Annotated in this window: 121 protein-coding genes, 1 tRNA gene, 1 other RNA gene and 1 pseudogene (1 of these 124 only partly in view); 78 read left to right on the forward strand and 46 right to left on the reverse strand. The window is 67.1% G+C overall.

Annotated features, from left to right (window positions below):
• A partial coding sequence (locus OM960_RS11120; protein ID WP_264772004.1) for a pseudouridine synthase occupies positions 1-940 on the reverse strand: 940 nt, incomplete at its 3' end.
• Between the two features lie 103 nt (positions 941-1,043).
• On the opposite strand from OM960_RS11120, the gene OM960_RS11125 reads away from it, so the two are divergent.
• From OM960_RS11125 to OM960_RS11135, 3 genes are all read left to right on the forward strand, one after another.
• The gene (locus OM960_RS11125; RefSeq protein ID WP_263336565.1) at positions 1,044-1,499 is read left to right on the forward strand and encodes a nucleoside deaminase; all 456 of its coding nucleotides are present in this window, start codon (positions 1,044-1,046) and stop codon (positions 1,497-1,499) included.
• A 58-nt stretch (positions 1,500-1,557) separates the two neighbouring features.
• A complete protein-coding gene (locus tag OM960_RS11130; RefSeq protein WP_264772005.1) occupies positions 1,558-2,442 on the forward strand; it encodes a sulfotransferase domain-containing protein in 885 nt (294 codons plus the stop codon).
• 373 nt (positions 2,443-2,815) lie between these two features.
• Positions 2,816-3,043, forward strand: coding sequence for a hypothetical protein (locus tag OM960_RS11135; protein ID WP_264772006.1), 228 nt, complete (start codon positions 2,816-2,818; stop codon positions 3,041-3,043).
• 42 nt (positions 3,044-3,085) lie between these two features.
• Here the strand turns inward: OM960_RS11135 and OM960_RS11140 are convergent, their stop codons facing one another.
• Positions 3,086-3,778 carry a metal-dependent hydrolase gene (locus tag OM960_RS11140; protein WP_264772007.1) on the reverse strand — a complete coding sequence of 231 codons (693 nt, stop codon included), beginning with the start codon at positions 3,776-3,778 and terminating at the stop codon, positions 3,086-3,088.
• A 131-nt stretch (positions 3,779-3,909) separates the two neighbouring features.
• Positions 3,910-4,440 (reverse strand): prolyl-tRNA synthetase associated domain-containing protein, encoded by a 531-nt coding sequence (locus OM960_RS11145; protein ID WP_264772008.1) that lies wholly within the window; start codon positions 4,438-4,440, stop codon positions 3,910-3,912.
• A 123-nt stretch (positions 4,441-4,563) separates the two neighbouring features.
• On the opposite strand from OM960_RS11145, the gene gatC reads away from it, so the two are divergent.
• The 5 genes from gatC to rnpB all read left to right on the forward strand — a co-directional run bounded on the left by gatC (position 4,564) and on the right by rnpB (position 8,295).
• A complete protein-coding gene (gatC, locus tag OM960_RS11150; protein ID WP_263336555.1) occupies positions 4,564-4,851 on the forward strand; it encodes an Asp-tRNA(Asn)/Glu-tRNA(Gln) amidotransferase subunit GatC in 288 nt (95 codons plus the stop codon).
• Positions 4,848-6,335, forward strand: a complete 1,488-nt coding sequence (gatA, locus tag OM960_RS11155; protein ID WP_263336552.1) for an Asp-tRNA(Asn)/Glu-tRNA(Gln) amidotransferase subunit GatA — start codon at positions 4,848-4,850, stop codon at positions 6,333-6,335. The genes gatC and gatA overlap by 4 nt, the downstream gene beginning before the upstream one ends.
• Before the next feature lie 152 nt (positions 6,336-6,487).
• On the forward strand, positions 6,488-7,210 hold the full coding sequence (locus tag OM960_RS11160; RefSeq protein WP_264772009.1) for a hypothetical protein: 723 nt from the start codon (positions 6,488-6,490) through the stop codon (positions 7,208-7,210).
• A 3-nt stretch (positions 7,211-7,213) separates the two neighbouring features.
• Positions 7,214-7,885: an N-acetylmuramoyl-L-alanine amidase gene (locus OM960_RS11165; protein WP_264772010.1), complete on the forward strand. Its 672-nt coding sequence runs from the start codon at positions 7,214-7,216 to the stop codon at positions 7,883-7,885.
• An 11-nt stretch (positions 7,886-7,896) separates the two neighbouring features.
• Positions 7,897-8,295, forward strand: an RNA gene (rnpB, locus tag OM960_RS11170) — RNase P RNA component class A.
• 38 nt (positions 8,296-8,333) lie between these two features.
• Here the strand turns inward: rnpB and OM960_RS11175 are convergent.
• A complete protein-coding gene (locus OM960_RS11175; protein ID WP_263336545.1) occupies positions 8,334-8,561 on the reverse strand; it encodes a hypothetical protein in 228 nt (75 codons plus the stop codon).
• 119 nt (positions 8,562-8,680) lie between these two features.
• On the opposite strand from OM960_RS11175, the gene OM960_RS11180 reads away from it, so the two are divergent.
• The 5 genes from OM960_RS11180 to OM960_RS11200 all read left to right on the forward strand — a co-directional run bounded on the left by OM960_RS11180 (position 8,681) and on the right by OM960_RS11200 (position 11,399).
• Positions 8,681-9,616 carry a LysR family transcriptional regulator gene (locus tag OM960_RS11180; protein ID WP_263336543.1) on the forward strand — a complete coding sequence of 312 codons (936 nt, stop codon included), beginning with the start codon at positions 8,681-8,683 and terminating at the stop codon, positions 9,614-9,616.
• Between the two features lie 9 nt (positions 9,617-9,625).
• Positions 9,626-9,844 (forward strand): hypothetical protein, encoded by a 219-nt coding sequence (locus OM960_RS11185; RefSeq protein ID WP_263336541.1) that lies wholly within the window; start codon positions 9,626-9,628, stop codon positions 9,842-9,844.
• Positions 9,841-10,539 (forward strand): tellurite resistance TerB family protein, encoded by a 699-nt coding sequence (locus OM960_RS11190; RefSeq protein ID WP_263336540.1) that lies wholly within the window; start codon positions 9,841-9,843, stop codon positions 10,537-10,539. Before OM960_RS11185 ends, OM960_RS11190 begins: the two co-directional genes overlap by 4 nt.
• Positions 10,540-10,658: 119 nt before the next feature.
• Entirely contained in the window at positions 10,659-10,826 is a 168-nt protein-coding gene (gene rpmG / locus OM960_RS11195) for a 50S ribosomal protein L33 (RefSeq protein WP_017928995.1), read from the forward strand.
• A gap of 66 nt (positions 10,827-10,892) precedes the next feature.
• Positions 10,893-11,399, forward strand: a complete 507-nt coding sequence (locus tag OM960_RS11200; RefSeq protein ID WP_264772011.1) for a GNAT family N-acetyltransferase — start codon at positions 10,893-10,895, stop codon at positions 11,397-11,399.
• Positions 11,400-11,447: 48 nt separating this feature from the next.
• Here the strand turns inward: OM960_RS11200 and OM960_RS11205 are convergent, their stop codons facing one another.
• Both OM960_RS11205 and OM960_RS25545 read right to left on the reverse strand, forming a co-directional pair.
• On the reverse strand, positions 11,448-12,227 hold the full coding sequence (locus OM960_RS11205; protein WP_263336527.1) for a Bax inhibitor-1/YccA family protein: 780 nt from the start codon (positions 12,225-12,227) through the stop codon (positions 11,448-11,450).
• Between the two features lie 113 nt (positions 12,228-12,340).
• Positions 12,341-12,481 (reverse strand): DUF1127 domain-containing protein, encoded by a 141-nt coding sequence (locus tag OM960_RS25545; protein WP_354003559.1) that lies wholly within the window; start codon positions 12,479-12,481, stop codon positions 12,341-12,343.
• Between OM960_RS25545 and OM960_RS11210 the strand changes: the two genes are divergently transcribed.
• Positions 12,431-12,631, forward strand: a complete 201-nt coding sequence (locus tag OM960_RS11210; protein WP_264772012.1) for a hypothetical protein — start codon at positions 12,431-12,433, stop codon at positions 12,629-12,631. The genes OM960_RS25545 and OM960_RS11210 overlap by 51 nt on opposite strands.
• 50 nt (positions 12,632-12,681) lie before the next feature.
• Positions 12,682-13,617, forward strand: coding sequence for a LysR family transcriptional regulator (locus tag OM960_RS11215; RefSeq protein WP_290428638.1), 936 nt, complete (start codon positions 12,682-12,684; stop codon positions 13,615-13,617).
• Here OM960_RS11215 and OM960_RS11220 read toward each other — a convergent pair.
• Positions 13,518-14,489 carry an NADPH:quinone oxidoreductase family protein gene (locus tag OM960_RS11220; RefSeq protein WP_263336523.1) on the reverse strand — a complete coding sequence of 324 codons (972 nt, stop codon included), beginning with the start codon at positions 14,487-14,489 and terminating at the stop codon, positions 13,518-13,520. The genes OM960_RS11215 and OM960_RS11220 overlap by 100 nt on opposite strands.
• Positions 14,490-14,816: 327 nt before the next feature.
• On the opposite strand from OM960_RS11220, the gene OM960_RS11225 reads away from it, so the two are divergent.
• The 5 genes from OM960_RS11225 to OM960_RS11245 all read left to right on the forward strand — a co-directional run bounded on the left by OM960_RS11225 (position 14,817) and on the right by OM960_RS11245 (position 18,437).
• Positions 14,817-15,179 carry a helix-turn-helix domain-containing protein gene (locus OM960_RS11225; protein ID WP_263336521.1) on the forward strand — a complete coding sequence of 121 codons (363 nt, stop codon included), beginning with the start codon at positions 14,817-14,819 and terminating at the stop codon, positions 15,177-15,179.
• Positions 15,180-15,241: 62 nt separating this feature from the next.
• Positions 15,242-16,042, forward strand: coding sequence for a histidinol-phosphatase (gene hisN, locus OM960_RS11230; protein WP_264772013.1), 801 nt, complete (start codon positions 15,242-15,244; stop codon positions 16,040-16,042).
• A 155-nt stretch (positions 16,043-16,197) separates the two neighbouring features.
• Positions 16,198-17,535, forward strand: coding sequence for an 8-oxoguanine deaminase (locus tag OM960_RS11235; protein WP_264772014.1), 1,338 nt, complete (start codon positions 16,198-16,200; stop codon positions 17,533-17,535).
• 93 nt (positions 17,536-17,628) lie between these two features.
• Positions 17,629-17,994, forward strand: a complete 366-nt coding sequence (locus OM960_RS11240; RefSeq protein ID WP_264772015.1) for a cupin domain-containing protein — start codon at positions 17,629-17,631, stop codon at positions 17,992-17,994.
• 23 nt (positions 17,995-18,017) lie between these two features.
• The gene (locus tag OM960_RS11245; protein WP_264772016.1) at positions 18,018-18,437 is read left to right on the forward strand and encodes a hypothetical protein; all 420 of its coding nucleotides are present in this window, start codon (positions 18,018-18,020) and stop codon (positions 18,435-18,437) included.
• Between the two features lie 36 nt (positions 18,438-18,473).
• Here the strand turns inward: OM960_RS11245 and guaD are convergent, their stop codons facing one another.
• Complete coding sequence (guaD, locus tag OM960_RS11250; RefSeq protein WP_264772017.1) at positions 18,474-19,757, reverse strand: guanine deaminase; 1,284 nt, start codon at positions 19,755-19,757, stop codon at positions 18,474-18,476.
• Positions 19,758-19,887: 130 nt separating this feature from the next.
• Here guaD and mgtE point away from each other — a divergent pair, with 130 nt between their 5' ends.
• Both mgtE and OM960_RS11260 read left to right on the forward strand, forming a co-directional pair.
• Positions 19,888-21,270 carry a magnesium transporter gene (gene mgtE / locus OM960_RS11255; RefSeq protein WP_263336510.1) on the forward strand — a complete coding sequence of 461 codons (1,383 nt, stop codon included), beginning with the start codon at positions 19,888-19,890 and terminating at the stop codon, positions 21,268-21,270.
• The gene (locus OM960_RS11260; RefSeq protein WP_264772018.1) at positions 21,267-21,821 is read left to right on the forward strand and encodes a 5-formyltetrahydrofolate cyclo-ligase; all 555 of its coding nucleotides are present in this window, start codon (positions 21,267-21,269) and stop codon (positions 21,819-21,821) included. Before mgtE ends, OM960_RS11260 begins: the two co-directional genes overlap by 4 nt.
• Before the next feature lie 9 nt (positions 21,822-21,830).
• Here the strand turns inward: OM960_RS11260 and eda are convergent, their stop codons facing one another.
• Positions 21,831-22,472 (reverse strand): bifunctional 4-hydroxy-2-oxoglutarate aldolase/2-dehydro-3-deoxy-phosphogluconate aldolase, encoded by a 642-nt coding sequence (gene eda, locus OM960_RS11265; RefSeq protein WP_264772019.1) that lies wholly within the window; start codon positions 22,470-22,472, stop codon positions 21,831-21,833.
• Positions 22,473-22,554: 82 nt separating this feature from the next.
• A complete protein-coding gene (gene edd / locus OM960_RS11270) occupies positions 22,555-24,354 on the reverse strand; it encodes a phosphogluconate dehydratase (RefSeq protein WP_264772020.1) in 1,800 nt (599 codons plus the stop codon).
• Between the two features lie 201 nt (positions 24,355-24,555).
• On the opposite strand from edd, the gene OM960_RS11275 reads away from it, so the two are divergent.
• The 3 genes from OM960_RS11275 to OM960_RS11285 all read left to right on the forward strand — a co-directional run bounded on the left by OM960_RS11275 (position 24,556) and on the right by OM960_RS11285 (position 26,559).
• Positions 24,556-24,720, forward strand: a complete 165-nt coding sequence (locus OM960_RS11275) for an RSP_7527 family protein (RefSeq protein WP_263336499.1) — start codon at positions 24,556-24,558, stop codon at positions 24,718-24,720.
• Positions 24,721-24,817: 97 nt separating this feature from the next.
• Positions 24,818-26,020: an RSP_2647 family RNA methyltransferase gene (locus OM960_RS11280; RefSeq protein WP_264772021.1), complete on the forward strand. Its 1,203-nt coding sequence runs from the start codon at positions 24,818-24,820 to the stop codon at positions 26,018-26,020.
• Positions 26,017-26,559, forward strand: a complete 543-nt coding sequence (locus OM960_RS11285) for an RSP_2648 family PIN domain-containing protein (RefSeq protein ID WP_264772022.1) — start codon at positions 26,017-26,019, stop codon at positions 26,557-26,559. Before OM960_RS11280 ends, OM960_RS11285 begins: the two co-directional genes overlap by 4 nt.
• 6 nt (positions 26,560-26,565) lie before the next feature.
• Here OM960_RS11285 and serS read toward each other — a convergent pair whose 3' ends face one another.
• Entirely contained in the window at positions 26,566-27,855 is a 1,290-nt protein-coding gene (gene serS / locus OM960_RS11290) for a serine--tRNA ligase (protein WP_264772023.1), read from the reverse strand.
• 443 nt (positions 27,856-28,298) lie between these two features.
• Here serS and yajC point away from each other — a divergent pair, with 443 nt between their 5' ends.
• From yajC to OM960_RS11335, 9 genes are all read left to right on the forward strand, one after another.
• Complete coding sequence (gene yajC / locus OM960_RS11295; RefSeq protein WP_263336488.1) at positions 28,299-28,628, forward strand: preprotein translocase subunit YajC; 330 nt, start codon at positions 28,299-28,301, stop codon at positions 28,626-28,628.
• A 36-nt stretch (positions 28,629-28,664) separates the two neighbouring features.
• A complete protein-coding gene (gene secD, locus OM960_RS11300; protein ID WP_264772024.1) occupies positions 28,665-30,335 on the forward strand; it encodes a protein translocase subunit SecD in 1,671 nt (556 codons plus the stop codon).
• A gap of 11 nt (positions 30,336-30,346) precedes the next feature.
• A complete protein-coding gene (gene secF, locus OM960_RS11305) occupies positions 30,347-31,321 on the forward strand; it encodes a protein translocase subunit SecF (protein ID WP_264772025.1) in 975 nt (324 codons plus the stop codon).
• Positions 31,321-31,677 (forward strand): Mth938-like domain-containing protein, encoded by a 357-nt coding sequence (locus OM960_RS11310; protein ID WP_263336588.1) that lies wholly within the window; start codon positions 31,321-31,323, stop codon positions 31,675-31,677. Before secF ends, OM960_RS11310 begins: the two co-directional genes overlap by 1 nt.
• A 40-nt stretch (positions 31,678-31,717) precedes the next feature.
• Complete coding sequence (ccmA, locus tag OM960_RS11315) at positions 31,718-32,344, forward strand: heme ABC exporter ATP-binding protein CcmA (protein ID WP_263336586.1); 627 nt, start codon at positions 31,718-31,720, stop codon at positions 32,342-32,344.
• A gap of 79 nt (positions 32,345-32,423) precedes the next feature.
• Entirely contained in the window at positions 32,424-33,080 is a 657-nt protein-coding gene (ccmB, locus tag OM960_RS11320) for a heme exporter protein CcmB (RefSeq protein WP_263336480.1), read from the forward strand.
• Positions 33,081-33,136: 56 nt separating this feature from the next.
• On the forward strand, positions 33,137-33,865 hold the full coding sequence (locus OM960_RS11325; RefSeq protein ID WP_263336477.1) for a heme ABC transporter permease: 729 nt from the start codon (positions 33,137-33,139) through the stop codon (positions 33,863-33,865).
• On the forward strand, positions 33,865-34,020 hold the full coding sequence (gene ccmD, locus OM960_RS11330; protein ID WP_263336475.1) for a heme exporter protein CcmD: 156 nt from the start codon (positions 33,865-33,867) through the stop codon (positions 34,018-34,020). Before OM960_RS11325 ends, ccmD begins: the two co-directional genes overlap by 1 nt.
• Complete coding sequence (locus tag OM960_RS11335; protein ID WP_263336473.1) at positions 34,013-34,552, forward strand: DsbE family thiol:disulfide interchange protein; 540 nt, start codon at positions 34,013-34,015, stop codon at positions 34,550-34,552. The genes ccmD and OM960_RS11335 overlap by 8 nt, the downstream gene beginning before the upstream one ends.
• An 8-nt stretch (positions 34,553-34,560) precedes the next feature.
• Here OM960_RS11335 and OM960_RS11340 read toward each other — a convergent pair whose 3' ends face one another.
• Complete coding sequence (locus OM960_RS11340) at positions 34,561-34,866, reverse strand: antibiotic biosynthesis monooxygenase family protein (RefSeq protein WP_264772026.1); 306 nt, start codon at positions 34,864-34,866, stop codon at positions 34,561-34,563.
• A gap of 178 nt (positions 34,867-35,044) precedes the next feature.
• On the reverse strand, positions 35,045-37,735 hold the full coding sequence (acnA, locus tag OM960_RS11345) for an aconitate hydratase AcnA (RefSeq protein WP_264772027.1): 2,691 nt from the start codon (positions 37,733-37,735) through the stop codon (positions 35,045-35,047).
• 223 nt (positions 37,736-37,958) lie between these two features.
• Here acnA and OM960_RS11350 point away from each other — a divergent pair, with 223 nt between their 5' ends.
• Positions 37,959-38,666, forward strand: coding sequence for a DUF1223 domain-containing protein (locus tag OM960_RS11350; RefSeq protein ID WP_264772028.1), 708 nt, complete (start codon positions 37,959-37,961; stop codon positions 38,664-38,666).
• A 24-nt stretch (positions 38,667-38,690) separates the two neighbouring features.
• On the opposite strand, the gene OM960_RS11355 is transcribed toward OM960_RS11350, so the two are convergent.
• The 4 genes from OM960_RS11355 to purB form a co-directional block, all read right to left on the reverse strand.
• A complete protein-coding gene (locus tag OM960_RS11355) occupies positions 38,691-39,566 on the reverse strand; it encodes a lysophospholipid acyltransferase family protein (protein ID WP_263336465.1) in 876 nt (291 codons plus the stop codon).
• A gap of 239 nt (positions 39,567-39,805) precedes the next feature.
• The gene (locus OM960_RS11360; protein ID WP_264772029.1) at positions 39,806-40,885 is read right to left on the reverse strand and encodes a flagellar motor switch protein FliG; all 1,080 of its coding nucleotides are present in this window, start codon (positions 40,883-40,885) and stop codon (positions 39,806-39,808) included.
• Between the two features lie 75 nt (positions 40,886-40,960).
• On the reverse strand, positions 40,961-41,128 hold the full coding sequence (locus OM960_RS11365; RefSeq protein ID WP_263336464.1) for an adenylosuccinate lyase: 168 nt from the start codon (positions 41,126-41,128) through the stop codon (positions 40,961-40,963).
• Positions 41,129-41,230: 102 nt separating this feature from the next.
• Positions 41,231-42,535: an adenylosuccinate lyase gene (gene purB, locus OM960_RS11370; RefSeq protein WP_264772030.1), complete on the reverse strand. Its 1,305-nt coding sequence runs from the start codon at positions 42,533-42,535 to the stop codon at positions 41,231-41,233.
• Positions 42,536-42,966: 431 nt separating this feature from the next.
• Between purB and OM960_RS11375 the strand changes: the two genes are divergently transcribed.
• Positions 42,967-43,383: a DUF6314 family protein gene (locus tag OM960_RS11375; RefSeq protein ID WP_263336459.1), complete on the forward strand. Its 417-nt coding sequence runs from the start codon at positions 42,967-42,969 to the stop codon at positions 43,381-43,383.
• A 19-nt stretch (positions 43,384-43,402) separates the two neighbouring features.
• On the opposite strand, the gene OM960_RS11380 is transcribed toward OM960_RS11375, so the two are convergent.
• A complete protein-coding gene (locus OM960_RS11380) occupies positions 43,403-44,626 on the reverse strand; it encodes a bifunctional alpha/beta hydrolase/OsmC family protein (protein ID WP_264772031.1) in 1,224 nt (407 codons plus the stop codon).
• A 218-nt stretch (positions 44,627-44,844) separates the two neighbouring features.
• Between OM960_RS11380 and OM960_RS11385 the strand changes: the two genes are divergently transcribed.
• Positions 44,845-45,063: a hypothetical protein gene (locus OM960_RS11385; RefSeq protein ID WP_264772032.1), complete on the forward strand. Its 219-nt coding sequence runs from the start codon at positions 44,845-44,847 to the stop codon at positions 45,061-45,063.
• A gap of 44 nt (positions 45,064-45,107) precedes the next feature.
• Here OM960_RS11385 and dddP read toward each other — a convergent pair whose 3' ends face one another.
• Complete coding sequence (gene dddP, locus OM960_RS11390; RefSeq protein ID WP_263336452.1) at positions 45,108-46,451, reverse strand: dimethylsulfonioproprionate lyase DddP; 1,344 nt, start codon at positions 46,449-46,451, stop codon at positions 45,108-45,110.
• A 304-nt stretch (positions 46,452-46,755) separates the two neighbouring features.
• Between dddP and OM960_RS11395 the strand changes: the two genes are divergently transcribed.
• On the forward strand, positions 46,756-47,058 hold the full coding sequence (locus OM960_RS11395) for a hypothetical protein (RefSeq protein WP_264772033.1): 303 nt from the start codon (positions 46,756-46,758) through the stop codon (positions 47,056-47,058).
• Positions 47,059-47,123: 65 nt separating this feature from the next.
• Here the strand turns inward: OM960_RS11395 and glnA are convergent, their stop codons facing one another.
• A complete protein-coding gene (glnA, locus tag OM960_RS11400) occupies positions 47,124-48,530 on the reverse strand; it encodes a type I glutamate--ammonia ligase (RefSeq protein WP_263336447.1) in 1,407 nt (468 codons plus the stop codon).
• 73 nt (positions 48,531-48,603) lie between these two features.
• Entirely contained in the window at positions 48,604-48,942 is a 339-nt protein-coding gene (locus OM960_RS11405; protein ID WP_263336444.1) for a P-II family nitrogen regulator, read from the reverse strand.
• A gap of 178 nt (positions 48,943-49,120) precedes the next feature.
• Here OM960_RS11405 and OM960_RS11410 point away from each other — a divergent pair, with 178 nt between their 5' ends.
• From OM960_RS11410 to tig, 3 genes are all read left to right on the forward strand, one after another.
• Positions 49,121-50,935, forward strand: a complete 1,815-nt coding sequence (locus OM960_RS11410) for an NAD(P)H-hydrate epimerase (protein ID WP_264772034.1) — start codon at positions 49,121-49,123, stop codon at positions 50,933-50,935.
• A 158-nt stretch (positions 50,936-51,093) separates the two neighbouring features.
• Positions 51,094-51,178: transfer RNA gene (locus tag OM960_RS11415), tRNA-Leu, on the forward strand.
• Between the two features lie 19 nt (positions 51,179-51,197).
• A complete protein-coding gene (gene tig / locus OM960_RS11420; RefSeq protein ID WP_264772035.1) occupies positions 51,198-52,532 on the forward strand; it encodes a trigger factor in 1,335 nt (444 codons plus the stop codon).
• 67 nt (positions 52,533-52,599) lie between these two features.
• On the opposite strand, the gene OM960_RS11425 is transcribed toward tig, so the two are convergent.
• From OM960_RS11425 to OM960_RS11445, 5 genes are all read right to left on the reverse strand, one after another.
• Positions 52,600-53,580, reverse strand: coding sequence for a S8 family serine peptidase (locus tag OM960_RS11425; protein ID WP_264772036.1), 981 nt, complete (start codon positions 53,578-53,580; stop codon positions 52,600-52,602).
• A gap of 223 nt (positions 53,581-53,803) precedes the next feature.
• Positions 53,804-54,313, reverse strand: coding sequence for a hypothetical protein (locus OM960_RS11430; protein WP_264772037.1), 510 nt, complete (start codon positions 54,311-54,313; stop codon positions 53,804-53,806).
• A 258-nt stretch (positions 54,314-54,571) separates the two neighbouring features.
• Positions 54,572-55,207, reverse strand: a complete 636-nt coding sequence (locus OM960_RS11435) for a class I SAM-dependent methyltransferase (RefSeq protein ID WP_263336434.1) — start codon at positions 55,205-55,207, stop codon at positions 54,572-54,574.
• 34 nt (positions 55,208-55,241) lie between these two features.
• Positions 55,242-56,000 (reverse strand): CDP-diacylglycerol--serine O-phosphatidyltransferase, encoded by a 759-nt coding sequence (gene pssA, locus OM960_RS11440; RefSeq protein ID WP_263336433.1) that lies wholly within the window; start codon positions 55,998-56,000, stop codon positions 55,242-55,244.
• Between the two features lie 3 nt (positions 56,001-56,003).
• The gene (locus tag OM960_RS11445) at positions 56,004-56,696 is read right to left on the reverse strand and encodes a phosphatidylserine decarboxylase (protein WP_263336431.1); all 693 of its coding nucleotides are present in this window, start codon (positions 56,694-56,696) and stop codon (positions 56,004-56,006) included.
• 194 nt (positions 56,697-56,890) lie between these two features.
• Between OM960_RS11445 and OM960_RS11450 the strand changes: the two genes are divergently transcribed.
• Positions 56,891-58,780 carry a PhoX family protein gene (locus OM960_RS11450; RefSeq protein WP_264772038.1) on the forward strand — a complete coding sequence of 630 codons (1,890 nt, stop codon included), beginning with the start codon at positions 56,891-56,893 and terminating at the stop codon, positions 58,778-58,780.
• Between the two features lie 27 nt (positions 58,781-58,807).
• Here the strand turns inward: OM960_RS11450 and OM960_RS11455 are convergent, their stop codons facing one another.
• The gene (locus OM960_RS11455) at positions 58,808-59,992 is read right to left on the reverse strand and encodes an aminotransferase class I/II-fold pyridoxal phosphate-dependent enzyme (protein ID WP_264772039.1); all 1,185 of its coding nucleotides are present in this window, start codon (positions 59,990-59,992) and stop codon (positions 58,808-58,810) included.
• A gap of 230 nt (positions 59,993-60,222) precedes the next feature.
• Between OM960_RS11455 and OM960_RS11460 the strand changes: the two genes are divergently transcribed.
• Positions 60,223-60,705 (forward strand): GFA family protein, encoded by a 483-nt coding sequence (locus tag OM960_RS11460; RefSeq protein WP_490372113.1) that lies wholly within the window; start codon positions 60,223-60,225, stop codon positions 60,703-60,705.
• 118 nt (positions 60,706-60,823) lie between these two features.
• On the opposite strand, the gene rplI is transcribed toward OM960_RS11460, so the two are convergent.
• From rplI to OM960_RS11480, 4 genes are all read right to left on the reverse strand, one after another.
• A complete protein-coding gene (gene rplI, locus OM960_RS11465; protein WP_263336425.1) occupies positions 60,824-61,402 on the reverse strand; it encodes a 50S ribosomal protein L9 in 579 nt (192 codons plus the stop codon).
• 12 nt (positions 61,403-61,414) lie between these two features.
• Entirely contained in the window at positions 61,415-61,642 is a 228-nt protein-coding gene (gene rpsR / locus OM960_RS11470; RefSeq protein WP_105514010.1) for a 30S ribosomal protein S18, read from the reverse strand.
• 28 nt (positions 61,643-61,670) lie between these two features.
• A complete protein-coding gene (rpsF, locus tag OM960_RS11475) occupies positions 61,671-62,042 on the reverse strand; it encodes a 30S ribosomal protein S6 (RefSeq protein WP_263336421.1) in 372 nt (123 codons plus the stop codon).
• Between the two features lie 120 nt (positions 62,043-62,162).
• A complete protein-coding gene (locus tag OM960_RS11480; protein ID WP_264772040.1) occupies positions 62,163-62,930 on the reverse strand; it encodes a cytochrome b in 768 nt (255 codons plus the stop codon).
• A 127-nt stretch (positions 62,931-63,057) separates the two neighbouring features.
• On the opposite strand from OM960_RS11480, the gene fabD reads away from it, so the two are divergent.
• From fabD to cysE, 27 genes and pseudogenes are all read left to right on the forward strand, one after another.
• Positions 63,058-63,987 (forward strand): ACP S-malonyltransferase, encoded by a 930-nt coding sequence (gene fabD / locus OM960_RS11485; protein WP_263336417.1) that lies wholly within the window; start codon positions 63,058-63,060, stop codon positions 63,985-63,987.
• 74 nt (positions 63,988-64,061) lie between these two features.
• Positions 64,062-64,799, forward strand: a complete 738-nt coding sequence (fabG, locus tag OM960_RS11490) for a 3-oxoacyl-ACP reductase FabG (RefSeq protein WP_263336415.1) — start codon at positions 64,062-64,064, stop codon at positions 64,797-64,799.
• Between the two features lie 185 nt (positions 64,800-64,984).
• Complete coding sequence (locus tag OM960_RS11495; RefSeq protein ID WP_128515501.1) at positions 64,985-65,218, forward strand: acyl carrier protein; 234 nt, start codon at positions 64,985-64,987, stop codon at positions 65,216-65,218.
• Positions 65,219-65,286: 68 nt separating this feature from the next.
• Positions 65,287-65,811 carry a GNAT family N-acetyltransferase gene (locus tag OM960_RS11500; protein WP_263336412.1) on the forward strand — a complete coding sequence of 175 codons (525 nt, stop codon included), beginning with the start codon at positions 65,287-65,289 and terminating at the stop codon, positions 65,809-65,811.
• A gap of 189 nt (positions 65,812-66,000) precedes the next feature.
• Positions 66,001-66,744, forward strand: a complete 744-nt coding sequence (locus tag OM960_RS11505; protein ID WP_263336581.1) for a 1-(5-phosphoribosyl)-5-[(5-phosphoribosylamino)methylideneamino]imidazole-4-carboxamide isomerase — start codon at positions 66,001-66,003, stop codon at positions 66,742-66,744.
• A 187-nt stretch (positions 66,745-66,931) separates the two neighbouring features.
• Complete coding sequence (gene fabF / locus OM960_RS11510) at positions 66,932-68,194, forward strand: beta-ketoacyl-ACP synthase II (RefSeq protein WP_263336579.1); 1,263 nt, start codon at positions 66,932-66,934, stop codon at positions 68,192-68,194.
• On the forward strand, positions 68,194-69,351 hold the full coding sequence (mltG, locus tag OM960_RS11515; protein WP_264772041.1) for an endolytic transglycosylase MltG: 1,158 nt from the start codon (positions 68,194-68,196) through the stop codon (positions 69,349-69,351). Before fabF ends, mltG begins: the two co-directional genes overlap by 1 nt.
• A 271-nt stretch (positions 69,352-69,622) precedes the next feature.
• On the forward strand, positions 69,623-69,901 hold the full coding sequence (locus tag OM960_RS11520) for a hypothetical protein (protein WP_264772042.1): 279 nt from the start codon (positions 69,623-69,625) through the stop codon (positions 69,899-69,901).
• A complete protein-coding gene (locus OM960_RS11525; protein WP_264772043.1) occupies positions 69,849-71,192 on the forward strand; it encodes a DNA-packaging protein in 1,344 nt (447 codons plus the stop codon). Before OM960_RS11520 ends, OM960_RS11525 begins: the two co-directional genes overlap by 53 nt.
• A gap of 74 nt (positions 71,193-71,266) precedes the next feature.
• Positions 71,267-72,490, forward strand: coding sequence for a phage portal protein (locus OM960_RS11530; protein ID WP_264772044.1), 1,224 nt, complete (start codon positions 71,267-71,269; stop codon positions 72,488-72,490).
• A complete protein-coding gene (locus tag OM960_RS11535; protein ID WP_411709801.1) occupies positions 72,487-72,717 on the forward strand; it encodes a GTA head formation protein, RCAP_rcc01685 family in 231 nt (76 codons plus the stop codon). Before OM960_RS11530 ends, OM960_RS11535 begins: the two co-directional genes overlap by 4 nt.
• A gap of 10 nt (positions 72,718-72,727) precedes the next feature.
• Entirely contained in the window at positions 72,728-73,285 is a 558-nt protein-coding gene (locus OM960_RS11540) for an HK97 family phage prohead protease (RefSeq protein ID WP_264772045.1), read from the forward strand.
• Positions 73,286-73,322: 37 nt separating this feature from the next.
• On the forward strand, positions 73,323-74,519 hold the full coding sequence (locus OM960_RS11545) for a phage major capsid protein (protein WP_264772046.1): 1,197 nt from the start codon (positions 73,323-73,325) through the stop codon (positions 74,517-74,519).
• Between the two features lie 153 nt (positions 74,520-74,672).
• On the forward strand, positions 74,673-75,269 hold the full coding sequence (locus OM960_RS11550; RefSeq protein WP_264772047.1) for a head-tail connector protein: 597 nt from the start codon (positions 74,673-74,675) through the stop codon (positions 75,267-75,269).
• On the forward strand, positions 75,266-75,604 hold the full coding sequence (locus OM960_RS11555) for a head-tail adaptor protein (protein WP_264772048.1): 339 nt from the start codon (positions 75,266-75,268) through the stop codon (positions 75,602-75,604). Before OM960_RS11550 ends, OM960_RS11555 begins: the two co-directional genes overlap by 4 nt.
• Positions 75,601-76,007, forward strand: a pseudogene (locus OM960_RS11560) (DUF3168 domain-containing protein). The gene OM960_RS11555 and the pseudogene OM960_RS11560 overlap by 4 nt, the downstream one beginning before the upstream one ends.
• A gap of 116 nt (positions 76,008-76,123) precedes the next feature.
• Positions 76,124-76,537, forward strand: coding sequence for a phage major tail protein, TP901-1 family (locus OM960_RS11565; protein ID WP_263336389.1), 414 nt, complete (start codon positions 76,124-76,126; stop codon positions 76,535-76,537).
• Positions 76,537-76,857: a gene transfer agent family protein gene (locus tag OM960_RS11570; RefSeq protein WP_264772049.1), complete on the forward strand. Its 321-nt coding sequence runs from the start codon at positions 76,537-76,539 to the stop codon at positions 76,855-76,857. The genes OM960_RS11565 and OM960_RS11570 overlap by 1 nt, the downstream gene beginning before the upstream one ends.
• On the forward strand, positions 76,854-77,048 hold the full coding sequence (locus tag OM960_RS11575) for a rcc01693 family protein (protein WP_263336386.1): 195 nt from the start codon (positions 76,854-76,856) through the stop codon (positions 77,046-77,048). The genes OM960_RS11570 and OM960_RS11575 overlap by 4 nt, the downstream gene beginning before the upstream one ends.
• A 1-nt stretch (position 77,049) precedes the next feature.
• Positions 77,050-77,721, forward strand: coding sequence for a phage tail tape measure protein (locus tag OM960_RS11580; protein WP_263336384.1), 672 nt, complete (start codon positions 77,050-77,052; stop codon positions 77,719-77,721).
• A 10-nt stretch (positions 77,722-77,731) separates the two neighbouring features.
• On the forward strand, positions 77,732-78,364 hold the full coding sequence (locus OM960_RS11585; protein WP_264772050.1) for a DUF2460 domain-containing protein: 633 nt from the start codon (positions 77,732-77,734) through the stop codon (positions 78,362-78,364).
• The gene (locus OM960_RS11590) at positions 78,361-79,251 is read left to right on the forward strand and encodes a DUF2163 domain-containing protein (protein ID WP_264772051.1); all 891 of its coding nucleotides are present in this window, start codon (positions 78,361-78,363) and stop codon (positions 79,249-79,251) included. Before OM960_RS11585 ends, OM960_RS11590 begins: the two co-directional genes overlap by 4 nt.
• Complete coding sequence (locus tag OM960_RS11595) at positions 79,248-79,688, forward strand: C40 family peptidase (protein ID WP_264772052.1); 441 nt, start codon at positions 79,248-79,250, stop codon at positions 79,686-79,688. The genes OM960_RS11590 and OM960_RS11595 overlap by 4 nt, the downstream gene beginning before the upstream one ends.
• 12 nt (positions 79,689-79,700) lie before the next feature.
• Positions 79,701-83,615, forward strand: coding sequence for a baseplate multidomain protein megatron (locus OM960_RS11600; protein ID WP_264772053.1), 3,915 nt, complete (start codon positions 79,701-79,703; stop codon positions 83,613-83,615).
• Positions 83,608-84,318, forward strand: a complete 711-nt coding sequence (locus tag OM960_RS11605; RefSeq protein WP_264772054.1) for a DUF2793 domain-containing protein — start codon at positions 83,608-83,610, stop codon at positions 84,316-84,318. Before OM960_RS11600 ends, OM960_RS11605 begins: the two co-directional genes overlap by 8 nt.
• A gap of 3 nt (positions 84,319-84,321) precedes the next feature.
• Positions 84,322-84,615 (forward strand): DUF7742 family protein, encoded by a 294-nt coding sequence (locus OM960_RS11610; RefSeq protein WP_263336372.1) that lies wholly within the window; start codon positions 84,322-84,324, stop codon positions 84,613-84,615.
• An 81-nt stretch (positions 84,616-84,696) separates the two neighbouring features.
• A complete protein-coding gene (cysE, locus tag OM960_RS11615) occupies positions 84,697-85,506 on the forward strand; it encodes a serine O-acetyltransferase (RefSeq protein ID WP_264772055.1) in 810 nt (269 codons plus the stop codon).
• 50 nt (positions 85,507-85,556) lie between these two features.
• Here the strand turns inward: cysE and OM960_RS11620 are convergent, their stop codons facing one another.
• The 6 genes from OM960_RS11620 to OM960_RS11645 all read right to left on the reverse strand — a co-directional run bounded on the left by OM960_RS11620 (position 85,557) and on the right by OM960_RS11645 (position 91,811).
• Positions 85,557-86,852, reverse strand: a complete 1,296-nt coding sequence (locus OM960_RS11620; RefSeq protein WP_264772056.1) for a pyruvate dehydrogenase complex dihydrolipoamide acetyltransferase — start codon at positions 86,850-86,852, stop codon at positions 85,557-85,559.
• Positions 86,853-86,864: 12 nt separating this feature from the next.
• Positions 86,865-88,226 (reverse strand): pyruvate dehydrogenase complex E1 component subunit beta, encoded by a 1,362-nt coding sequence (locus OM960_RS11625; protein ID WP_263336366.1) that lies wholly within the window; start codon positions 88,224-88,226, stop codon positions 86,865-86,867.
• Positions 88,227-88,239: 13 nt separating this feature from the next.
• The gene (pdhA, locus tag OM960_RS11630; protein WP_263336364.1) at positions 88,240-89,229 is read right to left on the reverse strand and encodes a pyruvate dehydrogenase (acetyl-transferring) E1 component subunit alpha; all 990 of its coding nucleotides are present in this window, start codon (positions 89,227-89,229) and stop codon (positions 88,240-88,242) included.
• Between the two features lie 390 nt (positions 89,230-89,619).
• Positions 89,620-89,922 (reverse strand): FtsB family cell division protein, encoded by a 303-nt coding sequence (locus OM960_RS11635; protein WP_263336362.1) that lies wholly within the window; start codon positions 89,920-89,922, stop codon positions 89,620-89,622.
• A gap of 103 nt (positions 89,923-90,025) precedes the next feature.
• Positions 90,026-90,919: a fructose bisphosphate aldolase gene (locus tag OM960_RS11640; RefSeq protein WP_263336360.1), complete on the reverse strand. Its 894-nt coding sequence runs from the start codon at positions 90,917-90,919 to the stop codon at positions 90,026-90,028.
• A 97-nt stretch (positions 90,920-91,016) separates the two neighbouring features.
• Positions 91,017-91,811 carry an SDR family NAD(P)-dependent oxidoreductase gene (locus tag OM960_RS11645; RefSeq protein ID WP_264772057.1) on the reverse strand — a complete coding sequence of 265 codons (795 nt, stop codon included), beginning with the start codon at positions 91,809-91,811 and terminating at the stop codon, positions 91,017-91,019.
• A 166-nt stretch (positions 91,812-91,977) separates the two neighbouring features.
• Here OM960_RS11645 and OM960_RS11650 point away from each other — a divergent pair, with 166 nt between their 5' ends.
• Positions 91,978-92,820, forward strand: coding sequence for an isocitrate lyase/PEP mutase family protein (locus OM960_RS11650; protein ID WP_264772058.1), 843 nt, complete (start codon positions 91,978-91,980; stop codon positions 92,818-92,820).
• Between the two features lie 36 nt (positions 92,821-92,856).
• Here OM960_RS11650 and OM960_RS11655 read toward each other — a convergent pair whose 3' ends face one another.
• A complete protein-coding gene (locus OM960_RS11655) occupies positions 92,857-94,047 on the reverse strand; it encodes a phosphoglycerate kinase (protein WP_264772059.1) in 1,191 nt (396 codons plus the stop codon).
• A gap of 150 nt (positions 94,048-94,197) precedes the next feature.
• Between OM960_RS11655 and OM960_RS11660 the strand changes: the two genes are divergently transcribed.
• The 3 genes from OM960_RS11660 (at position 94,198) to OM960_RS11670 (ending at position 96,383) form a co-directional block, all read left to right on the forward strand.
• Positions 94,198-94,704, forward strand: a complete 507-nt coding sequence (locus tag OM960_RS11660; protein ID WP_264772060.1) for a peptidylprolyl isomerase — start codon at positions 94,198-94,200, stop codon at positions 94,702-94,704.
• Positions 94,697-95,311, forward strand: a complete 615-nt coding sequence (locus OM960_RS11665) for a peptidylprolyl isomerase (RefSeq protein WP_263336347.1) — start codon at positions 94,697-94,699, stop codon at positions 95,309-95,311. The genes OM960_RS11660 and OM960_RS11665 overlap by 8 nt, the downstream gene beginning before the upstream one ends.
• A gap of 67 nt (positions 95,312-95,378) precedes the next feature.
• A complete protein-coding gene (locus OM960_RS11670; protein WP_432759518.1) occupies positions 95,379-96,383 on the forward strand; it encodes a DUF3179 domain-containing protein in 1,005 nt (334 codons plus the stop codon).
• A gap of 204 nt (positions 96,384-96,587) precedes the next feature.
• Here the strand turns inward: OM960_RS11670 and OM960_RS11675 are convergent, their stop codons facing one another.
• Entirely contained in the window at positions 96,588-97,343 is a 756-nt protein-coding gene (locus OM960_RS11675; protein WP_264772062.1) for a heparan-alpha-glucosaminide N-acetyltransferase, read from the reverse strand.
• Between the two features lie 41 nt (positions 97,344-97,384).
• Positions 97,385-98,635 carry a tyrosine--tRNA ligase gene (gene tyrS / locus OM960_RS11680; protein WP_264772103.1) on the reverse strand — a complete coding sequence of 417 codons (1,251 nt, stop codon included), beginning with the start codon at positions 98,633-98,635 and terminating at the stop codon, positions 97,385-97,387.
• Between the two features lie 63 nt (positions 98,636-98,698).
• Here tyrS and OM960_RS11685 point away from each other — a divergent pair, with 63 nt between their 5' ends.
• Entirely contained in the window at positions 98,699-99,820 is a 1,122-nt protein-coding gene (locus OM960_RS11685; RefSeq protein WP_264772063.1) for an anhydro-N-acetylmuramic acid kinase, read from the forward strand.
• On the opposite strand, the gene rarD is transcribed toward OM960_RS11685, so the two are convergent.
• Both rarD and OM960_RS11695 read right to left on the reverse strand, forming a co-directional pair.
• Entirely contained in the window at positions 99,783-100,706 is a 924-nt protein-coding gene (gene rarD / locus OM960_RS11690; protein ID WP_264772064.1) for an EamA family transporter RarD, read from the reverse strand. The two genes, OM960_RS11685 and rarD, sit on opposite strands and share 38 nt — an antisense overlap.
• Before the next feature lie 99 nt (positions 100,707-100,805).
• Complete coding sequence (locus OM960_RS11695; protein WP_264772065.1) at positions 100,806-101,741, reverse strand: fatty acid desaturase; 936 nt, start codon at positions 101,739-101,741, stop codon at positions 100,806-100,808.
• Between the two features lie 119 nt (positions 101,742-101,860).
• On the opposite strand from OM960_RS11695, the gene OM960_RS11700 reads away from it, so the two are divergent.
• Positions 101,861-102,277 carry a globin domain-containing protein gene (locus OM960_RS11700; protein ID WP_263336327.1) on the forward strand — a complete coding sequence of 139 codons (417 nt, stop codon included), beginning with the start codon at positions 101,861-101,863 and terminating at the stop codon, positions 102,275-102,277.
• 93 nt (positions 102,278-102,370) lie between these two features.
• Here the strand turns inward: OM960_RS11700 and eno are convergent, their stop codons facing one another.
• Together eno and OM960_RS11710 are read right to left on the reverse strand one after the other, a co-directional pair.
• Positions 102,371-103,648, reverse strand: coding sequence for a phosphopyruvate hydratase (gene eno / locus OM960_RS11705; protein ID WP_263336324.1), 1,278 nt, complete (start codon positions 103,646-103,648; stop codon positions 102,371-102,373).
• 75 nt (positions 103,649-103,723) lie between these two features.
• Positions 103,724-104,599, reverse strand: a complete 876-nt coding sequence (locus tag OM960_RS11710) for a DMT family transporter (protein ID WP_264772066.1) — start codon at positions 104,597-104,599, stop codon at positions 103,724-103,726.
• Between the two features lie 134 nt (positions 104,600-104,733).
• On the opposite strand from OM960_RS11710, the gene OM960_RS11715 reads away from it, so the two are divergent.
• Positions 104,734-106,041, forward strand: a complete 1,308-nt coding sequence (locus tag OM960_RS11715; protein ID WP_264772067.1) for an NAD(P)/FAD-dependent oxidoreductase — start codon at positions 104,734-104,736, stop codon at positions 106,039-106,041.
• Between the two features lie 14 nt (positions 106,042-106,055).
• On the opposite strand, the gene OM960_RS11720 is transcribed toward OM960_RS11715, so the two are convergent.
• Positions 106,056-106,469, reverse strand: coding sequence for a Fur family transcriptional regulator (locus tag OM960_RS11720; RefSeq protein WP_264772068.1), 414 nt, complete (start codon positions 106,467-106,469; stop codon positions 106,056-106,058).
• Between the two features lie 169 nt (positions 106,470-106,638).
• Entirely contained in the window at positions 106,639-107,625 is a 987-nt protein-coding gene (locus tag OM960_RS11725) for a calcium/sodium antiporter (protein WP_264772069.1), read from the reverse strand.
• Between the two features lie 188 nt (positions 107,626-107,813).
• On the opposite strand from OM960_RS11725, the gene OM960_RS11730 reads away from it, so the two are divergent.
• Positions 107,814-108,177: the 5' end (the start) of a trimethylamine methyltransferase family protein gene (locus OM960_RS11730; RefSeq protein WP_264772070.1), read on the forward strand. The gene runs 1,169 nt beyond the window's last position; 364 of the gene's 1,533 nt are visible here — the first part of the coding sequence; its start codon is at positions 107,814-107,816; its stop codon lies beyond the right edge, outside the window.

Consider the following 108,177-nt stretch of genomic DNA (forward strand, 5'->3'; position numbering starts at 1 on the left):
GGGGCTTGTAGGGGCGGTCGCCGGAGCGCTCGGGCCGGTCGCTCTCGCCACGGGGTGCGCGGGGCTTGAACGGGCGGTCGCCGGAGCGCTCGGGTCGGTCTCCGCCGCTGCGTGGTTTGCGGGGGCGGTCCGCCCCAGCCGCCGGGCGCTTCGGGCCGCGCCGTTCGCCGCCGTCACGCCCCGCTTCCGAAGCGCCATCGCCGCCGTCCGCGAGACCGCCGAGCTGATCGCGGAGCACACGGCTCTTCACCTCGACGACATCGCCGAGCTTCATCTTGTTCAGCCGGAACGGGCCGTAGCTGACCCGGATCAGCCGGTTCACGGTCAGCCCGACCTCGGTCATCGCGCGGCGGATCTCGCGGTTCTTGCCCTCGCGCAGGCCCACCGTCAGCCAGGCATTCGCGCCCTGCTGCTTGTCGAGCGTGATGTCCATCGGCAGGAAGTCCTCGCCGTCGATGGTCACGCCCCGGCGCAGCGGATCGAAGGTCGCCTCGTTCGGGCGGCCGTTCACCCGCACCCGGTATTTCCTGAGCCAGCCGGTGGAGGGCAGTTCCAGCTGCCGTTTCAGCTCGCCGTCGTTGGTCAGGAGGAGGAGCCCCTCGGAATTGAGGTCGAGCCGGCCGACGCTCATCACCCGCGGCATCCCCTCGGGCATCGTATCGAAGACCGTCTGGCGGCCCTTCTCGTCCTTGGCCGAGGTCACGAGGCCGACGGGCTTGTAGTAGAGCCAGAGCCGCGCCGGCTGCGGTTCGTCGATCGGCTTGCCGTCGAGCGTCACCTTGTCGGAGGGCAGGACGTCGAGCGCGGGGCTTTTCACCGGCTTGCCGTTCACCGTCACCCGGCCGTCGAGGATCATCTTCTCGGCATCGCGGCGCGAGGCCACACCCGCGCGGGCCATTACCTTGGCGATACGTTCGCCCTGTGCGGTGTCGTCGGTCATGACGCGGGAGCCCTCAATCTGGTCTGAAGCGCCCCCTCTAAACCCATTCGCGTCCCGGGGGAAGCGCTTGCGTGCGCCGCCGGGGCAGGGCATCACGGGGGCCATGAGCGGATTTCGCAGCCATATGGAGGCCGCGCTCGCCGAGGCGCGGGAAGCGGCGGCGCGCGGCGAGGTGCCGGTCGGCGCGGTTATCGTCGCGCCCGATGGACGGATCGTGGCCGCGGCCGGAAACCGCACCCGCGAGCTGAACGATCCGACCGCCCATGCCGAGATGCTGGCGCTCCGCGCCGCCTGCGCCGCCGCCGGGTCGGAGCGGCTGCCGGGGCACGACCTCTATGTCACGCTCGAACCCTGCCCGATGTGTGCGGCGGCGATCTCGTTCGCCCGGATCGGCCGACTCTACTACGGCGCGGAGGATCCGAAGTCCGGCGGCGTCGCCCACGGCGCGCGGGTCTACGCCCATCCACAGTGCCACCATGTCCCGGAGGTCTATGACGGGATCGGCGCGGAACCGGCGGCGCGGCTTCTGCAGGAATTCTTCGCCGGGCGGCGCGGCTGACAAGGTCTTGGTCGAGGCGCGCGATCGGTCTAGCCTTTCGGGAAGCGGGGAGGGGACCATGACCGAAGCCTTGCCGGAACGCTCCAGGATCTACCGGGGCCGGATCACCGATTCGACGATCTGGGACCGGTTCGCGCTCAGGCCCGGAGATGCGCTCGTGGTGACGCCGCCGAAATGCGGCACGACCTGGGTGCAGGCGATCGTGCTGATGCTGATCCACGGCCGGCCGGGCATGGACAAGCTGGTCGACCAGATCTCGCTCTGGGTCGATTGCGGCTTTCGCGATGTCGATGCCCGTGCCGCGGTGCTTGCCGCCCAGACCCACCGGCGCTGCATCAAGTCGCATACGCCGCTCGACGGGATCACCTACGATCCCGATTGCACCTATTTCGCGGTCTACCGCCACCCGCTCGACGTACATTTCTCGATGCGCCGCTTTGCCTTGTCGATGAATGTCGACCTGATGAACGACCGCTTCCCCGACGATATTTCCGAGGGATTCCGGATGTATCTGGAAGACCGCTCGAAGGACGGCGGCAACGACGACATGACGCTCGATTCCATCACTTACCACTACGCCTCGTTCCGGCGCTGGGCGCATCTGCCGAACCTGCACCTGCTGCACTATGCCGATCTCACGCGCGACCTGAAGGGGCAGGTCGAGCGCATCCAGCGGATCCTCGGCTACGACCATCCCGAACGCCTCATCGACGAGATCGTTGCAGGCGCGCGGTTCGAGACCATGAAGGCCAATGCGCGGGAGGCGGTGCAGGAGGAGAACTCGGTCCTCGACAACGCGGCGAGCTTCTTCGCCAGCGGGACCAGCAACAAGTGGGAGAAATACCTCACCGCCGAAGAGGTTGCCCGCTACGACCGGCGCATCCGCGAGCTCTTGCCGGAGGCGGATGTGCGCTGGCTGGAACGGGGAGCGGCGGCCGCGTGACGGCCGGCCGTGTCGGGCGGGACACATACAATCGCCTTCGGGGAAGGGTACAATTCCGCGCTTTGTATCCGCCGGAATCGGTGTATCTTGCGCGCGTCCAGACACCAGAAGAAGGAGGCGTAGGATGACTTTCCATGATCATGCGATGCTCCGTCGAGGTGCGTGGACCCTTGAGACCGCAGCAACGTGGTACCCGGCCTATCCCGGCCACTGCTGACGTCCTCGCCGCCGGGCGCCCGCCCGGCCGTTTCCACCAATCCTGACGCGCCCGAGTGGTCCCGTTCGCGGGACGACTGCACCCCGCCGAGCGGATTCGCATTCAAACCCAACCATTGAGGAACCGGCGGCCACGGGCAGCCGGTCGAGTGAACACATGAACGTCGAACTGCATCTCGACCCCCGACCTCCCGCCGCCGCGCTGGAGGATCTGATTTCCCGGCACGGTCCGGCCCGCGTCGCGGCAGCGCTCCTGCGCGTTCTCGCGGCGCGGCTCAGGCCGTCGCGGCGGCGCTCCGCGGACGACCTGTCAGGCTGGCTCCGCCGCGACATCGGGCTCGACCCTCTGGGCAAGAGCCCGGAATACTGGAAGTTCCTGCCCTGAAGGGCCGGGTGCGGGGTGCCGCGCCCGGCCGCTTGCGCGGGATCAGAGCGTGATCGGGACCAGCACTTCGGGCTCGATCACCTCGACCCCGGACAGCCCGGCCTTCAGTTCATCCGCCGACTGAGCAAGGATGGGGAAGGTTTTGTAATGGCAGGGAATAACGGTCTTGAAGGCGAAGTATTTCTTGGCCACCCAGGCTGCGGCCTTCATGTCCATCGTGTAGTGGCCGCCGGCGCAGAGGATGCCGATGTCGGGCTTGTGATATTCCCCCATCCAGCCCATGTCCGCCATCACGTCGGTATCGCCCGAGACATAGATCACATGGCCTTCGCCCGCGATCATGAAACCGGCCTCCGAGCCCGCGGGCTGGGGCAGGCCGCCGGCGAAGTCGATGCTCGACGAATGGCAGGCGGTGACCATCGTCACCTTCGCTCCGCCGAGATCCACCGTGCCGCCCTTGCCGAAGCCGATCGCCTCGACGCCCTCGGCGCCGAGCACGACCGAGAGCTCGTGGATGCAGGCGACAGGGATGCCGGCGTCCTTCGCGATCGCGACGGCATTGGAGGCGTGGTCGCCGTGGCCGTGGGTCAGGAGGATATGGGTCGCGCCCGCGACCGCCTCGGCGCGGCGCTTTTCGGGGAATGACGGATTGCCGCTGACCCAGGGGTCGACGAGCAGCACCGCTCCTTCGATCTCGATGCGAAATCCGGAATGGCCGAGCCAGGTGATCTGCATGGAACCCTCCCTTGTGCTGGCGCGCTCGGGCAGGCTAGAGCGTCGGTGGTGGCGGCACAACCGTTCCGTCCGACGCGGCGGCCGGGCCGGGGGCGAACTTTCGGCGAAAATTCGAGGCTTCCGGCCGGCGGTCACGCCAACCAGTTCACGGCGCAGCCGATCCGCTCGAGGAAGGCGAAGAGGTCGTCGCGGGCCATGGCGACGGTGCGATCGTTGACGAGCGGGTGCATGTAGATCACTTCGGCCTCGCGCGCGGCGGGATCGAGGTGGAAGCTCACGCCGGACTTCACCCCGTTGACCATCGCGAGCGGGCTGACCGCGCCCGGCCGGATGCCGAGATGCTCGAAGAGCCGTTCCTCGGAGCCGAAGGAGAGGTTGCCCGCGCCGAGCGCGGCGCCGAGCGCCTTGAGGTCGATCTCGTGGCTCTGCTCCAGCGTCACGAGGTGGTTCTTCTTCTTCTTGTCGCGGAGATAGAGGTTCTTGATCCGGAGCGCCTTCTCGCCCGGCTGGACGAACAGATGTTCCGCGGCCTTGGAATCCTCGACCGTCCGGAGCGGGGCATGGGTGTAGAGCCGGTAGGGCAGACCCCAGGCGTCGAGCTCGGCGAGCAGCGCGTCGGAGCTGAGGGGCAGGCTGTCCTGGTGGGCGGAGGAGGCGTCCATGTCGTACCTTTCGCTGGCGGGCGGACAATAGGGGCGTGCGCGGCCTCCCGCAATGCCCGGTCCGGCTTGCGGCCCCGGCGCGGCGCGGCTAAACGGTGCGGGACGTTTTTCAAGGGGGCACCCATGTCGATCGACACCGATACCGCCCGCAAGGTCGCGCATCTGGCGCGCATCGCCGTGAAGGAAGAGGACCTGCCGGCGCTGGCGGGGGAGCTCTCCGCCGTTCTCGCTTTCATGGAGCAGCTCAACGAGGTCGATGTCGAGGGCGTCGAGCCGATGACCTCGGTCACGCCGATGCGGCTCAAGCGCCGCAAAGACGTGGTGACGGACGGGAACATGCCCGAAAAGATCCTCTCGAACGCGCCCGACGCGCGCGAGGGTTTCTTCGCAGTGCCGAAGGTGGTGGAATGAGCGAACTGAACAGACTGACCATCGCGGCCGCGCGAGATGCGCTGCGCAAGGGCGAGGTGACCTCGGCCGAGCTGACCGAGGCCTGCCTCGCGGCGATCGAGGGGGCCGGGGCGCTCAACGCCTTTGTCCACAAGACGCCCGAGATCGCGCGGGAGCGTGCGGCGGCGGCGGACCAGCGGATCAAGTCTGGAGACGCGCCGGCGATGTGCGGTATACCGGTCGGGATCAAGGACCTCTTCTGCACCAGGGGCGTGCCCTCGCAGGCGGCCTCGAACATCCTGAAGAACTTCCGTCCCGAGTACGAATCCACCGTCAGCCAGCAGCTCGCGGACGCGGGTGCCGTCATGCTCGGCAAGCTCAACATGGACGAGTTCGCGATGGGCTCGTCGAACGAGACCTCCTGCTACGGCAACGCCGTCAACCCCTGGCGACGCGGCAACGACGATACGGCGCTGACGCCAGGCGGGTCCTCGGGCGGCTCGGCGGCGGCGGTCGCGGCCGATCTCTGCCTTGGCGCCACCGGCACTGATACCGGCGGCTCGATCCGCCAGCCGGCCGCCTTCACCGGCATCACCGGGATCAAGCCGACCTATGGCCGCTGCTCGCGCTGGGGCATCGTCGCCTTCGCCTCCTCGCTGGACCAGGCCGGGCCGATGACCAAGGACGTGCGCGACGCGGCGATCATGCTGCAGGCGATGTGCGGCCATGACCCCAAGGATTCGACCAGCGCCGATCTCGCCGTGCCGGATTTCGAGGCCATGCTCACCGGCGACATCCGCGGCAAGAAGATCGGTATCCCGCGCGAATACCGCATGGACGGTATGCCCGAGGAGATCGAGGCGCTCTGGCACAAGGGGGCCGAGATGCTTCGCGATGCCGGTGCCGAGATCGTCGACATCTCGCTGCCGCATACGAAATATGCGCTGCCGGCCTATTATGTCGTGGCGCCGGCCGAGGCCTCGTCGAACCTCGCGCGCTATGACGGGGTGCGCTATGGCCACCGCGCCAGGCTCGCGCAGGGCGACGGCATCACCGAGATGTACGAGAAGACCCGCGCCGAGGGCTTCGGCCACGAGGTCCAGCGCCGGGTGATGATCGGCACCTATGTGCTCTCGGCCGGCTTCTACGACGCCTATTACAACCGCGCCCGCAAGGTGCGCGCGCTGATCAAGCGCGACTTCGAGACCGTCTTCGCCGATGGCATCGACGCGATCCTGACGCCGGCGACACCCTCGGCGGCCTTCGGGCTCGGTGAGATGGCCGATGCCGATCCGGTCGCGATGTATCTCAACGACGTCTTCACCGTCACCGTGAACCTCGCCGGCCTGCCGGGCGTCGCGGTTCCGACAGGTCTTGACCGTCAGGGCCTGCCGCTCGGGCTGCAGCTCATCGGCCGGCCGTGGGAAGAGGGTGATCTGCTGAATCACGCCTATGTGCTGGAGCGTGCGGCGGGATTTGTTTCCAAGCCGTCGAAATGGTGGTAAGGCGCGCACCGAAGGGTAATTGGGAATTCGCGATGCGTAGAATTGTGCCTAGCCTGACGCTGCTGTTCGTGGCGGCTTGCCAAAGCTCGGGACCGACCAGCCAGACCGGCGGCGTCGGGTTCGAGAGCTACAGCGACTATCAGAGCCGGCGCATGGCCGAGGTGCAAGCCCAAGGCTATGGTCGGTTGCCCGACGAGGCCGCCCAGGGCCAGATGGCGACCTATCCGCAGACGGCGACTGCCGGGACCGGCGCGCCGACCGCGGCGGAACTCGCGCAGGCGGGCGTCACCGGCGCGGCCGCGCTCGCGAATACGCAGTCGACCTATCCGCAGACGGCCTACCCGGAAACCACTTATCCGCAGACGACCTTTCCGCAGACGACCTACGCCGAGACCACCTATCCGTCGACGGTCCCGCAGGCAGTTGAGCCCGCCTATCCGCAGGCGACGGCCCCGGCCGCTGTCGTGCCCGCCGCGCCGGTCAACAATACCGGCATCTCTGACGAACAGGATTTCTCCGCCGTCTCCTCCCGCGAATCCATCGAATCGGACAAGGAGCGCATGGCCGCGAACCGCGCGCAATACGAGCAGATCCAGCCGACAGAGCTGCCCCAGCGCGAGGGCGGATCGGGCCCGAACATCGTCGAATACGCGATCAGCGCGCCGAACCGGCTGGGCGAATCGATCTACAAGCGCTCGGGCGTCGCGCTTTCCAATCACGAGCGCGCCTGCGCCCGCTACGCGACGCCCGAAGACGCGCAGCAGGCGTTCCTGAAAGCCGGCGGACCCCAGCGAGACTCGAAGAACCTCGACCCGGACGGCGACGGCTTCGCCTGTTTCTGGGATCCGACCCCGTTCCAGAAGGTGCGCGGCTGAGGCGTGGCGGCGTACGCCTCGCCCAATTTCGGTGAGCGGCGCGGCGGTGCGCGGCCGAGCCTGATCGTCCTCCACTATACCGCGATTCCGACTTGCGCCGAGGCGCGGGCGCGGCTTTGCGACCCGGCCGCCGAGGTCTCGGCGCATTACCTTGTCTCCGAGGCCGGCGTCGTCGAGGCGCTGGTGGCCGAGGAGGCGCGGGCCTGGCATGCCGGGGCAGGGGCCTGGGGGGCGATCACCGACGTCAACTCGCATTCGATCGGGATCGAACTTGCCAATCCCGGCGATGCGCCGTTCCCCGAGCCGCAGATGGCGGCGCTGGAAGCGCTTCTGGCCGGCATCATGGCGCGCTGGGCGATCCCGCCCGAGCGGGTGATCGGCCATTCCGACATGGCGCCCGAGCGCAAGCGCGATCCGGGGCCGCGGTTCGACTGGCGGCGGCTGGCGCAGGCCGGGCTCTCGGTCTGGCCCGGCACAGGTGGCGATCCCGCCACCGCTTTCGTCGCTTCGGCACGCGCCTCCGGTTATCCCGACGCGGCGCCCGAAACCCTGCTCGCCGCGTTCCGGCTGCGCTTCCGGCCCGGGACCGGCGGACCCGAGGATGCGGAAGACCGGGCGCTCGCCGCCGATCTCGCGCGCCGCTTCCCGGTTGACGGCGGCACGGCGGACGCCTAACTCCACGGTGCGCGGATGGCCGGATGACCGCGAGGGGCGACCTTCGAGGAAAGTCCGGACTCCATGAAGCGACGGTGCCGGGTAACGCCCGGCCGGGGAAACCCGAGGGAAAGCGCCACAGAGAACAGACTACCCCGGACCTGTCCGGGGAAAAGGTGAAACGGTGGGGTAAGAGCCCACCGCGGACTTGGCAACAAGGACGGCACGGCAAGCCCCACCGGGAGCAATGCCAAATAGGGGCCTCGCGCGGGGCAAGTCCGCAAGGATACTGACCGCAGGGACGCTTCAGCCCGAGAGGCCCGGGTTGGCAGCTTGAGCGCGCCGGTAACGGCGCGCCGAGAGGAATGGTCATCCAGCCCCGGATCACGGTCCGGGGTGGACAGAATCCGGCTTACAGGCCGTCCGCGCATCCTTTTCTTGTGGCCCGCCCGTCCGTCCGACATGCGGCCTATCCGTGCCGGTCGGCAGGCGTGATCGGCAGACCGCGCACGGCCCGGAAGAGCACCGCAAGCGGGGCGATGAGCCGGGCGAGCGCCACCCGGCGACGGTACGCGGCCTCGGCGTGCAACTGTACCGTCCTGCGCTCGATGTGCTCTTTCCGGGCGATGGCATGGCGCTCTTGCACGCGGCCGGAGTGGTGATCGGTGACGAGATGGCGGTGGTCATGTTCGAACATCTTTCCATCCTTCGTTCTGCTGACTTGACGATGGCAGGGATGGTAATTGAGCCTGATTGGGTCGGTAATCCGCTTGGTGCGGCATTTACTATTTCAAAAACCAGAATAATACTTGCGGCATGGACATGCTCATGGCCATGAAGGTTGCCGCAGAAATCGCCCATCGCGGCAGTTTCGCCGCGGCGGGCCGCGCACTCGGTCTGTCGCCGCCCTCGGTCAGCCGGATCGTCTCCGAGCTTGAAGCCGACCTCGGCGTGCGGCTCTTCAACCGCAGCACGAGGCATGTCGCGTTGACGGAGGAGGGACAGGTATTCTTCCGAAGGGGCGAGGCGATACTTGAAGAAATCGATGCCTTGAGAGAAGTGACGCGAGCGCAGCATCGTGTCCTCAGTGGCCAGATCACGCTCAGCTCGTCGGTTGCATTCGGCAATGAGCTGCTGCCGCCGGCAATCGCGGGGTTTCTGGCCAGGCATCCGGAGGTACAGGTTCAACTCGGCGTTTCAAACCGGACCGTGGACCTCATTCAGGAGCATGTGGATATCGCGTTTCGCATAGGCGTTGGCGGGTTGCCGGACTCGACGCTCAAGGCGGTAAGGGTTCTCGATTACCGGCTGATCTTCGTCGCATCGCCCGGTTACCTGAGCGCGCATGGCTACCCGACCGATCTGGAGGAGCTCAAAGGGCGGCCGGTCGTTAAGCTTTTCACGGGCAGTTGGGGCCACGTTCATACCCTTCAGACGCCGGATGGCCCCGTCGAATACCGTCTCCCGGAAGCTTTTAGCGTTGATGCGTTCCGTGCCCAGCTTGGGGCGGTTCTCGCCGGGCATGGCCTCTCGCTCATGCACGACTACGTTGCCGCGCCGGAGATCGCAGCGGGGCGGCTGGTCCACGTTCTGCCCGGGTTTCAGACGGTGCCGCAATCGGTCTACGCGGTTTACGCGCATCGTCACCTGATGGCGACGCGAATTCGGGTCTTTCTGGATTTCATCCTGGAGTGGTTCAAAGGCCGGGGCGTGCCGCTCGGTGGTCCGGAAGAGTCGGAGGATCGCCGGTAGGCTTCGGCTGTGCGGCTGCTGCTGGACCACGTGACCGTCGAGCAGCCGGTCCACGCGGTCTTCCTGCATCGGACCCACGTTCCGTCCAAGGTCCGGGTAATCGTCGACTACCTCGTCGACCACTTCGCGCGGCTCGGCAGGGGTGGCGCATGCGCTCGGACGATTTTCGCCGCGATTCAGGCGGTTCGCGGTATCATGGCCGCGAACCGAGAGGGAGGAGCATCATGAGTTTCGTCAAGACGCTGGCGGCGCTGGCCGCCGGTTTCGCTGCCGCCAAGGGCTATGACAAGTACCAGGACATGGGCGGCATGGCCGGGGTGAAGAAGATGATGAAGGAGGCAGGAGAGCCGGGCGGCATGGTCGACCAGCTCGGCGCGAGCGCCGAGAAGATGGGCCTGCCGGGCGGCGCCCGCGCCGTGCGCGAGCTCTACGAGCAGTTCGGCGGTGCGACGGACGCCGCCGAGGCCGGGCTCGGCGGGCTTCTCGCCTCGATGACCGGCGCGGCTACCGCGGGCAGCAAGGCGATGGGCGAGATGATGGGCGCGATGGTGGGCGCGAGCCCGGCCTCGGCGATCGCCGAGGAGCACGCGCGGCTGATGATCCGGGCGATGATCCAGGCCGCCAAGGCCGACGGCGAGATCGACGCCGAGGAGCAGCGCAAGATCCTCGACCATCTCGGCGATGCGAGCGCCGAGGAGGTGGCATTCGTCCGCGCCGAGTTGCAGCGGCCCTCCGACGTGATGGCGCTGGCGCAGGCCACCGACGAGTCGATGCGGGCGCAGATCTACGCGACCTCGCTGATGGCGATCCGGGTCGACAACCCGGCCGAGCACATCTATCTCAGCCAGCTCGCCCAGGCGCTCAGGCTCGATCCGACGACGCGGGCGCGGCTCCACCGGGAAATGGGGCTGGCGGAGGGCTGACGGCGCAGAAATTGCGCGGCCAAGGGCAGGATTGCGGTTGACTCCGTCCCGCGCCCGGGTAAAAGGCGGGCTCCAAGGATTTCGCGGGCGGCAGACCGTCCGGCTGTAGGAGAACGACGATGGCGAAGCCGACGACGATCAAGATCCGTCTGAACTCGACGGCGGGCACCGGGCACTTCTATGTGACCAAGAAGAACGCCCGCACCATGACCGAAAAGATGGTTGTGCGGAAGTACGACCCGGTCAAGCGCGAGCATGTCGAATACAAGGAAGGCAAGATCAAGTAAGATCTGCCGGATCGACGAGGGACAGGGGCCGCGCATCAGCGCGGCCTTTTCTTTTGGTGGAGTACCATGTCCGACGGCTTCACGATCCGAACGGCAGGGCCGGCCGATCTTGCGGCGGTCGACGCTTTGCTGGCGCGGTCCTATCCGCGGCTGCTCGCGCCCGACTATCCGCCCTCGGCTCTGGTCCTCGCGTTGCCGCTTCTGGCGCGGGCGCAGCCGGCCTTGCTCGCCTCCGGGCGCTACTACCTCGCAGAGGCGCCCGACGGGCAGGTGATCGGGGCCGGTGGCTGGTCGCGGGCCGCACCGGGCTCCGGCGAAACCGGGCCGGGCCTTGGCCATGTGCGCCATCTCGTGACGGATCACCGGCACCTGCGGCGGGGCATCGCGCGGGCGATCCTGGAGCGGGTCTTCGCGGAGGCGCGTGCCGGCGGTGTGCGGGAGCTGGACTGCCTGTCGACCCGGACGGCGGTGCCGTTCTACGCGGCGGTCGGCTTCGAGCGGCTCGAGGAGGTGACCGTCGCGCTGCGGCCCGGCATCGACTTCCCGGCGGTGCGGATGCGGGCGCGGATATGAAAAGGGCCGGGGAGATCCCCGGCCCTTCGATCTTCGGTTCGGCTCAGATCACTCGCGGTTGCCGAGGAACTGCAGCAGGAACATGAACATGTTGATGAAGTCGAGATAGAGGTTCAGAGCCCCCATGATCGCCGACTTGCCGAGCCACTCCGCGTCGCCTTGCTGGGCGTGCGCGATGTAGTTGTTCTTGATGTTCTGCGTGTCATAGGCCGTGAGACCCGCGAAGATCAGCACGCCGAGCGCCGAGATCGCGAGTTGCACCGTGCCCGAGCCGAGGAAGAGATTCACGATCGAGGCAACGATCAGGCCGATCACGCCCATGATCAGGAACGAACCCCAGCCCGAGATGTCCTTCTTCGTCGTGTAGCCCCAGAGCGAGAGGCCGGCGAAGGCGATCGCGGTCACGAGGAAGGTCTGCACGATCGACATGCCGGTAAAGACGAGGAAGATCGAGCTGATCGAGACGCCCATCACAACGGCGAAGCTATAGAACACGAGCTGCGCGGCCGCGGCCGACATGCGGTTCAGCATCGCGGTGAAGCCGAAGACGAAGGCGAGGGGCGCGAACATCACCACCCATTTCAACGGCGAGAGGTAGAGCGCGGCGCCGAAGCCCGTCAGGTACTTGTCGGCGCCGATCTGTGCAGCGGCGAGCGACGGGTCGGTGGTCACCGCAAGGCCGGCAATCGCCCAGGCGGCGGCTGCCGTCAGCAGCATGCCGACCGACATCAGCCCGTAGACTTTGTTCATATGGGCGCGCAGGCCCTCGTCGATCGCTAGCGTCCGGGCGCCTACCCGGCCGGCACGGATCGTTTCATATTCAGCCATCTAAGCCTCCAGATGCGTTTCCCTTGGGCGCGACGTCGCCGCCGCGCCCTTCCGGTGAAATATCGGGAAGCGTGCGCTCAAATTCAAGCTTTTCCGTCCACGATTTCGTGTCGTTAACGAAGCCAGTGCGACGGAACGTCCCAGGCCGGGCGCTCGGACTCGCGACGGGCCTCGTCGGCGCTTATTCCGATGTCCTTCAGTAAATGGCCGCTGAGTTCGGAGAGTGCCCGGCGCTGGCGGCGGATTTCACGCATCTGGCGCAGGCGGTCGAAAAGTCCGGTGTGGCGGCGCGGACGGGAATGGGCCAAGGGGTGAATGATCGTGCGTTCCATCGGTATTCCTTTCTCGTCGTGATGGGTTGGTGGCTGTTCATCAAGAAGCTTGATTTATATGGCATGGTGTGATGAATTAATGAAATGAATGATTGTATAAGAAACGATAACGGATTGTGATGATGCCTCGAAATCTCGATCTCACCGCCCTCCGAGCTCTGGTCGCGGTTGCCGATGCCGGCGGCGTGACCCGCGCGGCGGGGCTCCTGAATCTCACGCAATCGGCGGTCTCGATGCAGATCAAGCGGCTCGAGGAGGGGCTTGGGCTCGGGCTCTTCCTTCGCGCGCAGCGCCGGCTGACGCTGACGCCGGAGGGCGAGCAGCTTCTCCATTACGCGCGGCGCATGCTGGAACTGAATGACGAGGCGCTGTCGCGGCTTGCGGACACAGGTTTCGACTGCGAGATCCGGCTCGGCGTGCCGCATGACATCGTCTATCCGGCGATCCCCGGCGTCCTCCAGCGGCTGAATGCCGTCTATCCTTGCGCCCGCGTCAATCTCCTGTCCTGCTTCACGCCTCTTCTCAAGGAGGAGTTCGCGCGGGGCGAACTCGACCTGATGCTGACCACCGAGGAGGCCCCGGGCGAGGGTGGGGAGGGCTTGGTCCGAATGCCGCTGGCCTGGGTCGGCGCGCCGGGCGGCAAGGTCTGGCAACGCCGGCCGCTCCGGCTTGGCTTCGAGGAGAATTGCCGGTTCCGTCCCGTGGTACTCGCCGCGCTCGACCGCGCGGGAATCGCTTGGGAAATGGGCTTCACCGGCCGCTCGAACGACACGATCCAGGCGATGGTCGCGGCCGATCTTGCGGTCACCGCGCGGATGCAGGGATTGATCCCCGACGGGCTGGCCGAGGTCGTGGATGATGCTCTGCCCGATCTCGGCACGATGCAGATCTGCCTTTACGACGCCGGGATCAGCAAGGGCGAGGTTACTGAACGGCTGAAAAGCGAGATCGTCGCGGCCTATGCCTCGCCCGAGACGCGCACCACGACCTTGCCGGTCGATTTTCGCGCCCGCAGGAGCGTCAGCGCTTCCTCGGTCCGTGCCAGCGGCAGCCGGTAGGAGATGTGAGGCCGGAGCCCGCCCTCCTGGTACCAGCCGAAGAGCGTGGCGAGGCTCGACGTCAGGACCTCCGGACGGAATTTCAGGTAGCCGCCCCAGTAGAGCCCCATCACCGAGAGGTTCTTGACGAGGAGGTGGTTGGCCTTGATCTGCGGCACGGTTCCGCTTGCGAAACCGATGGCGAGGATGCGGCCATCGGGATTGGTGGCGCGGAAGGCGGCGTCGAACTGTTCGCCGCCGACGGGATCATAGACCACGTCGGCGCCGCCGAGCGCCTTGATCGCGCCGCGCAGGTCGCCGGCCTCGCTGTCGATGAGGTGATCGGCGCCGGCGGCCTCGGCCGTTGCGAGCTTGTCGGCGCCGCGTGCGCAGGCGATGACGCGTGCGCCCATGCGCTTGCCGATCTCCACCGCCGTCAGGCCGACGCCGCCCGCCGCGCCGAGCACGAGGAGCGTCTCGCCAGGCTGCAGTCGCGCCTTGTGGTCGAGCGCCACATGGCTCGTGCCATAGGCGACCTGGAACGCGGCCGCGTCGTCGAAGGGCATCGCGTCGGGCAGGGGCACGCAGCGCGCAGCCGGGAAGCAGCCGTATTCGGCGAGCCCGCCGCAGGGCGCATGTACCGCGACCCTTGTGCCGGGGGCGGGGCCCGTCACGCCGGGCCCGACCGCGTCGACCCAGCCGGCCGGCTCCATCCCGAGCGTCAGGGGGGGCTCGGGCCGTTCCTGGTACTTGCCCTCGATCATCAGGAGATCGGCGAAGTTCAGGCCGCAGGCCGCGATCCTGAGCCGGACCTCGCCGGGGCCGGGTTCCGGCAGCGGGAGATCGCGCAGTTCCGGCGACCCGCCGAAGGTTTCGATACCGAACGCTTTCATCTTGCCTCCCTCGCTCGAGGGGAGGCTACCTCTCCGATTGAGCGGTTTCCAGTGGCATTGCGCAGGGTAGCATTTGCAGAATGAACAAGGTTTCCTGCACGATCTTTGCGAAATGAATTGCAAAATGCAAAATTCGCCTGAGGCGAGCGACATGATCTGTATTTTCGTATAGGATGACATCGTGCGATAAATATGGATTCTTGAAGGGAACGGCATCGACTGCGCGTGACCGTCGCCTTTTTGGTAATTCCTTATCGAATTTCGGGGAGGTTATTATGAATGGCACGAAACTTGCTAGTTTAATGACATGGTAGTGTGGAGGCGGATATGAAACACCCTGTAGATGTGCACGTTGGCAAGCGGGTCCGGCATCGGCGCTGGATGGTTGGCATGACCCAGCAGCAGCTTGCCGACAAGGTCGGCATCAAGTTCCAGCAGATCCAGAAATACGAAACCGGCATGAACCGGATTTCCGCCTCCCGGTTGTGGGATATCGCGGATGCGCTCAGTGTGCCGATCAGCTTCTTCTTCGAGGGACTCGATTCCCGCACGCCGATCGTCGAGGAGATCGACGGCGACATCCTCGCCGACAAGGAGGCGCTGATGCTGGTGCGCTCCTACTACGCGATCCCCGAGGCGCAGCGGCGGCGGCTCTTCGATCTCGCCAAGGTTCTCTCCGACGCGGCCTGAGGCGGCTTGACCGGGAGGGGCACCGGGGGCTACCGCTGACGCAAAGATGCGCGAGGCCCCCGATGAGCCCTTTTCCTGATTCCGAGCGTGATGCGCTCGTGGCCACCGCCCATGCCCTGGCCGACGCCGCCCGCGAGGCGACGCTGGCGCATTTCCGCGCCGATGGGCTGGCTGCCGACAACAAGGAAACCAGCCGCTTCGATCCGGTGACGGTCGCCGACCGCGCCTCGGAGGAGCGGATGCGGGCGATCCTCGCCGAGCGGCGTCCGGACGATGCGATCCTTGGCGAGGAGTTCGGGCCGAAACCCGGAACCTCGGGCCTGACCTGGGTGCTCGACCCGATCGACGGCACGCGCAGCTATCTCTCCGGCACCCCGACCTGGGGGGTGCTGATCGCGCTTTCCGACCCGACCGGCCCGGTCTTCGGCCTGATCGACCAGCCCTATATCGGAGAACGCTTCGCCGGCGGGTTCGGGATTTCCGAGGTGACCGGCCCGATGGGGATGCGGCCGCTCAGGGCGCGCCCGGCGCGGCCGCTCTCGGAAGCGATCCTTTTCACCACCTTTCCCGAGGTCGGCACCGAGGCCGAGGGCGCGGCCTTCCGCCGGCTCTCCGCGCGGACCCGGCTGACCCGCTACGGGATCGACTGCTACGCCTACGCGCTCGTCGCCGCCGGCCAGATCGACCTCGTGGTCGAGGCGGGTCTGCAGGCCTACGACGTGCAGGCGCCGATCGCGGTGATCGAGGCGGCGGGCGGCATCGTCACCGACTGGGAGGGCCGCCCCGCGCATCAGGGCGGAAGGGTGCTGGCCGCAGCCAATCCCGAGATTCATCGCGCGGCGATGGAGGTGCTCAACGGCTAGGTTCGGCGGATTTTTCGGGATTTTGAACAGGAGTTTTCGGAAATCCCGCATGGTCGCGTGGCGGCGAACCTTCTAGACTGCCGCCGCTGCCGAGTCCTTCCCCCTTCTGTCGCGCAGCCGTTCCCGATCCACCGAAGGGGGTGGCAGGAGGGAACATGTCCGAGATACTCATCAGGAATGCCGCGCGGGTCGTGACCATGGACGCGGGCCGCACCGAGGTCGAAGGGGGCGACGTGCTGATCCGCGGCGGCGTGATCGCCGCGGTCGGTCAGGGCCTCGCGACCCGCGGCACCGTGGTCGAGGCGCAGGGCTGCGTGGTGACGCCCGGCCTCGTCAACACCCATCACCATCTTTACCAGACGCTCACCCGTGCGGTTCCGGGCGGGCAGGACGCGCTCCTCTTCGGCTGGCTGAAGACACTCTACCCGATCTGGGCGCGGTTCGGGCCCGAGGAGATGCGCGTCTCCGCGCTCACCGGGCTGGCCGAACTGGCGCTTTCAGGCTGCACGATGACGTCCGACCATCTCTACCTCTATCCGAACGGCGCCCGGCTGGACGACACGATCGACGCGGCGCGCGAGATCGGGCTGCGGTTCCACCCGACGCGCGGCGCGATGTCGATCGGGACGAGCGCGGGCGGCCTGCCGCCCGACAGCCTCGTCGAGGCGGAGCCGGCGATCCTGAAGGACATGGAGCGGGTGGTGGACGCCTTCCATGACTCGGCCGAGGGGGCGATGGTGCGGGTGGGCCTCGCGCCCTGCTCGCCGTTCTCGGTCAGCCGTGACCTGATGCGCGAGGCGGCACTCCTGGCCCGCGACAAGGGCGTGATGCTGCACACGCATCTGGCCGAGAATGACGAGGACATCGCCTACAGCCTCGCGCAGTTCGGCTGCCGTCCGGGGCAATATGCCGAGGACCTCGGCTGGACCGGCGCCGATGTCTGGCATGCTCACTGCGTCAAGCTCGATGGTTCGGAGATCGATCTTTTCGCCCGGACCGGCACCGGCGTCGCCCATTGTCCCTGTTCGAATTGCCGGCTCGGCTCCGGCATTGCGCCGGTGCGCGCGATGCGCGATGCGGGCGTCAAGGTGGCGCTCGGCGTCGACGGCTCGGCGTCGAACGACGCCGGGAACCTGATCGCCGAGGCGCGGACCGCGATGCTCCTGCAGCGCGTGGCGCGCGGGGCGGACGCGATGAGCGCGCGCGAGGCGCTGGAGATCGCGACGTTGGGCGGTGCGCGGGTGCTCGGGCGGTCGGATTGCGGCGCGCTCGAACCCGGCAAGCGTGCCGATATCGCGGTCTGGGACCTTTCCGGGATCGAGGCCGCCGGCGCCTGGGACCCGGTCGCGGCGCTCGTGCTGTGCGGGCCGACACGGGTGCGTGATCTTTTCGTCGAAGGGCGTCAGGTCGTTCGGGACCAGCGGCTCACCACCATCGATCTCGATCATGCCGTTGCGGCCCAGAACGCGTTGGTGCGGCGCCTGATGCAGTGACCCGGAGCCGCCCGCCGTCGGCCCGGTTTGGGGGGGCGGCCGGGGTCGTGTTAGGCTTCGAGCCTGACCCATGAAGCGAGGGGCGAGGTCGCCGTGAAGATCGTGAAACCGGATCCGACGCAACGCGAGTCCGCGGTTGGAGAGCTCTATTTCGGCGCGCCTATCGATTACAGGTACCTTGTGACACGACCCGACAGTGGGGCGCTCGATGTCTGCCTCGTGGATTTCGAGCCCGGCGGGCGCAACAGGGTGCACACGCACGTCTACGATCAGATCCTGTTCGTGACCGCTGGCCGCGGCATCGTCGCCGACCGGAACGGCGAGCATATCGTCGAGCCGGGGGACACCATCATCATTCCGGCCGGCGAGTCGCACTGGTATGGCGCCACGCCGGCAGACCGTTTCTCCCGTCTCTGCATCGAGCGCCACATCAACGAGATCACGATCGTCGAGGAGTGAGCGCCGGGCGCGGAGTGGACGGCATGGACGACGAAGCGGAAATCCGGGCGTTGATCGGCGCGCATTTCGAGGCGCTTGGCTGGTCCGAGGGCGGGACGCCGGACTGGCGGCGGTTTCGGGCGGATTTCCTTCTGGACGCGCGGCTCTTTCCGGCCGCGCGACCGGTGGAATCGAAGACGCTGGACGATTTCGCCGCGCGCATGGAGCGGGTTGCGCGCGAGGTCCTGACCACGTTCGAGGAGCACACGCGCGGCATGGAGGTACGCGTGTTCGGCAACATCGCTGTCGTTCTGGCCGCCTCCGAGATGATCGAGAACGGGCAAGACATCAATCGCGACGTCAGTGATTATCTCGTCGTGAAGTCCGGCGGGCAATGGCGGATCGCGGCGCAAGCGTGGGACAGGGAGACGCCGGAGAGGCCAGTGCCGCCCGATCTCCTGTGATACGGGTTCGCGCGCTGGGCAGCCCGGAGCACGCGGTCAGAACTTGCGGATGCCCCCGGCCCAGACCGAGGTCACGGCACGATCGTCCCCCATCATGATCGTCGGGAAGACCGCTTCCCAGATGTCCTTGGCGCGCGTCGCGCGTTGCGCGATGGCCGGGGTGGAGGCGAGGTCGATCACCGCGATATCGGCTTCCATGCCCGGCGCGAGATTGCCGATCCGGCCGTCGGCGCGCAGGCTCCGGGCCGCGCCCTGTGTCGCGAGCCACCAGAGTTCGGAGGGATGCAACGGCCGCCCGCGGAGCTGCGCCACCTCGTAGGCTGCGGCCATCGTGCGCAGCATCGAGAAGGACGACCCGCCGCCGGTGTCCGTGGCAAGGCCGATCCGGTGGCCCGAACGCGACAGACCGTCCATGTCGAACAGCCCCGAACCGATGAAGGTGTTCGAGGTCGGGCAGTGGATGAGGCTCGCATCGACCTCCTTCAACCGGTCGATCTCGCGCGGCTCGAGGTAGATCGCATGACCGAACAGCGCCCCAGGCCCGAGAAGGCCGAACTGCTCGTAGGTATCGAGATAGTCCCTGAGCGTTGGGAAGAGCGACTTGACCCACGCGACCTCGTCGGTCTGCTCGGAAAGATGCGTCTGCATCAGGCAGTCCGGGTGCTCCTTCCAGAGCGCGCCCATCGCTTCGAGCTGTTCGGGCGTCGAGGTCGGCGAGAAGCGGGGTGTGACCACATAGGAAAGCCGCCCGCGCCCCTGCCATTTCTCCAGCAGCCGCTTGCTGTCGTCATAGGCCGACCGCGGCGTATCGGTGAGCGCCTCGGGCGCGTTGCGGTCCATGCAGGTCTTGCCGGCGAAGGCGCGCAGGCCGCGGCGCTCGGCCTCGGTGAAGAAGGCGTCGACGCTTTCGGGATGGATCGTGCAGTAGGAGCAAACCGTGGTGGTGCCGTTCGAGAGCGTCAGGTCGAAATAGCGCGCGGCGATCTCGGCGGCGTAGGCCGGGTCGGCGAACTTCATCTCTTCCGGAAAGGTGTAGGAATTCAGCCAGTCGATGAGCCGCTTGCCCCAGCTCGCGATCATCGCGGTCTGGGGGTAATGGACATGGGCATCGACGAAACCGGCCGAGATCAGCGCCTTGCCGTAATCGGTCACCTTTGCCTGCGGGTGGGCGCGGCGAAGGTCATCCGCCTCGCCCACCTCCGCGATGTGCCCCGCCTCGATGAGCACGCCGCCGCGCGCCGAGTGCCGCCCCGCCTCGACGCCGTCGGTCATCGGGTTTCCGGTAAACTGCAGCACCTGTCCGATCAGGAGATCCGCCATCTCGCCTCGCCATCATAATTCCGTTGCCTGCGCAGTCTAAGGCCATGAGGGGCACGGGGAAATCCGCCCGTTGCCCCTGTTTCTTTGAAACTCCTTCCGATAATGTCGCGGTAATCGAGCGGGGGGCAGGATGACGGAAGCCGAGGGAGAGGTCGTCGAGCGGGACGAGGACGAATACGCCCTCGATCCCGAGGTCGTCGATGCCATCCTCGATGCCGTCGAGGCCGGTGATGCCGCGCGCATCGACGAGTTGATGGAGCCGCTGCACGCGGCCGACATCGCCGACCTTTTCGAGCAGATCGGTTACAACGACCGGGCCGCGCTGATCGGCCTCTGGTCGCGCGGCATCGACGGCGAGATCCTCTCCGAACTCGACGAATCGATCCGCGAGGAAGTGATCGAGTTGCTGCCGCACGAGGTCCTGACCGAGGCGGTGCGGGAACTCGATTCCGACGACGTCGTCGACCTCATCGAGGACCTCGAGGAGCCGCAGCAGGAGCGCATCCTCGGCGCGCTCGAGGACAGCGACCGGGCCGCCGTCGAGCAGTCGCTCACCTATCCGGAATATTCCGCCGGCCGGCTCATGCAACGCGAGGTTGTGACCGCGCCGGATGACTGGACGGTCGGGCAGGCGATCGATTTCCTGCGAAACGCCAAGGAGTTGCCGGATCAGTTCTACCACGTGATTCTGATCGACCCACGCTGGCATCCCACCGGTTACGTCACGCTTGGCAAGCTTCTGTCGTCGAAGCGGGCAGTGCCGCTGACCGACATCACCGAGGACAGTTTCCGCACCATCGACGTGCTGGAGGAGGAGGGCGATGTCGCCTATGCCTTCAACCAGTACCACCTGATCTCGGCGCCCGTCGTGGATGCCGACGACCGGTTGGTCGGCGTCATCACCATAGACGACGCGATGGCGGTCCTCGACGAGGAGCACGAGGAGGACATCCTGCGCCTCGCCGGCGTCGGCGAGGGCTCGCTTTCCGACAGCGTGGTCGAGACGACGAAGCAGCGCCTGCCCTGGCTGGCCGTCAACCTCGTCACCGCGATCCTCGCCTCGATCGTCATCGCCCAGTTCGAGGGCGTGATCGGGCGGATCGTGGCGCTCGCGGTGCTGATGCCGATCGTCGCCTCGATGGGCGGCAATGCCGGGACCCAGGCGCTGACGGTCGCGGTGCGCGCCATCGCGACGCGCGACCTCACGGGCTCGAACATGTGGCGGGTCGTCCGCCGCGAGGCCACCGTCGGCCTTTTCAACGGCGTGATCTTCGCCGTCGTCATGGGCGCGGTCGGCTGGTTCTGGTTCGGCTCCGCGATGATCGGGGTGGTGCTCGCTGCCGCAATGGTGGTCAATCTGGTCGTTGCCGGGCTCGCCGGGATTCTGGTGCCCGTGGCACTTGAGAAGGCAGGCGTGGACCCCGCGCTCGCCTCGGGAGCCTTCGTGACGACGGTGACCGATGTGGTCGGGTTCTTCGCGTTCCTCGGACTGGCGGCGGTGGTGCTTCTGTGAACCTGACTGAAATCAAGGCGGCTGCGCGGGCGGAGGCATTTGCCCGGCGCAAGGTGGCGTTCGCGGCGCGGGCGGCTGAGGATTGCGCCCGCCTGAAGGCGGTGCTAACGGAGCATTCCGGCAAGGCGCTCGCGGGCTACATGCCGATGCGGACCGAGATCGACTGCCTGCCGGCGATGGCGGCGCATGCGGGGGCGGTCGGCGTGCCGGTGATCCTCGGGGCAGGGACGCCCTTGAAGTTCCGTAGCTGGAGCCCGGAGGCGACGATGGTCGCAGGCGAGTTCGGTGCCCTCATCCCCGAGAGCGGCGACTGGGTCGAGCCCGATGTCCTGATCGTGCCGCTTCTGGCCTTCGACCGGCGCGGCTACCGCCTCGGCTATGGCGGCGGCTTCTACGACCGGACGCTCGAGGGGCTCCGTGCGCGAAAATCCGTGACCGCGATCGGCTTCGCCTTCGCGGCGCAGGAGGTGGACGAGGTGCCGATCGAGCCGACCGACCAGCCGCTCGACCTGATTGTCACCGAGGCCGAGGTCTTCGCGCCGGGCCGGTGAGCGGAGGCTTTAAGCTCTGAGCGCCGCCGCCTCGCGCGCAAGCGCGGTGATCGCGGCCCAGTCGCCGGCGGCGACCCGGTCCTTCGGCGCGACCCAGCTGCCGCCGACGCAGAGCACATTGGCAAGTTTCAGGTAGTTTCCGACATTCGCCGGGCCGATGCCGCCCGTCGGGCAGAAGCGGACCTGCGGGATCGGCGCGCCGATCGCGGCGAGCGCGGGAGCGCCGCCGGAGGCTTCGGCGGGGAAGAACTTCTGCACCGTGTAGCCGCGTTCGAGAAGCGCCATCACCTCGGTCGCGGTCGCGGCACCGGGCAGGACCGGCAGGCCCTCGTCCTCACAGGCCTTGAGCAGGCTGTCGGTCGCGCCGGGCGAGACGCCGAACCGGGCACCCGCGGCCTTGGCGGCCTTGACGTCGGCGGGGGTGATGAGGGTGCCCGCGCCGACGACGCCGCCCTCGACCCCGGCCATGGCGCGGATCGCGTCGAGTGCTGCGGGCGTGCGCAGGGTCACCTCGAGTGCCGGAAGGCCGCCAGCGACGAGGGCGCGCGCGAGCGGGGCGGCGCTGGTCATATCCTCGACCACGAGGACCGGAACGACGGGGGCGAGGCGACAGATTTCTTCGGCCTTGGCCGATTGCGCGGCGGGGGTCATCGCTCATCCTTCTGCGGTTCGGCGGGAGGCGGCGTCGGACGCCTCCGGCGGGGGTATTTTGGCAATAAAGAAGCGGGCGCGCTCACAGGAGCGCCGAGGCGCCGTCGGTGGCGGCGCCGACGTGGCGGCGGAAGGTCTCGAAGAGCTCTCGGCCGATGCCGCGGCGGTTGGCCGAGAGGTCCGGGGTCTCGGGTGTGCGGGCGGCGAGGTCGACGCCCCTGACAGCGAGCTCCCCGGTCGTGACGTCGAGCCGGATCACGTCGCCGTCGCGGAGTCGCGCGAGCGGGCCGCCGGCGGCGGCCTCGGGGCTGACATGGATCGCCGCAGGGACCTTGCCGGAGGCGCCCGACATCCGCCCGTCGGTGACGAGCGCGACCCTGAGGCCGCGGCCGAGGAGCACCGACAGCACCGGCGTCAGCGAATGCAGTTCCGGCATGCCGTTGGCCTGCGGTCCCTGGAAACGCACGACGACGACGGTGTCGGCGGTGAACTCGCCCCTCGCGAAGGCGGCCTTGACCTGGTCCTGGTCGGAGAAGATCCGCGCCGGGGCTTCGACGACCTGGTATTCCGGCGCGACGGCCGAAGCCTTGATCACCGCGCGGCCGAGGTTGCCGGTGAGTTCCCTGAGCCCGCCGGTCGGCTGGAACGGGTCGGCGGCCGGACGCAGGATCCTGTCGTTCTCGGTCCTGGTCGGTCCGGCGCGCCAGGCGAGCGCGCCGTCCGTAAGGACCGGCTCCTCGGTATAGCGGCGGAGCCCGTCGCCCGCCACGGTACGGACGTCCTCGTGCAGTAGCCCGGCCTCTAGGAGTTCGCCGATGAGGAAGCCGAGTCCGCCCGCGGCGTGGAAATGGTTCACGTCGGCGAGCCCGTTCGGATAGACCTTGGCCATCAGGGGCACGATTTCCGATATGGCGGCGAAATCCTCGAGCTCCAGCGAGACCCCGGCGGCCCGCGCCATCGCCGGCAGGTGCATCACGAGGTTCGTCGACCCCCCGGTCGCCATAAGCCCGACAATGCCGTTGACGAAGGCGCGTTCGTCGAGGATCTCGCCCGCCGGGCGGAAGTCGTTGCCGAGCGCGGTGATCTTGGCCGCACGGGTCACGGCGGCGGTGGTGAGCGCCTCGCGCAGGGGCGTGTTTGGGTTGACGAAGCTCGCGCCGGGCAGGTGCAGCCCCATGAACTCCATCAGCATCTGGTTGGTGTTCGCGGTGCCGTAGAAGGTGCAGGTTCCGGGTCCGTGATAGGCCGCCATCTCGGCCTTCATCAGCTCGTCGCGGCCGATCTCGCCCGCGGCGAAGCGGTTGCGAATCTTCGACTTCTCGTCATTGGGCAGGCCTGAGGGCATCGGCCCGGCGGGCACGAAGATCGCGGGCACATGGCCGAAGCTGGCCGCCGCCATCACGAGGCCGGGCACGATCTTGTCGCAGACGCCGAGATAGAGTGCCGCGTCGTAGCAGTTGTGGCTCATCGCCACCCCGGCGGCGAGCGCGATCACGTCGCGCGAGAAGAGGCTGAGCTCCATGCCGACCTGGCCTTGCGTGACGCCGTCGCACATCGCCGGCACGCCGCCCGCGACCTGGGCGGTCGCACCGGCAGCGCGGGCGGCGGTGCGGATGAGGTCGGGGTAACGCTCGTAGGGCTGGTGCGCCGACAGCATGTCGTTATAGGCGGTGACGACGCCGATGTTCGGCGCCCGGCCCGCCGCGAGGCGGTCCTTGTCCTCGGCCATCGCGGCATAGGCATGAGCCTGGTTGCCGCAGCTCAGGTGCGCGCGCGCGGGGCCTGCCTCGGCCGCCTGGCGGAGCCGCCCGAGATAGGCGGAGCGGCTCTCGGCCGATCGGCGCTGGATGCGGTCGGTGATCTCGGCAAGGCGCGGGTGCATGGGTGGTTCCTCGAACGTCCGGAATGGCGGGACAATAGCCGCCTCGCCGCGCCATAGCATGATCTGTTATCGCTAACAACCGTCCTGCGCCCATACTGCGCCCGCCATGCACTCGTCGCATGGCGGGGTTTCGCATCTGTCCGTGGCGCTTCCCCGCTGCGTCGCTTACCTCGCCGCCGAACCAGATTGCAGGAGCCCGTCATGGCCCAGACCCTGAAATACGAACTGCCGACCTATGAGGAACAGCGGAACATAATGGCCCGCGCCCGCCAGATGCAGGGCGACGCGATGGCCGAGGCGTTCCGTGCGCTGGCCCGGGCGCTGCGCCGCATGGTGAAGCCCCGGACCGCCGCCACGAGCCACTGAAGCTCGGCAAGGGGCGGGCGCGTCAATGGATGCGCCCTTTCCCCCGCGCGGCGTTCCGACTAGAGGAGGGAAAACCCCTCCTGACCGGACCCGAGCGATGACCGACAGCCCGAGCCTTCCCACCGTCCGCCTGCGCCCCAAGGCCGAAGCCCGCGCCATCCGCCACGGCTTTCCCTGGGTCTATGCCGACGAGCTGGTGACCGACCGGCGCACGCAGGGCCTCGTGCCCGGCTCCATCGCCCGGCTCGAGGATGCCGAGCGGCGGCCGCTCGGCATCGTCACGGTCAACCCGAAATCGAAGATCATTGCCCGGATGCTCGACCGCGACGAGGGCGCGGTGATCGACCGCGCCTGGCTTGGCGCCCGCATCGGCCGCGCGCTGGCCCTGCGCGCGCGGCTCTACGACGCGCCCTACTACCGGCTCGTCCATGCCGAGGCCGACGGACTGCCGGGCGTGATCATCGACCGCTTCGGCGATGCCGCGGTGATCCAGCCCAATGCCGCCTGGGCCGAGGCGATGATCGGTGACCTTGCCGCCGCCCTGGCCGAGGTCACCGGGGTCACCACGATCATCAAGAACGGAACCGGACGCGCGCGCGGGCTCGAAGGGCTGGCGGAGGAGACGGCCGTGCTCGCGGGCGGGCTCGACGGGCCGGTGCCGGTGTCGATGAACGGTGCCGTCTACATGGCCGACCTGATGGGCGGCCAGAAGACCGGGCTCTTTTTCGACCAGCGCGACAACCACGCCTTTGCCGCCCGGCTCGCGAAGGGGGCGCGGATGCTCGACGTCTTTTCGCATGTGGGCGGCTTCGCGCTCGCGTCCCTCGCGGGCGGGGCGGAGAGCGCGCTCTCGGTCGATGCCTCGGCTGCGGCGCTGGAACTGGCCGGGGCGGGCGCAGAGGCCGCGGGCTTCGGCGCGCGGTTCGCGACGCGCAAGGGCGACGCCTTCGCGGTGATGGAGGCGCTGCAGGCCGAGGGCGCAAGCTTCGATCTCGTCGTTTGCGATCCGCCGGCTTTCGCGCCAGCGAAACCGGCGCTCGAGGCCGGGCTTCGCGCCTATGAGCGGGTGGCGCGACTCGCCGCGCCGCTGGTGGCGCCGGGCGGGTACCTCGGGCTTTGCTCCTGCTCGCACGCGGCGGATCTGACGCAGTTCCGCAACGCCTCGGCGCGCGGCATCGGCCGGGGTGGGCGGCGTGGGCAACTCTTGCATACCGGCTTCGCCGGGCCCGACCATCCGCAGCTGCCGCAGCTGGCCGAGAGCGGCTATCTCAAGGCGCTGTTCTTCCGGCTCGACGGATGAAGGTCGTCCTCGACGCCTGCGTCCTCTATCCGACGGTGCTGCGCGAGATCCTGATCGGCGCCGCGCGGGCCGGGCTCTACACGCCGCTCTGGTCCGACCGCATCCTCGAGGAATGGGCGCGGGCGAGCGTCAAGCTCGGCCCCGGCGCCGAGACGATCGCGCGGGGCGAGATCGCTGTGCTGCGCGCCGGCTTCCCGAAAGCCTCGGTCGCGCCGCATGACGGGCTCGCCGCGCGGCTCTGGCTGCCGGATCCCGCCGATATCCATGTGCTGGCCGCCGCGATCGCGGGCCATGCGGACCTGATCGTCACCTTCAACGCTGCCGACTTTCCGCGCCATGTGCTGGCCGAGGAAGGCGTGCGACGCGAGGATCCCGACAGCTTCCTCCTCGACCTCTGGCGCACCGATCCCGGCGCGGTCGGCGATGCCGTCGCGGCGGTTCAGGCGGAGGCGGAGCGGCTGTCCGGCGCGCCGCAGCCGCTCCGCGCGCTGCTCAAGCGCGCCAAGCTGCCGCGGCTTGGCAAGGCTTTGGCCGGCTGACGGGGCTCAGACCAGCGTACCCTCGGCCGTGAGCCGGGTCTTGCCGCCGAGCCAGGGATGCAGCGCCTCGGGCAGCACGACCGAGCCGTCGGCCTGCTGGCCGTTCTCGAGAACCGCGATCAGGCAGCGCCCGACGGCGAGGCCGGAGCCGTTCAGCGTGTGGACGAAATCGGGCTTGCCGCCGGCAGGCCGGAAGCGCGCGTTCATCCGCCGCGCCTGGAAGTCGCCGCAGACCGAGACCGAGCTGATCTCGCGGTACTTGTTCTGCCCCGGCAGCCAGACTTCGAGATCGTGGGTCTTGCGCGCGCCGAAGCCCATGTCGCCGGTGCAGAGGACCACGGTGCGGTAGGGGAGCCCCAGCCGCTCCAGAACGGCCTCGGCGCATTTCGTCATCCGCTCATGCTCTGCGAGCGAGGTGTCGGGCGTGGTGATCGACACCATCTCGACCTTCTCGAACTGATGCTGACGGAGCATGCCCGAGGTGTCCTTGCCCGCCGAACCGGCCTCGGAGCGGAAGCACTGGGTATGGGCGGTCATGCGGATCGGCAGCGCCGCCTCGTCGAGGATGTCGCCCGCGACGGTATTGGTGAGCGTCACTTCCGAGGTCGGAATGAGCCACCAGCCGTTGGTGGTCTGGTAGCTGTCCTCGGCGAATTTCGGCAGCTGGTTGGTGCCGTACATCGCGTCGTCCCTGACCAGCACGGGGGTCATCGTCTCCGTCAGCCCGTGTTCGCTTGTGTGCAGGTCGAGCATGAACTGCGCCAGCGCCCGGTGGATGCGGGCGACGCCGCCGCGCAGGAGGACGAAGCGGGCGCCCGAAAGCTTCGCGGCGGTCTCGAAATCCATGCCGGGCTTCACGCCCGCGATTTCGAAATGTTCGACCGGCTTGAAGTCGAATTCGCGCGGGGTGCCCCAGCGGCGGACCTCGACGTTGTCGTTCTCGTCCGCGCCCTCGGGCACGTCCGCAAGCGGCAGGTTCGGGATCGTCATCAGGAGATTGCGCAGGCGCGAGTCCTCGACCTCGGCCTCCTCGTTCAGCCGCGCCACCTCGGCCTTCTTCTCGGCGACGAGGGCGCGCAGCCGCTCGAACTCCGCCTCGTCGCCCTTGGCCTTGGCAGCACCGACCTCCTTGGAGGCGGCGTTCTGCGCGGCCTGCGCGGTCTCGGCCGCGAGGATCTTCGCGCGGCGCGCCTCGTCGACACCAAGGATATCTGCGCTGAGCCCGAACAGACCCCGGCGCCCGAGGGCGGCGTCGAAGGCATCGGGGTTCTCTCGGATCGCGCGGATGTCGTGCATGATGGGCCTCTTCGGGGTCGTTCGGGCCAGATATGCCCGATCCGGGCGGGAAGGGGAACCGGGAATCTGTACGCCCGGACCTCCGTGGCGCCATCGGCGGGGTATTTGAGTAAACGCATGAGGATCGGTATATAAATTATGGAATATAAAGATAAATTTCTAAACTCACTTGTTCGATGGCATTGGCGGCGTTCGGTTGGCCGCCCCGGTTACGTCGTGCCGTTCCCGTCGCCGGCGGCGAACCCGAGGGGGCGGCGTACCGGTCGCGGCCATAGGGTTGGCGCCCATTAGGCGGGGGTTGGCGCAACCTCGCGCCGCCCGCGGCTTGCCTGAACCGGCGCGGCGACGGGGCTGCTCCTTGCAAAGCCCCTTTCCCGCCTATAGGTTCCCCGCGACAAAAAATCCGGGCCGCTAGCGCCCACCGACCGAGAGGACGCCTTTCCATGATCATCACTCCCGCCTATGCGCAGGCCGCCGGTGGCGGTGGCGCTGCCGGTCTCGCGCAGTTCCTGCCGCTGATCCTGATCTTCGCGATCATGTACTTCCTGCTGATCCGTCCGCAGCAGAAGAAGCTGAAGGAACACAAGGCGATGGTCGAAGCGCTGCGGCGCGGGGACCAGATCGTCACCCAGGGCGGGATCATCGGCAAGGTGGCCAAGGTCAAGGAGGACGGCGAACTCGAAGTCGAGATCGCCGAGGGCGTGAAGGTGCGCGTCGTCCGCGCCACCGTGACCCAGGTCCTGTCGAAGACCGAACCTGCGGCGACGAAGTAATCCCGACAGACCAGAACCGAGACCGGATCCCCGATCATGCTGCAATTTCCCCTTTGGAAGCGGATCATCATCCTGGGGCTCTGCGCTCTCGGGCTGCTGACGGCGCTGCCCAACGCCTTCTACACCCGCGCCGAGCGGCACAACGACGCCGTCACCGCGGCCGAGAAAGCCGGTTTCGAGACGCCGGAGCAGGAGGCTGACCGGGCGCTCTGGCCCGATTTCCTGCCCTCGAACGTGGTCAATCTCGGCCTCGACCTGAGGGGCGGCGCGCATCTTCTGGCCGAGGTCCAGGTCGCCGATGTTTACAAGGCACGGATGGACGGGCTCTGGCCCGAGATGCGCAAGGCGCTCGCGGACGCGCGGGGCGAGATCGGCGGCATCCGCCGCGCGCCCTCGGATCCCTCGGAGCTGCGTATCCAGATCGAGAAGCCCGAGGCGATGGCGAAGGCGGTCGAGGTCGCGAACGGCCTTGCCTCCAACGTCGTCAGCCTGACCGGCGTCGGCCAGAAGGATCTCGACATCACCGCCGAGGGCAACCAGCTCATCGTCCGGCTCTCGGAGGCCGAGCGTGCCGCGACCGATGACCGGACCATGCAGCAGTCGCTGGAGATCATCCGCCGGCGGATCGACGGCGCGGGCACCCGCGAACCGACGATCCAGCGCCAGGGCACCGACCGGATCCTGATCCAGGTGCCGGGCGTGGGCTCGGCCGCCGAGCTCAAGGCATGGATCGGCACCACCGCGCAGCTCACCTTCCACCCGGTCGTCGGCCGCGGCACCGACGGCAACGCGATCGCCAAGCCGGACACGATGATCGTGCCGTCGATCGACGAGGACGAGCAGGGCGTCTTCTACACGCTCGACGAGGTGCCGGTCGTGACCGGCGAGGATCTCGTCGACGCGCGCCCCGAGTTCGACCAGAACGGCCGCCCGGCCGTCGGGTTCCGCTTCAACCCGTCCGGCGCGCGCAAGTTCGGCGATTACACCGCCACCAATGTCGGCCAGCTCTTCGCCATCGTGCTCGACAACGAGGTGATCTCGGCGCCGCGCATCAACCAGCACATCCCGGGCGGATCGGGGATCATCACCGGCTCGTTCACGGTGGAAAGCTCCACCAACCTCGCGGTGCTGCTGCGTGCGGGCGCGCTGCCGGCGAAGATGACCTTCCTCGAGGAACGCACGATCGGGCCGGAACTCGGCCAGGATTCGATCGACGCGGGCCGCGTCGCCGCGATCGTCGGCACCGTGGCGGTCGTCGCCTTCATGATCGCGAGCTACGGGCTCTTCGGCGTGTTCGCCACCGTCGCGCTCGCGCTCAACATCTCGATGATGTTCGGCATCCTGTCGATGATCGGCGCCACGCTGACGCTGCCCGGCATCGCCGGCATCGTGCTGACGGTCGGCATGGCGGTCGACGCCAACGTGCTGATCTTCGAGCGCATCCGCGAGGAGATGAAGACCGCCAAGGGCCCGGCGCGGGCGATCGAGCTCGGCTATGAAAAGGCCATGTCGGCCATCGTCGACGCCAACATCACCACCTTCATCACCGCGCTGATCCTCTTTTTCCTCGGCTCCGGCCCGGTGAAGGGCTTCGCGGTCACGCTCGTCATCGGCCTCGTCACCTCGGTCTTCACCGCGATCTACGTGACACGGCTCTTCGTCACCACCTGGTTCGACCGGAAACGGCCGAAGACGATCACGGTCTGAGGGACATCATCATGGCATTCCGTCTCAAGCTCGTCCCCGAAACCACCAACATCGACTTCTTCCGCTGGGCCTCCGTCACCTTCGGCGGCTCCGTCCTGCTGGTGATCGCTTCGATCATCCTGAGCGTCATCATGGGGCTCAACTTCGGCATCGACTTCAAGGGCGGCACCACGATCCGCACCGAGTCGACCTCGCCCGTCGATGTCGGCGCCTACCGCGCGGCGGTGCAGCCCCTCGGCCTCGGCGACGTGCTGATCTCCCAAGTCTACGACCCGACCTTCCGCGAAGACCAGCATGTCGCGATGGTGCGCATCCAGGCACAGGAAGGCGACGAGGCGATCACGCCCGAGATCATCGGCAAGGTCGAGACGGCGCTGAAGGGCGTCGATCCCTCGATCACCTTCCCGTCGGTGGAATCGGTCGGCCCCAAGGTCTCGGGCGAGTTGATCTGGACCGCGGTGCTCTCGGTCCTCGCCGGGGTCGCCGCGATCTGCTTCTACATCTGGCTCCGCTTCGAATGGCAGTTCGCGGTCGGCGCGGTGGTGGCGCTCGTCCACGACATCGGCCTCACGATCGGGATCTTCTCGCTCTTCCAGCTCAAGTTCGACCTGACGATCATCGCGGCCCTCCTGACCATCCTCGGCTATTCGATCAACGACACCGTCGTGGTCTTCGACCGGCTACGGGAGAACCTCATCAAGTACAAGACGACGCCGCTCCGCGATCTCTGCAACCTCTCGGTCAACGAGACCCTGAGCCGAACGGTGATGACCTCGGGCACGACGCTCATGGCACTGACCGCGCTTCTCGTCTTCGGCGGCGACGTGATCCGCGGCTTCGTCTTCGCGATGACCTGGGGCGTGATCGTTGGCACCTACTCCTCGGTCTACGTCGCCAAGAACGTCGTCCTGATCCTCGGTGTGAAACGCGACTGGGGCAAGAAGGAGGACGGGCCGGCCGGGACCCAGTTCGCGGCCGGGAAATGATCCGGCTGAACGAGATCCCGTTCAACGGCGCCCGGCCGGTCGACGGCTACGGGCCGGGCTTCTTCCGCGTCGGCGGCGAGGTCATCCACGGAGCGGTGCTCGTCACCGCGCGCGGGGCGCAGGCCTGGGGCGGCTATGATGACGCCGGCCCGCTCCTGGCGCTCGCCGGAGAGATCGACGTCCTCCTGGTCGGCACCGGCCGCACGATCGCCCATCCGCCGGCCGCCTTGCGCGACAAGCTCGACGCGGTCGGGATCGGGGTCGAGCCGATGGCCAGCGACGCGGCGGCGCGGACCTACAACGTGCTCCTGTCGGAGGGGCGGCGGATCGCCGCGGCGCTCCTGCCGGTCGATTAGGCGCTTTGCCTTCCCGCCCGGATCGGCTAACCCCTTGACCATGATGCTCTCGGTCCACGACCTCGCCGTCTCGCGCGGCGGTATCGCGATCCTCGAACGGGTGGGCTTCGTGCTCGACCCGGGCGAGGCGCTGGTGCTGCGCGGCCCGAACGGCATCGGCAAGACGACGCTCCTGCGCAGCATCGCCGGGCTGCAGCCGCCGGTGGCGGGAAGGGCCGAACTGCCGCCCGAAGGCGCCGCCTACGCCGGCCATGCCGACGGGCTTAAGGCAACACTCAGCGTGGCCGAGAACCTGACCTTCTGGGCCCGGATCTATGGCCAGGGCGACATCGCGCCTGCCCTTCACGCGATGGACCTCGAGGGTCTCGCCGAACGCCCGGCGCAGAACCTCTCGGCCGGCCAGAAGCGCCGCCTCGGCCTCGCGCGGCTTCTCGTCACCGGCCGCCGGCTCTGGCTCCTCGACGAGCCGACGGTCTCGCTCGACACCGCCTCGGTCGCCCTCTTCGCCGCCGCGATCCGCGCCCATCTCGCGTCCGGGGGCGCCGCGCTCATGGCCACCCATATCGACCTCGGCCTCGAAGAGGCGCGGATCCTCGACCTCACACCCTTCCGCGCGACACTTCCCGCGCCGGGACAGGGCGGCGGCTTCGACGAGGCCTTCGCATGATCTGCTTCTTCATTGCCGAAATACCCCGGGGGTCCGGGGGCAGGGCCCCCGGCGCCCGCCACCGGGGAGAGACCTGCCCATGCTAGCGCTCCTCCTCCGCGACCTGCGCCTTGCCACCCGCGCCGGCGGCGGCTTCGGGCTCTCGCTCGCCTTCTTCCTCATCGTCACCGTGCTCGTCCCGTTCGGTGTCGGCCCCGAGGGCGGCACGCTGTCGCGCATCGCGCCCGGCATCCTCTGGGTCGGCGCGCTCCTCGCCTGCCTCCTCTCGCTCGACCGGATCTTCGCGCTCGACCGCGAGGACGGCTCGCTCGACCTCCTCGCCACGGCGCCGATCCCGCTCGAAGGCGTGGTCGCGGTGAAGGCGCTCGCGCACTGGCTGACGACCGGGCTGCCGCTCACGCTCGCCGCCCCGGTCCTCGGCGTGCTTCTCCATCTGCCGGGTCCAGGGTTTGCCTGGCTCACGCTCTCGCTCGCGGCCGGCACGCCGGCCCTCTCCATCATCGGCACCTTCGGCGCGGCGCTCACCGTGGGGCTGAAGCGCGGCGGACTTCTGCTGTCGCTCCTCGTCCTGCCGCTCTACATCCCGACGCTGATCTTCGGGGCCGAGGCGGCGCGGCGCGGGGGCGAGGGGCTCGCCACCTTCACGCCGCTCCTGATGCAGGGGGGCATCACCCTGGGCGCGCTCGCGATCCTGCCTTTCGCCGCGGCTGCGGCAATCCGCGTCAATCTGCGCTAGGGAGGCCCGTGCTATGGATGTTGAGCACCGCGGCCGGAACCGCTAGTCAGGACGCCATGTCGATCTGGGAATACGCCAACCCGAAGAAGTTCATGCAGACCTCGGCCTGGGCGCTGCCCTGGGTGACGGGGCTCGCGGTCGTGACGCTCGTCACCGGCCTCGTTTGGGGCTTCTTCTTCACGCCCGACGACTACCGCCAGGGCGCGACCGTCAAGATCATCTATATCCACGTCCCCTCGGCGATGATGGCGATCAATGCCTGGGCGATGATGCTCGTCACCTCGATGATCTGGCTCGTCCGCCGCCACCATGTCTCGGTCCTCGCCGCCAAGGCGGCTGCGCCGATCGGCGTCACGATGACGCTGATCGCACTCTTCACCGGGGCGATCTGGGGCCAGCCGATGTGGGGCACCTGGTGGGCCTGGGATCCGCGGCTGACCTCGTTCCTGATCCTCTTCCTCTTCTATCTCGGCTACATCGCGCTCTGGGAGGCGGTCGAGGACCCCGACACCGCGGCCGACCTCACCTCGGTTCTCTGCCTCGTCGGCTCGGTCTTCGCGCTCCTGTCGCGCTATGCCGTCCTCTTCTGGAACCAGGGCCTCCACCAGGGCGCCTCCCTCTCCCTCGACGCCGAGGAACATGTCGCCGATACCTATGCCTGGCCCCTCTGGGTCTCGATGGCGGGTTTCGTCCTTCTCTTCGTCACCCTCGTCCTGATCCGCACCCGGACCGAGATCCGCGCCCGCCGACTCAGGGCGCTCGAGGCGCGGGAAAGGATGGCGTGATGGTGGACCTAGGCAAATACGCGGGCACCGTGCTCGGCGCCTACGGCGTGACGATCCTCCTGATCCTGGGCCTCGTCTGGCTGTCGCTTAGGAAGGGTGCCGAGATGCGCCGGCGGCTCGAGGCACAGGAAAAGAGGATGGGACGCAATGGCTAGGATCTCGCCGCTAATGGCGCTGCCGCCGGCGATCTTCGCCGGGCTCGCGCTGATGTTCGTTCTCGGCATGCAGCGCGAGGATCCCGACGCGCTGCCGTCAACGCTCGAAGGCCGCGATGCGCCTGCCGTCGTAGTGACGCCGCTCGCCGACCTGCCGGTCTTTTCCGACGCCGATCTCAGGGACGGCAAGGTCAAGCTCGTGAACTTCTGGGCAAGCTGGTGCGCCCCATGCCGGGCCGAGCATCCCAACCTCACGAAGCTCGCCGGAGAGGGCGTGACGATCTACGGCGTCAACTACAAGGATAGGCCGCAGGCGGCGCTGAAGTTCCTCGCCGATCTCGGCAACCCGTTCGCGGCCACCGGCGCGGACGAGAGCGGCCGCATGGGGATCGACTGGGGCCTCTACGGCGTGCCCGAGACCTTCGTGATCGACGGCGAGGGCAAGGTCATCCTGCGCTTCGCCGGCCCGATCACCGAGCGGGTGCTCGCATCCGACATCCGCCCGGCGATGGAGAAGGCCGCGGCCAAATAGGCGGCCAATCAGGTCGTGATCAGCTGCGCGAGATCGTAATGGTGGAGCGCCCGGTCGGCGACCAGTTCGGCCTCGTCGGGATGGATATGCGGGTGCTGCCAGTCCTCGCCGGCGAAGGCCTTCAGCGACTCCACGTCCTTCCAGACCATCACCATGCAGAACTCGCGCGGGCATTCCGGCCGCGGCAGGCCGGGCGTGGCCGAGACGAGGCCGGGCTGGCTTTTCACCAGGGGCAGTGCGGTGTGGAGAAAGAACTCGCGGAACTCCGCCTCCTTGCCCTCGTGGATGGTCGCGCGAAATATGCGGATGATCATGGTTCGCCTCCCTTTTCACTGGGGAAAGGATAGCACAATCGCGCCCGACCCGGCGGCCTCGACCGATCGAGGCCATCGTTCTGAAGACCTATCCAAACGGCGATGCCCCATGCTGCCCTTGGAATCAAAGAGGGCTCCGCCGGAGCGGAGCCCTTCACCAGGCCCTTTGAGACCAAGGTCAGGCGCGGGCGAGATTCCTCAGCACATAGTGCAGCACGCCGCCGTTCTCGACGTATTCGATCTCGACCTCGGTATCGATCCGGCACTTGATCTTGATCACCTTCTCGCTGCCGTCCGCGTAGCGGATCGTGCAGGGCACGAGCGCGAGCGGCTTCAGATCGCCGGCAAGGCCCTGGATCGAGATCACCTCGTCGCCCTTGAGGCCGAGGGTCTTGCGGTTGTCGCCGCCAGTGAATTCGAACGGGATCACCCCCATGCCCACGAGGTTGGAGCGGTGGATGCGCTCGAAACTCTCGGCGATGACCGCCTTGACGCCGAGAAGGTTGGTGCCCTTCGCCGCCCAGTCGCGGCTGGAGCCCGCGCCGTATTCGATACCGCCGATGACGATGAGGGGCGTGCCCGCCGCCTGGTATTCCATCGAGGCGTCGTAGATCGAGGTCTGCTTGCCGTCGGGCCCGAGCGTGTAGCCGCCCTCGACCCCGTCCAGCATCTCGTTCTTGATGCGGATATTGGCGAAGGTGCCGCGCATCATGACTTCGTGGTTGCCCCGGCGCGAGCCGTAGGAGTTGAAGTCCTTCGGTGCCACCTGCCGCTCGGTCAGGTACTGGCCGGCGGGCGTCGTCGGCTTAAAGGAGCCTGCGGGCGAGATGTGGTCGGTCGTGATCATGTCACCGAGCAGCGCCAGGATGCGGGCGCCCTCGATGTCGTGGATCGCGCCCTTCTCCTTGGCCATGCCCTGGAAGTAGGGCGGGTTCTGGATGTAGGTCGAGGTCGGCGGCCAGTCATAGGTCTCCGATTCCGTGACCTTGACGCCCTGCCACTTGGCATCGCCCTTGAACACGTCGGCGTATTTCTTCTGGAACGCCTCGCGGGTGACGGTCGCGTGGACGAGATCGGCGATCTCCTTGTTGGTCGGCCAGATGTCCTTGAGATAGACCGGCTTGCCGTCCTTGCCGGTGCCGAGGGGCTCCGTCGCGAGGTCGATGTTCATGTCGCCCGCGAGCGCATAGGCGACGACCAGCGGCGGCGAGGCGAGGTAGTTGGCGCGGACGTCGGGGCTGATCCGGCCCTCGAAGTTGCGGTTGCCCGAGAGGACCGCGGTCGCGACGAGGTCGCCCTCGGCGATGGCGGCCGAAATCTCGGGCTGCAAGGGACCGGAGTTGCCGATGCAGGTGGTGCAGCCGTAGCCCACGAGGTTGAAGCCGATGGCGTCGAGATCGTCCTGCAGGCCGGCGGCCTCAAGGTATTCGCTGACGACCTGCGAGCCGGGCGCGAGCGAGGTCTTGACCCAGGGCTTGCGGTTCAACCCAAGCTCGCGCGCCTTGCGCGCCACGAGCCCCGCGCCGATCAGCACGTAGGGGTTCGAGGTGTTGGTGCAGGAGGTGATCGAGGCGATCACGACCTTGCCCGAGGACATGGTGTAATCCTCGCCCTTCACCTCCACGTCCTTGCCCATCGGGCGCTTGAACGTCGCCTCCATCTCCCTGGCGAAGGCCGACTTTGCGTCGGTCAGGGCGAGGTAGTCCTGCGGCCGCTTCGGGCCCGAGATCGCCGGGACGATCGTGGACATGTCGAGTTCCAGCGTCGAGGTGTAGATCGGGTCGTAATCCGCGCCGCGCCAGAAGCCGTTCTCCTTGGCATAGGCCTCGACGAGCGCGATGCGGTCCTCGTCGCGCCCCGTTTGCCGCAGGTAGCGCAGAGTCTCGGCGTCGATCGGGAAGAAGCCGCAGGTCGCGCCGTATTCCGGCGCCATGTTGGCGATCGTCGCGCGGTCGGCGAGCGGCAGGTGATCGAGGCCCGGCCCGTAGAACTCGACGAACTTGCCGACGACGCCGTGCTTCCGAAGCATCTGGACGACCTTGAGGACGAGGTCGGTCGCGGTCGTGCCCTCGACCATCTCGCCCGTGAGCTTGAAGCCGACGACCTCGGGGATCAGCATCGAGACCGGCTGGCCGAGCATCGCCGCCTCGGCCTCGATCCCGCCGACGCCCCAGCCGAGAACGGCGAGGCCGTTGACCATCGTGGTGTGCGAGTCGGTGCCGACCAACGTGTCGGGGTAGGCGACCGTGTCACCGTTCTGGTCGGTATCGGTCCAGACCGTCTGGGCGAGGTATTCGAGGTTCACTTGATGGCAGATGCCGGTGCCGGGCGGCACGACGCGGAAGTTCTGGAACGCGTTCTGGCCCCATTTCAGGAAGACGTAGCGCTCCATGTTGCGCTCGTATTCCAGATCGACATTGCGCTGGAAGGCGCGGGGATTGCCGAACTCGTCGATCATCACCGAATGGTCGATTACGAGGTCCACCGGGTTCAGGGGGTTAATCTTCTGCGCGTCGCCGCCGAGCGCCTTGATCCCGTCGCGCATCGCCGCAAGATCGACGACCGCGGGGACGCCGGTGAAGTCCTGCATGAGCACGCGCGCCGGGCGGTAGGCGATCTCGCGCGGGTTCTGGCCGCCCTGCTTGCCCCAGTCGGAGAACGCCTTGATGTCATCGACCGACACCGTGCGGCCGCCATCCTCGAAGCGCAGCATGTTCTCCAGCACCACCTTCAGCGCCGCGGGCAGCTTGGAGAACTCGCCGAGTCCCGCGGCCTCTGCCGCCGGGATCGAGTAATAGGCGACGGACGTGCCGCCGGCGGAAAGTGTCTTGCGCGTCTTGGCGGTGTCCTTGCCGGTGACGATGGGCATCGGGATCTCCCTTCTCGTTGAGGGTGTCGCTCGGGTCTCTCGGCTTGCGTTGTGCCGCAACGTAACGGGCCGATCAAGTGCGATACGGCGCATTGTATACCATTGTGCACAAAGAGCCGCAAGAGGGCTCGAGCGGTCCTCGCGAACTCTCGCAAAACCTTGATTGGCCTTCTGCCCGGCCTTTGTCTAGGAAGGAAGGATCAGGGGATACGGAACTGGAAACATGCGCAGGATTATCGGCGCCGCGCTCGGTTGTTGGCTCGGGGTGATGGGGGCGGCCATCGCCGAGGAGAAGGACACGGAGCCGGTTCTCGTCGAACTCTACACGTCCCAGGGCTGTTCCTCCTGTCCGCCGGCCGACGCGATCCTCGCCGGGCTGTCCGCGCGCGACGACGTCATCGCGCTCGCGCTTCATGTCGATTACTGGGACTACATTGGCTGGAAGGACCATTTCGCCAGCCCGCGGTACTCCGCCCGCCAGCGCGCCTATGCCCGCGTCGCGGGAGTGGGCACCGTCTACACGCCGCAGATGATCGTCGCCGGCCGAGATCATTTGATCGGGGTACGCCCGGCCCAACTCGAGGATCTGATTCGACGGTTTCGGGTCCAGCCGTCCCCGGTCTCGCTCGACCTTGCACGGACGGGCGGCAAAGTGCGGGTTCGCGCCGAAGCGCGGGCGCCGCTTTCTCACGGCGCCTTCGTGCAACTCGTGCGCTACACGCCCTCGCAGCGGGTCGAGATCAGCCACGGTGAAAATGCCGGCCGGACGATCGACTATGCCAACATCGTCACCGACTGGAAGAAGGTCGCGGATTGGGACGGCGCGCAGGCGCTCACGCTCGATCTCGCGGCGCCGGGCGACGAGGCGGTCGTGGTGATCATCCAGGAGCCCGGCCCCGGTCCGGTCCTCGCGGCGCGGCAACTGCGCTAGCGGTCGCGGTTCGCTATTAGGACCTCACTTCCAGCGGCGGTGGATCCAGAACCACTGGTCCATGTGCTGACGCGTGAGCAACTCAAGGCTGTCGTTTGCCGCCTGCGTCATCGTCATCGGATCGGAGGGCGGGATCGGCGCCTCGACGACCACGTCGAAACCGAGCCCGTCGGGCTTGCGGATGCCGTAGACCGGGATCATGGCCGCATCGTATTTCAAAGCGAGATCGGCGGCCGACGTGGCGGTATGCGCCGTGCGGCCGAAGAAGCGAAGCGGCGCTCCGTGCCCCATGTGCTGGTCGAGCAGGATTCCCAGCATGCCGCCGGACTTGATGAAGCGCAGCATCGCGCCCATGCCCTGCTTGCCGCGCGGAAACAGGGGCGAGCTGATCCGCTGCATCGCGTCGACGTAATGCGCGTTGAAGAGCGGGTTCTTCATCGGCCGGTAGAGCCCGCCGAACTGGTATCCGTGGGCGACGAGGGCGGCACGGGCCGCGTTGTAGTTGCCGAAGTGGCCGGTGACGAGAATGACGGGCCGGCCGGTACGCTTCGCTTCCGCAAGGGCCTCGACGCCCTCACCCAGAAGCGGCACGTCGCGCTGGCGATCGGCGAATTCCTGGCCCGAATACATCTCGATCATCGACCGGCCGACATTGTCGGGCACCGCCCGGACCAGCCGCGCGACTTCGGCCGGGGGAAGGTCCGGACAGACATGGGCGAGGTTTTCCCGGATGCGCTCGGTCCAGCCGGCGATCGGCGCCGCGATCCGCGAGACGATCCAGCCCGCAACCGGGATCCGTATCCGGTAGGGCAGCGCCCGCGCGACGGCGAGAAGCGCGCGGAAGGCCGCGTCGATCAGCCGGTCGCTGCGGCTCGGGGTGGAATCGGGCGCTGCCGTCATTCGTCTTTGATCGCTACGCGCGGCGTCGGCATGGCCCGCGTTTCCCGCGTCAGACATAGCCGCCGGCGTCCGCGACCACAAGCGCGTCATCGTCCGGAACCGAACGCGAGGGGTTCGCAAAGGGCCGCCTCGGGGGCCGTCGAGGCCCCGCTCGGCGGCGCTGCCGCGCGTCGGGCATGAGAGGTGGCCGCGTCGGGCGGCGGTGTGCTCAGGCGTCACTGGCTGCCTTCTCATCGACTTCAGGCATCGTCCACGATCCTGAGCGCTAAAGCGCCCGACACTTCAAGGTCGCGGATCGCGACGACGATCGCGGTCATGGCGCCTTCCGCATCCTTTTCGCGGATCGCTCCGCGTTCGGCCATTTCCTCGCGCAGCGAGGCCGCCATGCGCTGGGACATGTTCGCGAGGATGAACTCGGCCGCCGCGGCGTCGTCGGGCGTCTTCGCGCCGGCGAGCGCCGCGACCAGTGTCGTCTGGTCAACGCCCCGGATCACCTTCGAAATGTCGCGCGCCTCGATCCGGGCGGGGATGTCGGCGAAGGTGAAGATCGACCGCCGCACCTGTGCGGCGAAGTCCGAATCCGCGGCCGTCAAGCCTTCGAGCACGTCATCCCGGGTCGCGGCGGGCGAGAGGTTGAGGATCGCGCCGACGCGCTCGTGCGGACCGGTCTCGAAGGCGCAGACCGGCTGCGCCTCGAGCTGGGAAACGAGCGAAAGGCCGATCTGGCGCACCGTCTCGGGGTCGATGTTGCCGGTCCGGCTGACCGCGTAGGCGATGCGCCGTGCCCGGTCGCCGGGCAGCTTGCCGAGGAGTTCGGCGGCCCGGGGCACGGCGAGTTTCGACAGCATCACCGCGCCGACCTCGACGCTTTCCTCGGTCAGCACCAGCATGAGCTTCTCGGGATCGAGCGCCGCGATCCGGTCCCAGGGATCGGCCTTGGCCGAGGCGCCGGCGAGGCGGCGGAGGCGGCTCGCCGCTGTGGCCGAGATGTGGCCGTCGAGCATCTGGAGCGCGCCGTCGATGCCGCCGGGGAAACTGAGGCCGACCGAATCGAGGAGCGTGATGAACTCCTCCACCACGGCCCTGAGCGTCGCGCGGTCGACGCTGCGCATGGAGCCGATCTGTTCGGTCAGCGCGGCCTGCAGGTGGTCCGGAAGGCCGCGGATCGGCACGTCGCCGCCTTCGCTGAGAAGGAGCCGCACGATGATCGCGGCCTTCTGGCGCCCACTCATCGCGAGCACGGGGGGCGCGAGCGGGGCAGACGGCGCGCCCGTCGCCGGACGGCCGTTCCGCAGCGGCAGATTCGCGAGTGCTGTCATGGCCTTGCCTTCCGGACCGGGTTCGGGGCAAGGGTCGCAGAAAGCCGTTAACGGGGGCTTACCGCTTTCGGGAAGTCAGCTTCCGACCGTGATGCAGCTCTGGGTGGCGGCGTCCCAGGTCTTGCCGTCGGCGCAGCTGACCTGCGCCTGGCGGTCGCTGTGGCCGCATCCGCCGGAGCCGGCGAGAGCCGGGGTGAGGGACGCGGCGAGTGCGGTCGCCGTGACGATGGCTTTGAGTAGCATGGCATCCTCCATCCTGTCGGGGCCGATTGTGCCAGCCGCGTCGGGGTCGGGGCAAATCAAACATCCGCCCCGGGCCCGATCTCACGGGATCGTGAGGCGGCGTCAGTCCCCGAACACCCGGGCGAAGATCGTGTCGACGTGCTTGGTGTGATAGCCGAGGTCGAACTTCTCCTCGATCTCGGCGGGCGAGAGGGCGGCGGTCACCTCGGCGTCGGCGAGAAGCTCCTCCTTGAAGTCGGCGCCCATCTCCCAGACCTTCATCGCGTTCCTTTGCACGAGGCGGTAGGCGTCCTCGCGGCTCACGCCCGCTTGCGTCAGCGCGAGGAGCACGCGCTGGCTCATCACCAGGCCTTTGAACTTGTTCATGTTGGCGAGCATGTTCTCGGGGTAGACGACGAGCTTCTCGACCACGCCGGCAAGCCGGTTCAGCGCGAAGTCGAGCGTGACCGTCGCGTCCGGCGCGATGCCGCGCTCGACCGAGGAATGCGAGATGTCGCGCTCGTGCCAGAGGGCCACGTTCTCCATCGCCGGGATCACCGCCATGCGGACGAGGCGGGCGAGGCCGGTGAGGTTCTCGGTCAGCACGGGGTTGCGCTTGTGCGGCATCGCCGAGGAGCCCTTCTGGCCGGGGGAGAAGAACTCCTCGGCCTCCAGCACCTCGGTGCGCTGCATGTGGCGGATCTCGGTGGCGATGTTCTCGATGCTGGACGCGATGACGCCGAGGGTGGCGAAGAACATGGCGTGGCGGTCGCGCGGGATCACCTGCGTCGAGATCGGCTCGGGGCGGAGGCCGAGCTTCTCGCAGACATGCTCCTCGACCGCGGGGTCGATATTGGCGAAGGTGCCCACGGCGCCGGAGATGGCGCCGGTGGCAACCTCCCAGCGGGCCTTTTCGAGCCGGTTCTTGTTGCGGTCCATCTCGGCGTAGAAGCGCGCGAAGGTGAGGCCCATCGTCGTGGGCTCGGCATGGATGCCGTGGGAGCGGCCAATGCGGACGGTGTCCTTGTGCTCGAAAGCGCGTTTCTTGAGCGCGGCGAGCACCTTGTCCATGTCGGCCAGAAGGATGTCGGCGGCGCGGACGAGCTGGATGTTGAGCGTGGTGTCGAGGACGTCTGACGAGGTCATGCCCTGGTGGACGAAGCGGGCGTCCTCGGACCCGATATGCTCGGCGAGATGGGTGAGGAAGGCGATGACGTCGTGCTTGGTGACGGCCTCGATCTCGTCGATGCGGGCGACGTCGAACTCGACGTCCTTGGCGCGCCAGACCGCCTCGGCATTGGCCTTCGGGATCACGCCCAGAGCCGCCTGCGCGTCGCAGGCATGCGCCTCGATCTCGTACCAGATCCGGAACTTGGTTTCGGGCGACCAGATGGCGACCATTTCGGGGCGGGCATAGCGAGGGATCATCCGGGTGGCCTTTTTCTTTGTGAGACGGGCGCGGTTGTCCTAGACTGGTAGGGCTCGGGTGGCAAGAAGGGGCGCGGGTGATGCTGCGTTTGCTCCTTTCGGAATGCATGGCTCGCGGTTCTTGCGGTCGCGGCCGTGGTACGGGAGCGGCCAATGTTATCCCCCGTCGGACTTTCGGAAGCGCCAACCGAGCAAAGCCCGCACCTGTTGGATGGCGCAAGTCGATCGTTCCGCGAAGACCGTGGCACGATGTCCAGCGCCGGTGCGGCATGGAGAGAGGGTTGCAGGTCGGTCGGGAACGACCGGACTTGTTAGGCCTGTATGCCCTCGAAATCGTGGAACTGTCGCATGCTGAAGCGGCCGACAGTGAGCGGCCGGCCGCAGATTACTAGTAGCGGCGGGTGGTTAACGGTAAGGGAGTATTGAGAGAAATGAGCTTCATTCCAAAACTAACTGATTTCACAGGAGAATGGCAGGTCGGCCGTGTGATCCAGGATCGGCTTGGCCACGCCGAGGGGCGGTTCGAGGGGCGGGCATTCTTCCGCCCGGTCGAGATCGGCCTTGCCTATCACGAGGAGGGCGAACTTCGGCTCGGGCCGGGGCCGTCGATGACGGCCATTCGGGATTATCTCTGGCGCACCGATGGCGAGCGGATCGCTGTCGATCATGGCGACGGCAAGCCGTTCCATGCCTTCGATCCGGCCTTTCCCGAGGCGCATCATCTCTGCTCGCCGGACGACTACCGGGTGCATTACGACTTCTGTGACTGGCCGGACTGGCGGGCGGTCTGGGTGGTGATGGGACCGCGCAAGGACTACACGATGATCAGCCGCTATTCGCGGGCCTGAAACGTCGTAGATTGCGAATCTATTCGACCGGGACCAGCCGGGTCTCGATCCGGGAGTTGTGTTCGAGCGTCCGGTGCACCGGGCATTTGTCGGCGATCTCCAGAAGCTTTGCACGCTGATCCTCGTCCAGATCGCCCTCGAGCGTGATCGCGCGAAGGAAGCGGTCGATCCGGGCACCCTTCTCGCAATCGGCGCAGTCCTCGGCATGGACCTTGTCGTGGCTGACATCGACCCGGACATGGGCGAGCGGCCACTTCTTGCGCCGTGCATACATGCGGATCGTCATCGAGGTACAGGCACCGAGCCCGGCAGCAAGGAACCCGTAGGGCGTCATGCCCCGGTCGGTGCCGCCATAGTTTTCGGGCTCGTCGGCGAGCGTGTGGTGGCGCGGCCCGTGATTGACGTTCTGCAGGAAGCCCTCGGGATCGGCCTCAGATACGCGCACGATCCCTTCGGGCGCGCCCTTTGGCGGCTCGGGGGCCTTAAGGTCGAGATAGCGCGCAGCCCACGCGGCGATCACTTCGGCGGCGTAGTCGGCATCTTCCGTGCGGCTTATCAGGTGGTCGGCATCGTCGAGGGTGACGAAGCTCTTGGGGTGCTTGGCTGCCTTGAAGATCTCGGCCGCGTTCTCGATGCCGACGATCGCGTCGCGCGGTGCGTGCAGCACGAGGAGCGCGCGCCGGAGGTTGGCGATGGGGGCGGAAAGCTCTTCGGCCCTCACCTCGCGCACGAAGTCGCGGCCGATGCGGATCGGGCGGCCGCCGAGATCGACCTCGGCTGCGCCCTCCGCTTCGATCCGGTCGAGGGCGCCGGCGAAATTGTGGGTGACGTGACCCGGATCGTAGGGCGCGCCGATGGTGACGATGGCGCGGGCGCTGCCGATCCCGCCCGCCGCCTTCAGGACCGCGGCGCCGCCGAGCGAATGGCCGATGAGGAGCGCGGGCGCCATGCCGCGGGCGGCGAGGTAGTCGGCGGCGGCCTTCAGATCGGCGGCGTTCGAGAGAAAGCCCGTCGCCGCGAAATCGCCCTCGGACTGGCCGAGCCCGGTGAAATCGAAGCGCAAGGTGGCGATCCCCCTTGCCGCGAGCGCCCCGGCGATGCGGCGGGCGGCGACGACGTCCTTGCCGCAGGTGAAGCAATGCGCAAAGAGCGCGGTCGCGAGATGCGACCCCTCTGGCAGGTCGAGCCGGGCCGACAGGTCCGTGCCGGAATGGCCGGGAAAGGTGATCCGTTCGGTTGCCATGGTCGTGTCCTCTCTCCGCGATCCGGTCAAGACTGGGGGCGCGGGTCCGGCGCGGCAAGGGTTGGCGGCGGCATGTCACGGACAGGTGAGGGAACGTCAGCGGGTGCGGTTGGAGAAAATCATCACTTATCGTGATCTTTAAAATCAATTACATTCGTTTTTATTATGGTTTGGGAGTGCCTACTTTCCTGGCAAGACGAAGCGAAAGGAGGCAACCCATGAAGAGCACGATACATGGCGCGCGGCACCATATCATCGATCGGCGCAAGAGGACCGACCCTATCGTGGGCGTGATCGTCCTCGCCGCCCTCGGGGTGTTCGTGCTTCTGCTTTCCGAAGGCGATTCGGACCGGCGCGGCAGCGGAGACCCCGCGGTCGGCGGGATCTCCGAGGACTGGCACGGCAATGTCCGGCGCTCGAACTGGCCGGAAGACTGAGCGTTCGGCCGGGCAGCGATTTTCGGCGAAAAATCGGGGCTGGTTCAGGCCAGCCCCATGAGCCGTTCGTCGAAGGGGTATTTCGTCAGGTTCTCGTACCCCGTCTCGGTGATCAGCACCTGGTCCTCGAGCTTGATCGAGAAATCACCGTCCTCGGGCGAGACCAGCGCCTCGACGCAGAGCACCATGCCGGGCTCGATCACATAGTCGAAGGCGCCGTCGACCCAGGCATCGGGGTAGGAGACAAGCGGCCACTCGTCGCAAAGCCCGACCCCGTGCATCTTGCAGCCGTATTTCTGCTTCTGGAACTGCTCGTCGAGGTGGTGGCCGCCGAAGGTCAGTTCCTTCAGCGAGACGCCGGGCTTCAGCATCTCCATGTTGGTCATGATGTGCTCGTGCGCGTGGCGCATGGCATAGATCATCGCGTTGGTGGGCTTGGCGTCGCCGACCCACCAGGTGCGTGAGATGTCGATGCAGATGCCGTAGGAGCCGATGAGGTCAGTGTCGAAGGCAACGATCTCGTTCGGCTGGATGAGGCGGGGGCCGCATTCCTGGAACCAGGGGTTGGTGCGGGGCCCGGAGGCGAGGAGACGGGTCTCGATCCATTCGCCACCGCGCCTGATGTTCTCTGCGTGAAGCACGGCCCAGACGTCGTCCTCGCTCATCTTGCCGCCGGGCACGCCCTCGCGGCAGGCGCGCTCCATCTCGGCCACCGCCTTCTCGCAGGCGTCATGGGCGCAGCGCATCGCGAGGATCTCGTCGATGCCCTTGATGGCGCGGGTCTTCTCGGTCGCTTCCTCGCCTTCCATGACCTCGAAGCCCTGGCTTTCGAGAGCGCGGAGCCCGTGCAGCATGATCTTGTCGACGCCGAGCCGGGTGTTGGCGCCGCCATGCGCGGCGATCAGGTCCTTCACCTCGGCGGCGAAGCGGCGGGCGGCGTCGCCGGCCTTGTCGCCGCGGTCGAAGTAGAAGAAATCCGCCCCGGACCGCTGCTCGCGGACGAGCGGATTGAACTCGGAGAGGAAGGGTGACTGCTTGTAGTCCCACATCACCATGTAGCCGTCGGCACAGAGAAGAAGCGCGCGGAACGGGTTGTGGGTGTTCCAGAGCTGCATGTTGGTCGAGTCGGTCGCGTAGCGGATGTTCAGGGGGTCGAACATCAGAAGGCCGCCCCAGCCACGATCGACGACCGCCTTCGTCAGGCGCTTCCAGCGATGCTCGCGCATCCGTTCGAGATTGGGCAGCGTGAGCCCGGCGGCTTCCCATTCGCGAAAGGCGAGTTGCGTCGGGCCGATCTCGACGCGGTTGTTGTCGTTCGGGGTGCCGTCGCCGAGCGTGGAGCCCTTCGAGGGATCGATCTTGCGGATGTCGCGGTAGTGAGTGTCCATGGAAGCCTCCGGTTTCAGCGGGCAGGATGGAAGCGGTTCCCGCCGCCGTCCCCCCCGATTGCGACGCGGGGACGGTCAGATTCCGCCCTTTCGCGGCGCGGATTCCCGCTGCGTCGCCCCCCCGTGCCAGCCTCGCCCAACGCTCATGCGCCGAAAATGGCCGATGGAACCGCCAGTCACGCGCAAGCGTGCAAGAATCGGTCGGGTTTCGCTATCCTTCCGCCGTCGCCTCCGGGCGCGAACAGGGTGCCCCGAGACGATCTTTCCACAATCGTTCAAGGAGGGGGCTTTCGCGATGCATGTCATGTTACGCAGCTATGCCGGCAAGGGCGTGGAGGAGCTGACGAAGCTCCTCATCTCGCGCCGGAGCGAGGTCGAGAAGCTCATCTCGGGCGTGCCCGGCTTCGTCAGCTACGATCTGGTCGAGACGAAGGACGGATGTTTCACCGTGACGGTCTGCACCGACAAGGCGGGGACCGACAAGAGCCTCGCCGTGGCGAAGGAGTGGCTGAAGGCCAATGCCGCGCATATCAGCGCGGCGGCGCCGACCGTGTCGGAAGGCAAGGCCCACATCCACATCGGCGCGAAAGCGGGCGCACACGCCTGAAGCTGTCGCTAGAGGGAAAAGAAAAAGGGCCCCGGATCGGGGCCCTTTCCATGCCGGGCAATGCCTCAGCAGCTGTAGTACATCTGGTACTCGATCGGGTGGGGCGTATGCTCGTAGGCATAGACCTCTTCCCACTTGAGCGCCATGTAGCCGTCGATCTGGTCCTTGGTGAACACGTCGCCCGCGAGCAGGAAGCCGTGGTCGGCTTCGAGCGCCTCGAGCGCCTCACGCAAGCTGCCGCAGACGGTCGGGATGCCCGCCAGTTCTTCCGGCGGCAGATCGTAGAGGTCCTTGTCCGAAGCCGGACCCGGATCGATCTTGTTCTTGATGCCGTCGAGGCCGGCCATCAGAAGCGCCGCGAAGGCGAGGTAGGGGTTCGCCGCCGGATCGGGGAAACGGGCCTCGACGCGCTTGGCTTTCGGGCTTTCGGTCCACGGGATCCGGACGCAGCCCGAGCGGTTGCGGGCGGAGTAGGCGCGCAGGACCGGTGCCTCGAAGCCCGGGATCAGGCGCTTGTAGGAGTTTGTCGACGGGTTGGTGAACGCGTTCAAGGTCTTCGCGTGCTTCAGGATGCCGCCGATGAACCAGAGCGCTTCCTGGCTGAGGTCGGCATACTTGTCGCCGGCGAACAAGGGCTTGCCGCCCTTCCAGATCGACATGTTGACATGCATCCCCGAGCCGTTGTCGCCTTTCATCGGCTTCGGCATGAAGGTCACCGACTTGCCGTAGGCGGCGGCGACGTTGTGGATGACGTACTTGTACTTCTGGATGTTGTCGGCCTGCTCGACGAGGCCGCCGAAGATGAGGCCAAGCTCGTGCTGGGCGGTCGCCACCTCGTGGTGGTGCTTGTCGACCTTCATGCCCATGCGCTTCATGGTCGAGAGCATCTCGCCGCGCAGGTCTTGGGAGGCGTCGATCGGGTTGACCGGGAAGTAGCCGCCCTTGTGGAGCGCGCGGTGCGCCTGGTTGCCCATCTCGTATTCGGTGTCGGTGTTCCAGGCCGCGTCATGGCTGTCGATCTGGTAGGACACCTTCTGCGGCGAGACCGAATAGCGGACGTCGTCGAAGATGAAGAACTCGGCCTCGGGGCCGAAATAGGCGGTGTCGCCGATGCCGGTGGACTTGAGGTAAGCCTCGGCCTTGGCGGCGGTGCCGCGCGGGTCGCGGGAATAGGGCTCGCCGGTATCGGGCTCGGCGACGTTGCAGTGGATGCAGAGCGTCTTTTCCGCGTAGAATGGATCGATGTAGATCGAGGACGTGTCCGGGATCAGCTTCATGTCGGACTGGTCGATCGACTTCCAGCCGGCGATCGAAGAGCCGTCGAACATGAAGCCTTCCTCGAAGAAGTCCTCGTCGATGATGTCGACGATCAGCGTCACGTGCTGCAGCTTGCCCTTGGGGTCGGTGAAGCGGACATCGACGTATTCGATTTCCTCGTCCTTGATGAGCTTGAGAACGTCCTTGGCGCTCATGTCTCTTCCTTTCGGTTGGGTGTTGCGGGGCCGGGCGCAGGGCGGGATCAGGCCCTTCCTGCGCTCCGGGGTATCAGATCGCGTCCTCGCCGGTCTCGCCGGTGCGGATGCGGATGACCTGTTCTACGGGGGTGACGAAGATCTTGCCGTCGCCGATCTTGTCGGTGCGCGCGGCCGAGATGATCGCCTCGATCGCGGCCTCGACCATGTCGTCGGAGAGCACGACCTCGATCTTCACCTTGGGCAGGAAGTCGACGACGTATTCGGCGCCGCGGTAGAGCTCGGTATGGCCCTTCTGGCGGCCGAAGCCCTTGACCTCGATGACGCTGAGCCCCTGGACGCCGACATCCTGAAGCGCCTCCTTCACCTCGTCGAGCTTGAAGGGCTTGATGATGGCTTCGATCTTCTTCATGGGCCGACTCTCCCCGGGGTAATTTCCTGCGGTCGGGCCCCTGTCACCACTTCCGCCGGGCCGGCACAATTGGCTAGGCTCCGCTCGGGGTCTGAGCGTCGGGGATTCCTGCGTTGCTGCCCAAAATTTGAGCATTTCGCCCGGATCGCGGGCAGTTTGCGAACATCGAGGTTTGAGCATGACCGAACTCCTCACCGCCGCGCAGATGCGCGCCATCGAACAGGCGGCGATCGCCTCGGGCGAAGTGACCGGGCTGGAGCTGATGGAACGCGCCGGGCGCGGCGTCGTCGAGGCGATCTTCGAGGAATGGCCGGAGCTAGCGAAGACCTCCCACCGGGCGGTGGTGCTCTGCGGCCCGGGCAACAACGGCGGCGATGGGTTTGTCGTCGCGCGGCGGCTGCTAGACAAGGGCTGGGAGGTGGAGGTGTACCTCTACGGCGACCCCGCGAAGCTGCCACCGGATGCGCGGCGGAATTATGACGTGTGGGTCAGCATGGGCGAAGTGCTGAATCTGAAGTCCGACGCCGTCGCGGCAGGCGCGCGTCCTGTGCTTCTGGTTGATGCAATGTTCGGCACGGGTTTGCGCCGCGCGATCCCGCTCGATCTCGCCGAGGCTCACCATGCAATCGAGAAACGTGCCGTGGGAGAGCGCCATCCATGGCTGGTTCCTTTCCACCGGGTGGCTGTGGACTGCCCGTCGGGTTTGGACTGCGACAGTGGCAAGTTTCTTATTCCGCCACCGCCAGCTGTAGATGAGGACGATGAAGACGCGGAGAAATGGAGCGAATGGTGGCTCAACGACGCGTCGAAAAGGCTCTTGAGAACCAATCTGACGGTCACCTTTCATCGGCGGAAAATCGGCCATTCGCTGAGCGATGTTTGCGGGCCAGTGCGCGTTGTCGACATCGGGCTGGGACGCGAAGACCGGCATCCAAGCCATCTCATGCTTCCGCGCAGTTCGGATCAGGTGATCGCGCTTGATTTTGACAGGCCTGCGGGACACAGGAGAGTAGTCTGGCCCGCCTCCGAATTGTTCAAACGAACGTTTATGGCTCGTCATAAGTATGACTATGGCCACGCGCTGGTCCTCTCTGGCGGTACGGGCAGGGGCGGGGCCGCGCGCCTCGCCGTGCGGGGGGCGCTCAGAATCGGGGCGGGGCTGGTCACCGTGGGATGCCCGCCTGAGGCGCTGACGGAGAATGCCGCGCGGCTCGATGCGGTGATGCTGAAGCCCGTCGCCGATGCCGATGCGTTTGGGGTTGTGCTTGAGGACGAGCGGATCAACGCGCTCTGCCTCGGGCCGGGGCTCGGGACCGGGGCGCGGGAGGTGGCGCTGGTGGCGGCGGCGCTCGGCGTTGGCGCCCATGTCCCCCCACCCCCATCCCCTCCCCACGAGGGGGAGGGGAGCTGCGGTGAGGCTGGTGGTGCGACCGGGGTGGAGGCGCTTCCCCTCCCCCTCGTGGGGAGGGGAGAGGGGCGGGGGGCCGCGCGTGCCGTCGTCCTCGACGCCGACGCGCTGACGATCCTCGCTTGCGAACCTGGCCTTTTTGCCGCGCTCCACGACCGTTGCGTCCTCACCCCCCATGCCGGCGAGTTTGCCCGGCTCTTCCCCGACATCGCGGAGAAGCTCGCGGAACCGGCAACGAAAGGCCCCGCCTATTCCAAGGTCGACGCGACGCGCGAGGCGGCGGCGCGGGCGGGTTGTGTGGTGCTTTTCAAGGGGCCGGACACGGTGATCGCGGATCCGTCCGGGCGCTGTTCCATCAACTCGGCGCACTATGACCGCGCGGCACCCTGGCTCGCGACGGCGGGATCGGGCGACGTGCTCGCGGGGTTCATCGCCGGGCTTCTGGCGCGCGGCTTGGCGCCGATGCCGGCGGCGGAGGCTGCCGCCTGGCTCCACGTCGAATGCGCGCGGAAGTTCGGGCCCGGCCTCATCGCCGAGGACCTGCCCGAAGAGCTTCCGGCGGTGTTCCGCGATCTCGGGCTCTGACGGATGGATTTCCGTTGATCCGAAGCGACCCGGCTGGGCGAAACCATCGGCCGGCCGAACTGGCGCGGTGATACTTTTCCGCTCGCATCGCCCAAGGACTCTTGCTAGAAGGGCGCCGATTTCGGGGGCGGTTCCGGTCGGGGCCGCTCTGGGGTATTGCGGGTGTGGCGAAACTGGCAGACGCACCAGATTTAGGTTCTGGCGCCGCAAGGCGTGGGGGTTCAAGTCCCTCCACCCGCACCATGAGGAAAAGGACGAAGGAATGCAGGTCACCGAGACCCTGAAAGACGGCCTGAAGCGCAGCTACACGATCACCGTGCCGGCCGCCGATCTGGACGCGAAAGTGAACGAGAAGCTCATCGAGGCGCAGCCGGAAGTCGAGATGAAGGGCTTCCGCAAGGGCAAGGTGCCGATGGCGCTTCTGAAGAAGCAGTTCGGCCAGCGCATCCTCGGCGATGCGATGCAGGACGCGATCGACGGCGCGATGAAGTCGCATTTCGAGGCCACCGGCGACCGTCCGGCGCTGCAGCCCAAGGTCGAGATGCAGGGCGGCGAGAACTGGAAAGAGGGCGACGATGTCGTGGTCGAGATGTCCTACGAGGCGCTGCCGGAGATCCCGGAGGTCGACACCTCGGCGCTGACGCTTGAGAAGCTCGTCGTGAAGGCCGATGAAGCCGCCGTGACCGAGGCGCTCGAGAACCTCGCGAAGTCGGCTAAGAACTTCGAGGACCGCAAGAAGGGCACCAAGGCCAAGGACGGCGACCAGGTCGTGATCGACTTCGTCGGCAAGATCGACGGCGAGGCCTTCGAGGGCGGCGCGGGCGAGGACTACCCGCTCGAGCTCGGCTCGGGCTCGTTCATCCCCGGTTTCGAGGACCAGCTGGTCGGCGCCAAGGCCGGTGACGAGGTCGCGGTGAAGGTCTCCTTCCCGGCGGAATACGGTGCAAAGCACCTTGCGGGCAAGGAAGCGGTCTTCGACTGCACGGTGAAGGCCGTGAAGGCGCCGAAGCCGGCCGAAATCGACGACGAGCTGGCCAAGCAGTTCGGGGCCGAGAGCCTCGAGGCGCTGAAGGGCCAGATCAGCGAGCGGCTGGAAGCCGAGTACCACGGCGCGGCTCGCGCGGTGATGAAGCGGGGGCTGCTTGACGCGCTCGACAAGCTGGTGAAGTTCGACCTGCCGCCGAGCCTCGTCGAGGCCGAGGCCGGCCAGATCGCCCACCAGCTCTGGCATGACGAGAACCCGGACGTGCACCACCACGACCACGGTTCGATCGAGCCGACCGAGGAGCATAAGGCCCTCGCCGAGCGCCGCGTGCGCCTCGGTCTCCTGCTGGCCGAGATCGGCCGCAAGGAGAAGGTCGAGGTCAGTGACTCCGAGATGACCCAGGCGGTGATGATGCAGGCGCGGCAGTATCCGGGCCAGGAGCGCGCGTTCTTCGAATTCGTGCAGAAGAACCCGCAGATGCAGCAGCAGCTGCGCGCGCCGATCTTCGAGGACAAGGTCGTCGACCTCGTCGTCTCGGGTGCGAAGGTGACCGAGAAGGAAGTCTCCAAGGACGATCTGCAGAAGGCGGTCGAGGCGCTCGACGAGCTCTGATCGGCATCCGATTGGAAACACCGAAGGCCGCGCGATCCGCGCGGCCTTTTTCGTTGCAAGCGGCCGTCTACTGGATCGAGGCGGGGGCGAGCGCGCGGGTGATGCTCGCCTCGCCGCGGCCGTGGAACTGCGGGTCGTAGAACAGGAGCGTGTCCTGCCGCGCGGTCGAGAGGAGCTGGTTCGCGATCTGGGTTTCGCTGGCGGACTTGAACTTGCTCGACAGCACCGCCGCATAGCCGCTTATAATCGGCGCCGCGAACGAGGTGCCGGCAAGCCCTGTCGTGGAGCTGTCGACGCCGACCACGAGGAACTGGTTCTGGATCGTCGTGTTGGCGCCCGGGTAGTTCGAATAGCTGGCGAGCAGGGCCGGGGCGCTCACCGTGCCGTTCCAGTCGGTCGCGCCGACGAAGATCGCCGATTGCGTGCCGACGAGGCCGAGCGAGAGGAAGTCCTGGCTGCCGTCGGCGAGGACGGAGCCGATCGGCAGGCCGTTATTGCCGGCGGATTTCGAAATGACCGCAGTGCCGTTCCGGGCCGCGTCGATGATCGACTTCTCCTGCGGATAGGCGTTTTCCCAGCCGGTGCTGTAGAGGCTGGCCAGTTCCTGGAACCCGTAGCTGGCGTTGATCACGTTCATGCCGGACCGGAGCGTGACCGCGGACTCGACGGTGAATTCGTCGGCGAAGGTCAACGCCTCGGGGGCAATCATCCCTGCCTGCTTCAGCGTCCACTCGCCGTGGCGCTTGCGGCTGATGCCGTCACCGAGGTTCCCGAAGCCCTTGCTGCGGCTGTTGAAGTCGTCGACGACGGTGATCGACACGTCCTGGCCGAGGAAGCCCGCGTCCCAGGCGGCCTGGATCTCGGGGCTCATCCAGGAATAGTAGGTGGGCGCGCTGGGCGTTCCGCCGTCGTTGCCGCCCGGCTTGCCCTTGTCTCCCCTCGCGTGGAGGAAGAGGTCGGGTTCGTCCGCCGTGGCGGGGTTGATCGGGGCGGTCACGGCAATCAGGCTGGCCGCGACGAAACTCAGGAGGGTACCGTTGAAACGCAAGGATCCGTCTCCTTTCGGTCAAGGAGCGGCCCTGGCGCCGGGCTGGCCGGTGGGGCCGCTGGGCAAAGGTTTCTGGTGTCTGATGTGACATTGTGGGTGAAGCCGGTCCGGACCTGTCAAAGAAATTGCGCGCTTTGCCGTCTCGGGCCGGAGATTGGCGCTCCGGGCAACGTCGTTGTTCTGATTTTGTGATCAATCCTCGTAACGCAGTGAACTTGTTGAGTTAGAACGAGAGCCGGTAGCGTAGAATCAGCTCGAATCGGTCGGCCGGTTTCTCATGGACGAGATAGGCCAGGGTTTCTTCCGGCGGCAAAACCGAGGCCGCGAGCCGGCAGTTGACGGTCTGCGTCCCGCCGATCGCGCCGTAATCGGCGGTACAGGTACCCTCGTTGAAAGCGCCCCCGATCACCGTGGTCGCCGAGAGCGAAAGCATCCCGTTCCGCGAGACGGGCTGCAGCACGATCAGGCCGAGCTTCAGGCTCGGTTCGATCTCGTACTTTGGGCCGCGCTCGCCGGTGCCGAAGCCCCAATAGACGCCGAAGTTCTGGCTCACTTGCGTGACCCAGGTGAGGCGGAGGTCGGTCCAGCTGCTTGAATACCAGTCCGAGAACGCGACCGGTGAGCCGTCCGAGAGTTCGTACCCGCCGGTTCCGAGCTGTCGCGCAATGTCGCTCAGGCTCGTGCCTGCGCGCGCGTCGACGAGCTGCGTCATCTCCCAGAACTGCTGCGGCATGGCTTTGTGAGGGATGAGCGCCATCACGAGGCACATCGCTCCGGCGAGGCCGGGGCTTGACTTGCGACGGTCCGCGCACGGATCGCCGGCACTCCGACGGGTTCGAGCGTTCATCCTCCGCCCCGCAGCCCAAGCCCCCGGTATCGCCCCGGTCCGCGCGGAGCGGCCGGGGCGGCACGAGTGTAGGTTGCAGCGGCAATGTGGCGGGCATGAGGCGTCCGGCTGCCGGGCGCCTGCCGATCTTCGAGGGCCGCGGTGTCAGGCCGCGGCCGATTCCGCGTTCAGCTTGCGCTGCTTGAGGAAGGTGAACAGGCCGAAGGGCGCGATGTCTTGCACGCTGACGGTTTCGAGGGCGTCGGCGCCGAGCACCCGTTCCATCGCGAAATCCGAATGCCAGCCGATGATATGTGCGAGCGGGGCGAAGAGCCGCTCGATCGCGGCGAGCACGCCCTTGTCGCGCGCGAAGTGGTTGACGATCAGCACCTCGCCACCCGGTTTGCAGACCCGCGCCATCTCCGCCAGCACGCGTTCAGGCTCGGGCACGACGGAGACGAGGTACATCGCCACGACGGTGTCGAAATGGTCGTCGGGGAAGGAGAGTGTGCGGGCGTCCATCTCGGAGATCCGGGTGACATGGGTCAGCCCCTTCTCGGCGACTTTCTGGCGCGCCTTGTCGAGCATGTCGGGCGAGACGTCGATGCCCATCACCTCGAGATGGCGGCCGTAGCGGTGCAGCGACAGGCCGGTGCCGACGCCGATCTCGAGCACTCGGCCCGAGCGCGTGTTGACATAGTCGACCGTGCGACGGCGACCGGCACGGGTGATCGCACCGAAGGTGTAATCGTAGATCGGGGCCCAGTACTTGTACGAGGTTTTTACGGCGGCGAGTTCCAATTCCTGTCCTTTCCTGTGGCCGGAGGCGGCGGTGTCAGCCTCGCCCGTGCCGGAATACCTTGTAGAACGAATGTAACAGCGAGAGGCCGTAGACAGCCGTGAGCAGGATCAGCGAGAGCCAGAACCAGGCCAGCAGCGCGCCGATCACCAATGCCGTCGCGATCATGATCCAGCCGGTCTTCGCCTTCGGCACGCGCAGCGACTTCGGCGAGAAGGTCGGCAGTCGGCTGACCATCAGAAGGCCGACGCCGAGGAGATAGCCCCCGGTCAGAAGCGGCGGCGCCGGCTCGGCGCCGGTTTCGAACGCGACGAAGGCTGGCAGGAGCGCCAGCATCGCGCCGGCCGGCGCCGGGACGCCGACGAAATGCGGCGGCGGCTTGATCCCGGTCACGGCAGCCTTGTTCTGCGCCACGTTGAAGCGCGCGAGCCGCATGCAGGTGCAGCTCACATAGACGAGGACGACAATCCAGCTGCCCATCTTTTCGCTCTCGGCAAGCGCGAACTGGTAGACGAGAAGACCTGGCGCGACGCCGAAATTCAGGAAATCGGACAGGGAATCGAGCTGGGCGCCGATCTCGCTCGTGGCCTTCAGGCGGCGGGCGAGAAGCCCGTCGAGCCCGTCGATTACCGCCGAGAAGATAATCAGGATCACCGCGAGCTCAAACTTGCCGGCAAGCACGAAGCGGATCGCGGTGAGACCGGCGCAGAGCCCGATCATCGTCACGAGATTCGGCAGCAGCGCCAGGAAGGGCTGGCTGTCGCTTTCGGGTTCGGGCTGCGGAAGCTCGCTCATCGGTCAGCGTCTCACGCCAAGGCGCGGCGTTTCGGTGGAGATGAGGTCGGCGAGCACGGTCTCTCCGGCGATCGTCGACTGGCCGACCGCGACGAGCGGGGAGACGCCCTCGGGCAGGTAGACGTCGAGCCGCGAACCGAAGCGGATCATGCCGAAGCGCTGGCCGGTTTGGAGCGGCTGGCCCTCGTTCACCTCGCAGACGATGCGGCGGGCGACGAGGCCGGCGATCTGCACGACGCCGATGGCGCGGCCGTCCTCGAGCCGGATTGCGAGGCCGTTCCTTTCGTTGTCGACGCTCGCCTTGTCGAGCGAGGCGTTGAAGAACTTGCCGGGCCGGTAGGCGATCTTCTCCACGCGCCCGGCGATCGGGGTGCGGTTCACATGGCAGTTGAAGACGTTCATGAAGACCGCGACGCGGGTCATCGGCTCGGTGCCGAGGCCGAGTTCCTCGGGCGGGGCGTATTTGCCGATCATCTGCACGATGCCGTCGGCGGGGGAGACGATTAGCCCCTCGCGCACCGGCGTCACCCGCTCGGGGTCGCGGAAGAAGTAGTAGCACCAGACGGTGAGGCCGACCCCGATCCAGCCCAGCGGTTCCGCGATCAGGAAAAGCACGAGCGTCACGGCGGCGAAGATGCCGACGAAGCGGTAGCCCTCCCGGTGCATCGGCTTGATGAAGGTCGAAAGCATGGACATCGGTGGGCTCCTGGCCGGGTATTTCGATGTGGCCGGAGAGCCGGCGCCTTTCTTTAAAACGCATCCCGCTCGGGGTGCAACAGAATGCGAAGCGCCGCGGCGGAGCGTTGCGCAGATTTCATCGGAGTAACAAGTTTCCGTTACGGAAGCGTCCGAAATTGTCGCAGAATATCATTACCGCGAGAGGGCATGACATGAAAGCCACCGACACGCACCGCCTGTCCTGGGACGAATGGGACGAATTGAACGATCCACGCCCGGCCGAATCCGGTTTCGACCGTGTCGTGGAGCGGGCGCTGTCGCGGCGCGGGTTCCTCGGCGGCGTGATCGCCTTCGGTTCGGGCGCGGCGGTGATGGGGGCGGGGACGCTCCTCTCCGCGCCGGCAGCAGAGGCGGCCGCATCGGGCGGGCGCTTCGCCTTCGCGCCGATCCAGGCGCAGACCGACCACACCGTTCATGTGCCCGAGGGCTACAACTGGCAGCCCGTGGTAAAGTGGGGTGATCCACTTTTTGCGGACGCGCCGGCCTTCGACCACGCGACCGGCGGCAGCGCCGAAGGATCGGACCGGATCTTCGGCGAGAACACCGACGGGATGGAACTCTTTGAGATCGGCGGCCATCAGGTGATTGCCGTCAACCACGAAACTGCCAATCCAGAGGTGAACCTGCCGCAGAACACCGACGGCGTGCCGGCGACCGCCGAGGACGTGGCGAAGCTGCAGAACCTTCAGGGCGTCTCGGTCTTCGAGATCGCCGAGGGGCCGGACGGCTGGTCGGTCGTGGTCGGCTCGCCCTTCAACCGCCGCATCACCCACCGGACGCCGATGCGGCTGTCGGGGCCGGCGGCGGGACACGCATTACTGAAGACGGCGGCTGATCCGGAGGGGGTGACGGTGCTCGGCACGCTCAACAATTGCGGTGCGGGCCGGACGCCCTGGGGCACCTATCTGACCTGCGAGGAGAACTTCAACGGCTACTTCGGCTCGACCGTCGCCGAGCAGGATCTGCCGGACGACTTCAAGCGCTACGGAGTGGATCGCGAGAGCCGTTATGCCTACGAGAAGTTCGATCCGCGCTTCGACATCGCGACCACGCCGAACGAACCGCGCCGGCATGGTTACATCGTCGAGATCGACCCTGCCGACGCGGCCTCGGTTCCTGTGAAGCGCACCGCGCTCGGCCGCTTCAAGCACGAGAACACGGCCGTGACGCTCGCGCCGGACGGGCGGGTCGTGGTCTATATGGGCGATGACGAGCGGGGCGAGTTCCTCTATCGCTACGTCTCGGACGGGTTCTATGCGCCGGGCGTGGGCACGTCGCGGCTCCTCGACGACGGCCGGCTCTACGTCGCGCGGTTCGACGACGATCTGACCGGCGAATGGGTGGAGCTGACGCCCGAGGCGACAGGCATGAGCGAGGCCGAGATCCGGATCTTCACCCGGATGGCCGCCTCGAAGGTCGGCGCGACGACGATGGACCGGCCGGAATGGGTCGCGGTCAACCCGGTTGCGGTCGAGGGCTACTGCGCCCTGACCAACAACAAGAACCGCGGCAAGAAGCCGAATGAGGGCGGCGATCCGACCCCGGTGAACGGCCCGAACCCGCGCGAGGCCAACGAATACGGCCAGATCGTGCGCTGGTATCCGGAGGACGACGATCACGGCTCGGACCGGTTCGGCTGGGACCTTTATGTCATGGCCGGCAACCCCACCGTGCACAAGGACGCCTATGCCGGGTCGAAGAACGTCAATGCCGGCAATCTCTTCAACTCTCCGGACGGGATGAAGTTCGACACGACCGGCCTGCTCTGGATCCAGACCGACGGCGAAGACACGAACGAGGGTGATTTCGCCGGGATGGGCAACAACCAGATGCTCGCGGGCGATCCGGCGACCGGTCAGATCGAACGGTTCATGACCGGGCCACTCGGCGCCGAGGTGACTGGTCTCACCTGGTCGGCGGATCGGCGAACGATGTTCGTGGGCATCCAGCACCCTGCCGCGCCCTTCCCGGATGGCACGGGCAAGTTGCCGCGCTCGACCGTCATCGCGATCAAGCGGAATGACAACGCGCTGGTCGGCTGACCTCGCTTCATGAAGGATGCCCGCGCCTCAGGCGCGGGCATTGCCTTTGGCGGCCTCGAAAGCGGGCAGGCTCGCTTCGATCATCTCGGCGCTGCCGGTCAGGCTGATGCGGAAATCCGCGGGCCGTTCGAAGAGTGTTCCCGGCATGACATAGACCCCGCGCTCCGCGAGCCTGCGGGTGAAGGCCACAGCGTCGCCGCCGGGCGCCCGGCCCCAGAGGTAGAAGGTGCCGGCGGGGCGGGTCATCCGGTAGCCCCATTGTTCGAGCGCGCCATGCATCCGGTCGCGCTTGGCCTGAAGCGCCGGAATGTCGATCGACAGCGCCTCGAGGTCGGCGACCGCGTATTGCAGCGGCGCGTCGGGGAAGGTCCAGCCCTGCGCGACCTGGGTCGAGGTGGCGAGCGCCCGAAGTTCCGCCTTGGCCTCCTCGGGCATAAGCGGACCGATGGCGAGATAGCCGATCCGAAGGCCGGGGGCGAGCAGGACCTTGCCGTAGCTGTAGTCGATGAGCGTCCAGGGATAGAGCTCGGCCGGGCTGGTGAAGCCCGCGCCGTCGAAGCGGATCCGCCGGTAGGGCTCGTCGGAGAGGATGAAGATCGGCCGCCCGATCTCGGCCGATTTGGCGGTCAGGAGTGCCGCGAGCTCGGCCAGTCGCTCGCGGGAATAGATGATGCCGGTGGGATTGTGCGGTGTGTTGACCACCACGATCCGGGTGCGCGGCGTAATCGCGCGCTCTATCGCGGCGAGGTCGAGGTCGAACGTGTCCTCGGCAAGCGGCACCTTCACCGGGACGGCGTTGCCGTTGCGCAGCACGGTGCCATAGCAGAACCAGCCCGGCACCGGGATGATGCATTCGTCGCCGGGATCGAGCAGCATCGCGAAGGCGAGCGCGATCGCGCCGAAGGCGCCCGTGGTCATTGCAATGTCCTCGGGAACGAAGCCGAGGCCGAGTTCCTGCGAGAGCGCACGGGCCAGGACGCCGCGCGCGTCCTCCTCGCTGGTCTTGTAGGCGAACCAGTCGGTGCGCTGCGGCTCGCTGTGGGTCTTGAGCGCGGCGACGAGGCCGGGAAGCGGCATCTCGTGCGGATTGCCAAAGGTGAGGTCGGCCACGACCTGCCCGTCGGCGGCGTCGGCCCGGTAGGAAGAAAAGAAGTCGAAGACCGTCTTGATCTCGTCGGCTGCGGCGCGGGCGTGGTGCGAGATGATCGACATGGAACCTCCTTTCAACGTGTACGCGGCGATGATGCGCCAGAAATCGCTAGAACGCGACCCATGACGGCATGCCGGGCAAGACAAACGGTAGCCCCTTGCCGGTGAATGGTCGCTCAATCCGGATTCCTCAGAAGGCGTTCGAGCAAGTTCGCCTTCAAGACCGCGTTGCAATGTGCAACGCTTCGCGGTGGCAGCCGATTAAGGAAGCCTTACAAAACCGGGATGCAGCAATGACGAGAAACGAGGGAGCGTGCCTGTGCGGCGCTATACGCTACGCAACTCTTGCGATGCCCAACCGAGTGACTGTCTGTCACTGCCGGTTTTGCCAGAAGGCCACGGGATCGGCCTATATGGTCGAGCCGATCTTTGACGCCGACACGTTCGTCGTGCTTGCCGGCTCGCCCAAGACTTTCGATCAGGTGTCGGCGGGATCGGGAAAGCTGGTCCACGTCCATTTTTGCCCGGACTGCGGCACGAAGCTTTGGCTCAGCTTCGAGCGGTTTCCGAATGTGGTTGGCGTTTATGCCGGCACTTTCGACGAACCGTGTTGGTTCCCGATCGATCCGGCAACCTCGAAGCACGTATTTCTCGGAGCTGCGCGCTCGGACACGGTCGTTCCTGCCGGCCTGCCAACCTTCTTCGAGCACGCCACGACAAATGATGGCGCCGCGCAAAAGGCGACTGTGTTCGAAACCTGTCACCAGATCCGGTAAACGATAGGTTCAGATGGCGGCTTTCTCCGCAAAGAGAACCCAAAAAGTCCAAGGCTAGGAAAAAGAAAACCGCGCCGGACGGGCCGGCGCGGTTCGGTGTCGTGAGTGGTGGTCGGTATTATTCCGCGTCGGCGTCCTGTCCGGCGGCACCGATGTCGTCGAAGAGCTCGGCGATCTCGAAATCGGCCGCGGCTTCGGCTTCGGCTGCCAGTTCCTGGATCGACTTGCCGGTGGCCTGCAGTTCGGCTTCCTCAGTCGAGCGGGCGACGTTGAGCTTGATCGTGGCCGAGACTTCCGGGTGCAGCACGACTTCGACGTCGTGGAGGCCGAGTTCCTTGATCGGGCGGGTCAGCACGATCTGCTTGCGGTCGACGGTGAAGCCGGCCTCGGTCGCGGCGTCGGAGGCGTCGCGCGGCGTGACCGAGCCGTAGAGCGCGCCGGCGTCGGAGGCCGAGCGGATCACGACGAAGATCTGGCCGTCGAGCTTCTCGGAAACCTTCTCGGCTTCGTTGCGGGTCTCGAGGTTCTGCGCTTCGAGCTGGGCCTTGCGCGATTCGAAGCTCTGGATGTTGGCTTCGGAGGCGCGCAGCGCCTTGCCCTGCGGCAGCAGGAAGTTGCGCGCGTAGCCGTCCTTCACCTTGACGACTTCGCCCATCTGGCCAAGCTTGGCCACGCGTTCGAGCAGGATGACTTGCATGGGTCGGTCTCCTTACTTCACGGCATAGGGCAGAAGGGCGAGGAAGCGGGCGCGCTTGATGGCGCGGGCCAGTTCACGCTGCTTCTTCGCCGAGACGGCAGTGATGCGGGCGGGCACGATCTTGCCGCGCTCGGAGATGTAGCGCTGGAGAAGACGGACGTCCTTGTAGTCGATCTTCGGCGCGTTGTCGCCCGAGAAGGGGCAGACCTTGCGACGACGGAAAAACGGTTTGTTCGCCATGGGTTAAGTTCCTTTCCTCAGGCTTCGATCAACGGCGGTCGCCGCGGTCGCGGCGGTCGCCACGATCACCGCGCTCGTCGCGCTTCTGCATCTGGACCGAGGGGCCGTCCTCGTGCGCGTCGACCTTGATCGACATCACGCGCATCACGTCGTCGTGCAGACGGGCAAGGCGCTCCATCTCCTGCACGGCGGCCGAGGGCGCGTCCGAACGCAGGTAGGCGTAGTGGCCCTTGCGGTTCTTGTTGATCTTGTAGGCCATCGTCTTGACGCCCCAGTACTCGTGATCGACGATCTTGCCGCCGTTGTCGTTGAGCACAGTGGAGAAGTGTTCGATGAGGCCTTCGGCCTGCGCGTTGGAAAGGTCCTGACGCGCGATGAGGACATGCTCATAAAGCGGCATGCGTACTCCTGTCGTTTCGGGCGGCTTCAACGGCGGGTTCAGACCTTCCGCGACCCGCCACGAGAGGCTTCGCCGGTTTCGTGAAAGCGGAAGGATGCGGCCTTATAAAGGAATCGGCGGCTATTGCAAGGGCGCGCTGCCCGGAAGCACCGGTTCGCCGAAGCCGTCGATTCCGTCAAGGCTGTCGAGGCCGTTTAACGCCCCGAACGGGTCGGGTTCCGGTTCTGGGGCGAGGCGGAGGCTCACGGCGATGGTGGCGGTCCAGAGGGCTGCGGCGAGAATGGCGGCGTACCGCCCGGCGCGTGCGGGCGCCACCGGCGGGCCGTTGCCCGTGACCATGCGGGCAAGCGTCGCGTCGCGGTCGACGAGTGCGTGTTTCAGCGCGCCGAGGATGTGGAGGGCGAGCGCGCCGTAAAGGAGCCAAGAAGCCGCCCGGTGAAGGGTTCGCCATTCGAGCGCCCTGGCCTCGTCGGCCGAGACCAGCGGCAGCGACTGGCCGAACGGCCAGAGGATCGGCGCGAAGCCCGGCGCGGCGCTGTGGTGGAGCCAGCCGGTCACCGGCAGCGCCAGCATCGCGCCCCAGAGGATCCAGTGCACCAGGTCGGCGAGGAATGTCTCGACCCGCCGCGCAGGGTGGAGCGGGCCGGGACCGGGGTGGCGGAGTGTCCAGCTAAGCCGGGCGAGGATAAGCGCGAGCGCGACGATGCCGAGCGTCTTGTGAGCCGAGAAGGCGCGGTAGACGGCGGCGACCTCGGTCTCGGAGCCGGCGGGCAGGCGCAGCATGTAAAGGCCGAGCGCCGCCGCCGCGACGATCGCGAGCGCGCAGAGCCAGTGGAACGCACGGGCCGCGCGGCCGAAGCCGTGGCGGGTGGCGGTCGCTCGGGGCATGGCGGTCTCCGTTCGGGGCCTTTCGCGCATGATATCCGAGTGTCGTGGCGGCGCCAGCCGGGCGCTCGTGGATTGCACGGCGGGGCCGGGCAGGCTATGCGGTCAGAAACCGTTGGGGAGATGGATCATGACGCGCGCTTTCGTATTTCCGGGCCAGGGGGCACAGGTCATCGGCATGGGCAAGGCGCTCGCCGAGGCCTATCCGGCGGCGCGGGCGGTCTTTGACGAGGTCGACGCCGCGCTCGGCGAGAAGCTCTCGGCGCTGATCTGGGAAGGGTCGCAGGAGGAGCTGACGCTGACCCGGAACGCGCAGCCGGCGCTGATGGCAACGTCGATCTCGGCCTTGCGGGCGCTCGAGGCGGAGGGGATCGAGGTCGGCTCGGCGGCCTTCGTCGCTGGGCACTCGCTCGGCGAGTATTCGGCGCTCTGCGCGGCGGGGGCGCTGAGCCTCGCCGACACGGCGCGGCTCTTGCGCCTGCGCGGGCAGGCGATGCAGGAGGCGGTGCCGGTCGGCGTCGGCGCGATGGCAGCACTTCTCGGGCTCGACTTCGAGGCGGCGACGGCGGTCGCGGCCGAAGCGGCGATGGGCGAGGTCTGCCAGGCGGCGAACGACAACGATCCGGCACAGGTCGTGGTCTCGGGCCACAAGGACGCGGTCGAGCGGGCGCTCGAGATCGCCAAGTCGAAGGGCGCCAAGCGGGCGATCCTGCTGCCGGTCTCCGCGCCCTTCCACTGCGAGTTGATGGCGCCGGCCGCGGCGGCGATGGCCGAGGCGCTGAGCCATGTCCATATCGACGAGCCGAAGGTGCCGCTCGTCGCCAATGTCACGGCCCATGACGTGACCGATCCGGCGACGATCCGCTCGCTCCTGGTCGAGCAGGTGACGGGTTCGGTGCGCTGGCGCGAGAGCGTGGCGTTCATGGCCTCGAAGGGCGTGACCGAGTTCTGGGAGATCGGCGCCGGCAAGGCGCTGTGCGGCATGATCCGCCGGATCGCCAAGGAAGGCGAATGCCGCGCGGTGGGCACGCCGGAGGATGTCGCCGCGGCGAAAGGATAGGGCGGACGGGGAGGGCGCTGCCCTCCCCGAACCCCACCCGGAGTATTTGAAGACAGAAAGTGAGGGGCTGAGGCATGTTCGATCTGACGGGAAAAGCGGCGCTGGTCACCGGCGCGTCGGGCGGGATCGGAGGCGAGATCGCGCGCGCGCTGCATGGTGCGGGCGCAGTGGTGGCGCTGTCGGGAACGCGCGAGGCGCCGCTTCATGAGCTGGCGGCGGAACTGGGCGAGCGGGCGCATGTCCTGCCCTGCAACCTTTCGGACCCGGCCGCGGTCGAGGCGCTGCCGAAGCGGGCCGCCGAGGCGATGGGCGCGGTCGACATCCTCGTCAACAATGCCGGGATCACCCGCGACAACCTCTTCATGCGGATGTCGGATGACGAGTGGCAGTCGGTGATCGATGTCAACCTGACCTCGACCTTCCGGCTTTGTCGCGGCGTCCTGCGCGGCATGATGAAGGCGCGCTGGGGGCGGATCGTCAACATCACCTCGATCGTCGGCACGACCGGCAATCCGGGCCAGGGCAACTACTGCGCCGCGAAGGCGGGGCTGACCGGCATGTCGAAGGCACTCGCGCACGAGGTGGCGAGCCGGGGCATCACCGTCAATTGCGTCGCGCCGGGCTTCATCGCCACGGCGATGACGGACAAGCTCAACGACGAGCAGAAGGCGCGGATCTCGGCGCAGATCCCGGCCGGGCGGATGGGCGAGGCGCGGGAAATCGCGGCCGCGGCGCTCTATCTCGCGAGCCCGGAGGCGGCCTATGTCACGGGCGCCACGCTGCATGTGAACGGCGGCATGGACATGGCCTGAGACGGTCCCTGGTGGACGTTGCGAAAGCGTTTGCCTCGGGATTAGACTGTGCTATAGGCGGCGACGACGTGCCGGGGGATGCACTGTGCATCGCCGGTGGCCTTCGCGAGGATGCGGGGCCGGAGCCGCTCGGTGAGAGCAAGGGACCAGGAGGCGGGAAAGGCCCGCGAAAATGAGGATTTGACATGAGCGACATCGCAGATCGCGTGAAGAAAATTGTCGTCGAGCATCTGGGCGTCGAGGCGGACAAGGTGACCGAGAGCGCCTCGTTCATCGACGACCTGGGCGCGGACAGCCTTGACACCGTCGAGCTGGTGATGGCGTTCGAGGAAGAGTTCGGCATCGAAATTCCGGACGACGCCGCCGAGACGATCCAGACCTTCGGCGATGCGGTGAAGTTCATCTCCGAAGCTGCCTGACCGGCGCCTCGAGACGGATATGAAGCGGCGTCCCGAAGGGGGCGCCGCTTTGCTTTTGGGGGTGCGTGATGGTGCCGGTGATCGAGACGGAACGGCTCAGGCTCAGGGCCATGGTGCGGGAGGATTTCGCGGCCTTCGCGGCGCTCTGGCAGGAGCCGGAGGTCGTGCGCTTCATCGGTGCGAAGCCGCGCTCGGAGGAGGAGAGCTGGGCGGTCTTTCTGAAGATCGCGGGGAACTGGGTGATCGAGGGGTTCGGCCAGTGGGCGATCACAAGGAAGGCCGATGGCGCATTCATCGGCCAGACCGGGTTCTTCACCGGCCGGCGCGGGATTGGCGCTGACTTTGACGCCGCACCGGAGGCCGGATGGGTGCTGAGCGCTTGGACGCACGGTCAGGGTTACGGGCGCGAGGCGGTGACGGCTGCACATCGATGGTTCGACGCGCAGGCCTTCGGTGGGCGGAGCCATGCGATGATCGAGATTGGACATGCGGCGTCCTTCGCGATCGCGGAGAGGCTCGGCTACGTCGCGATGCGCGAATGCGAGGATCTGGGCGACCGGGTAATGCTCCTGGCGCGCGATCTCGGGGTTTGAGGGGCGCCAGCGGGGCTTGGGCAGGCAGTGGGCGGAATCTGACGGATTCTTTGCAAAAGCGTCGGAATCGCCTTTGGGTTTAGCGCCAACAGCCATAAACTTCGAGGGAAGGCCGCCGCCCGAAGCGTGGCGGCTTCCCAGAGAGCCCGACCGCTCCGGTCAAGGGACAAACTGCATGGAGGCGCTGACATGATCCTGTACCCCACGATCGAAATTCAGAACGGCCGGTGCGTCAGCCTAGCGCGCGGCCGGATCGAGGAACCGTCGATCTGGCACGTCGATCCTGTCGTCAAGGCTCAGGAATTCGCCCATGCTGGCGCGGAATGGATGCATGTTACCGATTTCGACGCCATGCATGGCAGCAACGAGAACCACGACTTGATCCTGAACATCATCCGGGGGGCCGGGATTCCGGTTCAGTTGGGGGGCGGCTTCCGCTCGCGTGACCGGATCGAGCAGTGGATCGACCACGGCGCGGGGCGGGTCGTCGTGTCGACTCTTGCCGCGCAGAATCCGCATCTGGTGAAGGAACTGGCTGATCATCATCCCGACCAGATCGTTCTGGCCGTGGATGTCTGGAAGGGACATGTGATGACGCACGGCTGGAAGAGCCAGAGCGCCTATACGCCGGAGGCCTTCCTCGATGCGTTCGAAGGCACGCCGTTCGCCGCCATCATCGTCACTGACATCGACTATGACTTGCAGGAATCGGACGCCGCTTTGGGCGTGATCTCTGCGCTCGCGGCGCGGACGAAGATTCCGGTGATCGCCAGCGGCATCGTTCGCACGGTCGACGACATCTCGCGGTTGCGGCTTCTCGGCGAGGTCTCCGGCGCAATTGTCGGGCGGGCGCTGTTCAACAAGACTGTCGATCTCAAGGAAGCTCTGCGCGAGGCACGGCCGGATACGTCGCACGTCGCGGAGTTCATCTGATTTCGACCGGCGTTGGCGCCGGTCCGCGAGCGCCCGCCGTTCGTGCATGACCTTGCGGTTCAGGACCGGCCGCCCGCTTACACCGGGCGGCCGGTGGCGCGCTCCGGCCGATGCGGTGAACTGGTCTTGCCCGTGTCCGCCTTGGCCGTGTATCAATCCCCGGATTGCAAACTGAGTGAGGATCGCAATGAGGCGGGTCGTCGTAACAGGACTGGGTATGGTCACGCCGTTGGCATGTGGCGTGGAAGAGACCTGGGAGCGTTTGATCGCAGGGAAGTCCGGGGCCGGGCCGATCACGCGGTTCGATGCATCGAACGTCACCACGACCTATGCTTGCGAGATTCCGTTCGGCGATGGCACGGACGGGACGTTTAACCCCGACGACTGGATGGAACCGAAGGACCGGCGCAAGGTCGACGATTTCATCCTCTACGGCATGGCCGCGGCCGATCAGGCGGTGAAGGATTCTGGCTGGATGCCGGAGGACGAGGAAGGCCGTTTGCGCACGGGCGTGATGATCGGCTCGGGGATCGGCGGGTTGTCCTCCATCGCTGAGACGGCGGTCCTGATCAAGGAGCGGGGGCCGAAGCGGGTCTCTCCGTTCTTCATTCCGGGCGCGCTCATCAACCTGATCTCCGGTCAGGTCTCGATCCGCTACGGGTTCAAGGGGCCGAACCACGCGGTCGTGACCGCCTGCTCCACCGGCGCGCATGCGATCGGCGATGCGGCGCGGCTCATCCAGTGGGGTGATGCCGACGTGATGGTCGCGGGCGGCGCCGAGAGCCCGATCTCTGAGATCGGAATCGCCGGGTTCAATGCCTGCAAGGCGCTGTCGACCAAGCGGGCCGACGATCCGACCAAGGCCTCGCGGCCCTATGACGCCGATCGCGACGGGTTTGTAATGGGCGAGGGCGCAGGCGTCGTCGTGCTGGAGGAATACGAGCACGCCAAGGCGCGGGGCGCGAAGATCTATGCCGAGGTGCTGGGCTACGGGCTTTCCGGCGACGCCTATCACATCACGGCGCCCTCCGAGGACGGGGACGGCGGCTATCGTTCGATGCAGGCGGCCTTGGCGCGCGCGGGGATCACGCCGGACCGGGTCGACTACATCAACGCGCATGGCACCTCGACCATGGCCGACACGATCGAGCTTGGCGCTGTCGAGCGGCTGATGGGCAATGCGGCGGCGAAGGCCACGATGTCGTCGACGAAATCGGCGATCGGGCATCTTCTGGGCGCGGCCGGCGCGGTCGAGGCGATCTTCTGCGTTCTCGCGATCCGCGACCAGGTGGCGCCGCCGACGATCAACCTCGACAATCCCGCGGTGGAGCCGAAGCTCGACCTGGCGCCGAACAAGGCGGTCAAGCGCGAGATCAACGTGGCGCTTTCCAACTCGTTCGGATTTGGCGGGACCAATGCCTCGCTGGTGCTGGGGCGGGTCTCGGCCTGATGTGGAAGCACATTGCCGCGAATTTTCTCACGATCGCCATCGTCCTCCTGATGGCGGTCGCCGGCGTCGTGGCCTGGGGGCAGCGGCAGTATGTCGGGCCGGGACCGCTCGCCGAGGCGATCTGCGTCAAGGTTCCCAAGGGCGGGACGCTCAGCAGGTTCGCGGACGATCTCGCGGCGCAGGGGGCGATCTCCAACCGTTACATCTTCAGGGTCGGCGCGGATTACTCGGACCGGTCCGGGCAACTCAAGGCGGGCTCCTATCTGATCGCTCCGGGTGCCTCTATGGAAGAGATCATCGCCGAGGCGACGGGGCTTGGGGTGTCGACCTGCGGGACCGAGGTCAACCTGAGGATCGGCGTTGCCGAGACCAACGTCGTGGTCAGCGATCTCGACCCGGCGACCGGGCAGCTGGCGGAGCTGGCGAAGTTCGATCCGGCAAAGGGGCCGGTGCCGGACGATTTCGCGGCGCTCGTCGGGGAGCCCGATGTTCGGTTGCGGGTGACCGTGGTCGAGGGCGTGACGAGCTGGCAGGTGATCGACGCGCTGTCGCGCGTGGACTTCCTGTCCGGGGAGATCAAGGACATCCCGGCCGAGGGCACGCTCGCGCCCCAGCAGTATGAGGTCGAACGCGGGGCGGTGCGCGCCGACCTCGTCGCGCGGATGAGCGCGGCGCAGGAAAAGACGCTGGCCGAGCTTTGGGAGAAGCGGGCAGACGGGTTGCCCTATGCCTCGCCGGAAGAGGCGCTGATCATGGCCTCGATCGTCGAGAAGGAGACGGGTGTTCCGGGGGAGCGCGCGCTTGTGGCGAGCGTGTTTCTCAACCGGCTTGCGCAGGGCATGAAGCTGCAGACCGATCCGACCGTGATCTACGGGATTACCAAGGGACAGGGGGTACTGGGGCGCGGGTTGAGGCAGAGCGAGCTTAGGGGGCGCACACCCTACAACACCTATGTGATCGACGGGCTGCCGCCGACCCCGATCGCGAATCCGGGCGCGGACAGCATCGCGGCGGCGCTCAATCCCGAAAAGACCGATTACCTGTTCTTCGTTGCCGATGGCTCGGGTGGGCATGCATTTGCCAAGACCCTGGCCGAGCACAACGACAATGTCGCGCGCTGGCGGGCGATCGAGGCGGAGCAGGGCGCCGGGAACTGAGCCGGGCGGCCGGCCGCCTGGCTCTCGGAAACGGTTAACGCGCGGTAAATAGATCGCGCGCCAAGTCTTTGTAATCAAATACGTTTTCGCTTGACTTTGCGAACGGTCCCGGATATACCTTCGGGCATGCTAGAAGAAGTGGGCGAGCGGCGCGGGGGGTGACCCCATCGCCGCTTTTTCATTTCTCTCGTGCGGGCGGGCATGAGAGGCGGGCGCTAACTTAATGACAACAGAGCTTCCGGCTGAAGAGCCGCCTTCCAGGACACTTGTCGTGGAAGCGGATGAACTGTTTCGCGGCTACGCGTCGGAAATCGCCGCCGCGATCCGTCGGATCGAACGGGGTGAATTCGACAGGCTGAAGGACGGGACACAGGCCGTCAAGGACTTGCGATCCGCGCTCAGGATCGTGTTCGAGGAAAGGGCAAGGATTGCACAATTCGACGAAGCGGAAGGCGGATGCGTCGCTGGCGCGGCGCTCGACCTCGACGCCGCAAAGGATGAGATCTGCCGCCGCCTGGCTCGCCTCCGCGAGGCCGGAGGTTGTGGATGAGTTTCTTTCCGGGCTTGGCGACGAGGCGCTTGCGGCGCTGCCCTGGCTCTTCGAGTTCTGGGCGCTGCCGCATCAGCTGCCGCCCGATGGGGCCTGGAAGAGCTGGGTGATCATGGGTGGGCGCGGCGCGGGCAAGACCCGCGCCGGGGCCGAATGGGTGCGCGCCGAGGTCGAGGGTGCGCGGCCGGAGGATCCCGGCCGGGCGCGGCGGGTCGCGCTCGTGGGCGAGACGGTCGATCAGGTCCGCGAGGTCATGGTCTTCGGCGAGAGCGGCATCCTCGCCTGTTCTCCGCCAGACCGGCGGCCGCTTTGGGAGGCGGGGCGCAAGCGGCTCGTCTGGCCGAACGGCGCGGTGGCCGAGATCTATTCGGCGCATAGTCCCGAAAGCCTCCGGGGACCGCAGTTCGATGCCGCCTGGGTCGACGAACTGGCCAAATGGGGCAAGGCGGAAGACGCCTGGGACATGCTGCAGTTTGCGCTGCGGCTCGGACAGCATCCGCGCCAGGTGGTCACAACGACGCCGCGCAACGTGGGTGTCCTGAAGGCGATCTTGCGCAATCCCTCGACGGTGCTGACGCAGGCGCCGACCGAGGCGAACCGGGCCTATCTCGCGGCTTCGTTCCTCAACGAGGTCCGGGCGCGCTATGCCGGGACGCGGCTCGGGCGGCAGGAGCTCGACGGGGTGCTTCTGGAGGATGCGGAAGGGGCGCTCTGGACCTCGGCGAGCCTTGAGGCCTGCCGGTCCGGGGCGCCCGAGCGGCTGAGCCGGATCGTCGTCGCGGTCGATCCGCCGGTGACGGGGCATGCCGGTTCGGACGAATGCGGGATCGTCGTCGTGGGCGCGCTGACCGAGGGGGCGCCGTCGGAATGGCGGGCCTGGGTGCTGGAGGATGCGAGTGTCCCGGCGGCGTCGCCCGCCGACTGGGCGCGAGCGGCGATCGCGGCGGTGGAGCGGCACGGCGCGGAGCGGCTCGTCGCGGAGGTCAACCAGGGCGGCGACCTGGTCGAGAGCGTGGTGCGGCAGATCGACCCGGTGGTTCCGTTCCGGGCGGTGCGCGCGGCGCGGGGCAAGGTCGCGCGGGCGGAGCCGGTGGCGGCCCTTTACGAGCAGGGGCGGGTGCATCACCTGCACGGGCTCGGGACGCTCGAGGACCAGATGTGCCGGATGACGGCGCGGGGATACGAGGGGCGGGGTTCGCCCGACCGTGTGGATGCGCTGGTCTGGGCTCTGAGCGAGCTGATCGTGGAACCGGCGGCGAAATGGCGGCGACCTCGAGTCAGGAGCTTGTGAACGGTGTCGGACGGGGGCTGTCTGCCCCCCGCGCGCGTTCCGCGCTCCCCCCGAGGATATTTGGGCAAGGTGAAATGCGGGTGGTTCCTTCGGGGCGCCGCCGGTCGGCCCGGGCTGAAACAGGAGATGCATGGAACATCTTCCGGCGCGCCGCGGGGGCGGTCCCGGAGCAGAAGGCCTCGGCCACCGGGCGCGTTGTGGCCTGGGGCTCGTCGGGCCGGGTGGCATGGAGCCCGCGCGATACGGTGAGCCTCACGAAGACCGGGTTTTCCGGCAATCCGGTCGGGTTCCGGGCGGTGAAGCTCATTTCCGAGGCGGCAGCGGCGCTGCCTCTGGTCTGCCAGGACGGGGAGCGGCGCTACGATGTGCATCCCGTGACCGAGCTGATGCGTCGCCCCAATCCGGGGCAGGGGCGGGCAGAGCTGTTCGAGGCCCTTTACGGGCAGCTGCTTCTGAGCGGGAACGGCTATGTCGAGGCGGTCGGGGCCGGGGGGCTGCCGGTGGAGCTGCATGTGCTGCGCTCGGACCGGATGTCGCTGGTGCCGGGAGTGGATGGCTGGCCGGTGGCCTATGACTATACCGTCGGCGGGCGGAAGCACCGGTTCGACATGACCGGTCCCGTCGATCCCATCTGTCATATCAAGTCCTTCCATCCACAGGACGACCACTACGGGCTTTCTCCGCTGCAGGCGGCGGCCGTCGCGGTCGATGTGCACAATTCGGCATCGAGCTGGTCGAAGGCGCTTCTCGACAATGCGGTGCGGCCGTCGGGGGCCATCGTCTACAAGGGCGCGGACGGGCAGGCGCAATTGTCGGGCGAGCAGTATGACCGGCTGATCCACGAGATGGAGATGCATCATCAGGGCGCGCGCAATGCCGGGCGGCCGATGCTGCTGGAGGGGGGGCTCGACTGGAAGCCGATGGGGTTCTCGCCCTCGGACATGGAGTTCCAGAAGACCAAGGAGGCGGCGGCGCGGGAGATCGCGGTCGCCTTCGGGGTGCCGCCGATGCTTTTGGGGATTCCCGGGGATGCCACCTATGCCAATTACCAGGAGGCGAACCGGGCCTTCTACCGGCTGACCGTGCTGCCCCTGGCCACGCGAGTTACTGCGGCGGTGTCCTACTGGCTGTCCACCCATCTCGGCGAGCAGGTAGAGTTGCGCCCCGATCTCGACCAGGTGCCGGCACTCGCGGCCGAGCGGGACCAGCAATGGAAACGGGTGGGCGAGGCCACGTTCCTGACCGACGCCGAGAAGCGGTCGATCCTCGGGCTGCCGCGGCTTGCGGATGAGGAATGAGTATGACGGGGCCGGGGTCACGCTATCTCAAGGAGCCCTACGAGCATCGTTTCGAGGCGACCGAGAGGATCATGGCGCTGCAGTTCGAGACGGTCGAGAAGCGGCTGGAGCGGATCGAGGCGATGATCGGGGGGGTGGAGAGGCGGCTCTGGATGACGGTCTTCGGGGTCGTGGGCGTGTTTCTGGCGCAGGCGGCGCAGTCGCTGATCGAGTTCGGGCCGAAATAGGAAATCTTGAATGACCACAGGTATTTACGGGATGGAGATGAAGTTTTGCCGGCTGGGCGAGGATGTCGCCATCAGGGATGGATGCCGGATCGAGGGCTATGCCTCGTTCTTTGGCATCACCGATCAGGGTGGCGATGTCGTGATGCCGGGGGCCTATGGAAAGTCGCTGGAGCGGCTCAAGGCGCAGGGACGCGCGGTGAAGATGCTCTGGCAGCACGATCCCGCCCAGCCGATCGGGGTCTGGGACGAGATCGCCGAGGACGGGCGGGGGCTCAAGGTCAAGGGCCGGATTCTGACCGAAGTCGAGAAGGGGCGCGAGGCGGCGGCCCTGGTCGCGGCGGGCGCCATCGACGGGCTCTCGATCGGCTACCGAACGGTGACGGCGGAGAAGGATGCGAACGGGCAGCGGCTTCTTCGAGAGGTGGAGCTTTGGGAAGTGTCGCTCGTGACCTTCCCGATGCTTCCGGAGGCGCGGGTCGGGGCCAAGGGCGATGCGCTTGGCGACGGCGATCTGCGGGAACTGGCGGCGCTGTTCGAGGAGGCGCGCCGGGCACTGGCGGGGCTTTAGCCCCGTCCGACGCAACCCCTGACTTGAGGTGAAGGGTATGAAGAAGACCGAGACGAAGGCTCGGGCCGGGGAAGGCGTGTCCGACGCTCCGGCCGGGGAGGTGAAGTCCGCGCTGCAGGGTTTCCTGAGCGAGTTCAAGGGCTTTCAGGATGACGTGAAATCAAGGTTGCAACAACAGGAAGAGCGACTGACCATGCTGGATCGCAAATCTCACATGCCGGGCCGTCCGGTCCTTTCGACTGCCATCGACCATGAGGCGCCGCACAAGAAGGCCTTTACCGCCTATCTGCGGTCGGGCGACGACGACGGGCTGCGGGGGCTGGTGCTCGAGGGCAAGGCGCTCAACACCCAGGTCAATGCCGAGGGCGGGTTCCTCGTCGATCCGCAGACCTCGGACCGTATCCGGGGCGTGTTGAAATCGACCTCGTCGCTCCGCTCGATCGCCAATGTGGTGAGTGTCGAGGCGACCTCTTTCGACGTGCTGGTCGATCACACCGATCTCGGCTCGGGCTGGGCGACGGAGACGGGCTCGCCCGCCGAGACCGGCACGCCGCAGATCGACCGCATCTCGATCCCGCTGCACGAGTTGTCGGCGATGCCGAAGGCGTCGCAGCGGCTGCTCGACGACAGCGCCTTCGATGTCGAAGGCTGGCTGGCCGAGCGCATCGCCGACCGGTTCTCGCGTGCCGAGGCGCAGGCCTTCGTGAACGGGAATGGCGTCGACAAGCCGAGGGGCTTCCTAGCGCATGGGGCTGTCGCCAATGGCGTCTGGGCTTGGGGCTCGCTCGGCTATGTGCCGACGGGGGCGGCGGGTGACTTCGCCTCGACCAACGCGTCGGATGCGATCATCGACCTCGTCTACGCGCTGAACGCCGAATACCGGGCGAACGCGAGCTTCGTGATGAACTCGAAGACCGCCGGCGCGGTTCGCAAGATGAAGGATGCCGACGGCCGGTTCCTGTGGTCGGACGGCCTTGCCGCCGGCGAGCCCGCGCGGCTGATGGGCTATCCGGTGCTGGTGGCCGAGGACATGCCGGATATCGGTAACGACGCATATGCCATCGCCTTCGGCGACTTCCACAACGGCTACACGATCGCAGAGCGCCCCGACATGCGGGTTCTGCGCGATCCGTTCTCGGCCAAGCCGCATGTGCTCTTCTATGCCTCGAAGCGTGTGGGTGGCGACGTGAGCGACTTCGCCGCGATCAAGCTTCTGAAATTCGCCGTCTCGTAAGGGAGGCGGATCGGGCGGGGCCTTCGGGTCCCGGCCGTTCGGGCGCGGGCCGATTGAGCCATCCGTGTTGTCTAGCTGCTCCCTCCGTCCGAGCAATGCGGGGCTGGCCCGCGTCCGTTCCTGAGGGACGGGCGCGACTATCGGAGATATCCCATGATGCTGAGCGAAGTGACACCGGTGCCGCAGGCGGCGCTGCCGGTGGCGGAATTCAAGGAACATCTGAGGCTTGGCACCGGGTTCGCCGATGACGGGGCGCAGGATGCGCTGGTGGCGGGCTACCTGCGGGCGGCGCTGGCGGCGATCGAGGGGCGCATCGGCAAGGCGCTGATCGCGCGGGACCATGTGCTGGAGCTCAACCAATGGCGCTGGCCGGAGTGTCAGGCCTTCCCGGTGACGCCGGTGAGCGCGATCGTGTTGGTCACCGTGAAGGATCGCGGCGGCGAAGCGGAGGTGATCGACCCCGCGCGCTACCGGCTGGAGCGGGACGCGCAACGGCCGAAGATCGTGGCGGCAGGGGCGCTGTTGCCGGGGATCCCAGTGGGGGGCTCGGTCGAGGTCGTCTTTACGGCGGGCTTCGGGCCGTCTTGGTCGGATGTGCCGGACGACCTCGCGCAGGCGGTGTTCCTGCTGGCTGCGCAGTTTCACGAGAACCGGCACGAAGCGGGCGAGCGGCAGGCGATGCCGTTTGGGGTGATGGCCCTGATCGAGCGCTGGCGGACGGTGCGTGTTCTCGGCGGGGGCGCGGCATGAGCGCCCCCCGGTTGAACCGGAAGCTGGTCCTGGAAGAGGCGCAGCGGGTTCCGGACGGTGCCGGCGGCTGGTCGTTGAACTGGGTCGCTCTGGGCGCGCTCTGGGCCGCGGTCGATGCCGGGGCGGGCGGCGAGCGGGCCGGGGAGTTCCTCACCGTGTCGAGCGTGTCCTACCGGATCACCGTGCGCGGGGCGCCGCAGGGGGCACCGTCGCGACCGAAGCCGGAGCAGCGATTCCGGGACGGCGCGCGCACCTTCCGCATTAGTGCCGTCACGGAAGCCGATCCTGTCGGGAAGTATCTGACCTGCTTCGCGCAGGAGGAGGTTGTGGCATGAGCTACGGAGCGGCCGCCGCGTTGCAGGCGGTGATCTACCAGACGTTGACCGCGGATCCGGCGCTGGACGCGCTGGTATCGGGGGCGATCTACGATGCCGTGCCGCCGGGTACGGTGACGGGAACCTATGTCTCGATCGGGCCAGAGGATGTGCCGACGCGTCCGACCAGGTTGGGCGGGGCGCGTTTCACGAGTTCACCGTCTCGATCGTGACCGATCAGGCGGGGTTCCAGAATGCCAAGGCGGTGGCGGCGGCGGTGTCGGATGTGCTGACCGGTGCTACGCCGGTGCTGGCGCGGGGGCGACTCGTGGGTCTTTGGTTTCTTTCGGCTCGGGCGCGAAGGGTCGAAAAAGCGGACGTGCGGCGGATCGACCTGATGTTCCGGGCGCGGGTCGAGGACTGAGCCGGTCGTTTCGGATCACGACCGGGACAGCGGCGCACGGCTTTGCGGGTTTCACACAATTCCGGGTCTCGGTTCTTCCCTGACGACCCGAATCTTACACAAATCGGAGAACGGACATGGCGGCCCAGAACGGCAAGGATCTTCTGATCAAGCTCGACCTGACGGGCGACGGGCAATTCCTCACGATCGCGGGGCTCAGGGCGACGCGGATCAGTTTCAATGCCGAGACGGTCGACGTGACCAGCCTCGAAAGCCAGGGCGGCTGGCGCGAGCTTCTGGGCGGCGCCGGCGTGCGGTCCGCGAGCGTGTCGGGGTCTGGCGTCTTCGTGGACTCGGCCACGGATGATCGTGCGCGGCAGATCTTCTTCTCGGGCAGCATCGAGAGTTTTCAGGTGATCATCCCGGATTTCGGCGTCGTCGAGGGGCCGTTCCAGATCACGTCGATCGAATACGCGGGCAGCTATAACGGCGAGGCAACCTACGAGCTGTCGCTCGCCTCTGCTGGCGCCCTCAACTTCACGGCGATCTGATGGCAAATCCCTGGACGGGGGAGGTCGCGATCCGGCTCGACGGCGAGGCTCGTGTCGCCAAGCTGACGCTCGGCGCACTGGCGGAGCTCGAAGCCGGGTTGCAGACCGGGACGCTCATAGAGCTCGTGGAGCGGTTTGAGGCGGGGCGGTTTTCGACGCGCGACGTTCTGATGCTGGTCGTCGCGGGCCTTCGGGGTGGCGGCTGGGCCGGCACGGCGGCTGACCTTTTGAAGGTGGAGATCGGCGGCGGGCCGGTCGAGGCCGCACGGGTGGCGGCCGAATTGCTCGCCCGTGCGTTCACGGTGCCGGAGGGGCGATGAGCGGTCTCGACTGGCCGGGGTTGATGCGGGCGGGGCTGTCGGGGTTGGGGCTGGCGCCGGACGTGTTCTGGAAGCTGACGCCGGCGGAACTGGTCCTGATGTTGGGCGATCCCGGGGCCGTCGCACCACTGAATCGGGCGCGGCTGGACGAACTGGCGCGGGCCTGGCCGGACAAGAATAAGGAAGGCTGAGATGGCGGTGACGGACGGATTGGACGGGATCGACGGTATGGCCGCGAAGGCGACCGCGCTTGAGGCAAGCCTCGGCGGGGCGCAGACGATGGCTGCGGCTTTCGACGCGGAACTCGGGCGGATGCGCGAGAGCATGGTCTTCACCGGGCGCGAGGTCGGCACCCTGTCGACCAGTATCGGCGGCGGGCTCAGGCGGGCTTTCGACGGGCTGATCTTCGACGGGATGAAGCTATCGGACGCGCTGGGCAAGGTCGCACGAACGATGGCCAGCAGTATCTACAGCATCGCGATGAAGCCTGTTCAAGAGGCGGTCGGTGGCGCCATCGCAGGGAGCATGAACGGCATTCTGAGCGGGCTCTTACCGTTCGAGAAGGGTGGGAGTTTCGCGCAAGGCAGGGTGATGCCTTTCGCCAAGGGGGGCGTCGTCTCTTCGCCGACGATGTTTCCGATGAGAAACGGGCGCGGCCTGATGGGCGAGGCGGGGCCGGAGGCGATCATGCCGCTAACGCGTGGCGCCGATGGGCGGCTCGGTGTGCAGGCCTCGGGCGGCAGTCGGCCGGTCAACATCGTGATGAACGTGACGACGCCGGACGTGCAGGGCTTTGCCCGCAGTCAGAGCCAGATCGCGGCGCAGATGGCGCGAGCATTGTCGCGCGGCGAGCGCAATCGCTGAGGAGGGGCGGATGGCATTCCATGAAGTGAGATTCCCGGCGAATCTGAGCTTTGGCTCGGTCGGAGGCCCCGAACGGCGCACCGAGGTGGTGTCGTTGAGCAACGGGTTCGAGGAGCGCAACACGCCCTGGTCACAGTCGCGTCGGCGATACGATGCCGGGGTCGGCTTGCGCAGTCTCGACGATATCGGCGCGCTCATCGACTTCTTCGAGGCGCGGCAGGGTCAGCTGCACGGGTTCCGCTGGAAGGACTGGGCCGACTACAAGTCTTGCCCGGCTTCGGCGACGGTCGGCATGGCCGACGAGTTCATCGACGTCGGGGACGGCAGTCGGACCGAGTACCAGTTGGTCAAGGCCTATGCGTCGGGTGCTGCGAGCCAGGTGCGCGTGATCCGGAAGCCGGTGGCGGGAACGGTGCGGGTCGGGCTCCAGGGTGACGAACTGGCGGAGGGCGTGCATTTTTCGGTCGACACGGCGACCGGGATCGTCGCCTTCGCTAGCCCGCCATCGATCAACGAGAGGATCACTGCGGGGTTCGAGTTCGACGTGCCAGTCAGGTTCGACACCGACCGCATTCAGGTCTCGGTCGCGTCGTTCCAGGCGGGTGACGTTCCGACTGTGCCGGTCGTGGAGGTGCGGTTGTGAGGGGGTATCCTGACGATCTTAGGGAGCATCTGAGGTCTGGCGCCACGACACTGTGCCGGGCCTTCGCGGTCACGCGGCGGGATGGGCTGGTTCTGGGATTCACCGATCACGATCGCGACCTGCATTTCGACGGAGTTGATTTTCGCGCGGATTCGGGCCTGACGGCGAAGGCGATCCAGCAAGCGACCGGCTTGTCAGTCGACAATACTGAAGCCTTCGGGGCTCTGCGGTCGGATGCCATAACCGAACAGGACATCCTGGCCGGCCGCTACGACGGCGCGGAGGTACGGGGATGGTTGGTGAACTGGGTGGACGTTTCGGTCCGTGCGTTGCAATTCCGCGGAACTCTGGGAGAGATCGTCCGTTCGGGAGGCGCGTTCACGGCAGAGCTACGCGGCTTGGCAGAGGAACTGAACCAGCCGCAGGGGTTCGTCTATCATGCCCGGTGCTCGGCGATCCTCGGCGACAAGCGGTGCAAGTTCGACCTTGGCAGGGCTGGCTATTCCAGCCAGCGACCCGTCGAGGAGGCGGAGGATGCGCGCGTCTTCCGTTTCGCGAGTTTCGCGGGCTTCGAGGACCGCTGGTTCGAAAAGGGGCGCTTCAAGGTACTGGACGGTCGCGCTAAAGGGCTGGTCGGCATCGTCAAGAACGACAGGCTGAAAGCCAATGGTGCACGCGAGGTTGAACTCTGGCAGTCGCTCGGCATGGTGCCCGAACCTGGCAACACCGTGCTGATCGAGGCTGGGTGCGACCGGCAGGCCGACAGTTGTCGACTCAAGTTCGAAAATCTGAAGAATTTCAGAGGCTTTCCTGACATTCCGGGCGAGGACTGGCTTATGTCCTACCCGGTCAAGGTAAGCGTCAACGATGGCGGGAGCCGGAGATGACGGTCGAGACGGGCATGCGGGCAGTCGAGATCGCGCGCGAGTGGGTAGGTACACCCTATCGGCACCAGGCCTCGGTCCGTGGCGCCGGGGCCGATTGTCTCGGACTTTTGCGCGGGGTCTGGCGCGAACTCTTCGGCTCGGAGCCAGAGCCGGTGCCAGCCTATACATGGGACTGGTCGGAGCCCGAAGGGGCCGAACGTCTCTGGACGGCCGCGCGAAGGCACCTGCGCGAATGCGACATGGCGAGCGCTCCGGCGCCAGGCGAGGTCGTGCTTTTCAGGATGCGTGACGGGTCTGTCGCAAAGCATCTCGGGATTATTGCCGAGGCCGGCGACGCGGCGACATTCATTCACGCTTACACCGGGCACGGCGTGTTCGAGAGCCCGCTTTCGGCACCCTGGCTTCGCCGCGTCGTGGCGAGGTTCGAATTTCCCTGAAGGAGGATCGGAATGGCGACCATATTGCTTTCGGCCGCCGGGGCCGCGATCGGTTCGGGATTTGGCGGGTCGGTACTGGGGCTATCCGGCGCCGTCATCGGGCGTGCGGTCGGTGCGGTGGTTGGCAACTTCATAGACCAGCGCCTGCTGGGAACGGGATCGCAGGCGGTCGAAACCGGCCGGGTCGACCGTTTCCGTCTTACCGGTGCAAGCGAGGGCGCTCCGATCGGTCAGCTCTGGGGCCGGATGCGGGTGTCGGGCCAAGTGATCTGGGCGTCGCGCTTTCACGAGCGCGCGGCAGCGTCGGGCGGCGGAGGCGGCAAAGGCACTCCTCGGCCCGCAGCGCCGGAGGTTACGGAGTACTCGTACACGGTGAGCCTTGCCGTGGCGCTCTGTGAAGGAAAGATCACGCGCGTGGGCCGGGTCTGGGCCGACGGTGTCGAGATCTCCCGAGATGACGTGAACATGCGGGTCTATGCCGGTGGCGAGAACCAGCTGCCCGATCCGAAGATAGAAGCGATCGAGGGTGCCGGGCGGGTTCCGGCGTACCGAGGGACGGCCTATGTGGTCTTCGAGGAACTCGAGCTGGGGCAGTTCGGCAATCGAGTGCCGCAGTTCAGCTTCGAAGTCCTGCGTCCGGCACAGGGGCCCGGAATCGACAAGGTGACGGATCTTACGCGGGGTATCAGCGGCGTTGCGATGATCCCTGGCACCGGCGAGTATGCGCTGGCGACAACCCCTGTCCACTACGCGACCGGGGTCGGGAAGAACGTCTCGGCCAACATCCACACACCCACAGGCAAGACGGACATGGCAGTGTCCCTCGACATGCTGCGCGAAGAGCTGCCGGGCTGCGGTTCGGTTTCGCTGGTCGTGTCTTGGTTCGGGAGCGATCTGCGCTGCGGCCAGTGTCGCGTGAAGCCGAAGGTCGAGGACAATCGTTTTAACGGGGTCGGAATGCCGTGGCGCGCGGCTGGCATCTCGCGGTCGAGCGCCGAGGAGGTGATCCGAGGCAATGATCGGCCGGTCTATGGCGGCACTCCGGCCGATGTTTCGGTCGTGGAGGCCGTCGCGGCGCTGCGGGAGCAGGGCAAGGCGGTTGTCTTCTACCCGTTCATCTTGATGGAGCAGATGGCCGGAAACAGCCTGCCGGATCCCTGGAGCGGAGCGTCGGGTCAGCCCGTACTTCCCTGGCGCGGGCGGATTACGCTGTCGATCGCTCCGGGGCGGGCCGGGAGCCCGGACCGGACTGCGGCTGCCGCCGCCGAGGTTTCGGAGTTCTTCGGAACGACGCAGATCGAAGATTTTTCGGTGGTCGGTACGACCGTCACCTACACCGGCCCGGAAGAGTGGTCCTACCGGCGTTTCATCCTACACTACGCGCATCTTTGCGCGGCGGCAGGTGGAGTGACGGCGTTTTGTATCGGGTCGGAGATGCGCGGCCTCACGCAGATCCGCGGCGCGGGGGACAGCTTTCCGGCGGTCACCGCCCTCAGGGCGCTTGCTGCCGACGTCCGCTCGATCCTCGGGCCATCCGTGATGATCGGATATGCCGCAGACTGGTCCGAATACTTCGGTTATCAGGACGGAACCGGCGATCTCTTCTACCACCTCGATCCCCTGTGGGCTGATGCGAACATCGATTTCGTCGGGATCGACAATTACATGCCGTTGGCTGACTGGCGCGACGGCCATGATCACGCCGATGCGCATTGGGGGTCGATCTACAACCTCGACTACCTGAAGGCCAACATCGCCGGGGGGGAGGGCTACGATTGGTACTATGCCAGCAAGGCCCATCGCGACGCGCAGATCCGCACGCCGATTACCGACGGCGCCTATGGTGATCACTGGATATGGCGCTACAAGGATATTCGCAGGTGGTGGGAGAACCCGCATCACAACCGGATCGGGGGGGCAAAATCACTCACGCCGAGCCCGTGGGTGCCGCAGTCGAAACCGATCTGGTTTACCGAATTTGGCTGCGCGGCCATTGAGAAGGGCGCCAACGAGCCCAACAAGTTCCTCGATCCGAAGTCCTCGGAATCGGTCCTGCCTGCCTATTCGAACGAGCGCCGCGACGACTTGATGCAGATGCAATACCTGCGCGCGATGATCGACTATTGGAACGATCCGGCGAACAACCCGATTTCCGAGGAATATCTGGAGCCTATGATCGACATGAGGCGGGCTCACGCGTGGGCTTGGGATGCGCGTCCGTTTCCGCAGTTTCCGGCGCTTGAGAACATCTGGTCTGACGGGGACAATTATGCGCGCGGTCACTGGATCACGGGACGCGCCTCGGCCCAGCCGCTCTCCAGCGTCGTCGGGGAGATCTGCGCGCGATCGGGGCTTGCGTCCGTCGACGTCTCCGGGCTCTACGGTCTGGTCCGAGGCTACCAAGTGGCGGATGTTGGAAGCGGCCGGGCGGCGCTGCAACCTTTGATGCTCAGCTATGGGTTCGACGCGCTTGAACGGGGCGGAGTTCTCACGTTCCGCATGCGCGATGGCTTGGCGGACGCTGTGATCGGCGCCGACCAGCTGGCCGTCGGCGGCGACACCAACGGGTGGGTCGAGACATCTCGCGCCACAGAGGTCGAAATCGCGGGCCGGGTTCGGCTGAACTATGTCGAGGCGGACGGCGACTACGAGGCACGAGCCGTCGAGGCGATCTTTCCTGACGAGGAGGCGCGCACGACGACGCAGTCGGACGTCGCGCTTGCTCTGACGCGGTCGGAGGGGCAGGGGATCGTCGAGCGCTGGATGAGCGAGGCTCGGGTCGCGCGTGATGGCGCGCGGCTCGCGCTTCCACCATCTCTCGGCCATCTCGGCGCGGGTGACGTCATCTCGCTGGACGGTGGCGGGCTGTACCGGATCGACAGGGTCGAACAGGCGGGGAAAATTGAGGTCGAGGCCGTCCGGGTGGAGCCGGCCGTCTATCAGCCGTCAGACGAAGCGGAGGAACGCGTGACGCCGCGCGCCTTTGCCGCGCCCGTGCCTGTCTTTGCTCTGTTCATGGACCTGCCACTGATGAGCGTTCAGGAAGCGCCGCATCGGCCCCATGTCGCGGTCACAGCCTCGCCCTGGCCGGAGGCGGCGCTCTACGCGTCAGACAGCGATTCTGGGTACCAGCTCAATCTTCTCATCAAGGCTGCGTCGGTGATCGGTCAGACCGAAAACGTCCTGTATCGGGCACAGCCCGGGCAGTGGGACCGGGGGGTGCCGTTGAGGGTGAAGGTGAGCGGCGGAACGCTCAACTCCGTCAGTCCGAGCCAGATTCTCAATGGGGCGAACGTGATGGCGATCGGAGACGGAGCCTCTGCGAACTGGGAGCTCTTCCAGTTCGCGGAGGCCGCGCTGATCGCAAAGGACACCTACGACCTGTCGATGCGTCTTCGTGGGCAGGCGGGTAGCGATGCGATAGCGCCCGACGCGTGGCCGCCGGGAAGCTATGTCGTTCTGATGAACGGGGTTCCGCAGCAGATCAAGCTCTCCGTGGCGGAGCGTGATCTGGCCCGGCACTACCGGATCGGCCCAGCGAAGCGCGGCTATGGCGATCCGTCCTATGTCCACCGGGTTGAAGCTTTCACCGGAATCGGGCTTCGCCCGCTGTCCCCTGTTCATCTTAGAGCACAACGGAACTCTCTGAGCGATCTGGACATCGGTTGGATCCGTCGGACGCGTATCGACGGGGACAGCTGGTCTGGTTTCGATGTGCCGTTGGGCGAGGCGCTGGAGATCTACGAGCTTCGCATCGTGCAGGGTGCAGCCACCCGGCGCACCGTGACACTTGCCCAGCCCAGCTGGACCTACCCGGCCGGTCTACAAGCCCTCGACGGGGTCAACGCTCCGTTCGAAATCCATGTCGCCCAGTTGTCCGACCAGTTCGGAGCGGGCCCCTTCACGAGGATCAGCGTCGATGTTTAACACGAACCAGCTTGGTTTGCCGCTTCTTCAGCCCGCACAGGCTCAGAAGCACGTGACGATGAATGAGGCGCTTACCCGGCTCGACGGCCTCGTCTCGTTGACCCTGGTCTCGCGCAGCGTAACGATCCCGCCCGCGATCGTTGTCGATGGCGCGTGCTACGGTGTGCCTGTCGGTGCAGTGAACGAGTGGTCGGGTCAGGACGGAAATGTGGCGATTGGTACGAACGGTGGGTGGGAGTTCGCCGAACCTCGACGGGGCTGGCGGACGGTGATCCTTGACGAGGGTGCGCAGGCGCTACATGACGGCTCTGGGTGGCGCGCCGGGATGATGACGCTGTCGCCCTCAAATGCCGGCTTGAGCTTCGCCGTGGCGGAGACAGACCACGTGATTACGGCCGGTTCGGTCTCGACGACGTCGGCGATAATCCCGCCCAATTCCGTGGTAGTCGGTGCGACGGCGCAGGTGATTGCAGCGGTCACGGGATCTCTCACGAGTTGGTCTCTCGGCAATCCCGGAGCAGCCGGGCGCTACGGGTCGGGGCTGAGCCTCAGTGTGGGTTCTTGGGCGCGGGGGGTTCTGGGGCAGCCAACAGCGTTCTACGCGCCCGAGGTAATGCAACTCGATGCGGCGGGAGGCACGTTCTCCGGCGGAAAGGTCCGCATCGCGGTCCACTACATGGAAATCGCCGTTCCGAACTTGTGACCCGTGCGCACTTTGACCCATGGCGACGTGGCCGCGGCCGCGCGTGCGGTATTGCACTTACCCAGAGAAGAATGGCCCGGGGCGGTATGGCGATTCCTCGAGTGCGCCCATGCGGCGGATCTGTTCCGCAAGCGCCATGGACGCAACCATCCGCTCTGGGGAAACGGCAGCCTCTCGGCCGCGACGCCGCCCAATGCGCGACTCGCACCTGAACCGTTCCTTTCCGAACTTCGATATCTGGAAGCGATGGCGTCCGTGTTCGATGTGCTACTCGACTGGCGTCGTCGCGAAGTGTGATCCACGCCTGGCGCTGCCTCTTCCAGTTTCACGCACCGATCCTATCTGCTATATGTTGACTGGAAATCGGAGGAAGCTGTCATGGCCGAAACAAAACCGAAAGTTGCGCAGGTTGATCCGGTCTGGTCGCATATCTGCGAGGAGGCGCGAGCGGCAGTCCGCGACGAACCGCTCCTCGGCGGATTCATTCATTCAGGTCTTCTGCACCACGCCACCCTGGAGCGGGCGCTCGCGTACAGGTTCTCGCTCAAGCTCGCCTCGGGCGAGATGAGCGAGCAGATACTGCGCGAGATTGCCGACGAAGCTTATGCTGACGATCCGGAAATCGGCCAATCGGCGCGGGCCGATATTGTCGCGGTCTATGACCGTGACCCGGCATGCCATCGCTTCATGCAACCGATGCTTTTTTTCAAGGGTTTTCAGGCCGTCCAAGCCTACCGGATAGGTCATTGGCTCTGGACGAACGGTCGGCGCGATGTTGCGTATTTCGTCCAGATGCGCGTGAGCGAGGTCTTTGGCGTCGATATTCACCCGAATGCCCTTATCGGTAAGGGGATCATGATCGATCACGCTCACTCGATCGTCATTGGTGAGACGGCGGTTGTAGGCGACAATGTGTCGATGCTGCATTCGGTCACACTTGGCGGAACCGGAAAGGAGGACGGCGACCGGCATCCGAAGATCGGCAATGGCGTCCTGATAGGTGCGGGCGCCAAGATCCTTGGCAATATCCGTATCGGCGACTGCTCGCGCATTGCGGCCGGATCGGTGGTTCTACACGAAGTCCCGAGAAACACCACGGTTGCCGGTGTCCCCGCAAAGGTGATCGGCGAGGCCGGCTGCGCCCAGCCTGCTCTGACGATGGATCAGGTCATCGACGACGGCGTCTGAAGGCATCCGGACGACGGCAAAGGCCGGGGCGCAGGGCCCCGGCCTCTTTTTCAAGCAAGCATCGCCATCGGATTTTCGAGGTTCTCGATAATAGCCTTGAGAAGCTCAGCGCCGAGTGCGCCGTCGATTACCCGGTGATCGACCGAAAGCGTCATCGACATCACAGTGGCCACGCCAATTTCGCCGTCGGCTTTCACAACCGGCTTCTTGACGCCGGCCCCCACGGCAAGGATTGCGCCGTGCGGTGGATTAATGACCGCGTCGAAGTTGTCGATACCGAACATGCCGAGGTTGGAGATCGCGAAGCTGCCGCCCTGGTATTCATGCGGTGCGAGCTTGCGAGAGCGGGCTCTGCCGGCGAGGTCTTTCATCTCGGACGACAGCGCGGAAAGCGACTTTTGGTGCGCATCCTTTAGCACCGGAGTGAACAGCCCGCCGTCGATCGCGACGGCGACAGCAACGTCCGAAGGCTTGAGTTTCAGGATCCGGTCACCGGCCCAAACCGCGTTGGCATCGGGCACCGCCTGCAACGCGTTGGCGCACGCCTTGATGATGAAGTCGTTGACGGAAAGCTTGACGCCCCTGCTTTCGAGCTGCGCGTTGAGCTGACCGCGAAACTTCATCAGCGCATCGAGTTGCACGTCGCGGCGAAGATAGAAGTGCGGGATCGTCTGCTTGGCTTCGGTAAGCCGGGCAGCGATGGTCTTCCGCATCCCGTCGAGCGGCATCTCCTCGTAATCGCGGCCCTCGTACAGCTTCGCAACGCTCGCCGCCGACGGCCCTGCGGGCATTGCCGCCGGTGCGGATGCGGCTGTCGCTGGGGTTTGCACCGCTGCGGTCGGCGTCTTGGTGGCCGGCGAGGACGAAGCGGCCTCGACATCAGCCTTCACAACGCGCCCGTGCGGGCCAGAGCCGGTCAGCGCCGAGAGGTCGATGCCCTTCTCTTTTGCCAGACGCCGCGCGAGCGGCGAAGCAAGGACGCGTGCGCCGCCCGACACCGCCGCGGCCGGAGCCGCCGCAGTTGGCGTCGCAGGCGCTGCCGGAGCAGCGGCCGGCGCAGCCGCCGGCGCCGCCTTGGCGGCAGGAGCCGCATCGGCGCTCTCGCCTTCCTCGACCAGGACCGCAATGGGCGTGTTCACTTTCACGCCCGACGTGCCTTCCGCGACCAAGAGCCTGCCGACGATGCCTTCGTCGACCGCTTCGAACTCCATCGTGGCCTTGTCGGTTTCGATCTCGGCCAGGATATCGCCGGACGACACGGTGTCGCCCTCCTTCACGAGCCATTTGGCGAGCGTGCCCTCCTCCATCGTCGGAGACAGCGCCGGCATCAGGATTTCGGTTGCCATGTGTTTGCCTCCTTACCGATAGGTGACTTGCTTCACCGCCGCCACAACCTCATCCGAGGTCACGAGCGCCAGCTTTTCGAGGTTGGCCGCATACGGCATCGGCACGTCCTTGCCGGTGCAGTTGATGACGGGCGCGTCGAGGTAGTCGAAGGCCTCTTGCATCAGGACCGCCGAGATGTGGTTGCCGATCGAACAGACCGGCCAGCCTTCCTCGACCGTCACGCACCGGTTGGTCTTCATTACCGATTTGATCACGGTTGCCGTGTCGATGGGCCGGAGCGTTCTGAGGTCGATGACTTCGGCGCTGATCCCCTCCGCCGCGAGCTTGTCGGCGGCTTCGAGCGTGTGGCTCATGCCAATCCCGAACGACACAAGCGTCACGTCCGTCCCCTCGCGCCAGACCTTCGCCTTGCCGAAGGGAATCGTGAAGTCTTCGAGATCAGGCACTTCGAACGAGCGGCCATAAAGGATCTCGTTCTCGAGGAAGATCACGGGGTTCGCATCCCGGATTGCGGTCTTGAGCAGACCCTTGGCGTCAGCCGCCGAGTAGGGTTGCACGACCTTGAGACCCGGAATTTGCGCATACCATGCCGCGTAATCCTGACTGTGCTGCGCGGCCACGCGGGCGGCGGCACCGTTCGGACCGCGGAAGACGATCGGGCAACCCATCTGGCCGCCCGACATGTAGAGGGTCTTCGCCGCCGAGTTGATGATGTGGTCGATCGCCTGCATGGCGAAGTTGAAGGTCATGAACTCGACGATCGGACGAAGCCCGCCGAAGGCAGAACCCACGGCGATGCCGGCGAAGCCATGCTCGGTGATCGGCGTGTCGATCACGCGCTTTGATCCGAACCGGTCGAGCAGGCCCTGGCTGATCTTATACGCGCCCTGATACTCGCCGACCTCCTCGCCCATGAGATAGACGTCGGCATCGCGCGTCATCTCTTCTTCCATCGCCTCGCGCAATGCCTCGCGCACCGTCATCGTCTTCATCGCCGTGCCTTCCGGCCAGTCGGGAGACGCGTCGACCACGGGCGCCGCGGGAGCCGCGGTTGCAACGGCCGGCGCCGGGGCAGGGGCTTCGGCGGCCGGCGCAGCGGCTGCGGCGGAAGGCGCGGCATCGGCGCTCTCGCCTTCCTCGACGAGAACCGCGATCGGCGTGTTGACCTTCACGCCCTCGGTCCCCTCGGCAACAAGGATCCTGCCGACGATACCCTCGTCGACGGCCTCGAACTCCATTGTCGCCTTGTCGGTCTCGATCTCGGCGAGGATCTGACCGGACGACACCGTGTCGCCCTCCTTCACCAGCCACTTGGCGAGTTTGCCTTCCTCCATCGTCGGGGAAAGCGCCGGCATCAGAATTTCGGTAGCCATATGCGTGTCCCCCTTACGCGTAGATATCGGTCCAGAGCTCCTCGAGCGCGGGCTCGGGGCTCACCTTGGAGAATTCGGCCGCCTCGTTGACGATCGCCTTGATCTCCTTGTCGATGGCCTTCAGATCGTCTTCGCTCGCATGCTTGCCCTGCAGCAGAAGCTCGCGCACGTTCTCGATCGCGTCACGCTCCTCGCGCATCTTCTGCACCTCCTCGCGGGTCCGGTACTTGGCCGGATCCGACATTGAGTGGCCGCGGTAGCGGTAGGTCATGACTTCGAGGATGTACGGGCCCTTGCCGGCGCGGCAATGCGCCACCGCCTTTTCGCCCGCGGCCTTCACGGCCAGCACATCCATCCCGTCAACGGTCTCGCCCGAGATGCCGAAGGCGAGGCCGCGCGTATGCAGGTCCGGCGTCGACGTGGAGCGCTTCTGCGACGTGCCCATCGCATACTGGTTGTTCTCGATCACGAAGATCACCGGCAGTTGCCACAGCGCGGCCATGTTGAAGGTCTCGTAGACCTGGCCCTGGTTCGCCGCGCCGTCGCCGAAGTAGGTGAAGGTGACGCGGCCGTTTTCCTTGTACTTGTCCGCGAAGGCGAGACCGGCGCCGAGCGGCACCTGGGCGCCGACGATGCCGTGACCGCCGTAGAAATGCTTCTCCTTGGAGAACATGTGCATCGAGCCGCCCTTGCCCTTGGACAGCCCGCCCTCGCGGCCTGTGAGTTCGGCCATCACGCCCTTGGGGTCCATGCCGCAGGCCAGCATGTGGCCGTGGTCGCGATAGGAGGTTATCCGCTTGTCACCTTCCTCGGCAGCCGCCTCGAGCCCGACGACCACCGCCTCCTGGCCGATGTAAAGGTGGCAGAAACCACCGATCAAACCCATGCCATAGAGCTGGCCGGCCTTCTCTTCGAATCGCCGGATCAGAAGCATCTCGCGGTAATACTTCAGCAGATCTTCTTTGGATGTGTTTGATGTTGCGGCGCTTTTTCTTGCGGCCATGCCGAGAACCTCCCAATGGCGAGAAAGTAGTTCAACGTTAAACTACCCTATAGCGCAGTTTGCGAAGAATCGCGAGCAATATTTGTGCGCGCCATTCATTGCCGGATCTGGCCAGGAGCAAGGCCCGTGCCGCGACTCCGAGGCAGAACGCCTGTGCTGTCACTCGCTGAAAGATATCCTGAATCTCGTGCGGCACAACATGGTCAACGGCGATCCCGCCGCCACCGCAGGCAAGCGTTTCCCGACTTCGTATTCGGGCAGGGGCCTGACGGGATGGGCGGGCGGAATTTGCCGATGTCTACGGCACGGCAAAGGACTCCCGCCGACCCTTCGCCGCATGATCGCACTCATGTCTTCGGACCTGACGCGTGGAGCGGCTGCGCCGAAGCGTCAGTGGATGACGATCTCGTCGGCGCGGATCAGGCCGAGCACGTCGCGGGCGCGCTCGTCCAGCAGGTCGAGGTCGAGGTAGTCGTCCGAAAGGCGGCGGGTCAGATTCTCCATCCGCGCCACCTCGATCTTCAGCCGGTCGCGCTCGGCCGTCAGCGCCGCCTTCTCGGCCGTCGCCTGGACCCGGCGGAACACCCCGTAGTCACCCTGGACGGCGGCGAAGGTGAAATAGAAGCCAAGTCCCGATGCGAGGGCGAAATAGACGACGACGCCAAGGGCGGGACGGCTCCGCGATACACTCATGATCTGCCTCTTCGCGCCGCCTTCGTCGGACGGCTGCGAGAATCATGGCACAAGTGATTCGCGAAGGGAATCCCTCGCATCGCGTTTCGCCCCGCCGGCGTTGTCAGCCGGCCACCGAGGCGTCGCGGATCGACTGAATCGTGGCGTCGAGCGTGCGGTTGAACTCGGCGTCGTCCTGCTTGGCCGAGAGCCCCTCGGTCAGCGCGCGCGAGAAGCTGGCGATCATGCCGGCGTTCTGCGCCAGGAGCGCGTTCGCCTCGTCGCGCGAATAGCCGCCCGACAGCGCGACGACGCGCATCACCCGCGGATGGTCGATCAGCGGCTTGTAGAGATTGGCCTTGGTCGGCAGCGTCAGCTTCAGCATCACGTCCGCGCCTTCGGGCAGCGCGTCGAGCTGCTTTTTCAGCTCCGCGAGCAGGATGTCCTCCGCTTCGGCCTTGTCGGCGATCGAGATCGTCACTTCCGGCTCGATGATCGGCACCAGCCCCTTGGCCAGCACCTGGCGGCCGAGGTCGAACTGCTGCGCCACGACCGCCGCGATACCCGAGGCCGAGGCCGCGCCGATCACCGAACGCTCCTTGGTGCCGAAGATCCCCGCCTTGACCGCCCGGTCGAGAAGCGCGTCGAGCCCGCCGATCGGCTTCATCAGCTGCACGCCGTCGGCCTTGTCCTCGAGCCCCTTGTCGATCTTGAGGAACGGTACCACGCCACGCTCTTCCCACAGGAACTGGGCGGCGGGCTTGCCGCCGATCTCGCCGTCCATGGTCTTTTCGAACAGGATCGCGCCGATCACCCGCTCGCCGGTGAAGGCGGGGGCCGTCGCGATGCGGGCGCGCATCTGGTGGATCAGCGCGAACATCTCGTCGTCGTTCGACCAGGCGCCTTCTTCGACGCCGTAGAGCTTCAGCGCCTTCGGTGTCGAGCCGCCGCTCTGGTCGAGCGCGGCGATGAAGCCCTTGCCGGAACGCATCTGTTCTGCCTGATTTTGCCGTGCCATGTCCGTCTCCGCGCGAAAGCTTGAAATGCAATGGGCGCGCCGCACGCCCTTCCATCGCTTCTAGGCGACAGTCGGGTCGCATGCAAATGTGGTGGCGCTAACGCGCGCGAATGCCGCCGGACCGCAGGAACAGCCCCGCGATCCGCGTCGTCAGTGCCCGCGGCGAGAGCCGCGGCGCCGCCGCGAAGAACCGGTTGAACGATCCGGTGACGCAGATCCGACGGCCGCGCTGCATCGCCCGCCAGCCGGCCCGGGCGACCGCGCCGGCCTCTGCCACCGGCAGGACCCGCAGCAGAAGCGCGTTTTCCATCTGCGCGACGCTCTGGAACCCGGTCGCCGTCGCGCCGGGGCAAAGCGCCGTGACGGTGACGTTGCCGCCCCGCAGTTCCTCGGCCACCGCCTCGCTCAGCGACAGGACATAGGCCTTGGTCGCGTGGTAGACGGCCATGTTCGGCCCCGGCATGAACCCCGCCGTGGAGCCGACGTTCAGGATCCGCCCGCCGCCTTGCGACCGCATATGGCCGACCGCGTGCTTCATCAGGATCGTGAGCGCCATGACGTTGACCGCGATCGAGGCCAGTTCGCGGGCCAGGTCGGTCTCGGCGAAGGCGCCGTTCAGCCCGAACCCGGCATCGTTGACCAGCACCTCGATCTGGCGCCGGTGCGCGGCACGGCGCCACAGTGCGTCGACCGCGGCGGGATCGGACAGGTCGGCCGGCATCACCTCGACCGAGATCCGATGGCGGGCACGCAGCTCTTGCGCCAGCGACTCCAGCCTCTCGGCGCGGCGCGCGACGAGGATCAGGTCGCGCCCCTCGGCCGCCGCGATCCGCGCGAACTCGCGGCCGAGACCGTCCGACGCCCCGGTGATCAGCGTCCATTTCGCCGCCATGTTTATGCTTTCCTGATCCCGCCAGATTTCTGCCCCCTTTTATCCCGCCGCCCGAGGCAAAACTGTGGCGGTCCGGGGCGAACGTCGCGTCATCGTGCGGGTTTGCCGGCGCGCCGTATGCGCCTACGCTGCCTCGTGACGCTTCTCACTGCGACTGGAGAACAGAATGCAGGATCAGACCACGAGATTCGAGCGGTTCCGGGCACTCCACGCCCGCGAGGGGGCGTTCGTCGTCGGCAATGCCTGGGACGCGGGCTCGGCGCGTATCCTCACAGATATCGGCTTCGAGGCCCTGGCGACGACCAGCGCGGGCTATGCCTTCTCCACCGGGCGGCGCGATTCTTTCGCGGCGCTGACGCGCGAGGAGATCCTGCTCAATGCCGCCGCAATCGCCCGCGCGACCAACCTGCCGGTGACCGCCGATCTCGAGGACGGCTTTGGCGCGGCACCCGAGACCTGCGCGCATACGGTCACGATGGCCTGTGACCTCGACCTCGCGGGCGGTTCCATCGAGGACGCGACCGGAGATCCCGGCGATCCGATCCATCCGTTCTCCCTCGCCGTCGAGCGGATCCGCGCGGCGGCCGAAGCGGTGCGCGGGCGGCCATTCCTGCTGACCGCGCGGGCCGAGAACTATCTCTGGGGACGGCCCGACCTTGACGATACGATCCGCCGCCTTCAGGCCTTCGCCGAGGCCGGGGCGGATGTGCTTTTCGCGCCCGGCCTGCCCGATCTCGATGCGATCCGCACCGTTTGCCGCTCGGTCGACCGGCCGGTCAATGTCGTGGCCGGCCTCTCGGGGCCGGCCTGCTCGGTGGCCGACCTCGCCGCCGCCGGCGTACGCCGCATCAGCGTCGGCGGCTCCTTCGCCCGCGCAGCACTCGGCGCCTTGGCCCGGGCCGGACGGGAGGTGCTGCACGACGGCACGTTCGGCTATGCCGCCGAGGCGATCCCCGACGCGGAGGTGGCGCGTCTGATGTCGCAGGAGCGCGGCGGCCGCCGGGTATGACGCGCCGCCGCGCGGGGCAGGGCGGCGCTGCCGGCCTCAGTTCTCGAGCGCCGCGACGCCCGGCAGGACCTTGCCTTCCATCCATTCGAGGAAGGCGCCGCCCGCGGTCGAGATGTAGCTGAAATCCTCGGCCACCCCGGCCTTGTTCAGGGCCGCGACCGTGTCGCCGCCGCCGGCGACCGAGACCAGCCGGCCGCCACGGGTGAGTTCCGCCGCTTTCTGCGCCGCCATCGTCGTCGCCGCGTCGAAGGGCGGGGTCTCGATCGCGCCGAGGGGGCCGTTCCAGATCAGCGTGCGGCAGCGGGCGAAGACCTCGGCGATCAGGTCCACCGTATCCGGCCCGGCATCGAGGATCATCTCGTCGGCCGCACACTCGCCGGCCGCGACGGTACGGTTTTCCGCCCCGGCCTTGAACTCCTTGGCCACCACCACGTCGGTCGGCAGGTGGATGGCGCAGCCCGTGGCCTCGGCCTTGGCGAGGATTTCCCGTGCGGTCTCGGCCATGTCGCGCTCCGCGAGCGATTTGCCGACCTCTATCCCCTTGGCGACGAGGAAGGTATTGGCCATGCCGCCGCCGATGACGAGATGGTCGACCTTCTCGACGAGGTTGCCGAGCAGATCGAGCTTGGTCGAGACCTTGGCGCCACCGACGATCGCCACGACCGGCCGCTCCGGATTGCCGAGTGCCGCGTTCAGCGCCTTCAGTTCGGCCTCCATGAGCCGCCCGGCGCAGGACGGCATCCGGTGCGCGATGCCCTCGGTCGAGGCATGGGCGCGGTGCGCGGCCGAAAAGGCGTCGTTGACATAGACCAGTCCGAGTGCCGCGAGCGAGGCGGCCATCGTCGGGTCGTTCTTCTCCTCGCCGGCATGGAAGCGGGTGTTTTCGAGCAGCAGGACGTCGCCTGGCTCCATCGCCGCCACCGCCTTCTTGGCCGGCGCCCCGATGCAGTTATCCGCGAAGCCGACCGTCTGGCCGAGCGCCGCCTCGAGCGCGGGCAGCGTGACCCTGAGGCTCATCTCGGGCACGACCTGGCCCTTAGGCCGCCCGAAATGCGCCAAGAGCACGACCTTGCCGCCCTTCTCCTGGATGTCCTTCACCGTCGGCACGATCTTCTCGATCCGCGTGGCGTCGGTGACGCGCCCGGCCTCGACCGGCACGTTGATGTCGACGCGGACCAGAGCGACCTTGCCCTTGAAGTCCATGTCGTCGATGGTTTTCCAGCTCATCAAGAGAATCCTTTCGGGCCGTGCGTTTTTTCAAGACTTACGCGCCAAATCGCCCGAAGCATAGGCGAAGGTCAACCGACCGGAACGCTTTGGCCTTTTCTTGGACCGCGCCGCGCTCTAGGGTCGCCGCCGAAATCGAAGGAGGCGTTCATGCCAGAGATCAAGGATCCCGAAAACACCATCATCATGACGCTGAAGAACGGCGACGTGGTGATCGAGCTTCTGCCCGACGTCGCGCCCAAGCATTCGGCGCGCATGAAGGAACTCGCCCGCGCCGGCAAGTACGACAACGTCGCCTTCCACCGGGTGATCGAGGGCTTCATGGCCCAGACCGGGGATGTCCAGCACGCGAACATGGAACAGAACTACAACCCCGGCCGCTGCGGCACCGGCCGCTCCGACCTGCCGGACCTGCCGGCCGAGTTCTCCAAGCTGCCGCACGATCGCGGCACGCTCGGCGCGGCGCGGTCGCAGAACCCGAACTCGGCCAATTCGCAGTTCTTCATCAACTTTAAGGACAACCACTTCCTCAACGGCCAGTACACCGTCTACGGCCGGGTGATCTCGGGGATGGAGCATGTCGACAAGATCGCCCGCGGCGAACCGCCCGCGTCGCCCGACCGGATGATCGCGGTGAAGGTCGCGGCCGATGTCTGACGCCCGCGTCATCATCGGCGGGATCGCCGCCGCCGCCGTGGCTGTCGGCGCCGCGTTCTTCCTCTATGTCAAGTCCACCGGCAGCGCCTCGGCGGCCGAGGACGGACCGGGCCCGAACCTCGTGATCGAGGTCGCGGGCGAGGCCAACGGCAAGGTCACGGTCGACCTTCTGCCCGACATCGCGCCGAAGCACGTCGCCCAGGTCACCGAACTGGCGCGTCGCGGCGCCTATGACGGCGTCGTGTTCCACAGGGTGATCGAGGGCTTCATGGCCCAGACCGGCGACGTCCAGAACGGCAAGGCCGGCGGCGACCTGGCGCTCGCGGGCACCGGCGCGTCGGACCTGCCGAACATCCCGGCCGAGTTCTCCGAGCATTCCTTCATGCGCGGCGTCGTCGGCATGGCGCGGTCCGCCGATCCCGACAGCGCGAACTCGCAGTTCTTCATCATGTTTGCGCCCGGCGAGTTCCTGAACGGTCAGTACACCGTGATCGGCCATGTCATCGGCGGCATGGAAGTGGTCGACGCGATCAAGAAGGGCAATCCCGACCTGAACGGCGCGGTGAGCGAGCCCGACCGCATGGTCACGGTTACGGTCGAGGAATAACACGACTTTTCACCTTCGGGTGAGACCGGCGCCCCGGCGCTGGAAAAACGCCCCCGCCCGCGCCAGAGTGCCGGGCGGGGGTTTCCATGTCCGCGATCCGCCTTCTGGCCGGGTTGGCCCCGGCCTCGTCGCAGTCTTCGCGCTCGCCGCCGCCGCGCTCGCCGCGCCGGACCGCTGGCGCGCCGAATGGCCGCGCACCAACTTCTCCCGCGCATCGGTGCCCTTCGCCGAGATCCTCTCCGGCGGCCCGCCGAAGGACGGCATCCCCGCGCTCGACGGCGCAAGGATGATCCCTGTCGGCTCCGAGCGCCGCCTCGACGACCGCGAGCCGGTGATGGTGCTCGAACTCGGCGAGGCCAAGCCGCGCGCCTGGCCGATCCGCTACCTGACCTGGCACGAGATCGTCAACGACGAGGTGGCGGGCGTGCCGGTGGCGGTGACCTTCTGCCCGCTGTGCAACGCCGGGATGATCTTCGACCGCCGCCTCGGCGGGCAGACCCTGAGTTTCGGCGTTTCGGGCAAGCTCCGCCATTCCGACCTCATCATGTACGACCGCCAGACCGAGAGCTGGTGGCAGCAGGCGCTGGGCGAGGCGATCGTCGGCAAGTTGACCGGGCGCAAGCTCACCCAGCTTCCGGGCTGGATGGAAAGCTGGGGCGCGTTCCGCGCCCGCAACCCCGACGGGCTGGTGATGGACGAGCCCGACTGGACGCGCAGCTACGGCCGCAACCCCTATGCCGGCTACGACAGCCTCGCCCGGCCCTTCCTCTACAATGGCGAGATGCCGCCCCACGGGATCGAGCCGCTGTCCCGCGTGGTGCGCGTCGGCAACCGCGCCTGGCCGCTCGAACGGGTGGCGCGGGCGGGCGAGATCGCCGAGGCCGGGGTGCGGATCAGCTGGAGCCGGGGCCAGGCGTCCGCCCTCGATTCCGGGCGGATCGCCAAGGGCCGCGAGGTCGGCAACATCCGCGTCCGTGACGCGGTCAGCGGCCACGACGTCGTCCATGACGTCATCTTTGCCTTCGTCTTCCACGCTTTCCACCCGGACGGCAGATGGATGCTCGGCAACTGACTCGTTTCTGATTGCGCGCCTGCGGCGCAAGACTTTCCTCTCGTCGTCGGCCTTCCGGCCTCCTCCTCGGCGGCCTCCGGCGGGAGTATTTTAAGACAGAAAGTGACGCATCTCCGCTCACTTTCTGTCTTCAAATACTCTCGGGGGGAGCCCCCGACCTGTCGGGGGCGTGGGGGGCAGACAGCCCCCCGCTCCGCCGGGGCATCAGCGCATCGTTACCGTTGCCGCCCAGACGAGGCCGTAGAGCACCGGCTGATGGATGAGATAGATCGCAAGGCTGTGGCGCCCGGGCCAGGCGAGCGCCTGCAGCGAGGCGGCGGACAGGCGCCCCTCCACCCGGCGCAACCGGTCCCAGAGATCTGCGCGCCCGGCCAGCCGCGCGAGCGCGATCCCGACGAGGCAGGGGGCGAGCCAGGGAAAGACCGGCACGAAATCGACCGACGGCCGGGTCGTCGTCGCGAGGCCGAGCCAGTGCAGCCACGGCGCCTCGAAGACCTCCGCGGCCGGCATCCGAGCGATGGCGAGGACCGCCGCCGCCGCCGCAAGTGTCAGGAGTGCCGGCAGGCGCAGGAATGCGAGCCCGATCACACTCGCCACGGCGATGGAGTGGAGGATGCCGAAATAGACGAACTGCTCGGGCAGCGCCATGTAGGTCGCCCCCGTGACCAAGAGGGCGGCGCCCGCGATCATCAATAAGCGGCGCCCGAAGGCGCGCGGGCGGATGCCCCGGCCATGCGCGAGCTGCAGGCTCACGCCCGCGAGGAAGAGGAAGCTGCCTGCGATGAGGCGCGCGAAGAGCACCCAGCCGCCGGTGGCAGTGGTGCCGGGCGCGAGATGGCCGAACATCTGCAGGTCGAAGGTGAAATGGAAGACCGCCATGCCGACCAGCGCCAGCGTCCGTGCGATGTCGAGCGTCGCGATCCGCTCCGGCCGTCCCGCCATCTCGGCTCCCATCTCCATCATCCCGCCCCGGCGCCCGGCCAGCCGGGTGCCGATCCGGCTCAGTCCAGCACGACGAGCGCGTGGCGCTTCTTGCCGGCGGTCAGCTTCAGCGGGGTGGCGAAATGGCCTGCGCCGAACATCTGTCCGGCATCGGCGGCGATCTCGTCGTTCACCCTTGCGCCGCCCTCGGCGATGAGCCGCTTGGCATCCTTGCCCGACTTCGCAAGGCCCGAGCGCACGAAGAGCTGGGCGAGGCTGATCCCGTCCGCAACATCCCCGGCCGAGAGCGCCAGCGTCGGCAGCTCCTCGCCGACGCCGCCGCGCTCGAAGACCTCGCGCGCGGTGGCCTCGGCCGCCACCGCCGCCTCGGCGCCGTGGGCGAGCGCGGTCACCGCGTTGGCGAGCACGATCTTGGCCTCGTTGATCTCGGCGCCTTCAAGCGCGCCGAGCCGGTCGCATTCCTCGACGTTGAGCTCTGTGTAGAGCTTGAGGAACCGCCCGACATCGGCATCGGTCGTATTGCGCCAGAACTGCCAGAACTCGTAGGGCGAGAGCATCTCGCCATTCAGCCAGACCGCACCCGACTGGCTCTTGCCCATCTTCTTGCCGTCCGAGGTGGTCAGGAGCGGCGAGGTCAGCCCGTAGACCTCGTCGTCGAGGATCCGGCGGGTGAGGTCGATGCCGTTGACGATATTGCCCCACTGGTCCGATCCGCCCATCTGCAGGAGGCAGCCGTAGCGCCGGTGCAGTTCGAGGAAGTCGTAGGCCTGCAGGATCATGTAGTTGAACTCGAGGAAGCTCAGGCTCTGCTCGCGGTCGAGCCGCGATTTGACGCTCTCGAACGACAGCATCCGGTTGACCGAGAAATGCCGCCCGATGTCGCGCAGGAAATCGAGGTAATTGAGCGTATCGAGCCACTCGGCGTTGTTGAGCATCAGGGCGTCGCTCGGCGCGTCGCCAAAGCTCACATAGGCCGAAAAGACCCGCTTGATGCCGGCGATGTTGTCGTCGATCTGGGCGGGCGTGAGGAGCGGCCGCTCCTCGGCCCGGAACGACGGATCGCCGACCTTGGTCGTGCCGCCGCCCATCAGGACCAGGGGCTTGTGGCCGGTCTTCTGCAGCCACCTGAGCATCATGATCTGGATCAGCGAGCCCACGTGCAGCGAGGGCGCCGTCGCGTCGAAGCCGATATAGGCCGGCACCACGCCCTTCGCCAAAGCCTCGTCCAGCCCCTGATAATCGGTGCAGTCGGCGAGGAAGCCGCGTTCCATCATCACGCGCATGAAATCGGATTTCGGGTGGTAGGTCATCGCGGTCTCGTCCATTCTCGTGCCGTAACCGCTATATCGGCGGGCGGGTCCGAGGGAAAGGGCATGATGAAGGCAAAGGCGGTCTGGGCTCTGGGTGCCATGTCGGGAACCTCGCTCGACGGGGTGGACGCGGCGCTGGTGAAAACCGATGGCGAGCGCATTCACGCCTTCGGCCGCACCGCCTACCGATCCTATTCGGATACAGAGCGCGGGGTGATCCGCGCCGCCCTCGGCCGCTGGCCCGGCGAGGCGGGCGTCGGCGAGGCCGCCGAGGTCGTCGAGACCGCCCATGCCGGGCTTCTCTCCACCCTCGCGGGCGAGACCGAGGTCGTTGGCTTCCACGGCCAGACGCTGGCCCATGATCCGGGCGGGCGCGGCACCCATCAGGCCGGCGACGGCGCGGTTCTGGCCGAGGTGCTCGGCCTGCCGGTCGTGTGGGATTTCCGCTCGACCGATGTGGAAATGGGCGGGCAGGGCGCGCCGCTTGCCCCCTTCTTCCATTTCGCCTGCGCGAAATGGATCGGCGCCACTCAGCCCCTCGCCTTCCTCAACCTCGGCGGGGTCGGCAACCTCACCTGGCTTGACCCGACCGCGCCCGCGCCGGACGCGCCCGGCGCCTGCCTCGCCTTCGACACCGGCCCCGCCAATGCGCCGGTCAACGATCTCATGCAGGCGCGGCGCGGCCTTGCGCTCGACGAGGGAGGCGCGCTCGCCGCCGGAGGCAAGCCCGACGAGGCGGTCGTCGCCCGCTTCCTCGATCACCGTTACTTCCGCAGGATGCCGCCGAAATCGCTCGACCGGAACGACTTCCACGGCCTCCTCGCCGCGGTCGAACATCTCGCCGACGCCGATGCCGCCGCGACCCTCACCGCCGCCGCCGCCGCCGCCGTGGCGCGGGGGGCCGAGCATTTCCCGGCCCCGGTCTCGCGGCTTCTGGTCACCGGCGGCGGGCGCCACAACGAAACGCTTATGGCGATGCTCGCGCGCCTTATGGACTGCCCGGTCGAGCCGGTCGAGGCCGCGGGCCTTGATGGCGACATGCTCGAGGCGCAGGCCTTCGCCCATCTCGCGGTGCGGGTGATGCGCGGGCTGCCGACTTCCTGCGCCACGACCACCGGGGTCGCGGCCGCGGTCGGCGGGGGGCGGGTCAGCCGGCCCGACGCCGCCGCTTCCGCGACTGGCTAAGCATCGAGCCGGTGTAGAGAACGAGCGCCGCCCAGATCATCGGGAAGGCCACGGCGCGGGCGCTGCCGAAGGGCTCGCCGAAGACGAAGACCGCGGTGAGGAAGATCATCGTCGGCGCGATGTATTGCATGATCGCGATGGTCGAGAGCCGGAGGAGCTTCGCGCCATTTGCATAGAGGATAAGTGGTATCGCGGTCACCACGCCGCAGCCGAGAAGCATCGCCGTGTCGAAGGGCACGCCCTGCAGGAAATGGCTCTCGCCCTTTGCGGCCAGCCAGATCACATAGGCAAGCGCCGGGGGCGTGAGCAGCAGCACCTCGAGCATGAAGCCCTGATTGGGTCCGATCGGCAGCTTCTTCTTGAGAAATGCGTAGCAACCCCAGGTCAAAGTCAGCGCCAGCGCGACGAAGGGCAGCCGCCCGGCCTCGACGGTCAGGATCGCCACCGCGACCGCGGCGAGACCGATCGCCAGCCATTGCGCCGGGCTAAGCCTTTCGCGCAGAAGCACCGCCCCGAGGAGGACCGAGAAGAGCGGATTGATGTAATAGCCGAGTGCTGCCTCGAGCGCCTGGCCCGAGCCGATCGCCCAGACATAGATGCCCCAGTTGAGCGAAATGAGCGCCGCCGTCACCACCGCCATCGCGACCATGCGCGGGCTGCGGAGTGCGGCACGCAGGTCCGCGGTGCGGCCGAGCGCGACGAGGATCAGGCCCGCGACCGGCACCGACCAGAGCACCCGGTGGGCGATGACCTCGGCCGGCGTCACATGGGCCAGCGCCTTCATGTAGAGCGGCAGGAAACCCCAGAGCAGATAGGCCGAAAGCGCGAAGCCGAAGCCGGCGAGGCTGTCGTCGTTCTTCGGGGCTTGAATCGGGGTATCGGTCATCGGCGGGCTCGGGATCGGGAACACCGCCTGCCTACCCGATCGGGCGGGGCGGCGCCATGCGAACATTGTGGCGGGTACATTGCGGGCCGGTGCCCGGCCTCAGCGGCGGCGGGCGAGGTAGTCGAGGGTGAAGGCGGCATAACTGTCGGCGGTGACCTTCAGCTCGTCCCGGATCAGCCGGTGCAGTGCGGGCAGCTTGTGGAACGGGACCGCCGGAAAGACGTGGTGCTCGACATGGTAGGGCATGTTCCAGGCGAGGAACCGCACGACCCGGGTGGTGAAGGTGGTTCGGGTGTTCTCGAACATGTTCGCGACCGTCGGGCAGTCGCCATGCTCGGCGAGGAGATAGAGCCGGAGGAACGGCTGGCCGAGGAGGGCCGGAACCAGCCAGACCCAGATGAGGACCGGCGACCAGAAAAGCGTGAGCGCCGCCACCGCGTAGAGCGCGAGCATCACGCGCGCCTCGCGCTCGGCGCGGCCGCGCGCGGCGTCGGGCAGGAAGGCGGGCCGCTCGCGCCCGAGCACCAGCCGCCAAAGAAGCCGCGCGTTGGCCCACCAGACCGGCAGGCCCAAGACATGCCGGACCCAGCCGCGCATATCCGTCGGCTTCTCGCCCTCGAGCTCGGGATCGCGGCCGGGGATGTTGGTGAAGCGGTGATGCGCGAGGTGGAAGTAGCGGAACCACTCGAAGGGCAGCAGGATCAGGACGCCGCAGACGCGACCGACCCAATCACTGAGGCGCGCCGACTGGAACGGCGTGCGGTGCGTGCATTCATGCTCGAGCGTGAAGAGGAAGATCACCAGCACGCCCTGGACCGGCAGGAGGAGCGGCCAGAACGGCACGCGGAGCGCGATGAGCGCGCCAGTCAGAAGGATGAGCCCGCCATGCAGCGCCAGATGGACGAGCCCCGCGCGGTCGCTCGTCCCGGTCAGCGCCGCCTTCTCGGCCACGGGCAGCGCGGCGAGAAACGACCGGTGGTCGATCTCCCCATGCGGTTTTCCACCCTGATGCGCTATACTGTCCTCGGAGGTCATGGCGCATCCTCGCCGAAACCCCGCTCACCGGCAAGCGGGCCGCGGGGTTTGAGATGGGTCAAGGCGCGCCCCTGCCGGGTTAGGCAAAGTGGTGCGAAAACAAGCAGAAAGGACAATAGATGACGGTAACCGCGCGGCAGTCCGCGATGATCCGCGAAAGCTTTCACCGGCTCAGGGAACGGCTCGAACCCGCTTCGGTCTATTTCTACGAGGCGCTGTTCCGCCGCGACCCCTCGCTACGGGCGATGTTCCGCGACGACCTCGCGGGTCAGGGCATGAAGTTCATGACCACGCTCGGCATCGTGATCGAGAACCTCGAAAGCCCCGAGGCGCTGGGCGAGCGGTTCGCCGAGCTTGGCCGCGGCCATGCCCTGATCGGCGTCAAGGCCGCGCATTTCGCACCGATGGGCGAGGCGCTGATCGAGACCCTGCGCAACGAGCTCGGCGGCGAGTTCACACCCGAGCTGGAAGAGGCCTGGCGCGCCGCCTATGCCGAGTTGTCGGAACGGGTGATCCGCCGCGGCGGGATCGAGTGACCGGCTAGCTTTGTCGCGCAATCCATTGATCTAAAAAGAAAACCCGCCGGAGGCGGGTTTGCCTCCGGCGGGGGTATTTGGACAATAGAGATATCAGCCGCGCAGAATCGAGCGGCCGGCATATTCCGCCGTCTCGCCCAGCATTTCCTCGATGCGGATCAGCTGGTTGTACTTCGCGAGCCGGTCGGAGCGGGCGAGCGAGCCGGTCTTGATCTGGCCGCAGTTGGTCGCGACCGCGAGATCGGCGATGGTCGCGTCCTCGGTTTCGCCCGAGCGGTGCGACATCACGTTGGTGTAGCGGGCGCGGTGGGCCATGTCGACGGCCTGCAGGGTCTCGGTCAGCGTGCCGATCTGGTTGACCTTCACGAGCATGGAGTTGGCGCAGCCCTTGGCGATGCCCTCGGCGAGGCGGGCGGGATTGGTGACGAAGAGGTCGTCGCCGACGAGCTGGCACTTCGCCCCGAGGACGTCGGTGAGATGCTTCCAGCCCGCCCAGTCATCCTCGGCGCAGCCATCCTCGATCGAGATGATCGGGTAGTCCTTCACCAGCGCCTCGAGATAGGCGACGTTCTCCTCGGACGTGAGAGTTTTCCCTTCGCCGGAAAGTACATACTTGCCGTTCTTGAAGTATTCCGTCGAGGCGCAGTCGAGCGCGAGATAGATGTCCTCGCCCGGGCGGTAACCGGCCTTCTCGATCGATTTCAGGATGAAGTCGAGCGCGTCGCGGGTGGAGGAGAGGTTCGGCGCGAAGCCGCCCTCGTCGCCGATCCCGGTCGAAAGCCCCGCCGCCGACAGTTCCTTCTTCAGCGTGTGGAAGACCTCCGAGCCCATCTGCACCGCGCCGCGGATGTCGGGGGCGGCGACCGGCATGATCATGAATTCCTGGATGTCGATCGGGTTGTCGGCATGCTCGCCGCCATTGATGATGTTCATCATCGGCACCGGCAGGACCCGCGCCGAGGTGCCGCCGACATAGCGGTAGAGGGGCTGCATGGTGAAATCCGCCGCCGCCTTGGCGACCGCGAGCGAGACGCCGAGGATCGCGTTGGCGCCGAGCCGGCCCTTGTTCTCGGTACCGTCGATCTCGATCATCAGCCGGTCGATCGCCACCTGCTCGGTCGCGTCCTCGCCGATGAGGTTCTCGGCGATCTCGCCGTTGACGGCCGCGACCGCCTCGAGGACGCCCTTGCCCATGTAGCGCGACTTGTCGCCGTCGCGCTTCTCGACCGCCTCGTGGGCGCCGGTGGAGGCGCCCGACGGGACCGCGGCGCGGCCCATCGTGCCGTCTTCCAGCGTCACGTCGACCTCGACCGTCGGGTTGCCGCGGCTGTCGAGGATCTCGCGGGCGTGGATGTCGATGATGGTGCTCATGTTCGTCGGTCCTTTCGGCGGGAAATGGCTTTTGGCCGGGTGTTTACGCGCTCGCGCGCCATGAGGGAAGAGTGTTCACGCCGCCACCGCGGCGCGCGCCACCTTCCGCTCGCGCAGGTAGGTGTAGAAGGCCGCCGCGAGGATCAGCGCCGCCCCGGCGAGCGTCATTGCGTCGGGCCGTTCGGCGAAGACTGCGACCCCGATCGCGAGCGAGAAGACGAGCCGCGCATAGCGGAACGGCATCAGCGCCGAGGCGTCGGCATCGCGCATCGCCGCGACGATCGCGTAATAGCCCGCGGTGCCGCAGAGGATCGCGGCGCCGATCTGCGCGCCCGCGGTGGCGGTGATCGCCTCCGGCGCCGGCCCGATGACGAGCAGGAGCCCGCCCGCGACGACGAGCGCGAAGAAGCCGTGGAACGAGACCGCGAGCGAGGGCACCTCGGCCGGGATCCGCCGGGTGACGAGGTCGCGGAGCGCGATCGCCGCCACGGTGACGAGGACGAGCCCGGCCTCGGGCCGGAAGCCTTCCAGACTGGGGCGCAGGATCATCAGGACGCCCGCGAACCCCGCGCCGACCGCGCCCCAGCGCCGCCAGCCCACTGCCTCGCCGAAGACCAGCGCCGCGCCGGCCGTGACCGCGAGCGGCGTCGCCTGGAAGACCGCCGCGACGGTCGAGATCGGCACCAGCGACAGCGCGGTCACGAAGGAGACCGCCGCGACCGCCTCTGCGAGGCTGCGCAGCGCCACCTGGCGCACCGCGAGCGCCGCCCCGATCCGCCGCCAGCCGGCCGGTCCGGTCAGCGCCGCGAAGACCGCCGCACCGCCGAAGCCGAGGCAGATGAGCACCTGGCCGACCGGCAGGCTCGCGGTCAGCACCTTGATGAACGCGTCCTCGACCGAGAAGGCGGCCATCGAGAAGAGGACGAGAAGGATGCCGTGGAGGTTCTTCATGCGGACCATCTTGCGCTCGGACGCGCCGTGCAGAGCGCAATCGGGCGCTCCGCGCAAGCGAATTCGCCCCCGGTGCGGGATGAAAGCCCCCTTGGCGGGGCGGCAAGGGCGCTCTACCAATTGCGAAAACGGGGATGACGATGGGACTCGAGGACAGAAGCGGCTGGATCGCGCTGGCGGGGCAGGCGGCGGCGTTTCCCGCCGTCGCGGGCGATGTGACGGCGGAATATGCGATCGTCGGCGGCGGCGTGACCGGCCTCGCCGCGGCGCGCAGGTTGGCCGAAATCGCGCCCGGAAAGCGGATCGTGCTGATTGACGGCAAGCGGCTCGGGCAGGGGGCCAGCGCGCGCAATTCGGGCTTCGCCGTCGCCCATGAAAGCCCCGTCCATGCCGACCTCAGTTCTCCGGAAGGACGCGCACGTTACGCTCTGACGAACCGGATCGACCTCGCCGGCGTAGCCGAGCTTCACCGCCTCGTGGCGGCGCATCGCATCGACTGCGACTGGGAGGACACCGGCACGATCTACGCCGCGCATAACGTGGCGAATTTCGACACGCTGCACCGGCACTGGAAAAGCTCTAAGGACCTCGGCATCGACGCGGAATTGATCGAGCGCGACGCCCTCGCGCGCCGCCTCGGCACCAGCCATTACGGCCTCGGCGTGGAGACCCGGGGTGGCGCGCTCCTGCAACCCGGCAAGCTCCTGCGTGGCCTCGTCGAGGCCCTCCCTCCCGCGGTCGAAGCCTTCGAAAATTCGCCGGTCCGGCGGATCGCCCGTGCTGGCGCGGGCTGGTCGCTTGAACTCGACCTCGGCACCGTCCGCGCGGCAAAGGTCATCGTCGGCGTCAACGCCTTCCTGCCGAGGCTCCGGCTGAAACGGATGCGGGTCTTCCCTCTCGCTTTGACGGCGAGCCTGACGCGTGCCTTGAGCGCGGAGGAGGAGGAACGGATCGGCCGACCCGACAGCTGGGGCATCCTCTCGCCACGCCCGCTCGGGGCCACGGTGCGGCTGACACGGTCGCGCCGGATCCTGATCCGCAACACCGCCGAATACGCGCGTGGCGGGATCACGCCGGCGATGCTCGCGGCGCGGCGCCGGGTCCATGCCGAGGGGCTCGCCCGCCGCTTCCCCTTCCTCGGGGAGGCCGATATCGAGCACAGCTGGTCCGGTGCAGTCTGCATCAGCCGCAACGAACGGCCCGTCTTCGAGGAGACCGCGCCGAGCCTCTTCCTCTGCGGTTGCTACAACGCCTCGGGTCTGTCGCGCGGCACGATCCTCGGCCGCCTGATCGCGGATCTGGCCGAGGGCGGCGCTGACCCGCTGCTTGCTGACGCCATCGCGCTCGGCGGGCCGAGTCTGATCCCGCCGAGGCCGGTCTTCGATATCGGAGCGAAGCTCAGGCTAGCCTGGGAGCGGCGGCGCGGCGCGACCGAGATATAAGCCCGAGCCCCGAGTCAGCTCTTCTTCAGCGGCACCCCGAACAGTTCCAGCCTGTGGCCCTTCAGCCGGTAGCCGAGGCGCTTGGCGATCTTGTCCTGCAGCGCCTCGATCTCCGCGTCGACGAACTCGATCACCTCGCCGGTCGTGAGGTCGATGAGATGGTCGTGATGCTCACGCTCGGCATCCTCGTAGCGCGCCCGGCCGTCGCCGAATTCGAGCTTGTCGAGGATCCCCGCCTCGTCGAAGAGCTTCACCGTCCGGTAGACCGTCGCGAGCGAGATCTTCGGGTCGACGGCGCAGGCGCGGGCATAGAGCACCTCGGCATCCGGGTGGTCGTCGGATTCCTCCAGGACGCGCGCGATGACCCGCCGCTGCTCGGTCATCCTGAGGCCCTTGGCCTCGCAACGTTCGATGATCGACAGGCGCATGGCCGCTCCGGACTTCGTGGTTCTAGCGGTTTAGGGGAAATCTCGCGGGGCGTGAAGGCCGAAATGCCGGGACGGCGACTGCGACGCGGAAGGGAATGGTAAGCCTCGCCCGTGACAGGTAACCCGGCCCCGCCCCCCCCGCCATCCCGGGTCCCGAGCGGCTGCGGGCTCAGACCGGCCAGATCCACCAGACATAGCCGCCGTATCCCGCGAGCAGCGCCGCCCCCTCGCGCCGGGTGATGCGAAAACCCGTATAGGCGGCGGCGATCAGCAGGACCGACATCAATACCATCGCCGGAATGTCGAACCCCACGATCTGCTCGGGCACCTCGGTCGGCGCGATCAGCGCGGTGGCACCGCCGATGCCGAGGATGTTGTAGATGTTCGAGCCGACGATGTTGCCGAAGGCGACGTCGCTCTGGCGGCGAATGGCGGCGACGACCGAGGTCACCAGCTCGGGCATCGAGGTCCCGACCGCGACGATGGTGAGCCCGATCACGGTCTCGGAGATCGCCATCGAACGCGCCAGTGCCACCGCGCCATCGACCAGGAAGCCGCCGCCGGCCATGACGAGGAGGAGCCCGCCGACCGCGGTCGCAAGCGACAGCGGCATGCCCGGCCCGGCCACGGGCGAGGGGGTGACCGCGGGATCGACGGCTTCGAGCGCCGCGGCCTTGTCGTAGGCCGCGCCGTGATCGGCGCCCGCCGACACCCGTTCCATCCGGAAGGCGAGATAGATGTAGACGGCGAGCGCCGCGACGAAGACCAGCCCGACGCCGCGCGACATCGGCATGGCCCAGGCGATCGCGGCGAAGGCCAGGGCGACGGCCAGCATGACGCCGCCGTCGCGGCGGAGCGCGGCCGAGCTGACCGCGATCGGCGCGAGCAGCGCCGCGGTGCCGCCGATCAGGAGGATGTTGGCGATGTTCGAGCCGACGATATTGCCGTAGGCGATGCCGGGCGAACCGGCCAGCGCGGCCCGGACCGAGGTCACGAGCTCGGGCATCGAGGTGCCGAAGCCCACCAGCGTGAGGCCGATCACCAGCGGCGAGACGCCGAGCCGCTCGGCGACGCGCACCGCGCCCCGCACCAGAAACTCGCCGCCGAGGACAAGGAGAACGAGACCGCCGAGGAGCGGGAGCCAGATGTCGAACATGGTGGGCCTTTATGTCGGTGGGAGCCGTCGGACCTAGATGCGGATCGCGCCACCACACCTGCAAGGGGGCGCCTGAAATAAAGCGCCGAGCGGGGGCGATCGCCCGCGCCGACCGACAGCGGCGATGTCGCGAACGGGAAAGACCGCCCGCCGCCCGGCTGAAAGGCTGGGTCCGACAAGGAGGCGCCATGGACCAACAGCATCGCCGCCGGGGCCGGGCCGCGCGCCGCACCGAAGCGCCGGCGCGGGTCGTGGACTACCGCCATCTCCGCCACCCCTTCGCGCCGCAGAAGGTGCTCTCCGACGACGCCGTCGCCGCCATCCACGAGATGGCGCTGCGCCTCCTCGAGGAACTCGGTCTGCGCGTCCTCTTGCCCGAGGCGCGGGCGCTCTACGCGGCCGGCGGGGCGCTCGTCGACGAGGGAACCGAGATGGTCCGCCTCGGCCGCGACATCGTCGCCGCCGCGCTCACCTCGGCGCCGCGCAGCATCCGCATGCGCGCCCCGAACTCCGACCGCGACCTGACCTACGAGGAGGGCGCCCTCATCTTCT

This window comes from Defluviimonas salinarum, assembly GCF_026013545.1.
Lineage (GTDB): Bacteria > Pseudomonadota > Alphaproteobacteria > Rhodobacterales > Rhodobacteraceae > Albidovulum > Albidovulum salinarum.

Bases quoted from the DNA above. Each gene is read 5' to 3' on its own strand.
- OM960_RS11125 (WP_263336565.1), top strand. From the start codon at position 1,044: ATGAGCGGATTTCGCAGCCATATGGAGGCCGCGCTCGCCGAGGCGCGG.
- OM960_RS11130 (WP_264772005.1), top strand. From the start codon at position 1,558: ATGACCGAAGCCTTGCCGGAACGCTCCAGGATCTACCGGGGCCGGATC.
- OM960_RS11135 (WP_264772006.1), top strand. From the start codon at position 2,816: ATGAACGTCGAACTGCATCTCGACCCCCGACCTCCCGCCGCCGCGCTG.
- OM960_RS11140 (WP_264772007.1), bottom strand. From the start codon at position 3,778: ATGCAGATCACCTGGCTCGGCCATTCCGGATTTCGCATCGAGATCGAA.
- OM960_RS11145 (WP_264772008.1), bottom strand. From the start codon at position 4,440: ATGGACGCCTCCTCCGCCCACCAGGACAGCCTGCCCCTCAGCTCCGAC.
- gatC (WP_263336555.1), top strand. From the start codon at position 4,564: ATGTCGATCGACACCGATACCGCCCGCAAGGTCGCGCATCTGGCGCGC.
- gatA (WP_263336552.1), top strand. From the start codon at position 4,848: ATGAGCGAACTGAACAGACTGACCATCGCGGCCGCGCGAGATGCGCTG.
- OM960_RS11160 (WP_264772009.1), top strand. From the start codon at position 6,488: ATGGCCGAGGTGCAAGCCCAAGGCTATGGTCGGTTGCCCGACGAGGCC.
- OM960_RS11175 (WP_263336545.1), bottom strand. From the start codon at position 8,561: ATGTTCGAACATGACCACCGCCATCTCGTCACCGATCACCACTCCGGC.
- OM960_RS11180 (WP_263336543.1), top strand. From the start codon at position 8,681: ATGGACATGCTCATGGCCATGAAGGTTGCCGCAGAAATCGCCCATCGC.
- OM960_RS11190 (WP_263336540.1), top strand. From the start codon at position 9,841: ATGAGTTTCGTCAAGACGCTGGCGGCGCTGGCCGCCGGTTTCGCTGCC.
- rpmG (WP_017928995.1), top strand. From the start codon at position 10,659: ATGGCGAAGCCGACGACGATCAAGATCCGTCTGAACTCGACGGCGGGC.
- OM960_RS11200 (WP_264772011.1), top strand. From the start codon at position 10,893: ATGTCCGACGGCTTCACGATCCGAACGGCAGGGCCGGCCGATCTTGCG.
- OM960_RS11205 (WP_263336527.1), bottom strand. From the start codon at position 12,227: ATGGCTGAATATGAAACGATCCGTGCCGGCCGGGTAGGCGCCCGGACG.
- OM960_RS11210 (WP_264772012.1), top strand. From the start codon at position 12,431: ATGGCCGCTGAGTTCGGAGAGTGCCCGGCGCTGGCGGCGGATTTCACG.
- OM960_RS25545 (WP_354003559.1), bottom strand. From the start codon at position 12,481: ATGCGTGAAATCCGCCGCCAGCGCCGGGCACTCTCCGAACTCAGCGGC.
- OM960_RS11215 (WP_290428638.1), top strand. From the start codon at position 12,682: ATGCCTCGAAATCTCGATCTCACCGCCCTCCGAGCTCTGGTCGCGGTT.
- OM960_RS11220 (WP_263336523.1), bottom strand. From the start codon at position 14,489: ATGAAAGCGTTCGGTATCGAAACCTTCGGCGGGTCGCCGGAACTGCGC.
- OM960_RS11225 (WP_263336521.1), top strand. From the start codon at position 14,817: ATGAAACACCCTGTAGATGTGCACGTTGGCAAGCGGGTCCGGCATCGG.
- hisN (WP_264772013.1), top strand. From the start codon at position 15,242: ATGAGCCCTTTTCCTGATTCCGAGCGTGATGCGCTCGTGGCCACCGCC.
- OM960_RS11235 (WP_264772014.1), top strand. From the start codon at position 16,198: ATGTCCGAGATACTCATCAGGAATGCCGCGCGGGTCGTGACCATGGAC.
- OM960_RS11245 (WP_264772016.1), top strand. From the start codon at position 18,018: ATGGACGACGAAGCGGAAATCCGGGCGTTGATCGGCGCGCATTTCGAG.
- guaD (WP_264772017.1), bottom strand. From the start codon at position 19,757: ATGGCGGATCTCCTGATCGGACAGGTGCTGCAGTTTACCGGAAACCCG.
- mgtE (WP_263336510.1), top strand. From the start codon at position 19,888: ATGACGGAAGCCGAGGGAGAGGTCGTCGAGCGGGACGAGGACGAATAC.
- eda (WP_264772019.1), bottom strand. From the start codon at position 22,472: ATGACCCCCGCCGCGCAATCGGCCAAGGCCGAAGAAATCTGTCGCCTC.
- edd (WP_264772020.1), bottom strand. From the start codon at position 24,354: ATGCACCCGCGCCTTGCCGAGATCACCGACCGCATCCAGCGCCGATCG.
- OM960_RS11275 (WP_263336499.1), top strand. From the start codon at position 24,556: ATGGCCCAGACCCTGAAATACGAACTGCCGACCTATGAGGAACAGCGG.
- OM960_RS11280 (WP_264772021.1), top strand. From the start codon at position 24,818: ATGACCGACAGCCCGAGCCTTCCCACCGTCCGCCTGCGCCCCAAGGCC.
- OM960_RS11285 (WP_264772022.1), top strand. From the start codon at position 26,017: ATGAAGGTCGTCCTCGACGCCTGCGTCCTCTATCCGACGGTGCTGCGC.
- serS (WP_264772023.1), bottom strand. From the start codon at position 27,855: ATGCACGACATCCGCGCGATCCGAGAGAACCCCGATGCCTTCGACGCC.
- yajC (WP_263336488.1), top strand. From the start codon at position 28,299: ATGATCATCACTCCCGCCTATGCGCAGGCCGCCGGTGGCGGTGGCGCT.
- secD (WP_264772024.1), top strand. From the start codon at position 28,665: ATGCTGCAATTTCCCCTTTGGAAGCGGATCATCATCCTGGGGCTCTGC.
- secF (WP_264772025.1), top strand. From the start codon at position 30,347: ATGGCATTCCGTCTCAAGCTCGTCCCCGAAACCACCAACATCGACTTC.
- ccmA (WP_263336586.1), top strand. From the start codon at position 31,718: ATGATGCTCTCGGTCCACGACCTCGCCGTCTCGCGCGGCGGTATCGCG.
- ccmB (WP_263336480.1), top strand. From the start codon at position 32,424: ATGCTAGCGCTCCTCCTCCGCGACCTGCGCCTTGCCACCCGCGCCGGC.
- OM960_RS11325 (WP_263336477.1), top strand. From the start codon at position 33,137: ATGTCGATCTGGGAATACGCCAACCCGAAGAAGTTCATGCAGACCTCG.
- ccmD (WP_263336475.1), top strand. From the start codon at position 33,865: ATGGTGGACCTAGGCAAATACGCGGGCACCGTGCTCGGCGCCTACGGC.
- OM960_RS11335 (WP_263336473.1), top strand. From the start codon at position 34,013: ATGGCTAGGATCTCGCCGCTAATGGCGCTGCCGCCGGCGATCTTCGCC.
- OM960_RS11340 (WP_264772026.1), bottom strand. From the start codon at position 34,866: ATGATCATCCGCATATTTCGCGCGACCATCCACGAGGGCAAGGAGGCG.
- acnA (WP_264772027.1), bottom strand. From the start codon at position 37,735: ATGCCCATCGTCACCGGCAAGGACACCGCCAAGACGCGCAAGACACTT.
- OM960_RS11350 (WP_264772028.1), top strand. From the start codon at position 37,959: ATGCGCAGGATTATCGGCGCCGCGCTCGGTTGTTGGCTCGGGGTGATG.
- OM960_RS11355 (WP_263336465.1), bottom strand. From the start codon at position 39,566: ATGACGGCAGCGCCCGATTCCACCCCGAGCCGCAGCGACCGGCTGATC.
- OM960_RS11360 (WP_264772029.1), bottom strand. From the start codon at position 40,885: ATGACAGCACTCGCGAATCTGCCGCTGCGGAACGGCCGTCCGGCGACG.
- OM960_RS11365 (WP_263336464.1), bottom strand. From the start codon at position 41,128: ATGCTACTCAAAGCCATCGTCACGGCGACCGCACTCGCCGCGTCCCTC.
- purB (WP_264772030.1), bottom strand. From the start codon at position 42,535: ATGATCCCTCGCTATGCCCGCCCCGAAATGGTCGCCATCTGGTCGCCC.
- OM960_RS11375 (WP_263336459.1), top strand. From the start codon at position 42,967: ATGAGCTTCATTCCAAAACTAACTGATTTCACAGGAGAATGGCAGGTC.
- OM960_RS11380 (WP_264772031.1), bottom strand. From the start codon at position 44,626: ATGGCAACCGAACGGATCACCTTTCCCGGCCATTCCGGCACGGACCTG.
- OM960_RS11385 (WP_264772032.1), top strand. From the start codon at position 44,845: ATGAAGAGCACGATACATGGCGCGCGGCACCATATCATCGATCGGCGC.
- dddP (WP_263336452.1), bottom strand. From the start codon at position 46,451: ATGGACACTCACTACCGCGACATCCGCAAGATCGATCCCTCGAAGGGC.
- OM960_RS11395 (WP_264772033.1), top strand. From the start codon at position 46,756: ATGTTACGCAGCTATGCCGGCAAGGGCGTGGAGGAGCTGACGAAGCTC.
- glnA (WP_263336447.1), bottom strand. From the start codon at position 48,530: ATGAGCGCCAAGGACGTTCTCAAGCTCATCAAGGACGAGGAAATCGAA.
- OM960_RS11405 (WP_263336444.1), bottom strand. From the start codon at position 48,942: ATGAAGAAGATCGAAGCCATCATCAAGCCCTTCAAGCTCGACGAGGTG.
- OM960_RS11410 (WP_264772034.1), top strand. From the start codon at position 49,121: ATGACCGAACTCCTCACCGCCGCGCAGATGCGCGCCATCGAACAGGCG.
- tig (WP_264772035.1), top strand. From the start codon at position 51,198: ATGCAGGTCACCGAGACCCTGAAAGACGGCCTGAAGCGCAGCTACACG.
- OM960_RS11430 (WP_264772037.1), bottom strand. From the start codon at position 54,313: ATGCCGCAGCAGTTCTGGGAGATGACGCAGCTCGTCGACGCGCGCGCA.
- pssA (WP_263336433.1), bottom strand. From the start codon at position 56,000: ATGAGCGAGCTTCCGCAGCCCGAACCCGAAAGCGACAGCCAGCCCTTC.
- OM960_RS11445 (WP_263336431.1), bottom strand. From the start codon at position 56,696: ATGTCCATGCTTTCGACCTTCATCAAGCCGATGCACCGGGAGGGCTAC.
- OM960_RS11450 (WP_264772038.1), top strand. From the start codon at position 56,891: ATGAAAGCCACCGACACGCACCGCCTGTCCTGGGACGAATGGGACGAA.
- OM960_RS11455 (WP_264772039.1), bottom strand. From the start codon at position 59,992: ATGTCGATCATCTCGCACCACGCCCGCGCCGCAGCCGACGAGATCAAG.
- OM960_RS11460 (WP_490372113.1), top strand. From the start codon at position 60,223: ATGACGAGAAACGAGGGAGCGTGCCTGTGCGGCGCTATACGCTACGCA.
- rplI (WP_263336425.1), bottom strand. From the start codon at position 61,402: ATGCAAGTCATCCTGCTCGAACGCGTGGCCAAGCTTGGCCAGATGGGC.
- rpsR (WP_105514010.1), bottom strand. From the start codon at position 61,642: ATGGCGAACAAACCGTTTTTCCGTCGTCGCAAGGTCTGCCCCTTCTCG.
- rpsF (WP_263336421.1), bottom strand. From the start codon at position 62,042: ATGCCGCTTTATGAGCATGTCCTCATCGCGCGTCAGGACCTTTCCAAC.
- OM960_RS11480 (WP_264772040.1), bottom strand. From the start codon at position 62,930: ATGCCCCGAGCGACCGCCACCCGCCACGGCTTCGGCCGCGCGGCCCGT.
- fabD (WP_263336417.1), top strand. From the start codon at position 63,058: ATGACGCGCGCTTTCGTATTTCCGGGCCAGGGGGCACAGGTCATCGGC.
- fabG (WP_263336415.1), top strand. From the start codon at position 64,062: ATGTTCGATCTGACGGGAAAAGCGGCGCTGGTCACCGGCGCGTCGGGC.
- OM960_RS11495 (WP_128515501.1), top strand. From the start codon at position 64,985: ATGAGCGACATCGCAGATCGCGTGAAGAAAATTGTCGTCGAGCATCTG.
- OM960_RS11500 (WP_263336412.1), top strand. From the start codon at position 65,287: ATGGTGCCGGTGATCGAGACGGAACGGCTCAGGCTCAGGGCCATGGTG.
- OM960_RS11505 (WP_263336581.1), top strand. From the start codon at position 66,001: ATGATCCTGTACCCCACGATCGAAATTCAGAACGGCCGGTGCGTCAGC.
- fabF (WP_263336579.1), top strand. From the start codon at position 66,932: ATGAGGCGGGTCGTCGTAACAGGACTGGGTATGGTCACGCCGTTGGCA.
- mltG (WP_264772041.1), top strand. From the start codon at position 68,194: ATGTGGAAGCACATTGCCGCGAATTTTCTCACGATCGCCATCGTCCTC.
- OM960_RS11525 (WP_264772043.1), top strand. From the start codon at position 69,849: ATGAGATCTGCCGCCGCCTGGCTCGCCTCCGCGAGGCCGGAGGTTGTG.
- OM960_RS11530 (WP_264772044.1), top strand. From the start codon at position 71,267: ATGCGGGTGGTTCCTTCGGGGCGCCGCCGGTCGGCCCGGGCTGAAACA.
- OM960_RS11535 (WP_411709801.1), top strand. From the start codon at position 72,487: ATGAGTATGACGGGGCCGGGGTCACGCTATCTCAAGGAGCCCTACGAG.
- OM960_RS11540 (WP_264772045.1), top strand. From the start codon at position 72,728: ATGACCACAGGTATTTACGGGATGGAGATGAAGTTTTGCCGGCTGGGC.
- OM960_RS11545 (WP_264772046.1), top strand. From the start codon at position 73,323: ATGAAGAAGACCGAGACGAAGGCTCGGGCCGGGGAAGGCGTGTCCGAC.
- OM960_RS11550 (WP_264772047.1), top strand. From the start codon at position 74,673: ATGATGCTGAGCGAAGTGACACCGGTGCCGCAGGCGGCGCTGCCGGTG.
- OM960_RS11555 (WP_264772048.1), top strand. From the start codon at position 75,266: ATGAGCGCCCCCCGGTTGAACCGGAAGCTGGTCCTGGAAGAGGCGCAG.
- OM960_RS11565 (WP_263336389.1), top strand. From the start codon at position 76,124: ATGGCGGCCCAGAACGGCAAGGATCTTCTGATCAAGCTCGACCTGACG.
- OM960_RS11570 (WP_264772049.1), top strand. From the start codon at position 76,537: ATGGCAAATCCCTGGACGGGGGAGGTCGCGATCCGGCTCGACGGCGAG.
- OM960_RS11575 (WP_263336386.1), top strand. From the start codon at position 76,854: ATGAGCGGTCTCGACTGGCCGGGGTTGATGCGGGCGGGGCTGTCGGGG.
- OM960_RS11580 (WP_263336384.1), top strand. From the start codon at position 77,050: ATGGCGGTGACGGACGGATTGGACGGGATCGACGGTATGGCCGCGAAG.
- OM960_RS11585 (WP_264772050.1), top strand. From the start codon at position 77,732: ATGGCATTCCATGAAGTGAGATTCCCGGCGAATCTGAGCTTTGGCTCG.
- OM960_RS11595 (WP_264772052.1), top strand. From the start codon at position 79,248: ATGACGGTCGAGACGGGCATGCGGGCAGTCGAGATCGCGCGCGAGTGG.
- OM960_RS11600 (WP_264772053.1), top strand. From the start codon at position 79,701: ATGGCGACCATATTGCTTTCGGCCGCCGGGGCCGCGATCGGTTCGGGA.
- OM960_RS11605 (WP_264772054.1), top strand. From the start codon at position 83,608: ATGTTTAACACGAACCAGCTTGGTTTGCCGCTTCTTCAGCCCGCACAG.
- cysE (WP_264772055.1), top strand. From the start codon at position 84,697: ATGGCCGAAACAAAACCGAAAGTTGCGCAGGTTGATCCGGTCTGGTCG.
- OM960_RS11620 (WP_264772056.1), bottom strand. From the start codon at position 86,852: ATGGCAACCGAAATCCTGATGCCGGCGCTGTCTCCGACGATGGAGGAG.
- OM960_RS11625 (WP_263336366.1), bottom strand. From the start codon at position 88,226: ATGGCTACCGAAATTCTGATGCCGGCGCTTTCCCCGACGATGGAGGAA.
- pdhA (WP_263336364.1), bottom strand. From the start codon at position 89,229: ATGGCCGCAAGAAAAAGCGCCGCAACATCAAACACATCCAAAGAAGAT.
- OM960_RS11635 (WP_263336362.1), bottom strand. From the start codon at position 89,922: ATGAGTGTATCGCGGAGCCGTCCCGCCCTTGGCGTCGTCGTCTATTTC.
- OM960_RS11640 (WP_263336360.1), bottom strand. From the start codon at position 90,919: ATGGCACGGCAAAATCAGGCAGAACAGATGCGTTCCGGCAAGGGCTTC.
- OM960_RS11645 (WP_264772057.1), bottom strand. From the start codon at position 91,811: ATGGCGGCGAAATGGACGCTGATCACCGGGGCGTCGGACGGTCTCGGC.
- OM960_RS11650 (WP_264772058.1), top strand. From the start codon at position 91,978: ATGCAGGATCAGACCACGAGATTCGAGCGGTTCCGGGCACTCCACGCC.
- OM960_RS11655 (WP_264772059.1), bottom strand. From the start codon at position 94,047: ATGAGCTGGAAAACCATCGACGACATGGACTTCAAGGGCAAGGTCGCT.
- OM960_RS11660 (WP_264772060.1), top strand. From the start codon at position 94,198: ATGCCAGAGATCAAGGATCCCGAAAACACCATCATCATGACGCTGAAG.
- OM960_RS11665 (WP_263336347.1), top strand. From the start codon at position 94,697: ATGTCTGACGCCCGCGTCATCATCGGCGGGATCGCCGCCGCCGCCGTG.
- OM960_RS11675 (WP_264772062.1), bottom strand. From the start codon at position 97,343: ATGGAGATGGGAGCCGAGATGGCGGGACGGCCGGAGCGGATCGCGACG.
- tyrS (WP_264772103.1), bottom strand. From the start codon at position 98,635: ATGACCTACCACCCGAAATCCGATTTCATGCGCGTGATGATGGAACGC.
- OM960_RS11685 (WP_264772063.1), top strand. From the start codon at position 98,699: ATGATGAAGGCAAAGGCGGTCTGGGCTCTGGGTGCCATGTCGGGAACC.
- rarD (WP_264772064.1), bottom strand. From the start codon at position 100,706: ATGACCGATACCCCGATTCAAGCCCCGAAGAACGACGACAGCCTCGCC.
- OM960_RS11695 (WP_264772065.1), bottom strand. From the start codon at position 101,741: ATGACCTCCGAGGACAGTATAGCGCATCAGGGTGGAAAACCGCATGGG.
- OM960_RS11700 (WP_263336327.1), top strand. From the start codon at position 101,861: ATGACGGTAACCGCGCGGCAGTCCGCGATGATCCGCGAAAGCTTTCAC.
- eno (WP_263336324.1), bottom strand. From the start codon at position 103,648: ATGAGCACCATCATCGACATCCACGCCCGCGAGATCCTCGACAGCCGC.
- OM960_RS11710 (WP_264772066.1), bottom strand. From the start codon at position 104,599: ATGAAGAACCTCCACGGCATCCTTCTCGTCCTCTTCTCGATGGCCGCC.
- OM960_RS11715 (WP_264772067.1), top strand. From the start codon at position 104,734: ATGACGATGGGACTCGAGGACAGAAGCGGCTGGATCGCGCTGGCGGGG.
- OM960_RS11720 (WP_264772068.1), bottom strand. From the start codon at position 106,469: ATGCGCCTGTCGATCATCGAACGTTGCGAGGCCAAGGGCCTCAGGATG.
- OM960_RS11725 (WP_264772069.1), bottom strand. From the start codon at position 107,625: ATGTTCGACATCTGGCTCCCGCTCCTCGGCGGTCTCGTTCTCCTTGTC.